Below are 115,343 nucleotides of genomic sequence, written 5' to 3' on the forward strand. Positions count from 1 at the left end.
TGCGCTTGAAAGTTCCAATACCTCCGATACCACCGCCCAACTGGTCGACATGATCCAGGCGCAGCGCGATTACCAGGCCAATGCCCAGGTACTGAGCACCGACAGCACGCTGGCTTCCACGCTGTTCCAAGCGGTTTCCAGGTAATCCACGGGTATGGATCGCTCCGTCTACATCTCGATGACCGGCGCCACGCAGACGATGCGGGCACAGGATGCCGTGAGCCACAACCTGGCCAATGCATCCACGGTCGGCTTCAAGAGCGAGCTGAGCGCTTTTCAGAGTGTTCCGGTGCAGGGCGACGGCGCGGCGACGCGGATCAATGCGGTGGCACAGGGTATCGGCGAAGACGAATCGCAAGGCACGCCGCTGGCCACCGGTCGATCGCTGGACATCGCCGTGCGCGGCAACGGCTGGATCGCGGTGCAGGCGCCGGACGGTAGCGAGGCATATACGCGAGCGGGCGATCTGCAGTTGACCCCCGATGGTGGACTGACCGATGCGCGCGGCAATCCCGTACTCGGCAACAGCGGCCCGATCAGCGTGCCGAATAGCGCGCAGATCAGCATCGGCAACGACGGCACGGTATCCACCGTGCCGCTGGGGCAGGGGCCGAGCACGGTCGCGGAAGTCGACCGGATCAAGCTGGTCACGACAGATCCGGGCCAGCTGACCAAGGGATCGGATGGTCTGATGCACGTCCCTGGCGGTGGCCAGGCCGCGACTGACCCCAGCGTGCTGCTGACACCTGGCGCGCTCGAAGGAAGCAACGTCAATCCATCGTCGGAGCTGGTCAAGATGATTTCGCTGTCGCGCCAATACGAAATGCAGGTGCGATCGATCAAGACGGCCGAAGACGATTCCGACGCCAGCACCAAATTATTGCAGACGAGCTGACCCCGGCCGCTTTGCAGCCACGCACTTGGAGTAAGCCATGTTTTCTTCTCTCTGGATCGCCAAGACAGGTCTCGACGCGCAGCAGACGCGGATGGACGTGATTTCGAACAACCTGGCCAACGCCAGCACCACCGCGTTCAAGACATCGCGTCCGTCGTTCCAGGATCTGATGTACCAGAACGATGGCCAGCCTGGCGGTCAGACCACCGAACAGACGCAATCGCCTTCTGGTCTGTTGCTCGGCACTGGCGTGAAGGTGGCCGGCAGCGAGAAGTTGTTCACTCAGGGTGCGATTTCGCAAACCGGCAATTCGCTCGACGTGGCGATCCAGGGTCGCGGCTTCATCCAGGTGAGTCTGCCGGATGGCACTGTGGCCTATACGCGAGATGGCTCGCTGCATCAGGACAACACGGGCCAGATCGTCACTGCCGACGGTTATCCGTTGTCGCCGGCGATCACGCTGCCCAGCAACGTGCAGAGCCTGACCATTGGTACCGACGGCACCGTCACGGCCACCACCAATGGCTCCACCACGCCGGCTACCGTCGGCACGATCCAGCTGGCCGACTTCATCAATCCGGCGGGCCTGCAAGCGATGGGCCAGAACCTTTACCTCGAAACGGCATCCAGTGGCACGGCGCAAACCGGCCAGGCCGGCGTGAACGGCATGGGCACGCTGGCACAAGGTTCGCTCGAGTCCTCCAACACCAACGTGGTCGAAGAGATGGTCAACATGATCGAAGCCCAGCGCACGTACGAAATGAATTCCAAGTCGATCAGTGCCGTCGACGACATGCTGCAATTCGTCATCAACAAAACCTGAATTCGGCCATGTCGCACCTTTCCATTCTTGCTCGTGTCGCGATCGCTCTGGCCCTTGCTGCATTGGCCGGCTGTGCGGCCGCGCCGTCACACGAAGACGCCGATTGGGCGGCCACGCCGCCGCCTGAGCCGCCCCCGGCGACCCAGGCAGACGGGGCGATCTATCACGACATGCAGAACATGGAATTGTTTGCCGATGCACGCGCGCATCGCATCGGCGACATCCTCACCATCAACCTGGTCGAAAGCACGCAGGCCAGCAAGAAATCCGAAACCAGTACCGGCAAGACGGACAAGAGCACGATCAGCGCGCCGACCTTGCTCGGGCAATCGTTGAGTATCGGCGGCAAGACAGCGGACACCAGTACCAACGCCGCACGCAGCTTCGATGGCAACGGCAGCAGCACACAGAGCAACCAGCTCAGCGGCGCGCTCACCGTGACCGTGGCGCAGCGGTTGTCCAACGGCAATCTGCTGGTCCGCGGCGAAAAGTGGCTGACCATCAATCAGGGTCAGGAATTGGTGCGTATCTCAGGCATCGTGCGCGCACAGGATATCGAACAGGACAACTCGGTTTCCTCCACCCGCGTGGCCGATGCGCGCATTGCCTACACCGGACGCGGCACGCTCGCCGACGCCAATACCCAGGGCTGGCTTTCGCGCTTCTTCAATTCCAAGTGGATGCCTTACTGATGAACACGAAACCTCGGTGGCGGCGGTTTTCCGTTGGCGTCTGCATTGCAGCCGGATTGCTGCTTGCACTGTTCTGCGTTCCCGTGGCGCATGCGGACAAGGTGCGTGATCTGGTCGAAGTCGCTGGTGTACGCAGCAATCAGCTGATTGGCTACGGGTTGGTCGTGGGTCTGGACGGCACGGGCGACCAGACCACCCAAGCACCGTTCACCACGCAGAGCCTGCAAAACATGCTCAAGCAGTTCGGTGTCTCGGTGCCGTCTACGGTGCAGCCGCAGCTGAAAAATGTTGCGGCGGTCACCATCACCGCCGAGCTGCCGCCGTTCGCCAAGCCAGGTCAGGCGATCGATATCACGGTGGCTTCGATCGGCAATGCCAAAAGCATTCGCGGCGGCGAACTGTTGATGACGCCGCTGCGCGGTGCCGACGGCAACGTCTACGCGATGGCCCAGGGTAGTGTGGTGGTGGGTGGCGTCAGTGCGCAGGGGAAAAGCGGTTCCAGCGTCCAAATCAACATTTCCGCCAGCGGTCGCGTGCCCAATGGCGCCATGGTGGAACGCAGCGTGGCGTCCAACTTCAGCAACGGTGGCGATCTGGTCCTCAATCTGCGCAGCTCCGACTACACCACGTCGGCGCGTATCGCCGAGGCAATCGATCGCGTCTACGGCGCGGGCACGGCGCATCCGCTGGATGGCGGTTCGGTATCGGTGCGTGGGCCGGTCGATCCGGGTCAGCGCGTCGCCTGGCTGGGCGCCGTCGAATCGCTGGATGTGCAACCTGGCGACGCGCCGGCGCGGGTGGTGGTCAATTCGCGCACCGGCACCGTCGTAATCGGATCGGATGTGCGTGTGACGGCGGCCGCTGTTGCGCATGGCGCCATCCAGGTCACCATCAGCGAGCAGCCACAGGTCAGTCAGCCCAATGCCTTGAGCAACGGCCAGACCGCGATTGTGCCGAACAGCAACGTGTCCGTGAGCGAAGATGGCGGGCACATGTTCAAGTTCGGGCCCGGCGTCAGCCTGGATTCCATCGTGCGCGCGGTGAATCAGGTCGGCGCGACACCCAGCGATCTGATATCGATCCTGGAAGCACTGAAGCAGGCCGGAGCGCTGCACGCCGATCTGGTGGTGATCTGATGGCCGGTCCGGGTGATGTCGGCGCGCAGACGCTCAGTACCTGGACGGATCTGTCCGGGTTCAGCGCATTGCGCCAACAGGCTCGGACCGACAGCAAATCCACCTTGCCGGCGGTAGCCAAGCAATTCGAATCGATCTTCACGCAGATGATGCTCAAGTCGATGCGCTCGGCCAGCTTTGGCGATTCGCTGTTCGACAGCCAGGCCGGCGATCAGTGGCGGGACATGTTCGATCAACAGCTGTCGCTCGATCTGTCCCAGCACGGCAAGGGCCTGGGCATCGCCGACATGTTGTTGCGTCAGCTCGGAGGCAAGGATGCGCAAAGCACCCAGGCAGCGCATGCGCCCGGTGATCCGGCCGCGGCAGGCCTGGTCGATGGTTGGCGCCAGCGCCTTTACGAGGTGGCCGATGCGACGCGTTCGGCGGGCCGTTCGATGATGGCGTGGTTGCCGGCGGATGCCGAGGAATTCGTGCGCGAACTCGCACCGCAGGCCACCATTGTGGCCAGGCAGTTGGGCCTGTCGGTGCGAACCGTGTTGGCGCAGGCCGCGCTGGAAACGCAGTGGGGCAAGCACATGCCCAGGCATCCCGACGGCACCAGCAGTTTCAATCTGTTCGGCATCAAGGCGGGCAACAGCTGGAATGGAGAACGGGTCAACGTCCCCACGCTGGAATACGAAGACGGTGTCGCCGTACGCAGGCAGGCGCAGTTTCGCAGCTATAAGTCATCGGCCGACTCGCTGGCCGACTTTGCCGACTTGATCAACAACAACCCACGATATGCGCAGGCGCGCGGCCACGGTGACGATGTACTTGGTTACGCACACGCGCTGCTCAACGGCGGCTACGCGACCGATCCCGACTATGCGTCCAAGGTAGCCTCCATCGCCAACAGTTCGATGATGCGTCAGGCGCTGGATGCGCTCAAGAAAGTGGTCTCCATGCCGACACCCTGATATGCCGCGAGGGGCGTATCGGGGCGTCGGTACGCCCTAGCGTTTGGTTTCAGAAGGAAGGCTTCATGTCGAACATGCTCAGCAATGGCATTTCCGGATTGAATGCGGCCCAGGTCGCACTCAGCACCGTGAGCAATAACATCGCCAACGCAAGCACGACCGGCTATAGCCGCCAGAGCGTGGTGCAGGTCGAAAGCATTGGGCAGAGCAACGGCACATATACGATCGGCAGCGGCGTCGATGTGATAGGCGTGCAACGTGCTTACAGCCAGTACCTCACGAGTGCCGTCTGGAGCAGCAATTCCAGTTTGCAGGCTGCCACGACCACGAGCGGATTGACGACCACCCTCAACAGCCTGTTGAGCAATAGCGGCAACCTGCAGACTTCGCTCGACACGTTCTATGGTGGTTTCAGCAGTGTGGCCAGTTCACCGAGTTCATCCTCGACGCGTCAGGCGTTGCTCGGTGATGCCTCGTCGCTGGCGACGGTATACAACACGCTCGGCCAGCAATTGAGTCAGCAGCGGACGCAGGTCAATAGCCAGGTCGGCGATGCTGTCGCCAGCATCAATACGGTGACCCAGCAGATTGCCACGCTCAACGGTCAGATCAGTGTGGCCAGCATCAACGGCACGCCGAACGATTTGCTGGACCAGCGCGACACCCTCGTCCAACAGCTGACCGGTCTGACAGGGGCGTCAGTGGTGGCCGAGAGTAATGGCTCGATCAGTGTGTATACCTCGGCTGGTCAGACCCTGGTGAGCGGCACGCAATCGTATGCGTTGTCGACCAAGAGCAACCCGTACGACCCGACGACGACCGATGTCGTCGACAGTGCCGGTAACGACATCACGTCACAGCTCAGTGGCGGTTCGCTGGGCGCGCTGATCAACTATCGCGACAACACGCTGGTGGCGGCGCAGAACCAATTGGGCCAGTCAGCGATCGCGCTGGCGAACAGCGTCAACAATCAGCAGGCACAGGGTCTCGATCTCAACGGCACGCAGGGCCAGGCGATTTTCAGTGTCGGCGCACCGAGTGTGCTGCCATCCAGCAACAATGCCACTGGCGGCGCTACCGTCACGGCGACCGTGAGCGATGTCTCCCAGCTCACCAGTTCGGACTATGTGCTCAAGTACACCGGTACTGGCACGGGGACCAATGGCTGGAGCCTGGCCACGACCGGCGGTCAGAGTGTTTCGTTGACGGCCAATGCGGATGGCACGTTATCCGGCGCGGGCCTGACCTTCAGCACCTCGGGCACTGCACAGGTGGGTGACAGTTACGAAATCCAGCCTACCCGCACCGCCGCCAACACGCTTGCTGTCAGCCTGACCGATCCCAGCGGCGTGGCGGCGGCAGCGGCGCTTACCGCCAGCGCGACGACTACCAATACAGGTAGCGGCGTGGCCGGGGCGGTCAGCGTCACCGATACCAGCAACGCAAATCTACTGGCGGGCGCCAAGATCACGTTTGGTGCAAACAGCACGTACAGCATTACCGATGGCAACGGCAATACAACGTCGGGTACCTACACCGCAGGCCAACCCATCAGTGCGGACGGCTGGAGCCTCAGCTTGACTGGCACACCCGCCAGCGGCGACAGCTTCAACGTCGCGGCGAATACCAATGGACTCAACGACAACACCAACGCATTGGCGCTGGCAAGCCTGGCCGATGCCGGTGTGCTCGATGGCGGCAAGACGTCCGTCGTACAGAGCTATGCCAACCTCACAGCCCAGATCGGTACGGTAGGTAGTCAGGCTACGGCCGACTTGACTACGCAGACCAGTTTGTACAACCAGGCGTTGGGTAATCAGCAGAGCCTTTCGGGCGTCAACCTCAATGAAGAGGCGGCCAACCTGGTGAAATTCCAGCAGGCCTATCAGGCGTCGGCACAGGTAATTTCCACGGCGCAGTCCATTTTCACCAGCCTGATCACGGCCATTCAGGGGTAATCGCGATGATCCGTATCTCCACCAGCTGGATGTACCAGCAGTCGCTGAACACCATGATGAATCAGCAGAGCACGCTGGCACAGACACAGAGCGAGGTCAGCAGTGGCTATCGCATCAACGTGGCGTCCGACGATCCGGCTGGCGCGGCACAGGTCGTGACCCTGGGGCATATCATCGCCGACAACACACAGTATTCGAGCAATATCGATAGCGCCAACACGCGACTCTCGACCGAAACCAATGCGCTCAATTCCGTCACCAGTCTGCTCAACAGCGCCAACGACATCGGCTTGCAGGCCATCAATGGTTCGCTATCATCCAGCGATCGTAGTGGCATGGCGACGCAGCTCACGCAAATCCGCGATGCGCTGGTGCAGTTGGCCAACACCACCGACGCCAATGGTGCAGCACTATTCGCCGGTACCAGCACCACCAGTTCGGCGTTCACGCTCAACGCCAGTGGCACGGTGACCTATAACGGTAACGACGCGCAGTCATTCACTGCCGTCGGTGCGGGTGCCCAAGTGGCAAATGCCGATCCAGGCAGCTCGATTTTCATGAATGTCGCCGCAGGCAATGGCTCCTTCGTGGCCAGCGCGAATGCCGCCAATACCGGCACGCTGGTCGTAGGCAGCAATAGTGTCAGCGATACCAACGCGTGGAGTGCGGCGACCGCGTCCGGACCGATCAACGACACCATCACCTTCGGTGCCAACGGTACATACGCGGTCACCGATGCCAGCGGCAATCCAGTCACCGATTCGAGCGGCAATCCGGTTACCGGCACGTATACAGACGGCGATTCCATCAGTGTGAATGGCGCCTCGATAACCTTGAGTGGCACGCCCGCTGCCGGTGACACGGTCAGCCTGACGTCCGACAGCGCGCAGAACACACAGGACGTTTTCAGCACGCTCAACAACATGATCAACGCGTTGCAGAGCGGCTCCAGCTCCACCGCGCTGAACAACACCTTGAATCGCCAGTTGGAGTCGCTCAACCAGGCAATGAACAATGTCACCAGCACTCAGGTGGCCGTAGGTGGCCGACTGAATACGTTGCAGCAACAGCAGACCAGCTACGCCAACCTCAACGTGACCTACCAGAGCGCGTTATCGGACGTGCAGAACGTCGACATGGCTAGCGCCATCAGCAACCTCTCGCTGCAATCCACCGCCTTGCAGGCCTCGCAGCAAGTGTTCGCCAAAGTGCAAGCGATGAGCTTGTTCAACTACATCCAGAGCTAGGGATGACGATCTATCCAGCCTAGGTGACACTGGCTCGGTCCAAACCTATCAAGGCGTACCGCCCCTTTGCGGGAGCGGTCAGCGTTGTAGTGCATCAGCCAGGCAACCACGCGTTGCGCCAGTTCACCAGGCGCTCGCCGTTGAGCATCCAGTCGCGCTGCACGACATCGCGCAAGTCATCGCCGGCTTTGGCGGTCGCATCCATGTCGTCCAAATGCATGCGGATGCCGGTCATCCAGTCTTTGTAGCGGTTCTTGACGCGCGTCGCCGGCAGATCGTTGTCGTAGCAGGCGATGTCGCTGCATACGACCGGGAAACCACAGGCACCGTATTCGAGCAGACGCAGATTGCTCTTGCAGGCGTTGAATATGTTGTCTTCCAGCGGCGCCAGCGCGAGATCGAGATTGAGTGACGCCAGTTTAGTCGGGTATTCCTCGATCGGCACGCCCAGATGAAACTCATGAACGTAGGGCCGCAGTTTGTCCGGGCACATGCCGAAGAAGACCCATTCCACCTCGCCGGCCAGATCGCGCACCACATCGGCAATCAATTCCAGATCGCCACGATGGCTCGATCCACCGCCCCAGCCCACACGCGGTTTGGTGCCGGTGCCTCGCTGGTTTTTCAGATCGCCCCACCATGTCGGCGGCAACCGGTTTTCGACCACGCGGATATCGGCGTGGAAGCCCTTGAACTGTTCGGCCAGTGCTTCGGTCGATACGACGAAGCGATCGGCGGTGCCGATTGCCCGACGCAACGACTTGACTACATCCTTCGGCATGACGCTGTGGAACGCACTCTTGACCGGAATGTTGGGGAGATAGTCGTCCAGTTCGAAAACCTTGAACGCGCGCGAGAAGTCGCGATAGTTTTCCATGATCTTGATCTGCGTGTCGGTGACCTGTCGCTGCAGCACCAGCGCCGTGGGTTGAAAGCGCTCCATGGCAACGGGTAGCAGATGCACGCCGGCCACCATGCCTTCGGCCAGTCCCTCGCGCTGCATGGAGGCGAAGGGCTGGCGAATGCGGTAGTGGCCGCAGCCATGTGCGTCGGCGGCGACGCAGAACAAGCGTGGCAACAGCGGTTGCGCGAACGGCTGCCACGCCTTGTTGCATAGTTGATCCAACTCGAAGCCGGTGCCTTCGATGCTCAGGTTGGTGCTGTAGGCAGGGTCACGCGCAAGTAGCGGCATCCATTTGCGGTACATCGCATTCTGTTCGCCCTGGAAGCGTTTCTGCTTGGCGTCCTGCGCGGTCTTGTCGACCTTGGTCTGGCTCACGCTGCCTTCGTGCATCAGCCGTGCATACGGGGTCCATACGGTGAGATAACCGGCTTGGTGCACCTTGAGGCAGAGATCGACATCGTTGTAGGAAACCTTGAAATCCTGTTCATCCAGGCCGCCCACGTCGTCATAGACAGATTTGCGCACCATCAGGCACGCGGCAGTGACGGCGGTGTAGTTCTGATCGACCTGCAGTCGATGCATGTAACCGTCGGCATCCATGGGTTGGCCGATGAACGGGTGATCCGCCGGACCACGCAGACCGAGCACGACGCCGCCATGCTGGATACGGCCATCTGGGTAATGCAGCTTGGCGCCGACGATACCTATTTCGGGACGCTGCGCGTGGTTGAGCAGGGCTTCGATCCAGTCTTCGTGCAATACCGCGGTGTCGTTGTTGAGCAGCACGAGATACTCGCCGCGTGCCTGGGTTGCGGCAAAGTTGTTGATTGCCGAGTAGTTGAAAGGATGCGGATAACGCAGCACACGTACCTGCGCACTGTTCAGCCGCTCGATGCCATCCAGGTAGGCGCAGGCAGCCGGTTCCTGGCTGTCGTTGTCGACGATCAGCAGCTCGTAGTTCGGGTAGCTTGTCTTGGCCAGCAGGCTGTCGATCAGCCCGTTGAGCATCGGCAGCTGGTCACGCGTGGGAACGATGATCGACACCAGCGGCTGCTGCGTGTGCAGGTAGCGCACTCGGTTGAAACCGGGCAGTACGCCGGCCTCGACGGCATGGGGGATACCCAGCCGCTGCAGATGTTCGGCCACGATCGTGGCGCTGTGTAACTTCACCGCATCCGATGACAACCACGTTCCGTAGGGCAGTGCCGCACGGTGCATCATCTCGCCGACATGACCGATAGTGTGCAGGCCGTCGCTTTCGATCAGGCGAAACAGCAAATCGTAACCGGCCAGGTCATCGACGCTTTCCCGCAGGCTGCCCAGTTCGATGCAACGCTCGCGCTGGAATGCGATTGCACGGCCAACATAAGGGTAGCTGCGCAGCAGATCGAGATTGAGGTCGGGTTTGAAGATCGGCGCATCAAACGTGCCGTTCGCATGAGTGTCTTCGTCGAAGTAGCTGGCGCGCAGATGCGGTGTCGACGCGATACGTTCGGCCAGGAGCAGCAATGCGGACGGATGCAGTACGTCGCCGGCGAACATCAGCTGGACCCAATCAGCCTCGCTCGCGGCCAGGTGTTGATTGACCTGTGTTGTCCACGCATCGATGCCGTATGCGATCACGACACGGACGTCGCGATGCGGATACTGCTGCGCATCCAGACTCGCCTCGCTGCGCGCGAGTGCCTCCGCATCACCCTGGGTGTTGATCAGCAGCACCTGAATGTGTGGCGGTTTGCCCAGATCCGCGATATGTCGAAGTGCCTGCGCAACGGCAACTTCATCCAGGGACTGCTCCGCCTGCCAGTGCTTGTAACGATTGACGGGCGACGGGGGCGGCAGCAGCTGCGGCAATGCCTTGATATGGCGATCAGTACGATTCCAGCGATCGTTGTCGTGAATTTCGCGGGCCAGCGACTCGCTGATGCTGCGGCCATGCCCGATCCACTCCGGCGATGCATCCAGCCACAGACGTTTGCAAAGCCAGGTCATCCGATCGTTCGGCGCGGAGAAACCGGTGAGTTTGTCCAGGCCGGTTTCTTGCGCGAGCTGCCATAGGCCGACATAGATCGGAATCTGTTTCTCAATCGTCTGGTAAGCGCGCCATTCGGGACCCCGATAGACGCATTGCCCGTTCGCATCGATAACCATCTTTGCGGGCACGGCGTCGAGCCATGCACCGTCGAGTTTGTCGTCGTCATCGGCCTGCGCGTAGACGAAGGCCAGCCATCGCTGCAACAGAGCGATCAACTGGTCGGCGCGTCGTGCATGGATGGCCTGACGGATACGCACGAGCAACGAGCGCCCCTGCACATAAGGCCGCGATTCCGTCACGTGTTCGAAGGTGGGTGAGTTCCACGAGCGGTCGGGCAGTGTCTGCCGAGGCACGACGTGGATGTCACCGTCGGCGACAAGGTAGTCGATGACCTTGTCGAGTGCGGGCATCCGGTCGTCCACGTAGGCCTGTGCCAGTCGATCCGCGCAGACAGGCGAAGCAACGCCAGCGCGACGCGCGATCAGGAAAAGACCGGGCGCGTGTTCGGCCAGCGTGCCGGCTTCGTAGAAACGCTCCCATTGCACAGCCTGTCTGGCGCCGTCGCGCGGGAACAGCCTGTCCGCGACGAGATCGTCCACACGCAGCGCGGTCTGATCGGACAGCGCACGTTCCGCGATGACCACCTCAGGCAGCTGAATGTCGGGAAAGACCAGTTGCACATCGATCGTGTCCAGGCCCTCGGCGCGCAATGTCGTTTCGATCTGATGGCGGGCGGGCACGTTGACGTCGGCCGCGTCGCTCTGGCGGTTGGCAACGGCCAGCAGGAGTATGCCGTCGGGTTTCAATGCGGCGCTGGCGATCCGGATGCTTTCACTCAATGCCTCGCCGTGTGGCCACGCTTCTGCGTAACCATCCGGTGTCGTCAGGAAAACGACGTCGTACTCGGGACTCAACTGAAGCTGGCGCAGGCTGGCCTGGAATACGCGTGCTTGCGGGTGTGGCTTGAGACGCGCCGCCGCTACCCGTGCCCAGTGCGGGGCGAACTCGATCGCATCCACGCTGCAGCCGCGTTCGATCCATGCCTGCGTCATCACGCCGGCACCGCAGCCAAGTTCCAGCACGCGGCTGCCTTCGGCGATGCCATCGACGACGTGCAAGAGATTGGTTCTGCGCGGGGACAGCGCCAATGTGCTGGTGCCATCGATGATGTATTCGGTGAGGGCCGAGGAGAAGACCTGCGCGTCTGACACCTCTTGCATGAGGTCGAATAGCCGTGCCGCGCCGCGATGCAGGTTGCCATGAGCCACCGGCACGCGTACGGGCGAGTGCCACACGCCTTCATCGTTCTGCACAAACGCCTGCAGTGGCCAGCGCGGCGGCAGGATGCCGAGCTGGGCGACTACGCGTAGCACGATGTCGTCATGCGCATCGTTGTGAAAACGCTCGTGCAGCAGGAACTCGTTCCACTCACGGGTACCGGTGCCATCCGCCCAGCCTTTGGAAAACTTGCGCTGGCATTCGTCTTCGGATTTGCTCCAGTAATGGTTGATGCGCAAAACATCCACGGAGACCTTGCCGGTAAACGAGCCTTCGACGGCTTGCAGATTTTCATCCACCGCTTTGGCATCGTCGGCATAGATCATGGAATGCGCATTGACGAAGCTGCGCACTTTCGACGGCTGCACGATGCTCTTGATGTGCGAGTTCTCGGGGCGATAGCTGCCATCGGCGCGGCGCAGGTGGGGATAAGGAAGCTGCGCATCGAGCTGTCCGCGGCGCAGGTAATTTTCCAGCACGCCGCCTGCGGGCTTTTGCTTGTGCCCGGCGGATCCGAACATCACCCAGTTCACGCCGACGGCGGGATGATCAACGAAGTCGGCCAGCACGTCCGGCAGCGGTGTGGCCTTGGGTGAAAACAGGAATTCATCCAGGTCGAGAAACGCCAGCCAGTCGATTTGTGTGCCGTAGGTTTTCAGGCAGTGTTCGTACGCCTGCAGCTGGGCCGGATGTTGCGGCCACTCATGCAGAATGACGGCGCCGGACTGGAGGTGGCCCTGCAGTGCATCCAGGTAGCGATCCGAGCTGTTGTTGTTGTAGAGGTAAAACCTCTCCACTCCCATCAGCTGGTGGAATTCCAGCCACTCGCGCAAGTATTCGGCTTCGTCCTTGAAGACGGCGCATATCGCCAGTACACAACGCATTCGTTTTTCCTTTGCCGTCATGAAAGGGCGGTTGTCGCGACGGAATTCCGTCACCGAACGCCCACACCCTTGATTTACCCGGATGACAGCAAACTTGGTGCCAAGCGTTTTGGCTTCGATCGCGTCGATCCGTTGCCTCCCGTTTCGTGACGTGCTAGCGACTTTGCAAAAAGACGTCTGCGAATCCTCAAGTATTTCCACCGCAGGCCGAAAAACTTCTCGAGGCGGTTGGTACTCCGTTTGTCGGAAACCCCGCCGGAATGCGTCCAACTCGACAAACCGGCTTTCGGTTCCCAAGGAGACACCCATGTCACTGGTTATCAACACCAACATCTCTTCGCTGAATGCGCAGAACAACCTCACTAAGTCGCAGAGCGCGCTGGCGCAGGCGACCGAGCGTCTTTCCTCCGGCTTGCAGATCAACAGTGCCGCCGACAACGCCGCCGGCTTCGCGATCGCCACCCGCTTCCAGACCCAGATCGGCGGTTTGTCCACGGCCAGCACCAACGCCAGCGACGCGATCAATCTCGCGCAGACCGCCGGTTCGGCGCTGGACCAGGTCACCTCCAACCTGCAGGCCATCCGCGACCTTGCGGTGCAGGCTGCCAACGGTACGTATCAGGCGTCCGACCGCGCGGCGATCAATACCGAAGTGCAACAACGCCTGTCGGAAATCACCCGTATCGCCAACCAGACCAGCTTCAACGGCACCAACGTCCTGAACGGTCAGGCCGGTAGCCTGTCCTTCCAGATCGGCGCCAACGTGGGCCAGACCATCAATGTGAACCTGGGCCAGGGCGTGACCACCAGCCAGGTGGGTCAGATTTCCGAAGTATCCACCGGTAACCTGAGCGGCGCTTTCGTCGATGCCAGTGGCGCCACTGGTGCCGCGCTGAGCCTGAGCGGCCTGTCCATCACGGGTGCGGACGGTACGGCCGTCACCTTTACCGGCGACGTCCAGGCACACAGCGCGCAGGACGTGGCGGATGCCATCAACGCTGCCGGCATCAACGGTGTCAGCGCAGCGGTCAATGCCAGTGGTGGTATCAACATCTATTCCAGCGGCGAACTGGCAGTCAACGGCGCAGCCGTCACCGGTGCCTCTGCCAACTCCGCAGCGGCCGGCTTCACCACCTTCACCACCGCTGCGACAGGCTACGGTGCTTCAGGTCTGGGTACGGCGGCGACGGGTCTGTCGGCGACAGGTGCGGCTTACACCGATGGTGCTGCGCTGAGTGCCTCGGGTTCGCTGACGGGCGGCGACGTACTCACGGTGGACGATGCCAACCAGTTGATCAATCGAGTGGATGCGGCACTGACCACGGTCAGCAACTTCAACAGCACGCTGGGTGCGATCCAGAACCGCTTCCAGTCGACCATCGCCACGCTGAGTGCGCAGTCGACCAACCTGCAGTCCTCGCAAAGCTCGATTCAGGACGCGGACTTCGCCCAGGAAACCGCCAACCTGAGCAAGGCCCAAGTGCTGCAGCAGGCCGGTATCTCGGTGCTGGCCACGGCCAACTCGCAGCCGCAGAACGTGCTGAAGCTGTTGCAGTAATACGCTTGACCGGCCATGGCTTCGAGCCATGGCCGGGTTTTTGCTTAGACCTTCTGGCGGCGTGGTTGGCCGTCAGAAATCCCACTCGAGTGGCAGATAAAGCCTTCGCACATGGCGAAGATTTTGCCGGCGGCTCGGTGGATCGCGGCGGCACCGCGGTGTTTCGAAGTTCGACTTTGCGAGGCCTTTCATGAGCACCATCTCCAGCACCAGTTCGACGACCAGTGCCTTGACGACGACCAGTTCTACGTCAGGTACATCGACCTCGACGTCGGGAACCACCAGTTCGGGTACGACATCCATCAGTGGTACCGGGTTGCTCAGCTCGCTGGGTCTCGGTTCGGGGCTCGATGTCACCTCGATCATCAGTGCGCTGGTGAATGCCAAACAGGCCGGTCCGCAGGCCCAGATTGCGGCGCAAACCGCACAAGACCAGAATCAGATAGCCGGCCTGACCGGCCTCGGCACGGCGCTTAGCGCGCTGCAGTCGGCACTGTCGGAATTGACATCCAGTACGACTTACGCGACGTACAACGCCACGCTAAGCAATACGGCCGTGGGCACGGCAACGACCTTGCCCAACGCGACGCCGGGTACGTATGACATCAATGTCAGTTCGCTGGCTACCGCACAGAAACGCTTGAGCGGCACATTCAGCAGCACCGCAACCGTGGGCACGGGCACGCTGAATATCAGTGTCGGCAGCAATACGATCGCGGTCCCGGTTTCATCGACCGATACGCTATCGAGCATCGCGACGTCGATCAATAATGCGGCGAACAACCCCGGGGTTTCTGCAACGGTGGTGGTCGGTACGAGCGGCTCCCAATTGGTGCTCACGTCGACCAAGACGGGTGTCGCCAACGCTTTCAGCATCAGTGCCAGCAGCGATAGCAGCAGCGGCGTCAGTTCGCTGGCGACATCGCTCAATACTGCCGGCAGCAGCGAGGCCAGCGACGCTTCTCTCACGATCGACGGTATTGCGGTCACCAGCGCCAGCAATCAGGTCTCCGGTGCATTGACCGGCGTGACCCTCAATCTTGCCGCCACCGGCACATCCACGCTGACGGTGGCGCAGGACACATCGCCCATCAGCAGCGCGGTCAATGATTTCGTGACGGCGTATAACAGTTACGCGAGCATGATCGGGACACTCAGCAGCTACGACCCGACTTCGGGAACGGCGGGTGTGTTGCTGGGCGATACAACACTGGCATCGATCCAGCGCCAGGTTTCCTCGCTGATCAGTAGCTCGGTCAGCGGCAACAGCATAGGCACGCTGGCCAATCTCGGCATTACCCGCAATGCCGACGGCACCATGTCGCTCGATGCAAGCACGCTGGCGACAGCGTTGAGCAGCAACCCCTCGGCGGTACAGGGACTTTTTTCCGGGACCAATGGCCTGGCCACGCAGCTCAACAATACCGTCAACAACTACACCAGCAGCGACGGGATCCTGCAGACGCGAATCACCAGCCTCAACGCTAATCTCACCAGCCTGCAGACCGAGACGACCGCGCTCAATCAACGCATGTCGGTCTACCAGCAGCAACTGGCACAGCAATACACCGCACTGGGTACATTGATCTCCTCACTCAATAACACGAGCTCTTATCTGACCCAGTCTCTGGCTGCCCTCAACGACAGCAGCAGCAAGAGCTAATACAAGGAAGCGCCATGAGTTACGCCATGATGCGAAGTGCAGGCTCCCTGTATCGCCAGACCAGCGCACAGGGGAGTGTCGAGGGTGCCGATCGGCACCAACTGATCGGCATGCTGCTCGATGGCCTGGTCGACCGGATCAATCAGGCTCGCGGCCACATCCTGCATCAGGATGTCCCAGCCAAGGGCCAGAGTTTCTCCAAGGCCATCGCCATCCTCACCGAGTTGCGGGAAAGCCTTGACCACACCGTGGAACCGAAACTGACGCAGCGGCTCGATGGTCTGTACGACTATGTGACCCGTCGCCTGCTCTACGCACAGCTCAACGATGAGCTGACGGCGCTGGATGAGTGTCAGCGCCTGATCGCGCCCGTTCGCGATGCGTGGCATGGCATTCGCGAGGGCTTTCTCGCGCAACAGGCATCGTCCCCAGTGGTGGTGCGATGAGCGATGCCTCCGACGCAGGGCTGCAACGTGCGCTGGTCATCACCTTGCAAATGCTGGCGGCTGCGGATGAGGGAGAGTGGCAGCAGGTTATCGAACTGGATGCCGAGCGGCAGCCATGGATGCAGCCAACCCTTTCGGATCGTCGCAGCAGCGAGCTGCTGACGACGCTGCACCAGCACAACGAACGTCTGCTTGAGCGTGCTGCCGCTGCCCGTGAGTCGGTGCAGCGGGAATTGGGCCGGCATAAATACAACAATCGCGCCTTGAGCGTATATATCGCCTCATCCGGTTGAAAGCCGGTCGGGCTGGGGAAGTCCATTGAACGCGCGTACGCCGGGATGATGCGCTATATGAATGGACCTATCGATCGAGTCGCAGGATCGGTCCATTGACAGCGTCAGGAGCGGGCAGATGCACGACAAAAAATGGCAGGAATTCTCTCAGCGAATGGCCTACGAAGGCAGTTTGCACATGGCCGTGGAGCCGCTGGACAACGCACCGGAGGCATTGGCCGGATACAACGAGCGGAATCTGCACGTTCTGCGGGCACTGGCGTCGCTGGATGAGCGACGGGCCGAGAACAGCGGCGAGGATGATAATCCGCTGATGCAGGAATTGCTGCGCATGGACAGCAAGATCAATGTGCTGATGGAAGTGGTCAATCGGCTACTGATCCCGATAACGCAGTTGCCGGGCCAGCACGTCATCCGTTTCAACGCGCTCGGTGTCGTTGTTCCCCAGGATTTGTTGCCAGCGACCGAACAGCTATTAGTACGTCTGCATTTCGACGCCTGCCGTGCCCTGCCGCTCGAACTGCCGGGGCGTCTCGAGCACCGATTCGACGATGGGTCGGTCTATATCGCTTTTATTGAATCGAGCGAAATGGTCGAAGATGGGTTGGAACGTTTCGTTTTTCGTCACCACCGACGAAAAGTGGCAGAGGCCCGCGCGACGGCATTATGAAGACGTGGATGCCTCGACTTTAAAAACGTGACGGTCATCACTTATTAGGGCGTCTGCGCGAAAAAATTTTGACGTAACCGTTTTCATCCGGCGTCTTGGGCAGTCATTTCTGACCTGTTTTTACTTTCATAAATATCGATCTAAATTAGACGTCTACGCGCACTTTTCGTGCAACTTCTTGCGACATATTTATCGAGTCACGCTCCACGCCCCGCGCGTGGATGCTGCTGCCGTAAATTTTTTGGCACCCTTCTTGCTGAAACCTATCGCAGGTGTCGCGATGGATCGCTGACACAGAAGGGGCAACACGGTCTGGGATCGTCCCGTGTTCGTTCGGCGGTATTGGAGATGGACTTTAGCATCATGCATAAAGGCAATTTTCTTGTGATGGAGCGCGACGACGCGCGAGCCAGCAGCATTGTTTCGGCATTGCAATTTCTGGGTTATCACTCGCAGCGGTGGGATGCGTCTCAGGACACTGATTTGGCATCGGATGACTGGCGCGTGGTCTATCTGGGCAGCTTCGTCGACGAAGACGAAGACCGTCAGGCACTGACGTTGCTGCAAGAGCAGAACGATCGGCTGCTGTTACTGGTTTGTGCTGATTCGCCGCATGCCGCATTCCTGGCGGCTCCCAGTTCCGGCTTTGCCGGTCGCATGGAGTTGCTGGAATTTCCGCTGCGCTATGAGCGCCTGTCGGAGGCCATTCGCAGTTTGCACACGCGCCAGCTGGCATCGATTCCGGTGACCCAGCGTCTGGTGGGTGATTCGGTGGCCATGGGCAAGGTCAATGCACTGATCCGCCAGGTTGCGCCGTTCGACTCGAATGTATTGGTGCTGGGTGAATCCGGTACGGGCAAGGAAATGGTCGCGCGCAGCATTCACGACTGTTCGCCGCGTCGCGACAAGCCGTTTATTGCCGTCAATTGCGGCGCGATCCCCGCCGAGCTACTCGAGAGTGAATTGTTCGGCCACGAGAAAGGTTCCTTCACCGGCGCGATCAGTGCGCGCAAGGGGCGTTTCGAGCTGGCCGAGGGCGGCACGCTGTTCCTGGACGAGATCGGTGACATGAGCCTGCCCATGCAGGTCAAGCTGCTGCGCGTTTTGCAGGAGCGCGTGTATGAGCGCGTCGGTGGCACCCGCACTCTGCGTAGTAACGTGCGCATCATCGCTGCCACCCATCGCAATCTGGAACGGGCCATCGTTGAAGGCCGATTCCGCGAAGATCTGTATTACCGGCTGAGCGTATTTCCGCTGGAAATGCCGGCGTTGCATCAGCATCTGGAAGACCTTTTCAAGCTGATCACCGAGTTCAACCAGCGCCTGTCACGGCGTGGCCTGGGTGGCGTGCGTTTCAGCAACAGCGCAATGCAGGCGCTACGCCAATATCGGTGGCCCGGCAATGTGCGAGAGCTTTCCAACCTGGTCGAACGGCTGGCGATTCTCTATCCGCAAAGCGAAGTGCGTGCCTGCGATCTGCCGGAAAAATATCGCGGCGCTCAATCCGCCGACGAAGTAGGTGGCGGAGTGCTGGCGTGGATGGACGGACCGCCGCAGTCTGCATTGGCCAGCGCAGGCATCACGTCGGATACCGACATGTTGCTGCCTGAAGGCGGTGTGGATCTCAAAGACCATCTGGCGGACATCGAAGTGGGGCTGATTCGCCAGGCACTGGATATCACCGACGGTGTGGTGGCGCACGCGGCCAAATTGCTGCGGATGCAGCGCACGACGCTGGTCGAGAAGTTGCGCAAATACGGTCTGCAGGCGGGTGTAGCTGCACAGTGAGTAGTGTCGGTTGCGTGGCATGGCTTGTGCTTACATCTCTTCAATCACTGTCCAGCGTTGGAAAACCGACATGAGCCAAATTGACGTCAACAGCGTTCTCTCGCAAATGCGGCAGCTCGGCACGCAAGCTGCATCGATGGTGTCCGAAACCCCGATTGGAGTCGCAGGCAATGCAGCCGGCAGCGCAACCGGAATCGATTTCGGATCGCTGCTCAAGCAATCAGTGGCAGCCGTTGCGGACAGTCAGTCGACAGCGCAGACCCAGGTCAATGCGTTCGAGCGAGGTGATGCCGGATCCGATATCGGTAGCACCGTCATCGCTGGACAGAAGGCAGATCTCTCTTTCCGCGCGCTGGTGCAGGTGCGCAACAAGCTCACCGATGCCTACACCAACATCATGAACATGCCGGTCTGATTCCGGATCACCACCCGACGCCCTCGGCGTCATCACGATTAGAGTATTCATGGCCGAAAACGCCATCACACCGTCAGGTAACGGTTCGCGCCTGGATCCGCTGAAAAGCCTCCTGCGCAATCCGGCGACCCGGCTTCTCATGCTGCTGTTCGGCGTCGCCGCCGCAGTGGCATTCGGCGTGGCGATCGTGCTGTGGTCACGCGGCCCCAACTACGCGCTGCTGTATGCCGGGCTCGATCCCAAAGATGCTTCAAGCATCACGCAGGCCTTGCAGGCCAGCAATACCCCGTACAAGTTGGGCGCCGACGGCGCCTCCATTTCCGTGCCGGCAGAAACACTTGCCGACACCCGACTGCGGCTGGCCGGGCAGGGGCTGCCGCAGGGCAGTACCGCGGGCGGCATGTTGCCGCAAAGCGATTCACCCTTCGGCATGAGCGATCTGGCCGAAACCACACGCTATCAGCAGATGCTGGAAACCGACCTTGGCAGCACCATCGCCGGGCTCCAGTTCGTGCGTGCGGCGCGTGTCCACCTTGCGTTGCCGAAAACGTCGGCGTTCATTCGTGATAATCGTCCGGCCAGCGCGTCGGTGCTCTTGACGCTTTACCCCGGACGCCAGCTCGACAGCAGTCAGGTCGGCGCGATCGTGCACCTGGTTTCGGCCAGCGTGCCCGACCTGGATCCGGCGCAGGTATCCGTAGTCGATCAGCAAGGTGCGTTGCTTACGGTGGCCGATCCTGACAGCCCCGGCGCAGTGGGCGATATGCGCCTGCGCCTCGCCACGCGCATGGAGAACAGTTATGCGCAGCGTATCGAAGAGCTGCTCACGCCGTTGGTCGGCGTGGGTCGGGTCCGTGCGCAAGTGCATGCCGATCTGGATTTCAGCCAGACCGAAAAGGCTACCGAAAGCTACGACAACGCCAATCCGGCGGTGCGCAGTGAGCAGACCAGCAGCGAGCAGAAGCGCGATGACGTGGGTGGTGCGATCGCTGGTGCGTTGAGCAATCAGCCGCCAAACAGCACGCCGCAGCCGACCGCGGCCAAGCCCAATGTTGCGAATGCCAAGGCAGCCACGGCGCAGACATCCACGCCTAGCCAAACCTCGTCGAGTTCGACGCGCAATTACGAGTTGGGTCGCACCATCAGCCACGTCAGCGACCCGGCCGGTCGGCTGGTACGCCTCTCCGTCGCCGTGGTGGTCGACAACAAGGCGGCGATCGACGGCAAGGGCAAGAGCGTGCCGTTCGGTACGCAGGATCTGCAGCACCTCACCGATCTGGCCAAGAACGCGGTGGGTTTCGATGCGCAGCGCGGCGATACGGTCAGCGTGATCAATCAAGCCTTCACCGAGACGCCGGTGGATGCCGCGCCCTTCGTCCAGCCGTTCTGGCAGCACCCGGGGATGATGGATCTGATCAAGCAGGGCGTGGGCATCCTGATCGCGCTGCTGATTGCCTTCGGTCTGCTGCGCCCGCTGCTCAAGGGCCTGATGCGCGCGCCCGAACCGCTCGCTGCGTTGCCCGGGCCGATGCCATCGGTGTCCGTGCGCATCAGCGATGACGATCGCCTCGACGAACGTCCCGACCCCATGCGCATCGGCTCGCCGCAGATTCAGTCGATGGCCTACGAACAGAAGATCGGCCAGGCCCGCAAGTTGGTCCAGGAAAATCCGAAGCAGGTGGCGCAAGTAGTCATGAACTGGGTAGGCGACGATGGCAGTTGAGCCGATGGACATCGGTGGCGCCCAGCGCGCCGCCATCCTGCTGCTCACGCTGGGTGAGCAGGACGCTGCGGAGGTGCTCAAGCATCTCAGTGCGCGTGACGTGCAGGCCGTGGGTACCGCGATGGCCACGCTGACGAACGTGTCGCGTGAGCAGGTCGAGAACGTACTCGGCCGACTCAACGATGACATCGGTCGACAGACGTCGCTGGGCGTAGGCACCGAGGAATACATCCGCAAGATGCTGGTCAGCGCCCTCGGTGAAACCAAGGCCGGCAGTTTGATCGACCGCATCCTGCTGGGCCGTTCGACCAAGGGCCTGGAGTCGCTGAAATGGATGGAAAGCCGGGCCATCGCCGAGATGATCGGCATGGAGCATCCGCAGATCATCGCGCTGGTGCTGGCCCATCTGGAACCGGACCAGGCCGCCGAAGTGATTGGTTATCTGCCGCCTCGCGTACGCAGCGACGCGGTGATGCGCATCGCCAATCTCGATGGTGTCCAGCCCCATGCGCTCAATGAGCTCGACGAAATCATGGAGCGCCAGTTTTCAGGCACCTCCAGCAAACTGAAGTCGGCCAGCGTGGGCGGCCTCAAGGCGGCAGCCGACATCCTCAACGCGATGGAAACGAGCCGCGAAGCCGAACTGATGACCGCCATCCGCGGCCAGGATGCCGGTCTCGGCGGACGCATCGAAGAGTTGATGTTCGTCTTCGAGGATCTCGCCGATCTCGACGATCGCAGCATGCAGGCGCTGTTGCGTGAAGTACCCTCGGCACGCCTGATCACCGCCCTGAAAGGCGCCGAGCCAGCGGTGCGCGAAAAGATTTTCGGCAACATGTCCAAGCGTGCGGCCGACATGCTGCGCGACGACCTTGAAGTCAAGGGACCCGTCAAACTCAGCGAAGTCGACGCGGCGCAGAAGGAAGTGCTGACCATCGCACGCAAACTCGCCGACGCCGGTCAGATCAGTCTCGCTGCCAACGGCGATGAGTTCGTCTGATGGCCGGCGTACTCAGCCGCGACAAGCTTGTCGCTTTCGAGCGCTGGGAGCTGCCGCAGATCGGTGCTGTTCTGCCCTTACTCACTGAGCCCGCGCCGCCGCCACCGGGGCCGACGGTATTCGAGCTGGAGGAAATCGAACGTCTGGCGCGTGAAGAAGGGTTTGCCGCCGGGCTTGCCGAAGGGCGCGCGGTGGCCAAACATCAGATGGATGAGCAACTGGCTCGTCTCGAGGCCCTCTGTTCCGCCGCGGCGCGGCCTCTCGATGCGCTGGATGACATCACCGAACAGGAGCTTGCACGGCTTGCCACGGTGATGGCACGCCGTGTGGTGGGTCGCGAGTTGCAGCTCGATCCGTCGCTGATCGAGCTGGCCGTGCGCGAGGCCGCCGCCGCGCTGCCATCGGCCACGCGTGAATTGCGTGTGTGGGTTCATCCTGATGATCTGATTCTGCTGCGCGAACTCGGTGCGACCGAACCGCAATGGCGGCTCGGTGCCAAACCGACGCTGAGTCGTGGCGACTGCATGCTGGAAAGCGAACGCTCGCGGCTCGACGCCCGCGTGGATACACGCCTGGCCACGGTGATCGATGCCGTGCTTGGCAATGATGTCGACGACGGTATCGACGAGGTGGTTGCGTGAGCGTGGAGCCATCGCCCGAAGCGCGTCGGCGACGCTGGCAGCAGCAGCTGGCGAAACGTGCACAGCGTGCCGTGGCAGTGCCGATGCTTACGGTGGAGGGTCGTCTGCGCCGCGTGGTCGGGCTGACGCTGGAAGCCGAAGGATGCGAAGCCGCGTTGGGTTCGCGTTGCCTGGTCGACACCGCTGACGGCACAGTGCTGGATACTGAGGTGGTGGGTTTCACTGACGAGCGCTTGCTGTTGATGCCGGCGACGGAAATGCACGGCGTGCTGCCGAATGCGCGTGTGCGTCCGTGCTCACGCGCTGGAGGCTTGCCGGTAGGCGAGGCGTTGCTGGGCCGTGTGATTGGTGCCGATGGCGTGCCGCTGGATGGCTTGGGCCCGCTCGATGTCGATGAGCATGCGGCGCTCAAGCGCGCTCCCATCAATCCGATGTCGCGCAAGCCGATCGACACACCGCTGGATACCGGCGTATGCGCGATCAACGCCTTGCTTACCGTCGGGCGTGGCCAACGTCTGGGCCTGTTCGCTGGCTCGGGTGTCGGTAAATCGACCTTGCTTGGCATGATGACGCGCTATACCGATGCCGACGTGGTCGTGGTCGGCTTGATCGGCGAACGCGGTCGTGAAGTAAAGGAATTCGTCGAACAGACGCTGGGCCACGAAGGTCGCGCACGCGCCGTGATCGTTGCCGCTCCGGCCGATGCGCCGCCGCTCAAACGATTGCGTGGTGCGCAGTACGCCACGGCGATCGCGGAGTGGTTCCGCGATCGCGGCCAGCGCGTGCTGCTGTTGATGGATTCGTTGACTCGTTATGCGCAGGCACAACGCGAGATCGCGCTGGCGATCGGCGAACCGCCAGCAACCAAGGGCTATCCACCCTCGGTATTTGCGCTGATGCCGGCATTGGTCGAGCGTGCCGGCAACGATGCCGAGGGGCGCGGTTCGATCACGGCCTTCTACACCGTGCTGACCGAAGGCGATGATCACCGCCACGATCCGATCGCCGATGCCGCACGCGCCATTCTCGACGGTCATATCGTGCTGTCGCGCGATTTGGCCGAGGCGGGTCACTATCCCTCCATCGATATTGAAGCGTCGATCAGCCGCGTGATGCCGGCGGTGATCGACAAGGACCAGATGCGTGCTGCGCAGCGTTTCCGCCAGGTGTATTCGGCCTATCGTCAGCAGCGCGATCTGATCGCTGTGGGTGCTTACCAGAAAGGCGCCGATCCCCAAGTGGATCAGGCTATCGCGATGTGGCCAAGGATGCTCACGTTTCTCCAGCAGGAAGTCGACGAGCCGGTGTCGCTGCGCGAGGCGCAGGAACGTCTGGGTGAACTCGTGTCTGAGGTCATGGCATGACGCGTTCGGAGCGATTGCAACCAGCGGTGGATCAGGCCGAACGCCGCGAGCAGGAGGCGTTGCAGCGCCTTGTCGAACAGCAGCAACGGTTGGCCTATGTGCAGCAGCAGCTGGATGAGCTGGAACGCTATCGTGAGGAATACGGCCTCGGCGTCGGCGGTCTGACAGTCAGTGCGTTGCTGAACCGTCAACAATTCGTCGAGCGCATTGATCAGGCGATCGTCCAGCAAGGCCGTGAAGTGGAACGTCAGCGGCGACTGACCGAGACAACACGCCTGCAATGGTTGCAGGCGCACGCGCGTGAAAAGGCGCTGGATAGCGTGGTTGGGCGCTATCGCACACAGGAGCAGCAGAGCGAGCAGCGTCAGGAACAGGCCGAAATCGACGAGCGCATGCAACACCGCCGACGCCCCGTCGGCTCGGCCTGAGTCGAGGCCCTGGTCTGGCTCGGTTTTTGCTGCGGTCATCGGGAATCCGTTTAGCACGAGTGTCCATGCATGAGCAGCACCCTTCCGTTACCCGCTCTTCGCACCGCCAGCCCGGCGAGTTCGACCACGTCGCGCCCGTCGGCCGATCCGGTCGGTCAGCGTGCCGATAGCACGGCATTCAACGCACACCTGCATGACGCGCAGCAGCAGTCGCAAGCATCGAACAGCCGTTCGTCCACGGACACGCCATCCACAAGCAAAGCGGCCGTCTCCAGTACGACGTCAGGCACCAACAGCGATGCAACTCATGCGCAAACGGGTACCTTGTCCAGTGCCTGCGCTCCGGACGACACCGATGTCGCCGATGGCTCGACCTCGGCAGCCACGCAGGTGCTTGGCCTGATCGATCAATCGTCGGGCGATGCAAACGCGGCGACCACAGCGTCTACCGATGGCAAGGCGCTTGCAGGCAAGACACCGCCCCAGGACGCTGACATCAAGCCAGGGCAGCAAGGCGCCGTACCGACGGCCGTGATCGGCGCTCCCGTTCCGCTTCCGCCCTCAAATAATCAAGCCGCGACGCAAGGCGCCAGCAGCACGGCGGCATCCGGCGTACTGCTGGCGACCACCACCACGGGCACCATGGCATCGGGTCAGACGCTGGGTAAACCGGCCGGCGCGTTTTCGGCCACGGCCGACGCGGATGCGGACGACGCTGATGACGCGAGCGATGACAACGCCGCCGTTGGCAGCGTGCTTGCGCAAAGCGTCGATACGACGGCACAGACGTCCGTCAGCAATCTCCTCGGCAGCGGTCACAACGCATTGATCGCCGCGGCTCCTGCAACAACAACCGCTGGCCAGACCCTGGATACGGGCGATCTGGCCAGCTTGCGTGGCGCGCTTGCCACGCCGGTTCTCGGCGCACCTGCGACCAGCAACGTGACACCGCACAGCCTGAACATCAATGCGAGCGTTACTTCACCCAGTTTTTCGCAGGAGCTCGGTCAGCAGGTCACATGGCTGGGTGGGCAGGACATCAAGCAGGCGCAGATCCGTCTGAATCCACAGGAACTCGGTCCGCTCGACGTGAAAGTGAGTGTCGAGCACGGCCGTGTCGATGTGGTTTTCTCGGCGCAGCATCCGGCGGCGGTCGCGGCTGTGCAGCAAAGCCTGGACCAGCTCAACCAGATGCTCGGCGGGCATGGCTTGTCGCTGGGTCAGGCCACGGTCGGTCAGCAGACTGCACAGCAACAGTTCGGCAGTTCGCAGGGACAAACATCCCCGGCCTCCGCCAAGACGAACGAAGCCGAGTCGATCGATGCCGACGTCGCTACATCATCACAGCCATTGGCCACAGGCCTGGTCGACGCCTTCGCCTGAGTCATCGCGAGTTTCTTTTGTCCTTCATTCCGGCGAAGGCCGAATGCTGCGTGTTTGACGAAACGGCATCGATGAATCCTGGTTTTCGTCAGCGCGCGAACCGTGCTGCATGAGTCAGCTTTCTACGGGCGTTTTTCGCCATTGCCCGCTCTGACGGAATCACTGCGCCGTTGTCGCGTCTGCTTGTCGACACGCGTCAATAAAACGTTGCCCGTGATTCCACCTATCCGGCAGATCGCTTCACAGCGCGATTCGTATCGATGGCATGACGTTTGCTAAATAGTTTTCATTGAAGCCCGTTCGGGCTTCTTCATTCCAGTTGATTCGCTCGTAGGTGTTTCGTCGAAGCGATGGCGTCGGGTCATTCATAGAGGTTGAGTTTGTTCATGGCTAACGCTGAAAGTATTGAAGTTGAATCGCCCGCTGTCGTCGCCAAGAAAGGCGGCAAGCGCACGATGCTGATCGTGGGTGGCGTGTTGGTGGTTGCGCTTGGCGCGGGCGGTTTCTGGTTTTTCCATTCTCGCTCGACCCAGGCCAACGCCGAGGGCGGTGCCGTTGCCGCGCCGGCAGTCAAGGCGGTGGACGTCTATTTGCCGCTGGATCCATCGTTTGTGGTGAATTTTCAGGACAACAACGATGCCACGCGCTACCTGCAGGTCGGTGTCACCGTGATGTCGCGCGATGCCGCAGCGATCCAGACGATCAAGGACAACGATCCGGTCATCCGCAATGCGCTGGTGATGCTGTTCAGCAGCCAGACGTTCGATCAGCTCAGCACGACCGCCGGCAAACAGAAGCTGCAGGCCGAAGCGCTGACGGCGGTGCGCAAGATTGTCGCCGACAAGCTCGGCAAACCCGGCGTCGACGCGCTGTACTTCACCAGCTTCGTGATGCAGTGAGGAAACCATAGCGATGAGCGACCTACTTTCGCAGGAAGAGATCGATGCGCTGCTCAACGGCGTCGACGATGGCCAGGTGGAAACCGAAAGCGACGTACCGCCCGAGCCGGGCACGATAGTCGAATACGATTTCACCCAGCAGGACCGTATCGTGCGCGGTCGACTGCCCACGCTGGAAATGATCAACGATCGTTTCGCACGTTTCTTCCGCACCGCACTGTTCGGTGTGCTGCGCAAGACCTGCGAAGTGTCGGTGCTTGGCGTGCGGATGCTCAAGTTCAACGAGTACGTACACGGGCTTGCGGTGCCGAGCAATCTCAACCTGATCAGGCTCAAGCCGTTGCGCGGTACCGGGCTGGTGTTGATGGAGCCGCGGCTGGTGTTCACCGTGATCGACAATTTCTTCGGCGGTGACGGCCGCTATCATGCACGCATCGAGGGCCGCGATTTCACGCCGACGGAAAACCGCGTCATCCAGATCCTGCTGGCGGAGGTTTTCACGTCGATGATCGAAGCGTGGGCGCCGGTCATGCCGGTGCAGTTCGAGTTTCTCAATTCCGAAATCAATCCGCAGTTCGCCAATATTGTCAGCCCCACCGAGACCGTGGTGGTGTCGCGCTTTCACATCGAACTCGATGGCGGTGGTGGCGAAATTCATCTCACGCTGCCGTACTCGATGGTGGAGCCGATCAGGACGATGCTGGACGCTGGCGTGCAAAGCGATCGTGTCGAACGCGACGATCGCTGGATCAACTGTCTACACGAAGAAGTGATGGACGCCGAAGTGGAGATCAGCTCGCTGCTGCTGGAAACCCAGATGAGTATCGGCGAGTTTCTATGGCTTCGCGTCGGCGATGTCATTCCGCTCAATCTGCCTGAATTGACGACCGTGTTTGCCGAGGATGTGCCGGTGTTCCGTGGTCGTTATGGGCAATCCAACGGCCGTTACGCCGTGCATTTCAAATCCCAGGTGCGTCGCCGCGAAATGCGCGCACTCCTCGATTTTTCCCAAGAGAAAGTCCCATGAGCCAGAGCATCGATAGCTCGCCCCTGACCGGCAGCGCCGCCCCCACGAACGAAGGACGACTGGAGTTTGATGCCTTGAGCGAAACGCCGGGTGAAGGCACCGAGGTCAGCCTGGACATGATTCTTGACGTACCGGTGACGCTGGCGATGGAAGTGGGCCGCACCCGCATCAGCATCCGCAACCTGCTGCAGCTCAATCAGGGTTCGGTGGTGGAGCTTGACCGCGCTGCCGGCGAGCCACTGGACGTGTTCGTCAACGGTACGCTGGTGGCGCATGGCGAGGTGGTCGTGATCAACGAGAAGTTCGGCATCCGCCTGACCGATGTGATCAGCCCATCCGAACGCGTGCGCAAGCTGCGATGAGTACGTTGTCTGCCGCGTTGCCGATGGCAGTGTCGAGCACGACCGACATCAACGTCGGTGGTGAGTTGTTGCGCGTGGTACTGAGTCTGGCCGGGATCGTGGTGCTTATTTTCGTGGCCGGCTGGATGAGTCGGCGACTGCAGGCACGCCAGTTCACCGGCGGTCGACGCCTGCGCTGCCTGGAAACGTTGTCGGTCGGCACGCGCGAACGGGTGCTGCTGCTGGATGCCGATGGCAAGCGTGTACTGATCGGCGTAGGTACGGGCGGCGTACGGACGCTGCATGTCTACGACGGTGTCGCATCGACGGTTGCTGCCGAGCCGGTAGTGACGCCGAGCTTCAGTGAGCTGCTGGGTCGCTGGAGGCGCAGCTGATGAATCGTCGCGTGCTGCGCGTGCTGCTGTGTTTCCTGTTGGCGCTGTTTCCGCTGGGCGCTTCGGCAGCGCAGACCAGCCCGATCGCGCCGATCGCGCCTATTGCCACGACGCAATCGGCTGGCATCCCCATATTGACGGTGCAGAATGTCGGCAGTGGGCAGAACTGGAGCCTGTCGCTGCAAACGCTGGCGCTGATGACCGTGTTGACGATGTTGCCGGCGGTGTTGCTGATGATGACTTCGTTCACGCGCATCATCATTGTGCTGAGTTTTTTGCGCCAGGCATTGGCCACGCAGTCGACGCCGCCGAACCAGGTGCTGCTGGGACTGGCGCTGTTCCTGACGTTGTTCGTGATGTCGCCAGTCATCAATCATGCCTATCAGGACGGCGTGAAGCCCTATATGGATCATCAGATGGGCGCCGAGCAGGCCATTCCTGCGGCGGCGGCGCCGTTCAAGCACTTCATGCTGGACCAGACCCGCGACGCCGATCTGCAGTTGTTCACGCACCTGGCCAAAGAGCAGCCTTATGCCAGCAAGGATGAAGTGCCGTTTCGCGTGGCAATGCCAGCCTTTCTTACCAGCGAACTGAAAACTGCGTTCCAGATGGGCTTCCTGCTGTTCATTCCGTTCCTGATCATCGATCTGGTCGTGGCCAGCGTGTTGATGTCGATGGGCATGGCGATGGTCTCGCCGGCGATCATCTCGCTGCCGTTCAAAATCATGCTGTTCGTGCTGGTCGATGGTTGGTCGTTACTGATCGGGACTCTCGCTGGGAGCTTCTACACATGACGCCGGAGTGGGTACTGCAGTTTGGCCAGCACGCGCTCTTTGTTGCGATGCTTATCGCCGCGCCGTTGCTGCTTACCGCGCTGGCGGTGGGTTTGTTGGTGGGCATCATCCAGGCCGCGACGCAGATCAACGAGATGACCTTGAGCTTCATTCCGAAGCTGATGGCGATGGCCGTCGTCGGGCTGGTTGCCGGCCCGTGGATGCTGCGCACGCTGGTGCAATTCACGCATGAGCTGATCGTCGGCCTTCCCGGAGCGATCAAATGAGCAGCGTGGAACTGGCCAGCGTGATGAGCTGGCTGGGTGGCATGCTGTGGGCGCTGGGTCGGGTTGGCGGATTTTGTCTGGTCGCGCCGATCTTCGGTGCCACGGTAATACCGACGCGAATCCGCGTAGCGATGGTCGTCCTGCTTACGTTCGTGCTGGCGCCGTTGTCACCGACGCAAGGAGATATGTTCAGCGCAACCGGTGTGGCAGCCATGGCCAGCCAGATGCTGATCGGCGGCAGCGTCGGCTTCGTGCTGCAGCTGGTGTTTCAGGCGGTGTCCTACGGCGGCATCCTGGTCGGTCAAAGCATGGGTCTGGGGTTTGCCGAGCTGGTCAATCCAACTTCCGGCGGCAGCGTGCCCGTGCTCGGACAGTTCTACCTGCTGCTGGTGACCCTGCTGTTCCTGGCGATGAACGGCCATCTGCAGGTTATCGCGTTGCTCGCCGACAGCTTTCGCACGTTGCCACCGAGCGCGGCGGGCCTCAGCAACAATGCCTTGTTCGCGGTGGTTGCTGCCGGCGGCGAGATGTTCGCTGGAGCATTTCGTGTGGCGTTGCCGGCGATGACCGCCTTGCTGCTGGTGAATATCGGTTTCGCGGCGATCAGTCGTTCCGCGCCGTCAATGAATCTTTTCGCGGTGGGTTTTCCGATCAGCATCTGCATGGGCTTCATCGCCTTGTGGCTGGCCATGCGTGGTCTGGCCAGTGCGTATGAGGCGCTGCAGGGCGTGGCATGGACGCTGATGCGTCAGTTGCTCGGCGGTTGAGGGCGCACGCATGGCCGAGCAGGAAAACGAAGACCGCACCGAACAGGCATCGGAAAAACGCCTGCAGGACGCACGTGAAAAAGGCGAGGTACCGCGTTCGCGCGATCTCGCCGGCGCCATGATCGTGCTTGCCGGTGTCACCGCGCTGCTCACCAACGGGCAGCAAATGTACGGCCATGCGCGACAGATCTACAGGCTGGGCATGAGCTATCCGCGTGAGGCGTTGTTCACCGATCGGCTGCCGCTGCACGTGCTGTCGGCGGCCGGACACGAAGCGCTGGCTCTGCTGCTCCCGCTGCTCATTGCGACCGTGCTTGGCACGCTGTCGGCGCCGATCCTGATCGGTGGCTTGAGCTTCAGCGCGCAAGCGCTGCAACCGAAATTCGATCGACTCGATCCGATCGCCGGCGTCGGCCGGTTGTTTTCAATGAATGGTCTGGTCGAGTTGGGCAAGTCATTGCTGAAACTCGGCTTCATCGGTGGCGCGCTGGTGCTGCTTCTGCGTCATGCCGAGTCCGCGGTATTGGCAACGGGCAGCGGCTCCGTGCGCGCGGGCATCGGTGAAATGCTCACGCTGCTGGGCCAGGCCGGACTGATGTTTGGCCTGGTGCTGGGCTTTATCGGTGGCATCGATGCGCTGTGGCAGCGCTTCGATTACAACCGTCGCCACCGCATGACCAAGCAGGAATTGCGCGACGAACACAAGGATACCGACGGCAGCCCCGAACTGAAGAACCGCATTCGTCAGGTGGCACAGCAGCTTTCGCGCCGTCGCATGATGCAAGAGCTGCCCAAGGCGGATGTCGTCGTGGTAAACCCGACCCACTTTGCAGTGGCGCTGAAATACGACGACAGCCGCATGCGTGCGCCCCGCGTGATCGCCAAGGGCGTCGACGTGCTGGCTCAGCAGATTCGTCTGGTCGCATCGGCGCATCGCATCCCGTTGGTCGAAGCGCCGCCGCTGGCACGGGCCTTGTATGCAACCACCCAGCTAGGCCAGGAAATTCCTTCCGCGCTGTACGTCGCGGTCGCGCAGATTCTTGCTTACGTCTATCAGTTGAGGCAGGCCACCGAGCACGGCGATCCCGCACCGCCGCCACCGCGACCCGAGGTCGATCCCGATCTGCAGGGCCATTACCGCGAACCGTAATGAAGCACACCACCAGGGCAACATGGCATGGCCACGACTAGCGCATTTGACACATTCAAGCAGGTGACCCGCCGCGGCATCGGCGCACCGGTGGTGATGCTGGCGATGCTGGCGATGCTGATGCTGCCGCTGCCGCCATTCATTCTGGACATGCTCTTCAGTTTCAACATTGCGCTGTCGCTGGTGATTCTGCTGGCGGTGGTCTACGTGATGCGGCCACTGGAGTTCGCGGCGTTCCCGACGGTCGTGCTGATGGCGACACTGCTGCGGCTGGCGCTCAATATTGCGTCCACCCGCGTGGTATTGCTGCACGGCCATGATGGTCCCGGTGCGGCCGGCAAGGTGATCGAGGCTTTCGGCGAATTCGTGATCGGCGGCAATTTCGCGGTCGGCCTGGTGGTGTTCGCGATCCTCACCATCATCAACTTCGTGGTGATCACCAAGGGTGCCACGCGCGTGTCGGAAGTGACGGCGCGCTTCACTCTGGATTCGATGCCCGGCAAGCAAATGGCGATCGACGCCGATCTCAACGCCGGTCTGCTGACGCAGGACCAGGCACGTGAGCGCCGCCAGGAAGTACGCGAAGAGGCGGACTTCTATGGTTCGATGGACGGTGCCTCCAAATTCGTTCGCGGCGATGCCACGGCCGGCATCCTGATCTTGCTGATCAATATCGTCGGCGGCTTTTTCGTCGGCGTCATGCAGCACGGGCTTTCCGCCGGCGAAGCCGCACGCACGTATACGCTGTTGACCATCGGCGATGGTCTGGTGGCACAGGTGCCTTCGTTGATGCTGTCGATCGCCACGGCGGTGATCGTCACACGTGTCTCCAAGTCGCAGGACATGGGCAAGCAGGTGATCGGGCAGGTGTTCGCGCAGCCGCGTGCACTGGCGGTTGCCGGCGTGGTACTGGCGGTGATGGGGCTGATTCCCGGCATGCCGAACATTGCGTTCCTGATGCTGGCGGCGGCGTGCGGAGGCGCCGCCTGGTTGATGAAACGGCGCGATGCGGAAGTGAAGGAGCAGGTCGCCAAGGCTGCCGCCGAAGCGCTGCCGGCACCGGCACCGACCGAACGGTTCGAACTGGGCTGGGAGGATGTCGCCAGCGTTGATCCGGTCGGCCTGGAAGTCGGCTACCGGCTGATCCCGCTGGTCGACAAGAACCAGGGTGGCGAGCTGATGGGGCGGATCAAATCGGTGCGCCGCAAGCTGTCGCAGGAACTCGGCTTCCTGGTGTCCGCCGTGCACATTCGCGACAACCTGGACCTGGGGCCCAATACTTACCGGATCACCTTGATGGGTGTGCCGATGGGCGAGGCCGAGGTCTATACCGAGCGCTACATGGCCATCAATCCCGGTCGCGTCCATGGCACGTTGCAAGGCGTGACCACGCGCGATCCGGCCTTTGGTCTGGAAGCGGTGTGGATCGAGAACAGTCAGCGCGACCATGCGCAAAGCCTGGGCTATACCGTGGTCGATCCGGCGACGGTGATCGCCACCCATTTGTCGCATCTGTTGCAGAACCATGCGCACGAACTGCTCAGTCACCAGGATGTCCAGCAACTGCTGGATCGTCTGGCCGCGAGCGCACCGAAGCTGGTGGAAGACCTCGTGCCCAAGCGTCTGGCGCTGGGTGTGGTGGTCAAGGTGCTACAGAACCTGCTGGCCGAGCGGGTGCCGATTCGCAATATGCGCAGCATCGTCGAGTCTTTGGCGGAGCACGCGGGGCAGAGTCAGGATCCCGGCACGTTGACGGCCTCGGTGCGGGTGGCACTGGGCCGTCAGATCGTCCAGGAAATCGCCGGTTTAGGTACTGAAATTCCCGTGCTGACGCTGGCGCCGGAGTTGGAACAGATTTTGCTCAGCTCTCTCTCGAGCAGTGGTGCTGCTGGTGCTGCCGTGGAACCGGGCCTGGCCGATCGCCTGCAACAGAGCGTGGCCGAGGCAGCTCAACGGCAGGAGGTGAGTGGCGAACCAGCCGTATTGCTGGTGCAACCGCAGTTGCGGCCATGGCTGGCAAGGTTCACTCGGCATGTGGCGCAGAACCTGCATGTGCTTGCTTACAACGAGGTGCCCGACAACCGCCGAGTAAGGCTGGTGCAGGCACTGGGCCGATGAGTGATGTGGTCGAAAGCTGGGTAACGGAGCGCGGGATGAAGCCTGAAAAAACAACGGTGACGGAACCAGCCAGGCCATGGGAGGTCGCCACTTTCGCGACGACGGGCCTGCCCTGCCGGAGCCATCCATGAAGATCAAACGATTCCTCGCCGCCGACATGCGTCAGGCCATGCGTGAGGTGCGTGCGGAACAGGGCGCCGATGCGGTGATCCTGTCGACCCGCCGCCTCGACGATGGCATCGAGATCATCGCCGCCATCGACTACGACGAAACGCTGGTTCGCGAAGCGGCACGGCACGGCGCACCGATGCCCGAACCTGCCGCCAGCCATGCTGCTGCCGAACGTCGCGCCCCGGCCGCGCCGCCGCCGATGCCGATGCCGCCAAGCGAACTGGCCATGCTGCAGCCGATCGTCGAACAAAACGTGCTCGAGGCGGCGCGGATGCGTACCGAGCTGGGTGGCCTGCGCGAGCTGCTCGAGCAGCAGCTGTCGAGCCTCGCCTGGAACGACATGGAGCGCCGCCGCCCGATGCGCGCGCGCGTGTTGCGCGACATGACCCGTCTGGGTATCGAAACGGATGTGGCACGCCAGTTGATCGAAGAATTACCCGAGCAACTGAGCGCCGATCAGGCGCGCTATCTGCCGCTGGGTCTGCTCAGCCGCAATCTGAAAGTCAGCGGACGCGATCTGGCTGAAACCGGCGGCGTCACCGCGCTGGTCGGGCCAACCGGCGTGGGCAAGACCACCACCGTCGCCAAGCTCGCCGCACGTGCGGTACTGCGTCACGGCCCAGCCAAGGTGGCGCTGGTCAGCACCGACCATTACCGCATCGGCGCCGCCGCACAGTTGGAACATTATGGGCGTCTGCTCGGCGTGCGCGTCTACTCGGCACACGATGCCGCCAGCCTGACCCAGGCGCTCGATAACTTGCGCGAGCATCACACCGTGCTGATCGACACCGCCGGCGTGGCCGGCAACGACCCGCGCCTCGAACAGCAGATGGAGGTATTGCGGCAGGTCAACGATGCCGGACGACTGCGTACCTGTCTGGTGCTGGCCGCGAACGCGCAAGCGTCGTCGCTGGACGACTCGGTGCGCGCCTACCTGCCGTTGCAGCTGCAGGCGTGCATCGTCACCAAGCTGGACGAAGCGCCGAGTCTCGGCGGTGTGCTGTCGGTGCTGATCCGTCACCGCCTGCCGCTGGACTGCACAACGGACGGGCAGCGCGTACCCGAAGACATTTGTGCTGCCGACGCGCGCGTGCTCGTGTGTCGTGCGGCACAGGTTCAACGGCGCCTGACCCCGGCAGTCGACGATGTGGAGATGGCCGAGCGATTCGGTCTTGCGGTGGCAAGTCTATGAATGGAGCAATTCCGGTGGATCAAGCTTGGGGTTTGCAGAATCTGTTTACGGCGGTGTCGCCGGTGCGTCAGCGCGATGCCGAAGTGTTGCATCAGGCATCTAGCCTCCGTGCCATGACGCCGGCACGGCGCACGACGCGCACACTGACCGTCGCGGCGGGGAAGGGTGGCGTGGGCAAGACGACGGTGGCCGTCAACCTGGCCATGGCGATGTCGATGGCCGGTCGTGACGTGATGCTGTTCGATGCCGACATGAGTGTCGCCAACGTCGATGTTCAATTGGGTCTGACGCCGCTGCGGCACGTCGGGCACATGCTCGAAGGCAACTGCACGCTGCAGGATCTGATCATCCCCGGTCCGCATGGGCTGAAGGTGATTCCTGGCGGATCGGGTGCGCGCCGGCTGGCGCAGATGTGCAATGGCGAGCATGCGGCGGTCATCCGCGCCTTCGATGATCTGATCCTGCCGCCGGAGTACCTGGTGGTGGATACCGCGGCCGGCGTATCGGACGACGTGATGATGTTCGCCGCCGCTGCCGACGACGTCATCGTCGTGGTCTGTGACGAGCCCGCATCGCTGACCGATGCCTACGCGTTGATCAAATTGCTCAGTCGGGATTTTGGGGTGCGGCGATTCCAGATCGTCGCCAACATGGTCCGTCACGCCGGCGAGGCGCGACATCTCTACGAGAAGCTGGCACGCGTCAGCGAGCGCTTCCTTGATGTCGCGCTCAGCTTCATGGGCATGGTGCCGCACGACGAGCGACTGCGACAGGCAATCAAGCGCCAGGGCGCGGTGGTCGATCTGTGGCCATCCAGTCGCTCGGCGATGGGATTTAAGCAATTGGCATGTGCTGTCGATACATGGGAAGAGCCCATGTATCCGGATCTTGGTCGGATCGCATTTTTCAGCGGTCAGAGTGTGCCGGCTACGGGGTGGTGAGAATGAGCGTCGCTTCGGAATACCTACAGCTACAACGTGCAGAGGCCGATCAACTGGTAAGGCAGCATGCGCCGCTCGTGCGTCGCATTGCCTATCACTTGATGGGGCGGTTGCCGCCAAGTGTGGATGTGGGCGATCTGGTACAGGCCGGCATGATCGGTTTGCTGGAAGCCGCGCGCAATTTCGCCACCGATCGCTCCGCGAGCTTCGAGACCTATGCGGGTATACGAATTCGTGGCGCGATGCTCGACGAATTGAGGCGTACGGACTGGACCCCGCGATCGGTGCATCGCAAGGCCCGTGAAGTCGCCGAAGTCGTGCGGAAGATCGAAAACGAAACAGGCGCGGATGCCGAAGGTGCCGAGGTGATGCGGCGATTGGGCATGAGTGTCGAGGAGTATCACCAGGTGCTTGCCGATGCGGCCAGCGCCCGATTGCTGAGTCTCACGGCGCCCGATGACGGTGACGGTGGCGAAGGCGGCGGAGCGATGGACGTCATCGACCAGAGTGGCTTGAGTCCGCAGGAGCGGATCGAGCGTAGCGGTATGCGGACGGCGTTGGCCGAGGCGATCACCACCTTGCCCGACCGCGAACAGTTGGTGATGTCGTTGTACTACGAACAGGAGTTGAACCTGAAGGAAATCGGATTGGTACTGGGCGTGACCGAGTCGCGCGTGTGTCAGATCCACGGACAGGCATTGATCAGGCTGCGTTCGCGGATGAGTTCATGGTGCGACGACGAAGACTCGTGAAGCGCTGCAGGCCGCGTGTCAGCGCAGACAGATACGAAGGAGACAGGAAGGAACAGTTACGGGTGACGAGCGGTACGGGTACACGTCATTGCATGCCGGGATTTGCGTCGCCATCGGGTTGGCGATGCCATCGGTGCTGATTCCAGGCCGCTCGCCTTTGATTTTATGTGCTGCCTCAATCGTCCAGGGCAGAACTAGCGGAGAAAATAGTTGGACAAGAATATGAAAATTCTGGTGGTCGATGATTTCTCCACCATGCGCAGGATTGTTCGCAACCTGCTCGTCGAACTCGGTTTCAGCAATCCGCTGATCCAGGAAGCCGATGATGGCGACAACGCGTTGGCGCTTCTGCGGGCCAGCGCGTTCGACATGGTCGTCACCGACTGGAACATGCCCAACATGACCGGCATCGATCTGTTGCGCGCGATTCGCGCCGAACCCAAATGGAAAGGGCTTCCGGTGCTTATGGTGACGGCGGAAAACAATCGCGAACAGATCATCGCTGCCGCTCAGGCTGGCGTGAATGGCTACATCGTCAAACCTTTCACGGCGATCACTTTGCGGGAAAAACTGGAAAAGATCTTCGAGCGGCTGGCCGCCAGCGGAGCATCCGCATGAGCGCGACCTTGCCCGATGTGACCGAGAACCTGCCGGCCGAAGTCATCGCATTGCTCAACAGCGAAGACGGCGCGGCTTTCGAGCAGGCGCTGGACAGCATGGTGCGGCAGCGCGAACAGCATCTGTTCCGCGCGCTGGGTATGCTCGCCCGTGACCTGCATGGCGCCGTGCGCCGCCTCGGTGGCGAGCTGACGTTCGAAGGCGTGCCAGACAGCATGGCCGACGCGCGCAAACATCTGGTCGAGGTGCTCGACATGAGTGCGAAGGCGGCTCATCGCAGCCTCGACTTCGCCGAGCGCATGCGTCCGGAGGCGGACGCGTTGTCCAGCAACGCCGCCGAAGTACTCGACTTCACCACCAGCAAGACCGATCCGGCCGCGGTGCTGGCATGTCAGGCGCTGGCCTTTGCCGAGCGGTGTTGCGAAGGTCTGGATGACATGGTGATGGCGCAGTCCTGGCAGGACCTGTCCGGTCAGCGCATCAAGAAAGTGGTCGTTTTCATCGAGTCGGTCGAAAAGTCTCTGCTCGAGCTGGTGCACCTGACGGGTTCGCTGGCCAGTGGTGAGGCGCCGGTGACGGTGGCCAAGGTGTTAAGCCAGGATGACGCCGATCGTCTGCTCAGCGAGTTCGGGTTCTGACGGTGCAGATGGATACATGCTGATGGATCCCTCTCTCGACAGCGAACTGCGCGACGATTTCCTGGTCGAGGCCGGTGAATTGGTATTGCGGCTGGGTGAGCAGCTGATCCAGCTGGAAACCTCGCCGCTGGATCGCGAGCTGCTCAACGCGGTGTTCCGTGTTTTCCATACGGTCAAGGGCGGCGCAGGGTTTCTTGCCATTGAACCGATGGTGCAGCTGTGCCATTGCGCGGAAGAACTGCTCAACGAGGCGCGCAATGCCACGTTGGTACTCGGTCCGGCGCAGATGGACGCGCTGCTTGAAGCACTGGATCTGCTCAACGGCATGATGGATGCGTTGATCGCCGCGACGCCGCTGACACCGCCGCCGTCGTCGCTGCTGGGTCGTTTGCGGCCCGCCGCGGCCAAGCCGGAAGCGGCCACCACCAACGTCGTGGTGAACAGCGCGGATGCCGATGCTGTCGAGCAGGCTTTCGAAGTCATGCTGGACGAAATGCGCGAACGTCAACCGGCCGTGGCGAACGCGTCCGGAGGGCATATCAACGACAACGAATTCGAAGCGTTGTTGGATAGCCTCTATGGCACAGGTGTTGCGCCGGGCGTCGATGCAGATGCCGCCCCGATGCCCTCTGGTGCCGAGAGCGGAGTGTTGTCCCGTCGCGATGACCCGATCGACGTGGATGAATTCGAAGCGCTGCTGGATAGTCTGCACGGCAAAGGCCTGGCGCCTGGCACCCCGGTAACGGATGCCACAAGCACGACGCTGGCACCTTTGGCGCCGGTGATCGTTGATGCCGCGGCGATTCAACCGACTACTGCTCAACCGACTGCTGCCAGCGCCACGTCAGCGGCGACAGCGGCCAAACCGGTAGCCGCTTCGGAAACCACGGTGCGCGTCGACACGGCGAAGCTGGATGCCTTGGTCAATCGTGCCGGCGAGCTGGTGCTGCTGCGCAATCGTCTGCTCAGCCTAGCGTCGCGCAGCGACAGCGAGCCGCTGACCCTGGCTGCCGGCGAACTGGACCGGATTTCCGATGAACTACAGACCGCCGTGCTGGGTATGCGCATGCAACCGGTGGGTCGGTTGTTTCAGCGGTTCCCGCGGATAGTGCGCGATCTTGCGCGTCAGCTCGGCAAGGATATCGAACTGATACAGGAAGGCGAGGACACCGATCTCGATCGGAGTCTGGTCGAGGCGTTGGCCGATCCACTGGTTCACCTCCTGCGCAACGCGGTCGATCACGGTCTGGAAACGCCAGTGGAACGCGAACAGGCGGGTAAATCGCGCAAAGGCACCGTGCGGCTTGCCGCCAGTCAGCGCGGCGAGCGCATCGTGATTTCAGTGAGCGATGACGGTCGCGGCATGGATCCGGAAGTGCTGCGGCGCAAAGCGCTGGAGAAAGGCGTGATCGACGCGGCACAGGCGGCGCGCCTGTCCGAAGTCGAGTGTTATGAACTGATTTTTCGGCCCGGTTTCAGCACGGCCGCCACGATTTCGGATATTTCCGGCCGCGGTGTCGGCATGGACGTGGTGAAGACGCGCGTGGCCGAACTGGGCGGCACGTTGCAGGTGCGTTCGCGTCTGGGTCATGGCAGCACGCTGGAACTGACGGTGCCGCTGACGCTGGCGATCCTGCGCGTGCTGATGGTGCGAGTAGGCGACCGATTATTCGCGTTGCCGCTGGGCAACGTCAGTGAAGTATTCGAGCTGGGGCCTGTGCAAAACCAGGCACTCGATGGTCGTCGCGTCGCGGCCCACCGTGGCCGTGCGCTGATGCTGGGTGATCTTGCTGGCTGGGCCGGGATCGACGGTGCGGCAGGCGGGCATGTGGTGGTACTGCATGTGGGTCATCTGCATCTGGGCTGTCTTGTGCATGAGGTGATCGGCCGCGAAGACGTCATGGTCAAGCCGCTGGGGCCGCTGTTCGAGGGCGTGCCCGGTGTGGCCGGCGCCACCGTCACTGGCGATGGCCGGCTCGCATTGGTGCTGGATCTGGCGGCGTTGGCCGGGGACGGCGATCGATTGCTTCCCTCTTTGAAGGTTTCCGCCTGACATGGACCTGATCAGCATCATCGGCACCATCCTGGCGTTCGCCGTACTCATCGTCGGCGCCATCCTCAAGGGTACCGACGTGTCGGCGCTGTGGAATCCGGCGGCCTTCACTATCGTTTTCGGCGGCACAATCGCCGCGATCATGCTGCACACCCAGGGCCGCGTACTCAAGCGGGCCATGGGCATGCTGGGCATGGTCTACAAGCCGCCGTCGCTGCAGCCGGCAAACCTGATCAGCCGGGTCGTCGGTTGGAGCGAAATTTCCCGCCGGCAAGGTCTGCTCGGCCTCGAGCCGCAGATCGACGCCGAACCCGACCCGTTCATCAGGAAGGGTTTGCAGATGCTGGTGGATGGCAGCGAACCGGAAGCCATTCGCAGCGTGCTGGAAGTCGAGCTGGAAACCCGCGAACACGCCGATCTGAATGCGGCAAAAGTCTATGAAAATGCGGGTGTCTATTCGCCCACGATGGGCATCATTGGTGCCGTGCTTGGCCTGATGGCCGTGATGCGCGATCTCACTGATCCAACCAAGCTCGGTCATGGCATCGCCGCGGCGTTCGTCGCCACGATTTACGGCATCAGCCTGGCCAACCTGCTGCTGCTGCCGATGGGCTCTCGTCTGAAGGCCTTGATCAACAAGCAGACCCAGGTGCGCGAGATTGTCATTGAGGGATTGGTGTCGATCGCGCAGGGTGACAACCCCCGCCAGATAGAAAGCAAGCTGCAGGGCTACCTCGTATGAGACGCAAAAAACACGAAGAACACGTCAACACCGAAGCCTGGGTGATCCCCTATGCGGATCTGCTCACCTTGCTGCTCGCGCTGTTCGTGGTGCTGTACGCCATGTCGAGCGTCAATACGACCAAATACCGGGCGCTGGCACAATCGATTTCCGAAGCATTCAATGGTTCGCGGCAGGTGATCCGGCCGATACAGCCGAACAATCCGCAGTCGAGCATGTCGATGCCCGCATCGGTACCGTCGCCCACGCCCAGTGCACCGCTGGCGCGGATGCTGCTGCCGATACCGGCGCACCCGATGGTGATTCCGATCAAGGAGCGGGCGCAGGCGGGGCAAGACAAATCCAGCAGCGAACAGCAGGATCTGGAACGCATCCGCAATCAAGTCGAGCGCGCGTTGCAGCCGCTTATCGACAAGAACATGGTGGTCGTCAGGCGCACCACCAACTGGCTGGAAATCGAGATTCGCACCGACATCCTGTTTCCCAGCGGAGTCGCCGCGCTGTCACCGTCGGCCAACCAGGTGCTGACCAATCTGGGCGAGATCCTTGCGCCTTTCGCCAATCCGTTGCGGGTCGAGGGTTATACCGATGACGTGCCGATCAATACGGCGCTGTATCCGTCCAACTGGGAGTTGTCCGCTGCGCGTGCGGCGAGCGTGGCGCGGCTGTTTGCCGATCATGGCGTTGATCCGGATCGACTCGGCATCGTTGGCTGGGGTCAGTACCACCCATCGGCCGACAACGTCAGTCAGGACGGGCGCAACCGCAATCGTCGCGTCCTGGTGGTCGTATTGAGCAATCGTGCCGCACCGACGCGCTTCTACAACAACAGCGATCAGATCAATCACACGGCCGACACCGATCCGAATGTTCCGGATGGCCGATCATCGATTCCCGAGGCAACCTCACCACCGTCGACCTCGCCGTTGCCCACTGCCGTCGTGGCGAAAGCCGCGGCCCGGCCGGTTGAGCCGGTCGTCGTGGCCGGACCGATCACGGCGCTGCCGCAGGCGACGATCGAGGCGAGCGGACCGACCATGGCAACGGCGCCGCATCTGGTCATGCCGGACGCGAAGAACTGAAACGTGGAGATCTGGGCCATCGCCAATCAGAAGGGCGGGGTGGGCAAGACCACCACGACCGCTGCGCTGGGTGCCTTGCTCGCCGAGGAGGGTATGCGCGTGCTGCTGGTGGATCTGGATCCGCATGCATCGTTAAGCGGTTATTTCTCGCTGGAAGACCTCAGCGGCATGGGTAGCGTGTATGAGCTGTTCCGCGAACATAATCCGCCGATGATCGCCAGCCTTGCCCGCAACACTGGGCATCGGGGCCTGTGGCTGTTGCCAGCAGCGGCACCGATGGCGACGCTGGATCGCCAGCTGGCCGGACGGCAGGGCACCGGGCGTATTCTCGCCAACGCCCTGACCATGCTGGACAACGTATACGACTACGTCTTGCTCGATTGTCCGCCGACGCTCGGCCTGTTGATGATCAACGCGCTGGCGGCAGCGCAGCGGCTGTTGATGCCCACGCAAACCGAGACACTCGCCCTGGATGGACTCGAGCGCATGCAGCGCAGCATGCAGATGATCGAGCGTTCGATGGGGCGCGTACTGCCGCGCTGGATCGTGCCCACCATGTACGACACCAGCACGCTGCACGGCCGGATTTCGCTGATGACCCTGCGGGAGCGCTACCGACATGCGGTGACCCGGCAGGTGATTGCAGCGGATCCGCAGATCTGCGAAGCGGCCGAGCATGGCCAACCACTGACATGTTGGCCGGCGGCCCGGCAAAGCACCGACAGCTATCGCGCCCTGCTGCGCGAACTGCTCGGTGCTGGACACCAAGTCAGCGAGGTTTCGGCATGAATGGCGACACGTTACCTGCTTTCCAGGCCATCGACGATTATCTGGACGACCTGCTCAGCGATGTATCGATGCCTTCGCCCGTCGCCACGACGGAAGAGGATGAGTCATGGCCGCCGCGATCGAGCGGCTATCTCATGTGCACGGCTGCCAACGTACTCGTGGCCGTGCCGATGAGTCAGGTCGCGGACATCCTGCTGGCGCCGCCAGATCACGGCGATGAGTTGCATGCAGACGATGGCAGCACGAGCCGACGTGTGCGCATAGTCGACCTCAGTCGCATTCTCGCGGACGATCTGCACGAGCCGGCTGCCAACATGCTGGTCGTGCTCAGTGGCTGGCGCTGGGCCGTGGCTTGTCGCAGTACCGAGGAAGAGACCTCGCGCATCGCCAGCGCTGATATCGACTGGCGCGTAGCACGCTCTGAACGCACCCGCCGGCCGTGGCTCGGTGGCATGTACAAGAGTGGCCGCTGCGTGGTGCTTGATGTCGTCGCACTTCTGGATATGCTGGATCGAGATCACCGGGGTAACGCAAGCGCATGAATCATCTTTCCCACGCCGACGCGATCGCGCGGCAGGCTTGGCTGGGCTTCCATCTGGATGGACAGCACTACGCTGCACCGCTGAGTCACGTCAGTGAAGTCATTCACGATCATGCGCCCACGCCCGTCCCCGGTGCGGCGGACGATCTGCTGGGTATCTGTCAGCTGCGCGGCAACATCGTGCCCGTGATCGACGGCCGGCGTCGCCTCGGCCTGCGCACGACGCCCCTGGGTGATACCGAGGCCGTGCGCATCGTGGTGTTTGCGCATGAAGGTCATCGGGTTGGTTTCAGAGTCGATGCGGTCGGCGACATCCTGCGACCGGAGGCTGGTGCGATCGAGGCACCGCCGCCCACGCGGTCGGGGCATATCGACGATCCGGTGCAGGCCGTACTCGCCTGGCAAGGTGGCTTCGTCGCGCTGCTTGATGTGGCGCGACTGTGTCGGCTTGCCCCGGAGTCGCAACGTGTGGCTTGAAGTAGGGTTGTCGATTGTGCTGTTGCTGTTGCAAGCCGGCGCTCTTGCGTTGCTCTGGTATCAGGGGCGCCGCCTGCGGCGCGACCTCATCACTCAGGCCAATACCGGCGGTGGCGTGCCCGCGTTATTGATCACGAGCACGCTCAGCAAGATCGAGCATCGCCTGGACGCTTTGGACGAACGCCTGCGATGGCTTGATGAGCAGAGCCGCCGTACCGCCAGCCCGTTACCACTTCCGGCGGCACCGGCATCCGGTGTACATGCTCACCCCCCAGCCACGCACAACTACGAGCTGGCCCAGCAGTTGGCCCGTGAAGGGTGTGAGCTGAAGGTTTTGATGGAGCGCTGCGGCCTGTCGCGCAACGAAGCAGAACTGGTCCAACGGCTCTACGCGGGTCGCAGCTGACGGTGAACGGCAACGTCAGCTGCATTGCCATGCGGATCACGCCAGGCGCCGCGGCTCAGCTTTCGGTCGAGGCTGCATAGACACTGGCCAGTACCGCGGCGGCCGCATTGTAGAGTAGCGGCGGCACATCCTTGCTCATGCGCAGCGAGGTCAGCAGGGCCGCGATCTGTGCATCGTGATGCAGCGATAAACCCAGCGCACGGGCGCGCCCGAGCAGCGCTTCGAGTTCGTCCGGATTGAGACTTGCTGGTGTCGGTTGGGCATCGGTGCCGCCGGACAAGCGGAGCACCACTTTGCGTTGCGGTGGCGGCAGCAGCGGCTGGCTCATGCGGTGGCCTTGAGAAACACGGCACTGCGACTGGCACCTGCCTGCGGCAGACCGGTCTGGCAGCTCAACTGGTCCAGACTCAGGCCGCTGGCGGCAAGCCGCGAACGCAGGTCGTCGAACTGCTGTTCCAGTCGTGCGGTGCTCTCGCGCTGCTGAGCCCATAGCCGAACGGACAGGTGCAGGCCGCGCAACACGAGTTCGCCCTGTACCGGTCCCAGCGATGGCAGATCGAGCGCGAAGCCAAGCGTCCAGTGCTGGTCCTGCTCGCCATCCTTGTTGTGCTGTTCGAGCCGTACCTGAAGTACATCGGCACCTTGTTGCCCCTGCACCGGAATCTCGATCATCCAGGCGGGAACCTTGCTGGCCTCCAGCTGTGCCACCTCCAGCCGGGCCAGCGCGGCTTGTACATCGGAACGCAAACGCGGCAGGAAGCTGGCTGCCTCACTGCTCTCGGCCAGCTCAGGCGGCAAGGCCAGACGACCTTGCGGAGTCATTCCGCGCGACTGCAGCGGTGGTGCGACGTTGATGTCGTTGCCATCGCGCAGTGATGGCTGACCGTCCAACGCGGTGAGCAGACGCAGCAGCGCACCTTTCCAATCGTCCTGGCCGATGCTCGCATCATCGCCGCCCGGCTGGGCAAGCTGCGATTCCAGAAACAGACCGCTGCGTTCGATGGCCTGGCGCAGTCCATCACCGGTCGCCAATTCTTCCGGATTGCTCATGCTGTGTTCGAGCAAGGCCAGCGCGTTACGCACATAGGCGGGAAGCTGGCGCAAGACCGGCCATTGCGCCAGCGCCGTGACCGTGGCCAGCAACGGGGCGTAGCCGTTTTGTTGCGGCAGTCGTTCGCGCATGGCCTGATTGACGCTGGTATCGGTGGTGACCTGTGCGCCGATGATCTCCAGTAGTGGCTGCGGACCCAGGCTGAGCACGCGCACCTGGAATTGCGACGGTAGCTGGGTGCCGGGCGCTTCGGCTTCCACCGTCAGCGCACCGATCTGCATGACGAGCAGGCCTTGGTCGGTCAAACCAAGCGGCCGCGCGGACAGCACGCTGCCGATCCGCCAACCTTCGGCGCTGGCACCGGCAGCAGCACCAAGCCAGGTCAGTGCGGCAACGCTAGTTGGTTGGATGATCACGCGCGGCTCCTCCGCCAGTGATCGCGTCAAGTCTCTATCTCCCCGCGATCGTCAAGAAATATCGACCGATTGAGCAAGAACTTGAGGCCTCACGCAAGCGGAGCGTGCAGACCGGCCTAAAGCTGTCGCCGTGCTGGCCGATAAGTCCCATGAGAGACAGATCCGGCGAGGTTGGACGTATGGGCAGCGGCAGCAAAAACGGGGCGGCAGGCAAGGGTGCGACGACGATCAGGCTGCCTGCCGATTGCCGCATGGCCGAACTGCCGGCGCTGCGGGAGCAGTGTCTGGCGACGTCATCGAGCACGCTGGATGCGACTGCCGTGGAGCGCGTCGATACGGCTGCGCTGCAACTGCTGGTGGCATTTCATCGTGACGCTCTGGCGCGTGGCGGAAAGATTACCTGGGCTGGCGTGAGCACACCGTTGCGTGAGGCGGCGGAACGGCTTGGTCTGACAAAGGCGTTGGCATTGCCGGCATCGCTGCCGGCCTGAACTTGAGGATGGACGATGGCAAAGATTCTTGCAGTAGACGATTCGGCTTCGATGCGCGGCATGGTGGCATTTACCCTGCGTGGTGCCGGGCATGAGGTGAGCGAAGCGGAGAACGGGCAGCTCGCGCTGGATACGGCGCGCGGCGCGCGCTTCGATCTGGTGCTGGCCGACGTCAACATGCCGGTGATGGATGGCCTCAGCATGGTCCGGGAATTGCGCGTGCTGCCCGAGTACAAGGGCGTGCCGATCCTGATGCTGACGACCGAATCAAACACCGAAAAGAAAATGGAAGGCAAGGCCGCGGGCGCCACCGGTTGGCTGGTCAAGCCCTTCGATCCAGAGCAATTGCTGGCGACAGTTCGCCGCGTTCTCGGTTAAGCAGGAACATCCATGAGTACGGTCAGCCTGGCTCAGTTCCACCAAGTCTTTTTCGAAGAAAGCCTGGAAGGCCTGGATGCCATGGAAGCCGCGCTGCTCGCGCTGGACCAGGGCGACAGCGACGCGGAATTGATACATCGGATTTTTCGCGCTGCCCATTCGATCAAGGGTGGCGCGGCAACCTTCGGTTTTCCGGAGATGGCGGCGTTCACCCATGAGGCCGAATCGCTGCTCGACGAATTGCGCGACGGGCGCCGTGCGACCGACGGGACAATCATCGAGCTGCTGTTGCGAACGGTGGATTGTCTGCGCGGCATGTTCGATCGCGCCCAGGCCGGGCAACCGCTGGCCGACGCGGAGAGTGAAAATCTTCGCCAGCAACTGGCGGCGGCAGTCGGCCGCATGGTAGTTGCGATGGCGGGACAAGGCACGGTCGGAGCGCTGGCCACGAGCGGATGGATCATCCAGTTTCGGCCGCACCTTGGCATGCTGGCCGGTGGCAATGACCCATTGCGTCTGCTGCGCGAACTGGCCGAGCTGGGCATGCTGTCCGTCGAGGCACAGCTCGATCGCGTGCCCACACTGGACGTGCTCGATCCTGCCGAATGTCATCTGGGCTGGCGCATTGAATTGGCTGGTGCGGTTACCCGGGATGCCATCGCGTCGGTCTTCGAATGGGTCGAGGGCGAATGTGATCTCAGCATTGAACCCATGAGCGTCGCGGCGAACTCGGTCGAGCCGGGTTCGGCAGTCGGTACGCTGGACAAGGGCATCGACGTTGTACCCGCGCCGGTCATGCAGAGCATCGCGCCGAAAAATGCCGCGGCTGGCAGCAATGACGCCGGCTCGGTTCGTGTCGGCATCGACAAGATCGACAGCCTGATCGATCTGGTCGGGGAGCTGGTGATCACCCAGGCGATGCTCGATCAATTTCGTGAGGACTTCGATCCGACACGACTGGCACTCCTTCAGCAAGGCCTCGCGCAACTGGCCCGGCACACGCGCACGCTACAGGAAAGCGTGATGGGCATTCGCATGTTGCCGATCGGCTCGGTCTTCAACCGTTTTCCGCGACTGGTGCGCGATCTGAGCCAGAAACTGGGCAAGCAAGTGAAGCTGGAGATGGTCGGCGAGAACACCGAGCTGGACAAGACCGTGCTCGAAAAAATCGGCGACCCGCTGGTGCATCTGGTGCGCAACGCCATCGATCATGGTCTGGAAACTCCGGAAAAACGTCGCGCGGCGGGCAAGCAGGAAAGCGGTACGTTGCGACTGGAGGCGTTCCATCGCGGTGGTTCGATCGTGGTGGAAATCGTCGATGACGGTGCCGGCCTCAACCGTGAGGCCATCGTGGCCAAGGCCGTGCAGAAGGGCCTGATTCCGACCGGTGAGAATCTTTCCGACGATGCCGTCAACGAGCTGATTTTCCAGCCGGGTTTTTCCACGGCAGCGACCACGACTGACCTGTCGGGACGCGGCGTCGGCATGGACGTGGTACGCCGCAACGTCGTGGATCTGGGTGGCAACGTCGCCATCACGAGTCATCCGGGCCGTGGCACGACCTTCACCATCACATTGCCGCTGACGCTGGCGATCATTGACGGTTTGAGTGCGGCGGTCGGCAACGAGTGCTACATCGTGCCGTTGGTGTCGATCGTCGAGTCAGTTCAACTGCGTGCCGATGCGGTGCGCAGCGTGATCGGCGGTGGCGAATTGTTCCGCTTTCGCGACGCCTATCTGCCGATCGTGCGCCTGCATGAGCAGTTCGGTTGTGTCGGCGCAAGACAGCACATCGAGGACGGTCTGGTGATTGTGGTCGAAGCCGACACCGGTCGGGTGGGCCTGTTCATCGACGAGCTCATTGGTCAGCAGCAGGCCGTGGTCAAGTCATTGGAGGCGAACTATCGCCGCGTCGAAGGTATTTCGGGCGCGACGGTCCTGGCGGATGGTTCCGTGGCGTTGATCATCGATGTCGCAGGACTGGTACGCATGCAATCCCGCCGTAGAGCGGCGTAATACGCGCTGGCGTACAGCTCGCCGCTCAAGCCTGCCCCGTGCTGGCCGATACGTTACCTAGCGCCTGACCTTCGTTATCTGGAATGCCCATGAGTCAGTCATTTTCCGACGTCAATGCCACAACGCAGTACCTCACCGTCAACCTCGCCCAGGAGGAATACGGTATCGACATCCTGGCCGTACGCGAGATCCGTGGCTGGACGCCGGTGACACGTATCCCGCAAGCACCGCATTACGTGCTCGGCGTACTGAATCTGCGCGGCGCGATCGTGCCGGTGCTGGATCTGCGGCTGCGCTTCGGCCTGAGCCGCGAGGACTACAACGCCACCACAGTGACGGTGGTCGTCACGGTCGCCGGCCGGTTGTTCGGCATCGTCGTGGATGCGGTATCCGATGTCCTGGACGTCGAAAACAGTCATCTGCGTCCGGTACCTGACATGGGTACCGCGGTGGACACCGAATACTTGAAGGGACTGACCTCGATCGGCGAGCGGATGGTCTTGCTTCTCGACGCGGACAAATTATTGCAGCCGCAAGATGCGCAGATATTGGATACCGCGCTGAACGCGGTTGGTGATGTAAAGGCCGTGGCCTGACAGGAATGAAGATGAAAATGCCCTCGTTCAAATTGAAGTTTTCTTCGCTCGGCCTCCGCGCTCGCCTGTTTGGGCTGGTCGGCATGCTCGGCGTGATGTTGTTGGCAGGTGCAGCGATCGGCCTGGTATCGATGGCCCGCCAGAACGAAGGTACGCGCCAGATCTACGAAGGTGAGATGGCGCCGGCGCAGATGGTCGGCAATATCCGCACTGACTCGTTGAAGGCATTCATCGTGCTCGGCGAGGCCGCGACCATGGTCGGCAAAGCGGATCAGGTCAAGCAGAAGCTCACGGAATACACGCGTTATCAGAACGAACTGCTCGATCTGAAAAAGCAGTTCTCGGCGCTGCCGATGAGTCCGGCGGTCACGGCGGCGTTCAAAGACTACGTTTCGACCGATAAAGACTACGAGCAGGCCAAGGGTGACGTGCTCGATGCGCTGAAGCAGAACGACACATCGGTGGCCGATCTGCTGCAGATGGAGGTGCGGCCGCTACTGATGCAGCGCCAGGAGGCGTTGGGCAAGTTGGGCGACGCACAGCGCATCGAAGCTTCAACCATTTTCCATGCGCAGGTGACCAGCTATGAGCGTATCCGGATGGTTACGGTGATCGCCTTGGTGATCGGCCTGCTGTTCGCCTTGTTGCGCTCCACCGTGCTGGTTCGCTCTATCGTCAATGCGTTGAACTACGCGATCAAGCTGGCCGACGAAATAGCGGAAGGCAAGCTCGGGCATGACATCCAGGTACGCGGCACCGACGAGCTCTCGCGTCTGCTGGCTGCCCTGCGCGCGATGGACAAGCGACTGGTGGATATCGTCAGCGACGTCCGTCACGGCTCTGACGAAGTCAGCACGGCCGCGCAACAGATCGCCCGCGGCAACGACGATCTGAGCCAGCGCACACAGGAACAGGCTTCGAGTCTTGAGGAAACGGCATCGTCGATGGAGGAAATGACCTCGACCGTGAAGCAGAATGCGGAGAACGCCAGTCACGCCAACCAGCTGGCCCGAGGTGCCCGCGAACAGGCCGAGCGTGGCGGCGAAGTGGTGTCGCAGGCGGTCACCGCGATGCGCGAGATCAACAGTTCCAGCCGCAAGATTTCCGACATCGTGAGCCTGATCGATGAGATCGCGTTCCAGACTAACCTGCTCGCGCTCAATGCGGCGGTGGAAGCGGCACGCGCCGGCGAACAGGGTCGTGGCTTCGCTGTGGTTGCCACCGAGGTGCGCCATCTGGCCCAGCGCAGCGCCGGTGCAGCCAAGGAGATCAAGTTGCTGATCAGCGATAGCGCCGACAAGGTCAAGGCGGGTTCGGAGCTGGTCGATCAGTCTGGCAAGGCACTCTCTGAAATCGTCGACAGTGTGAAGAAAGTGACCGATATCGTCGCCGAGATTGCCGCGGCCAGTCAGGAACAGTCGGCCGGCATCGACCAGGTCAACAACGCCGTATCGCAGATGGACGAAATGACCCAGCAGAACGCTGCACTGGTCGAGGAGGCTTCGGCCGCTGCACGTGCCATGCACGAGCAGGCAAGCGAACTGACGCGCCAGGTCGGGTTCTTCCAGGTGGCTGGTGACGCCGCCGTGGCCGGCGTGGCTCCGCGTGCGAAGAACAGCGTGGCGGAGATCGAAGCCCAGGCAGTGTTCGCCGCCGTGCGCAAGACCGCACCCAGAGTCGTGAGTCACCGTGCAATGGAAACCGCTGACAGCGGAGCGTGGAAGGAATTCTGACGCCATGTCTGCACCTACGATGCTCGACGATGCCAGCGTGACGTCAACCGCAGTCAATGGTTTCACGCTTGGCGACAGCGACTTCGCGTTTCTGTGCAGTTTCGTCTACAAGCACTGCGGCATCGTGTTGGGGGAGCACAAGCGTCAGCTGGTACAGGGACGGCTGGCTCGGCGGCTTCGCGCGCTCAAACTGTCTGGCTTCGATGCGTATGTCGAGTTGCTGCGCTGCGATCCGCAGAGCGAGCTGGGCGAGTTGGCCAGCGCGATCAGCACGAACGTCACCTCGTTCTTTCGCGAGATGCATCATTACGATCTGCTGATCGACGAATTGTTGCCGCGCTGGCTGGAGGCCAAGCGCAATGGCGGCAGGTTGCGTATCTGGTCGGCTGGCTGCTCCACCGGGGAAGAACCCTATGCGCTGGCGATGGTGCTGGCGGAAGCTCTGGAGCGCAGCGGCAGCCGTGTCGATGCGCGTATCCTGGCCACCGATCTTTCGCCGCAAGCACTCGATGTCGCGCGTCGTGGCGAATATCCGCTGGACCGCCTGGGCGGCGTCAGTGAAGCGCGTCGCAGTCGCTGGTTTCTTCGCGGCGAAGGTGCCTATGAAGGCCTTGCCCGCGTCCATCCGCGTTTACGCGAACTGGTCAGTATCCAGCCGCTCAACCTGCTGCATGGATGGCCGATGCGCGGCCCGTTCGATGCGATTTTCTGCCGCAATGTGGTGATCTATTTCGACAAGCCGACCAAGCACAAATTATTCGAGCGTTACGCCGATCTGCTCGATCAGGGCGGTTATCTTTTCCTCGGTCATTCCGAGTCGATGTATGGGCTCAGCGACGCGTTCGACCTGGTCGGCCGGACCGTCTACCGGAAGCATGCGGCATGAATGCCTTTGCGTCTGGGCTGGCGGCACTGGCAGCCGTACCGGCGGTGATCCCCGGCTTTGAACACATGCGCCGGTTCTGGGATCCCGGTCACGGCTGCATGACGGTCAAGGTCTTGCCCGGCGAGTTCTACGTGAGCGCGCAGGAAGAAATGATTTCCACCGTACTCGGATCGTGTATTTCGGCCTGCGTCCGCGACCGGCAGCGGCAGATCGGCGGGATGAATCATTTCATGCTGCCGGAGCCGCTGGGCGATCGCGACAGCTGGTCATCGGCGGTTGGGCGCGCAGCGCGCTACGGCAATGACGCCATGGAGCAATTGATCAACGCCATCCTCAAGGCCGGCGGACGCCGGGAGGATCTGGGGGTGAAGGTCTTCGGCGGCGGTCGTGTGTTGGCGCAGATGACCGATGTGGGGCAACGCAATATCGCTTTCATCAAGCGCTACCTTGCGGCAGAAGGTCTGGAGTTACTGGCTGCCGATGTCGGCGATATCTACCCGCGCCAGGTGCAGTTCTTTCCGGCCAGCGGACGGGTGCGCGTACGACAGCTGCGTGCGGTGCGCGACGTGGCGGTGACCGATCGCGAACAACATTACCTCAAGCGTTTGGCAAATGATCCGATAAAGGGTGAGGTGGAATTGTTTTAGCTGGAATTCGGCGAGCAAGCGGCAGGCGCCGATAGCGCATCAACGATGTTTGCATGTTCCTCCGGCGCAGTTTCCATCCATACATGACGAGAACAGTAGCAATGGAAAAAGTGCGCGTCCTGGTAATCGACGACTCCGCTCTGGTGAGGAAGTTGCTGTCGGCCATGCTCGATTCCGATCCCGGCATCGAGGTGGTTGGCGTGGCTGCTGATCCGCTGATCGCACGTGACAAGATCAAGCTGCTCAATCCCGATGTGCTCACGCTCGACGTGGAAATGCCGCGCATGGACGGGCTGACCTTTCTGGAAAACCTCATGCGCTTGCGGCCGATGCCGGTCGTGATGGTTTCTTCGCTGACCGAACGTGGTGCCGAGGTCACGTTGCGCGCGCTGGAACTGGGCGCGGTGGACTTTTTCACCAAACCATCGAGCGATCTGGCCAATAGTTTTGCCGAAAGTGCCCAGGACATCTGCGCCAAGGTGAAGTTGGCCGCTCTCTCGAAGCCGCGCGCATACACCGCTGTGCAGAAGCTGGATGTGCCACCCCGACTTTCGGCCGATGCCGTGTTGCCGCGCATGCCGTCACCGGGAACCCGTGGCAATGGCAGGATCATCGCCATCGGCGCATCCACGGGTGGCACCGAGGCGATCCGCGTGCTGCTTGCGGCGATGCCGCCCGATGCACCGCCTATCGTCATCACGCAGCATATTCCGGCAGCCTTCAGCGGTCCGTTCGCCGCGCGCGTGGATCACTGTTCGGCGATGCGGGTATGCGAAGCGCGCGATGGTCAGCCGATCCAGCCAGGTCATGCGTACATCGCGCCGGGTAGCCAGCATCTGTTGGTGATGTGGGACGGTGCCAAACACGTTTGCCGGCTCCATGACGGTCCACAGGTCAATCGCCACAAGCCCAGCGTCGACGTGCTGTTCCGCTCCATGGCGGCAAATGTCGGTGCGTCGACGGTTGCCGTGTTGCTGACGGGCATGGGCGATGACGGTGCCCGCGGATTGCTCGAGTTGCGCGATGGCGGCGCACCGACGCTGGTGCAGGACGAGGCCACGTCGGTGGTGTGGGGCATGCCTGGCGCGGCCTGGAAGATGGGGGCGGCCGACGAAATGCTGCCTCTGGAACGTATTGCTGCGCGATTGCTCGCGCTGGCTCAACAACCCATCGCCGGCGCGTTGCGCGTCGTCTCCTGAAGCATCGGAATTCCTCATGTCAGTGCCTAGCGCAAAGTCCGTTCCACGTCCTGTCGTCGGCATTGCTGCCAGCGCGGTGGCGTTCCTTCTGTGCCTGTTCTGGCATCCGCTATGGCTGGCGCCGTCGCTGACAATCGCTATCGGTGCGCTGTGGTTCAACGAATACCGGCAACTTGCCAGTGTGACCGCCATGCCAGAAGCCGCGCCCACGGTCGACAGCACGCCGGTACGAGAGGCGCTCGAAGATGTGCGGGGTGCCTTGGTCGATGAGTTGGGTCACGCTTCGCGCGAACTGCACCAGGCGCTCGATCTGTTGCGCGACGCGGTCTCCGAGCTTGGTGGCGGATTCGATGGCCTGTCGCACAAGACTGGCCTGCAGCAGTCGCTGCTCAAACAGATCATCGACGTCCAGAATGGCGGTGTTTCGGTGCAGGATTTCGCCGCGCGTACCAGTGATCTGCTGGAGCATTTCGTCGGGCTGATCGTGCAGCTGTCGCGCGAAAGCCTGCGCATCGTCTATCGCATCGACGGCATGTCGAAGGAAATGGACGCTGTGTTCGCGCTGCTTAAAAACGTCAACACCATTGCTGAAGAGACCAACCTGCTGGCCCTGAATGCTGCCATCGAGGCGGCGCGTGCCGGCGAGGCTGGCCGCGGCTTCGCGGTGGTCGCCGGGGAAATTCGCAACCTGGCCAGCAACTCCAATCAATTCAACGAACAGATTGGCAGCCATGTCGAGCGTGCGCGGACGGCGATGGATCAGGTGCGCGGCTTGATTGGTGCGCTCGCTTCGCAGGATCTCAATGTTGCGTTGTCGGCCAAGGGTGGCATCGACGCCATGATGGCGCATGTCACCGAGAGCGATGCGCGTACCAATGCCGTGGCCGACCAGGTGGTAGAGATCAATCGCGGCCTGAGCAACGACGTATCCACCACGATCCGCTCGCTGCAGTTCGAGGATATTCTCAGCCAGCTGCTCAACCAGACCCGCACGCGCCTGGTCGAACTGCAGGGGGTCGCCGCTGAAACCACTCGCGACATCGAAGAGATTGCATGCGGTCCGATCGACGCCGGTGCGCTGGAAGAGCGGGCGCAAAGGGTGCGTACCCGACTGGCCCTGCAGCGTGAAAAAGCGCGCCTGCGTTCACGTGGTCCTGCCTTGCAGAGCACGATGGATGCCGGCGAAATCGAACTGTTCTAAAGGAAGGCAACGCCATGCATCTCAACATACATCACGACACCGAGCAGGATTGCCTGACCCTGCAGTTTGGCGAGCATTTCGACTTCACCGTGCATCGTGCGTTTCACGATGCCTGCCTGGGCGATCGCAAGCCGGCACGCAGTTACATTATGGATCTGGCGGATGTCGGCAGCATGGACAGTTCTGCTCTCGGCATGCTGCTTCTGCTGCGCGAACATGCCGGTGGCGATCGTGCCGAGATTCGTATCGTCAATGCCGGGTCGGCTCTGCGCGGCACCTTGCGTGTGGCGGGCTTCGACAAGTTGTTTGTCTTGCATTGAAACGAGGAACGCCTGCAGGAGCGTCTATTGCGTTTGACATCTGGCGGGGCGTTGGCTGGCATGGAGCACGCCGTTCACTACCTCGGCATTGTCCAAGTGGCGAATACTGTTGGTGCACCTGCATGGAACTTGAGAAGGATGTGTCGAAACTGAAGTCAGTGCCGGGGAGAAACAGGTAATTTCAAATACCCGTCGAACGGGTGAGCTCGTATAAGGCCGTTGTGCGGATCGCCAAACACCGCCAGCGCCAATCTTTCGATCAGCGCTGGATCAGTACCTGTTGAACCGACGAATCACGTATTGCCGCGGCGTCACTGCGACGCAGATTGAATAAACCGGCGTGCCAACAGTTACCAGGTGCGCACATCCGTGATGGCTGCCGAGTACGTCTGCATGTCGGGCTGGTAACGCAGCAGCCTGCCCAGGTCGAAGTCGACGGACTGGCCCGGTGCGATATTGGTGGTGCCGCCAGGCCAGCCCTGTTTGGTCGCCAGCACGGTACCGCTGCCATCTTTGGCATCGACGCGGACTTGCGCAGCGGCGGCCGTGGCGCAATGGTTGACTAATTTACCCTTGAGGCTCAGACGTATGGCACCACCGGCACCGGTCGCACCTGCCTTGAACTCCTCGATCGAGAAATCAGTGGCCGAGCAAGTTGCGTGGGCAGTCAGGGGTGCCAACAGCAAGAGGGTTGCGGCAAGTAGATGTTTCATGAGTCGATCCTTTCGTTGCAGATATTTTCTAAACAGCGTCGTCAGAATCGTTATCGACCTTGCCGACCCAAACTTTAGGGTTTGGTCTGCTTGCATGGACGGGATTTTCTTGCGCGCGGTGGCAGCCGTGTCTGTTTTGTATTTCAGCTAAGCGTCCGAAGATCTTTGCGAGCCATGAGCAGCGAAAAGCTAGCGTGCCAGTTACGCCATTGAGTTTGGCCGTGCCGTGATAGATCCAGTCTTCCGGGTTGTGGGTTAGACGCGGCAGGACGACGAGCGGGTGATCAGTCCGCCAGTAAGTCAGAAGAAAAGATTTGGCGGGCATGGGTTGTGGCAGGCAGGCTGGCGCACCAGTTCACTGCATGCCTCACTGGTGGCCCGGCGCTTTTCCCACCTGTCATCACTGATTCGCTGCGGCAGAAACCTGCCTGGACTATCGCCATCAGGAAATTGAGATTCGTGAAAGACGCGCAAATTCATGCGAATCAATGCATTACCTTTGGCATAGCGCCAAGATAGTCAAAGCTGTCTAGGCTACTATTCTCCTTCTAAAGCAAATCTCGCTCGGCATATGGCGCCGTATGCCGTGTGCGTGACCGATGGAATACAACGCCGATGTGGATCGTCAGAATTGCGCTAGAGCGCCCGCTCACTTTTATCGTCTTGGCGCTGTTGTTGCTGATTCTTGGGCCACTCGCTGTTCTGCGTACACCGACCGACATTTTTCCCAATATCAACATCCCCGTCGTGTCGGTGGTCTGGCAGTACACCGGTCTGCCGGCCGATGACATGAACAATCGCATCGTGACGGGTTTCGAGCGTTCGCTCACCACCACGGTCAACGATGTCGAGCACACTGAAACGCAATCATTGAACGGCGTCGGGCTGGTAAAAGTGTTTTTCCAGCCGAACGTCAACGTCGATATGGCGATTGCGCAGATCACGGCGATTGCGCAAGTCGCTGTCAAATCCATGCCGCAGGGCACGACACCACCGCTGGTCATTGTCTATAACGCATCGACTGTTCCGATCCTGCAGTTTGCCTTGTCGTCAAAGGAACTATCCGAGTCGACGATCTTTGACGACGCCAACCAGATCGTGCGTACCTTTGTTACTTCAGTGCGTGGTGCAGCAACACCCTATCCGTACGGCGGCAAGCAGCGTCAGATCCAGGTGGATCTCAATCCGCAAGCGCTTCTGTCGCATGGGCTGGCACCCAGCGATGTCGTCGCGGCGATCGGCGCGCAGAATTTGATTCTGCCGGCCGGCACCGAGAAAGTCGGGGATATCGAGTACAGCGTGCGACTGAATGGCAGTCCGCAGCAGATCAGTGATCTGAACAACGCACCCATTCACACCGTCAATGGCATCACCACCTACATTCGTGATGTTGCGCTGGTGCATGACGGCTCTCCGCCGCAAACCAATATCGTGCGTGTGAACGGGCAACGCGCCGTTCTGATGTCGATTCTGAAAATCGGTGATGCTTCCACGCTCGATATTGTCGACACACTGCGAAATATGCTGCCGCGTATTCGTGCGGCAATCCCCCCCAATCTGCAAATCAGCCCTATTTCGGATCAGTCGCTCTTTGTCCGCGCCGCTGTTTCTGGCGTCATTCGTGAGGGCGTTATCGCCGCGGCATTGACGGGTCTGATGATTCTGCTGTTCCTCGGATCGTGGCGCTCTACGCTGATCATTGCGATTTCCATTCCGCTATCGATCCTCGCCTCGATCATCACGCTTTCCGCCTTGGGCGAAACGATCAACATCATGACGCTGGGTGGTCTGGCGCTGGCCGTCGGTATCCTGGTCGACGATGCCACCGTCACGATCGAAAATATCAATTCGCATCTGGAGGAGGGCAAGGAGGTCTACGACGCCATTCTGGAAGGCGCGCACCAGATCGCTGTGCCGGCACTGGTCTCGACGCTATCCATCTGTATCGTTTTTGTCCCGATCTTCTTCCTGGGCGGCGTAGCCAAGTATCTGTTCGCGCCGCTGGCCGAAGCGGTGGTGTTCGCGATGCTGGCGTCGTATGTGCTGTCGCGGACGCTGGTCCCGACGCTCTCGCTCTATTGGTTGAAGAAGCATGATCACCATGCGAAGCCGACCGGTCCGTTGGGCCGCTTTCAAGCGGGTTTCGAGAAGCGCTTTGAGCGCATTCGCGAAGGCTATCGCGGCGCCCTGGAAACCGCCGAGTCGCATCGCGGACTGTTTGCTGTGCTGTTTTTCGCGTCCTGCGCGCTATCGGTGGCGTTACTGGTGCCCTGGCTAGGGCGCGACTTCTTCCCGTACGTGGATGGTGGCCAGATCAAGCTGCATTTCCACGCGCAAACAGGCTTGCGCATTGAGGAAACGGCACGTCTGGCCGATGGCATCGAGGACGTCATCAGGCAGGCCATTCCCAAACAGGAACTGGGTAGCGTTGTGGATACGCTGGGGTTGCCCTACAGCGGCATCAATCTCTCTTACAGCAACACCGGCGTCATTGGAACATCCGACGGTGACATCTTCGTCACGTTGAACGACGATCATCATCCGACTGTTGATTACGTCCGTTCGCTGCGGCAGGAGTTGAGGAAGAAATATCCCGGGGTCACGTTTTCGTTTCTGGCCGCCGACATTATCGGGCAGATACTCAATTTCGGCTCACCTGCACCCATCGATGTGCAGGTCACCGGACACGACCCGCAAGTGATCTCGACGATAGCCAATGATCTTCTCGGCAAACTGTCACATGTTCCGGGCCTGGTCGATCTACGCATACAGCAGGCGCAAAATCTGCCGCAAATCAACGTTAACGTCGATCGCACTCGCGCGAACCTGGTTGGCCTCACACAACAGGACGTGGCCAGCAATTTGCTCACTGCACTGGCCGGCTCATCCCAGGTCAGTCCTACCTACTGGGTCGATCCGAAATCCGGCATCAGTTATTCGATTGCCACGCAAACACCGCAATATCGACTCGATACGTTGCAAGATCTGAAGACCCTGTCGATCACCAGCGCCAGCGGTGCGACGGGGGCTTCGGTTAACGGCACGACCAGCACGAGTACATCTGCTGGTGGGACCGCGGGCCAGATATTGGAGAACGTGGCGACTTTTTCGCGCAGCGTTGGCCCGGCCGTGGTCTCGCACTACAGTACGCGACCCACATTGGATCTATACGCATCAGTCGATCACACCGACCTGGGGAGCGTTGGCAGCGATGTCCAGAAGATTGTTACCGAGGCATCAAAACATCTGCCGCGCGACGTCGATATCACAGTTCGTGGTCAAGTGCAGACCATGGGCGAGTCCTACAGGGGGCTTATCGGCGGCCTGTTGTTCGCGATTGTCCTGGTCTACCTGCTGATCGTGGTGAATTTCCAGAGCTGGATCGATCCATTGATCATCATCGCTGCCTTGCCTGCGGCACTGGCTGGTCTGGTCTGGATGTTGTTTCTGACGGGCACGCCGTTGTCCGTGCCGGCGCTGATGGGTGCCATCATGTGCATGGGCGTAGCGACCGCAAACTCGATTCTGGTGATCAGCTTCGCACGTGAACGACTGGATCATCACGACGACCCGGTGAAGGCGGCCATTGAGGCTGGCTTCGCGCGCTTTCGTCCCGTGCTGATGACCGCGTTCGCCATGATTATCGGTATGGTTCCCATGGCTTTGGGTTTAGGCGAAGGTGGCGAACAGAATGCGCCGCTAGGTCGTGCTGTGATCGGCGGTCTGTTGCTGGCAACAGCAGCAACTCTCTTCTTTGTTCCAACGTTCTTCAGTCTGCTGCACCGACGCCATCAGGCGCACCGGCACGCGGCTGCCGATTGAGATACTGATCATGTCCAACCCTTCCAGCACACCATCTCAGCGCACGCCCACGTCGCCGCATCGCGCACGGCTTGCGCTTATTATCCTGGCGGCATTACTTCTTGCGCTCGGGGTGTATGGCGTTTTTGAGCGCGTTCACGCACACCATGAACTCGCCAACGAAACTGACCGGGATGCTACGGCCACTGTTGCGGTGCTTACCCCGAAGGTTGCACCGGGTAGTCAGTCGCTGAGTTTGCCCGGTACCGTCTCGTCATGGCAGGACGCCCAGATCTACGCACGCACGACCGGCTATGTTGCCAAGTGGTATGTCGACATCGGCACCAAGGTCAAGAAAGGTCAGCGACTGGCCGACCTGGATACCCCCGATGTCGACAATCAGCTCAGTCAGGGGCAGGCGCAAATGCGCAGCGACCAGGCCAACGCCAAGTTTGCGCAGGTCACGGCTACCCGCTACGACCAACTCGTGAGCACCGGGCTCGTCGCTAAACAATTGGGTGACCAGTACGACGCGCAGGCGAAAGCCGACTTTGCCACGGTGGAGGCCGATCGCTCGAACGTCGCGCGACTGGAAAATCTGGAGCAGTTCAAATACATCAATGCGCCCTTTGACGGTGTCATTACGCAGCGCAACCTCGATGTCGGCGCGCTGGTCGACGCCGGTTCCACCGGAAGCAATCTGTTCGTGATTGCCGATACGACCAAGCTTCGTGTATTCGTGGATGTGCCAGAGATCTATGCAGGCAGCGTGCACATCGGCATGCCCACGCAAGTGACGGTGAACAGTTATGGCGCCAAGCCTCTCATCGGCACCGTAGCGCGCAGCGCGGACGCATTGGACGCCAATAGCCGCACGTTGCGTACCGAGATCGATCTGGACAATGCGGATCAGTCCCTGGTTCCGGGCGTTTACGCCACCGTCAAGCTTGGCGTTTCGACGACAACGCACGATGTGATTGTCCCTGCGAATACGCTGCTTTTCCGTAGCGAAGGTTTACGGGTCGCCTTGGTGGATGCGCAAGACAGGATTCATCTGCAGCCGGTCACCATCGGCAGGGACTTCGGCAGTACGGTCGAAATCACCGAGGGTCTCGATGCCAACTCGCACATCGTGTTGAGCCCGTCAGATTCGCTCTATGAAAACCAGCAGGTAAACATCGCCAAGGATGACAAATCCGATAGCGATGCAGCCAAAAAAGAAACGTCAGGCGGTAGTGGTTGATCATTTCAGATACGGCTTAGATATCGCCGAACTCGTTCAGTGGTAGCTCCCTTGTCCTGCGAACGTGACGGGACAAGTATCCATTCGGCGTCATCCAGCGTTATGCGGCGCAGTGGGAGGCCATATACCGTTGATAGCGTATGCGGATCCAATGCATAGGCGGGGCTGCCGTGATGAAGCAGTCTGCCTTGCGCAAGCAACGCGACATCATCGGCATATCGCGCGGCGAGATTGAGGTCATGCAAGACAGTGATCACGCCATGGCCTTGTCGTGTCAGCGCGCGTGCGTGCTCGAGTACAAAATGTTGATGTGCGATATCCAATCCTGCCTCGGGTTCATCGAGCAACACCCAGGACGGCCCGTCATGTTGCTCCCACACCTGTGCAAGTACGCGCGCCAATTGCACGCGCTGTTGTTCGCCACCGGACAAATCCAGATAATTGCGTCTACGCAATTCCCAGGCACGTGCAGCGCGCAAAGCTGCCTCCACGATGCCTTGGTCGCCCATGACCGCGCTGTTGGGCGGGTGCGGGCTGCGACCAAGCATCACGACCTCGTTGGTGCTGAACGCAAAGTCGAGATGCACTTGCTGCGATAGCATGGCGCGACGGCGGGCCAGTGCGGTTGGCGACCATTGATCGAGCGGTCGGTCGTCGAGCGTTACGTGACCACGTGATGGCACCAGCAATCCGGCCAATACGTTCAGCAAGCTGCTTTTGCCGGCACCATTGGGACCTACCAAGGCCAACAAACGTCCAGGCGCCACACTCAAGTCAACTGCCTGCAATATGCAGCGGTTGCCGCGTCTCACATGTATATCTCGAGCGACCAGTCGACCGGACGGCCCGCTGCCGCTGCCGCTGCCGCTGCCGCTGTCGATGGCAGCACTCATACGCGGACTTCCCCCATCCGCGTGCGCAGCATCAGCCATAGAAAGAACGGGCCGCCGAGCAAAGCGGTGAGCACGCCGACCGGTAATTCCGCCGGTGCCACGATGGTGCGAGCCAATGTATCGGCGACGGTAAGCAGCATGGCGCCACCCAGCGCGGATGCGGGCAACAGGATGCGGTGATCCGGCCCCCACGCCAGTCGCAACAGATGCGGCACGACCAGGCCGATGAAGCCGATCACACCACTGACCGACACCGCAGCGCTCACCGCCAGCGCCACCAGCGCCACCAGCATCGGTTGCAGCCGTTCTGGACGAAAACCAAGCAATCGTGCTTGCGCATCACCCAGCAACAAGGCGTTCAGCGCGCGTGCCGAACGTGGCAACAATACGAGGGCGAACAGGATCGGCGGAGCCACCATGGCGAGACGCAACCAGTCCGTACCGCCAAGACTACCCAGCGACCAAAAAGTGAGATCGCGCAACTGGTTCTCGTTGGCAAGAAACGTGAGCAGACCGATACCGGCCATGGCGATCGCATTGATCGCCACCCCGGCCAGCAACAGCGTCGCCACACCCTGTCTTCGCCGGCCAAGCACATACACCAAGGCCGTAGCCAGCAGCCCGCCAGCAAATGCCGTGACCGTGATAGCGAGCGAGCCGGTGATCGCCGATTGCGCCAATCCGAGTGCACCGCGCAACACGATCATCGTCACCGCACCCAGTGCGGCGCCGGCCGACACGCCCACCAGGCCCGGGTCGGCAAGCGGGTTGCGAAAAAGTCCCTGCATCGCTGTGCCACCGCATGCCAGGGCCGCACCGACCAGCATCGCCAGCAACACACGTGGCAGGCGCAACATCAATACAACAAGGTCGTCGCTGTGAGCCGTCTGTCCGCTGAGCCAGCGGCCGAGCGCGCCGATGACTTCGTGGACTGAAAGATCCATCGCCCCGCAACACAAGCTCCACAACACGGTGACGGTCAACAGCGCAACAAGTCCGCCTAACGTCAGGGTTCGGCGTGAACGTGCATGGCTGCGCGGCAACGCGATGCTGTTCATGGCAACGCCGTAGCCAGCATTTTCTGCAGCGCCTGCGCCTGTTCGGCACTCCGTGGACCGAAGCCTAGCAATGCCTGGCCATCGACGAAAATCACCTGACGTGCCTTGCCGGCAGGCGTCTGTGCAACGCCCGGCAGCTTCAGTACGGCATCGATGCCGCCCATCGTCTCGGCGCGTTCGCGCATCAACATGATCACCTGCGGTGCCTGCATCACCATGGCTTCCGCCGACACCGGTTTGTAGCCGCTATAGTCAGCCACCGCATTGCGACCACCGGCCAGCGCAATGGCTTGATCGGCTGCGGTATCGCGCCCTGCCGCCAGTGGACTGCCACCACCTGCCGTGATCAGGAACAACACCCGCGGATGATGCGGCATCGCCGCGACGCTGGTTGCCAGCGCGGCGTATTCCTGGCCGATCCGGGTCGCTAGTCGTTCGGCTTGCGCTTCACACCCCAGCAGCTGGCCGATCGTGCGCACCTTGGCAACCACATCGGTCGGCGTGCGCGACTGGGGCAACAATGCCATCCGCACGCCGGCGCTGCGCAATTGCTCGATCACCGCGGGCGGTCCGGCGTCGTGCGTGGCGATGATCAGTTGCGGTCCCAGTGCCAAGATGCCTTCGGCATTGAGCTGACGGACATAGCCGACATCCGGCAGCTTGCGTGCCGCATCAGGCCATTGGCTGGTGCTGTCCACGCCGACCAGATCCTGTTGGGCACCGAGCAAGTAGATGGTCTCGGTGACGTCGCCACCGAGCGCGACAACATGCGACGTGGCGGCAAATGCCGCAGGAATCAGGCAGCACAACGCTAGCGCGAACCACTTACGCATGGGTTGCCTCCACGTCGGGCAGGCCAACGGCGAGCGCGCGCCACGCTTCGAGTTCCGGTATGCCCGGCTTGCGCTTGCCGAACAGCTGCACGATTTGTGTGCCGTGCGCGTCATACAACTCCAGCGAGGTCACGGGACCTTCCGGTGTTGGTTTTTGTACGACCCAACTCTCGACGATGTGGTCTTCGCGCAGGTGCAGGTTGAAATCGTTGTCCAGCACGTTGAGCCAAGGACCCATGGCCTTGATGTTGTGCACAGGTCCGGTGTGGATCTGCACCACGCCGGGCGAGCCGACGAAGACCATGATCGGCAGGCCACTGGCGGCGGCCGACTCCAGCACGATGCGGATGGCGTTGTTGCCCACTTTTCGCGCGAATTCACTACCGACCAGACGCAATGCCTGTGTGCGCGTGACGCGCAGCTTTTTCAGCAGCGCGAAGAAATCGTGCGGATCGCGCAGTGCACGCCAGCCGGCGCGCAAGGTATCGATCTCCACGGCATCGTCCCACAGCAGCTGCGGCAATGGGTTGGCGACGGTGCGCAATTCCAGCAATGGTGACTGCACCGCCGCCCTGTATAGGCTGACCAGAGCGCTCCACGCGGCCTGATCGCTCTCTTCGGTGCGATAGATCTTGTGCACCGCGCGACCGTCGCCATCGAAAAACTGCAGGCTGCGCAATGAGCGTCCACGCGACTCATCGACCACGGCAAAGCCATGCTTCCAGTGCGTCAGGAACAGACGAAGGTCGATGGCCTCGTCCAGCACCACGCCCATCGTGCCGCCAATTTCGATGTTCGCGAACGTGCCGTTTTTTTCGTGCACGCAGCTGTCGTTGCGCGTGAGCACCACCACCTTGCCCAGCGCGGGGAGCGCACGGATCAATTCCGGCCATGGCCCCTGCAGCAGCGTGACGCCTTCGCCACAGTGGCTGGCGACCAGCTCGCCTTCGCTGACGCCAAGGCGTTCGGCCAGGTCGCGCGCACGCAAACCCGGCTCGTTTTCGCGCAATCGCTGCCAGGCTTCACGCAGTTGCGGAATCGGTGTGACGGATACATCCGACGGCGAAGATTCATTCAACATGTTTGTACTTCCTCAAGTCAGAAGGCGATCCGTGCCGCTACGCTGAAGGCGCGGCCGGGCATGGTGAAGCGATCGGCCGGCAAGCCGCCGGTGCCGGCGTCGTTGAGGCCGTTACCGCTGATCAAGTTGCCGAGCGTGCCGCTGTTGAGGTTGCCCCAGTCCCAATATTTTCGATTGGCGAGGTTGCTCACGCCGGCATACAGTTCGAGGTTGTCGATGGGCGCGTAGTGCACGTAGAAATCGAGCGTGGCGTAGCCGGCAGGACGGAAGATCGTTGGATCGCTCAGCTGCGTATGCCTGCGCACGGCGGTACCAATCAGTTCGGCGCCCCAGTTGTCCTCGTCGTAACTCACACCGCCGATCAACTTGGCCGGATCAACCGTGTTGAGCGGCGTATAGCCGGTATCGCCAGGCTGGATCAACCTGCCGGTAGTCACGGCGGCACTGCCTTTCAGCGACCAGCCTTTGAGCGAATCGCTGAAGGACCCGAGCCGCAACATGCCACTGGCTTCCACGCCCTTGATATACGCCTTGCGTGCATTCACGGACTGGAAGAATTCATTGAAGAATGCCCCCTGCGAAATCTGGTAAGCCCAGGCCGGCACCGCATTCGGTGCAAGTGCATAACCGGACCAGATGAAATTGTTGTAGCGGTTGTAATAGCCGTCCACATTGAACCAGCCGGTGTCGCTCTTGCCGCGCAAACCGAGCTCCACGCCGTGGCTGGTTTCGTCCTTGAGGTTGGGGTTGGGCAGGAAGGCGATATTGATGCCCGGTGCGGGCTGCTCGTTCCAGGCGCCGGAGATTTCACTGTAGAGCGGTGGTCGGAACCCGTAAGCGACATCGACATACGCGCTGAGCGTGTCGTTGAAATGCCAGATCGCACCCAATTTGGGCGAGACATGGTTCTTCTGGTAGTCGCTCTGCACATAGCCGGGGTTGTAATTGAGGTAGAGCTGGTCCGCGGCGGGCTGATAGTTGTAGCGATCCGCGCGCACGCCGGGCGTGATGACGAGACGGTCACCGAACAGCCCGACTTCGTCCTGGCCGAACAGCGAATAACGATCGGTGAAGCTATCGGGAATCAGATGCAACGGATAATTGCCGGGCAGGAACGCATTGCTGCTGCCGACAGCGCCGGTTTGCGTATTGATGCCGTAGCCGCCGACATTGGATTGTGCCCAGGTACGCGAAAGCTCGATGCCGTAGCTGATCGTCTGCGTGACGCCGTTGGTGTCGCCCAGGTGTTTAATCGCCACCAGCTTGCCACCGAGAACCTTCTCCTGCAGCGGCTGATTTTCAAAGAAACGATCGATCACTCCGTAATCGGTTTGCGTGTCGGTGCGCGTGCGGCTCATCTGCCAGTACGCATGCCAGTCCAGCGTGTCGGCGAAGACCGAGTTCAGTTGCGGAAACCATTGCCCGACGCTGACGCGCAAGCGCGTCGATTCATCCTGCGAGTTGTAATAGCTCGGCGCGACGCCGTACGACGAGACAAGTTCGGACAGGCCGTCGGTGCGCGTGCGCGTCTGCGAGCCATCCACGATCACGCGGTCGGTGCGGCCACTGGCCGCGGTATGCACGTACTTGCCCAGGAAGCTGTCGAGGTTGTAGGTGAGTGGGTCAGGACGCGTGCGCGCATTGCCTATGCCGCCAACATCGCCCATGTTTTCGGTCTGCTCGCCGGCGCGATGGTTCATCACCAGCAAGATGCCATTGCGCTGATCGCCGGCAGCCAATGTGCCGGTGGTGGAAAAGCTGTGATCGACGCCGTCGTACTGTTCCTTTAGCGACGTGTAAACGTCCTTGCCCGGCTTCAGGTAGTCGGCGGGATCCTTGGTCTTGAGACTCACCACACCGCCCAGCGCATCGGAGGGATTGAGCGCGGATGCCGGTCCGCGCACGATCTCCACTTCCTTGATGCTGTCGAGATCGATGAAATTCCGTCCGGCGCGAAAGCTGCCGCCGGCGACATCGGCACCGAAAGAATTGGGCAACGACACGCCATCGATTTCGATACGCGTGCGATTGCCCGAGAGGCCACGGATGTTGAAGCTGTCCAGGCCGAAGCGGCCGGGCGTGCCGATTGCCGATACGCCCGGTTCGTACTGCACCAGGGTGCGGATGTTGGTTACCAGATGGCGATCCATCTGCTGGCGCCCGATCACCGAAATGGTGCCCGGTGTGTTCAACTGGATCGTGGGTGCGAACGCACTCACGTTTACGCGTGGCAGTTCGGTACTGCTCTTCGTATCCGGCGAAGCGGCGGTCGAATCGCTCGCTTGCACGGGTAACGTCAGCGCGGCGCAGATAGCCGCGCCCAGCAGGGTAATGCGTAACGTCATGGATGTTCCTTTGCCAAATGCGTGGATGTCACGCGGCGTGCTGGCAAAAGAAGCATCAGACATGATGCTTGCGGCTGGCGGCCGTAATCAGGGCGGGTGAACGCGAAGGTTCACGGTTGAGGCGCGCAATTTACGCTACTTCACAAATGATAACAAGTCTCATTCGTATAAATAGGGCGAACAAGATGACTCCTGTTCCGATGAGGGGTTCAGTGCTGGACAGAACTCCAAAGTTTGTAGGCCATGCACAAACTTGGAGAACGGGCTGCTTACAAACTTTGGAGTTTGGCGGTCATCGATGTACCGAAGGGACGCTTACGCCGAGGAATCCAGTGGCCGCTAGCGGAAAGCTGGGCAATATTGAGCGTCGCCGATACAGCGTTTTATTCTGTAATAGTCTTCGGTCCTCTTTTGACCGTGTTTAATTTTGACGGGCGAGCAGAAGCGAATATGAGTCAAGTTGAGAAAGCTTTCTCCGCTATACCTGAGTTGCTGGAAACTGAAAGGCTCGCTTTGCGTCGGCCTCACCAGGGCGACGGCGCAGACTATATGGAGGTTTTCGGTAATAGCATTGCAAACGCGAACAACCCCCGAGGTTTTTGTCGAAATCTGTCGGCCGCTCTTGCGGCGCTAACCGTCCATCAGGAGAACTGGCAAGTCCGGGGCTTTGATGTTTGGGCGATTTGTCTGCGAGAGAGCCCAAATAGGGCCATCGGATTCGGCGGATTAGGCTTGCGTGACTTTGACGGCGAAGAGCGACTCAACTTGGGATATGGTCTATCTACCCAATTCTGGGGGAAAGGTTATGCAAAGGAACTTGCGCTCATGAGCGTCCATTTAGCGCGTTCTCAAAGTATTTTTGCGACGCTATGGGCGCGTGTGCAAGTGGGAAACGCCGCGTCGCGGAAAGTCCTTGATTTTCTCGGCATGAGCATCGATGGCCGACCACTGGTGAATAACGAACTTCGATATAAGCTCGAACTACACCCGCTACGCTAACGGCTCGCTTCGCAGGTCATGATGAGCATCTCGGCTGCATACGCTTGGCCGGATTTTCAGCCAGTGGTCCGCACCGTCGTTGAGTCGGATCGATCCGTTCTTGCTCGTTATGTTGGGACATATTAACTGGCACCGGACTTCAGCCTGGTTTTCACGCTCGAGGGAGGGCAGTTGATGGCCCAGGCAACGAATCAACGGAAGCTTCCGATTTTCCCTGAATCGGAAACCAAGTTCTTTTACAAAGCTGTAGACGCCGAGGTTGAATTTTTTCAGACAGCGCAGGGCACATAGAGTACGTCGTGTTGCACCAAAATGGCCGGGACCATAGAGGCGTGAAGAAGTAATCATTCGATGCGTAGCATTTAGATACCATGCTGTGAATGCGAATCGCGTCACGTGGCCGAAGTGGTCGAACACGGAGATCCCAAGGCTACTTGCGTAACGCATCCGTTGGCTGGCAATCGAGACTGTCCTTGGATACTTCGCGCGAACAGACTCTGCTCAAGCGCTCGATTGCGGCCACGCTGATCGTTGGTGCAGCGTGCGTGGGTTTCGGTCTGTGGATGGGCTCCCAGGCGATCATCTTCGACGGCATCTATTCACTGGTCGACGTGTTGTTGACCCTGGTCGTGCTGGCGGTGTCGCGGCTTTTGTCGAATGAAGGCAGCCACCGGTTTCAATACGGCTACTGGCATCTGGAGCCTCTCGTCGTCGCCTTCAACAGCGCGATGCTCAGCGTGGCCTGCGTCTACGCCATGGTCAACGCGATCACTGGCTTGATGAGCGGTGGACACACCTTGGCTTTCGGGCTCGGTGCCGGCTGGGCGGCACTGATCGGTATCGTCAGTCTGACAATTTCCGTTTACATGTTGCGTGGTGCCAAAGCGTTGTCGTCGGAGCTGTTGAGACTGGATGCGCGCGGATGGCTTGTCGGTGGCAGCCTCAGTGCCGGCCTGCTGGTCGGTTTCGTTGCAGCGGCCCTGATGGTAAACACGAGCCTGGCTCCTCTGGCGCGCTATGTCGATTCGGCCGTCTTGCTGGTCATCGCGCTATGCCTGTTGCCCATGCCGGTCATGACGGTATGGCATGCATTGCAGGAAGTGTTGATGGTGGCGCCAGGCGATCTCGATCGTCAGGTTCGCACGATCATGGATGCCCTCATCATCGAACACAGCTTCCCTGGTTACACCAGCTATGTCACCAAGACCGGACGTGTCGACGTCATCGAAATCCATGTGATCGTTCCTGCGGACTATCGCCTGGACGGCATCGGGCAGCTCGATGCCATCCGTCAGCAGATCGCCGACCGGCTAGGCGGGCAGAGTACGCAATACTGGTTGAGTATCGCCTTTACTGGCGATAGAAAATGGGCCTGAACCCATTTGTGTGCGTACGTTGTTGATCAGTCCCGTTGACCTGCTTTGTACTACTTCCACAGCACGTTCAATCTCTTTTAAAGGTTATGTGGAAGGGGTAGACTCAAATGGCTCCGGGGCGCATGTGTGCATGCTGAGATGGCGAAATAGATCGCCGAACCCGCGAACTTGAACCGGCTAATACCGGCGTAAGAAGAGCTATCGTTCAATCCAGTCCATGGGTCGTCCTGCGGCCAACACGGGCCTGGGTTGAAAGATACGGAGCATTCCTATGTGGGTTTTACCTATTGGAGTGCGCCATGAATTCTCTCGTTGAACCAAATGCTCGTGCGCCTATATCCCGCGAGCCGCTCCCTGCATCCGTCAAGGGTTACATCATCGGCAGTCGGCCGAACTTGAAGGTGCCAGTACGCGATATCTCGCTGACGAATGGCGAGGTCATCTCGCTCTACGACACATCAGGTCCCTATACGGATCCGAATGCTCGGACCGACGTTCGTTGCGGATTGGAAAATCTGCGTGGCCCATGGATCGAGGCGAGGGCAGACACGGAAACTTACGTTGGCCGCTCGCCCAGCTCGATCGACGATGGCAGTCGCAATGCGGAGCATATTGCCCAGCTTCGTATCTCGGCCGCAGCGCTGCAGCGTGTGCCGCGCCGAGCTCTTTCAGGGGCGAATGTCAGCCAGATGCACTACGCGCGCCGCGGCATCATCACGGCGGAGATGGAATACGTGGCGTTGCGGGAAAACGGTCGCCGCGAGTGGATGGCCGAGTATCTGGCGGACGAAGAGCGCGCCAAGCGCGTGCAAGGACGATCGATGGGAGCGTCGATCCCGAAGATCATCACTCCCGAATTTGTTCGTGATGAAGTGGCGCGCGGCCGCGCCATCATTCCGGCGAACATCAATCATCCGGAGGTTGAGCCGATGGCCATCGGTCGCAATTTCCGAGTAAAGATCAACGCGAATATTGGCAACTCTGCGGTGACCTCGAGTATTGAGGAAGAAGTCGAGAAGCTGGTGTGGGCGATCCGTTGGGGCGCGGATAATGTGATGGATCTCTCCACCGGACGAGACATTCATACAACACGGGATTGGATCATCCGTAATAGTCCGGTGCCGATCGGCACGGTGCCTATTTACCAGGCTTTGGAGAAGGTTGGTGGGGTTGCAGAAGCCCTTACCTGGGAAATTTACCGCGACACATTGATTGAGCAGGCGGAGCAAGGGGTGGATTACTTCACCATCCACGCCGGTGTGAGAAAAGCGTTCATTGCGCTCACTGCCAAGCGGATGACCGGCATCGTCTCCCGAGGTGGGTCGATCATGGCCAAGTGGTGCATGGCGCACCGCACCGAAAGCTTTCTCTATACGCATTTCGAAGATATCTGCGACATCATGAAGCAGTACGACGTCAGCTTCTCGCTGGGCGATGGACTGCGACCGGGCTGTGGTGCCGACGCCAACGATGAAGCACAGTTTGCCGAGTTGCGGACACTCGGCGAACTGACCCAGCTCGCCTGGAAACACGATGTGCAGACCATGATCGAAGGACCGGGTCATGTGCCAATGCACCTGATCCAGTCAAACATGGACGAGCAACTTCGTCATTGTCACGAGGCGCCGTTCTACACGCTGGGGCCGTTGACGATCGACATCGCTCCCGGATATGACCACATCGCATCGGCTATCGGTGCGGCGATGATCGGTTGGGCGGGTACGGCAATGCTTTGCTACGTCACACCCAAAGAGCATCTGGGTCTGCCAGATCGCAATGACGTCAAGCAAGGCATCATCGCGTATCGAATTGCAGCGCATGCCGCGGACATCGCCAAAGGTCATCCGGGTGCGCGCGCCCATGATGATGCGTTGTCGAAAGCGCGCTTTGAGTTTCGCTGGGAGGACCAGTTCAACCTGGGTCTTGATCCAGAAACGGCCCGTGCTTTTCATGATGAAACATTGCCAAAAGACGCCAGCAAGTCGGCCCATTTCTGCTCCATGTGCGGGCCCAAATTCTGTTCGATGAAAATTACGCAGGAGGTTCGGCAGTTTGCCGCCGACGCGGCATCCGATGCATCTGATGCACCGGTGGAAATGGTCTGACATGGCGACGTTGGGCATCGCGGGTGCCGGGTTGCTTGGGCGGTTGATCGCCTGGCATCTTGGCCACTCGGACTATGAGGTTCATGTGTTTGACGCTGCATCGGGGCCGCATCCTGCCTACGACGGACAGGGTGCGGCCGCTTTCAGCTCCGCTGGCATGTTGAGTCCGCTCGCCGAGCTGGATCGAGCTGACCCCGTTGTCGTGACCTTGGGTTGGCGATCAATACAGCTGTGGGAGAAAATTACGGCGCTTCTGCCATTCGACAACGAACTCAGTGGCGTTTTCGCGAAGGGCTGCTTCGTGCGACGCGGGAGTTTATTGCTTGCCCATCGTGGTGACACAAGCGCCACGCATCGCCTTTTGTCACGTTCGCTCCTTGCCTCATCGGACTGGCCAGCACCCGAGGTCCTGGATGCCAAAACATTGTCGGCTCTTGAACCTGTCCTCCAGTGGACGGGTCATGCGTGGCGGCTCGATGGTGAGGCACAGATCCAGCCAGCGGTGATCATGCGATTGCTGTATGCCGACGCGCATCCAACCGTATGCTGGCATTGGAATGCACCGATCGAGCATGTGGAACCCGGATGCCTGCGGGAAACGACCGGCAGATCCAGGTCATTTGATGTGGTCTTCGATGTGCGGGGGCTGGGTGCGCGAACGATTGAAAATTCAACTGAAAGCAACATTGACGTTGGGCAGCTGCGAGGCGTTCGTGGTGAAACGGTGTGGCTGCACGCGCCGGGGCACGGGTTGACTCGTCCGGTCAGACTCTTGCACCCACGGCATAGCGTTTATTTGGTACCTCACAGTGCCGACCGGCTTTTCGTAGGGGCGAGTGAGATTGAAACTGAAGATCGATCGGGGGTATCTGTGCGTAGTGCAATGGAACTTATGGGGGCAGCCTATAGCGTGATGCCAGCCTTGGCCGAGGCACGCATCGATCGCCTTGATCGCAATTTGCGTCCTGCGTTTCCCGACAATGCGCCACGAATCATTGTCGAATCGGGTCTGATCCGGATCAACGGTCTTTTTCGTCACGGATGGATGTTGGCGCCTGCCCTCGTGGAAAGTGCGCTTGTGCGCGCGAAGTTGCCGACGTTTTCGAGATTGGATATCCCGCCGGTCTCTCCAGTTACGGAGGCTTCGCATGGATGAAACATCGCAGGTGGCAATCGAACTGAACGGAGAGATCCGGACGTTTCCGCTGGGCACAACCTTGGCTATTGTCGTGGCAGAACGGGGGTACGACCCGATATCCGTGGCAACGGCGATCAATGGCTCTTTTGTAGCAAGGCACATGCGCCAAGCGTGCATGCTCGGTCAAGGCGATGTTGTCGTGTTTTTCGCGCCGATGGTCGGGGGATGATTATGGACGGCCAAAATACGTGGCGCGTCGCGGGCGTGGAATTGGCAAGCAGATTCTTGCTTGGTTCGGCAGGTTATCCATCTCCCAGGGTGTTGATGGACTCGATTCACGCGGCGCGGCCTGCGGTCGTTACGGTAGGCCTGAAGCGCGCGTTCGCTGGTGGAGCAGACAACGGGTTCGTCGATGCAATCCATCAGGCAGCACTCGCGGTAGGGGCCCGATTGTTGCCAAATACGGCCGGGTGCCGGACTGCGCGTGAAGCTGTGCAACTGGCGCATATGGCACGTGAACTCTACGGAACGGATTGGATCAAGCTGGAGGTCGTGGGCGACGACTACACACTTCAGCCAGATCCTAGTGAGCTTCTTGACGCGGCAAGAACGCTGGTCGCTGACGGCTTTGTCGTCTGGCCTTATTGCACGGATGATCTCGTCGGATGCCGCCGTTTACTCGATGCGGGCTGTCCGGTGTTAATGCCGTGGGGAGCGCCCATCGGATCGGGCCAGGGGCTGCTGAATCCTTGGGCGCTTCGCACATTGCGTGAACGACTTCCCGATGCAACTCTCATTGTTGATGCAGGCATCGGTGCGCCGTCGCATGCGGCGCTTGCGTTGGAGATGGGTTACGACGCCGTGCTGCTTAACAGTGCAGTCGCACACGCGGGCGATCCGGTTGCCATGGCAGAAGCTTTCAGGCTGGCGATTTTAGCGGGTCGCGTCGCATGGAAAGCGGGTGCCATGGCTCGACAGGATTTCGCGGTACCCAGCACGCCCACGGGTGATTACGCACTTGGTCCGCGCATTTCTTAGCTCATTAATGTGAGCAAGCTGATCTGATCATCGACGTGATCATCAGGTCGCCTGGTTGCTTCCATAGCCTGCAAAAACGCTGGAACGGTCTTGGTCGGGTCAGCCCCCAAACCGCGCAATACACACACGCCATCGGCACCGCTGCTAACGGCGGCGGCCGCTTGAGCGGGTTCGAGTATGCCGCCAATCGCGACAACGGGAGCACCTGCCATCCGGCACCACCAGCGGAGCCTATCCAGGCCATGAGGGCGCCAGGGCATGTTCTTGGTTGTCGTAGGCCAGATCGGCCCGCACGCCACGTATCGCGGTCCCAGACTTCGCGCTCGCGCCAGTTCCCACAGGCTATGTGAGCTGATGCCTAGTGCCAGTCCTCCGGATTCGCGAAGGGCATCGCGTTCGTCATCGCTCATGGCAAGAAGGTCTTCCTGGCCCAGGTGCAGACCGGCAGCATTTTCCTCGCTGGCGAGTTTTCGATGGTCGTTGATAAATAGTGTTATGCCGGCCGAAGCGCAGAGCCTGACCGCCGTGCGAATTTCTTCGCGCAGCAAACTGTCAGGCAATCCTTCCTCAAGCTTGATACGCAGCTGTAACGTGCGAACGCCACTGTTCAAAAGATCAGGAATACGCGATGCCCGGTCGGTGATCGCATAGAGATCGATGGCAGAACGGATGATCTCCGGCTTGTGGAACGAAGCGAAACTTTGGCGAGCGCTCCACGAGAGTTGCGGCATCAGCGTCGGGTCTGAAACGAAGTCGGCATTTGCCTGCACCGGACCAGCGCCCGAGCCGGCACGGTACCCATGCCGCAGCGCCTGCGCGGTGGCCATCTTGGCTAGTACTAGCGCATCTGCCAGCGCGAATCCGCGCGCCAGAGATGCCGCAGCACTTGTGGCGAAAGTACAGCCCGTCCCATGGTTGTTCGCCGTATAGATACGCGGCAAGGCGAGCCATCCGACTGCATCGGCTGTATCTATCCAATCAAGCGCCAGCGCAGAGTTCTCGTCGCCGCCGGTAATGCAGATCCCTTGAACGCCACGCGCGCGCAGGGCAGCAGCCAGGGCAGGGACGTCAAGTTCATCGTTATCGGCTTGACCAAGCAGCCGCCGGGCTTCGCTACGATTTGGCGTAATGAGCGTCGCACGCGGTAATAACAAATCCCGGTACGCCGTTATCGTCTCGTCGTCGACAAACGATGCACCGCTACTTGAACCCAGTACGGGATCGACCACCAAGGCCAACGGTCTGACGGCACGCAAACGATCAATCCATCGTGCGACTGTTCGAATCTGCTCTATTCCGCCGAGTAGACCTATTTTTATTACAGCTGTTGGCATGTCTCGATCAAGCGCTTCCATCTGCGCATCGATCAGGTCGACTGGTAGTGCGTGGATTCGCGCCACGCTTTGCGAGTTCTGCGCCGTGACCGAGGTGACGATGCTGCAAAGGTGCACGCCAAAGCTATCGGCTGCTCGTTGATCTGCGGCCAAACCCGCACCGCCGCCGCTGTCGGTACCGGCAATAGACCAGATGATGGGCTTAATCACGACAAGGCCTTGGAGAACGCGCCGCGGCCGACGATTGGCATCGCGAAGAACCCTGTTCTTGCCCGTACGGCGTGCTTGCTTTGTGTTCGATCTGATCTGTCACTAGAAGATTTAGTAGAGCTGAAGGGACATTGCAAATCATGACACGTGCGACACGTTTCCGAAGTTTGGCCGGACCGAAAAATCTTTTTGCTGCTCCATGGACAGCCTTTGAGTCCAGGATGGAAACCATAGATTGGCTGCACCCATAAAGCATAGTTTGGCCGCCCCAACAGGCTCAAGAACCTATCCTATACAAGGAGTTCCATCACTTGGCCTGAGAATGGTGAGCTATCCGCAAAGTACCTCTATCGAAACTCGTCCCCTCTGTCGAAGGAAGACCTAGAACGCCAAGTACTTCTTCTAAGCTACAAGAATCAGGCCCCTACAGGGATCCATTCAACGCATCACATCTATTGCGGATTCCGGTCGTACTGAACACCGATTCCGGTTGGGGTTGGGGTTGGACATGTTGCTGGTTATGACCAGACTGCTCTTTTGGTAAACATTCGTGTACAACGACGTAACGGGAGCAGCTCCTCAAACCCTGTTCCGACACCAGACCAGTTATCGGATAAGTGGGTCAGAGCGTTACGCCTCAATGCGTTGCCATGGTGACTCGACCATGGATAGAAATCGGGTCGGCACACATGCATGCACAGGCCGAGTTGCGTTCGATATAGCGTAGCCGCGCGGCAGGTAAGGTTTCGTGGTCAACCAGAGACGATTTTCAGTGCCCTCCCAGAGCAAGGGGAAGGCACTCCGCTCCTGGTTTTCCTGTCGACGATAGCGGTATGTCAGCCGGGATGAAGCTGACGAGCAGCGGCGTCGGCCGTGTCTTCCGGGCGCGTGTTGAATGCAATGACGGCGCCCGGCGCTGCCTTATGGACAATGTTCACCACCGTCTCGAACAGTGCCAAGCTTTTTGGCGGAATTCTGATGCCGCCACCGATCACTACACAGTCATAGGTTGCGCTCTTCAGTTGTTTTTCGAGCGTGGTGCCGCCGGCCTCATCGGGAGTGATCATGCACGTGTCGCCTTGCCACCCGCGTTCCTGGATCTTGGTAACGGCAACGGCAATACCGGCGTTGATCTTGTCAGCATCAAAGCCCGGGGGAAGCGACGGGTCGGAAAAATCTACGGTCTCCGGTTTCTGACCGACGAACAGGATGCGGGTCATTCGGTTTTCTCCATTCAATGTAGGAGTTGGAAAACTCTAAGCATGGACTCGGCAACTACTATCTTGTCGTATTGTCGTAAATGGCCAACGCACCAAGTGTGCAGCAGGATCATGTTCGTCGCAAAGACATGACAATCGAACTAGGCAAAATCGGGGGGCGTCGCACGACAAACGAGTTGTGGAAAATTGCCGCCTTGTTTCAGATACTCGTTCAAGACGCGAGGTTCACGCGCTTAAGCAGCGAGGGCTACTCCTCAGCGTTTTTCGAGACTGCTAATCGCTTTTGACGCGGGAATGTAACCAATCGCCAGCTTTTTACCGTCTTTGAAGATCTGGACTCTAGTTGGTACTTGTGGGCCCTCTACTGAGTAGCCAATCTCCACGAAATCCGTACACGTCATCGTCGCTATGTATCTCGCACTCATATCTGCTGAGGCCGACGAGGCAGGTAGCGTTACGGAACACGTTCTTTTGCCGCCAGCAAAGAGCTGAACAGTCATCAATTCGTTGGGCTTCCAGGGCAGCTCCTGTTTCGGTTCATAAAAGAGCTGGGTCAGAACAATCGGAATCGGGTGGTGACCCGGCAGAGTGACAGAAACACCCATGCGCGCAGCGCTATTAAAGCTAATAGCCTCACTACTAAAAATGTGCCCCCCCTCCACCTTCTGATGGCCCGCAGATGGCTCAAGAACGATGGATGCTCCATTTGAAAACACCCACTGGTCGCCGCCATAGTCGAATTGTTCGCTGGATCCAGGCATACCAATCAAGTCTTTGGGGTCATACTTTATGGGCTGATGCGCGCTCTCGGTTCGCAGGATTTCGGGCTGGCCATACGTTGCAATAAGGCGATTTTCCATTTCGCTAACGGATGTGCTGATGACACCTTCTTCAGGATAAGGCGTGTCATAAAATAAGAAGATGGACGCCAGCTGATGGCTACCGTGGAGGTCAAGAATGGCGTCCATTTTTTGTTTCTCAAAGGTCGTGCTTCCCCTACAAGAAACGACACGCTCGTGCTCTATGGAAGACAGGAGCTTGTCTGGTCGACATGAAAACCCCGAGAGCACTTGGCGCGCTTTTTTATCGTCCAGCACTTCTGCTAGTCGCAGTCCTTCAAATTCAAGAGCGCCTCGTTCGTCGATTGGGCCTTCTACATCGGTGTTCTTTTCGACGTCTTCCAACTGATCAATTCGGGCCTGATAGGCAACCGTGATGCATTCGGCGTCATCGCAATTCCTGCTGACGAAGCCTAGCCATGTTCGCTGACCCGCTCGCATGCGTGCCTTGGCGACGGGACCCGACGCCGCATAAGCTTTCGCATAGACGTCCGCTAACTTTGAGTCCAAGTCAGATAGGGGTTCATTTCCACAGATGATTTTTTCTGTTTTAGTCGAAGCCTTTTTGCAGTCAAAACTTGCGGCATGTGCAGAGGAAACAACACATAGCAAGAATAAAAACACCCACCATCTAGCAGTCATTCCGCCCTCCGTGACACTGAATTACTTTTCATGTCGTCCTATGACTTTCGATGTTTCAAGGTGGCCTGCTTTTGCGGCAATGTCTTTCGGTTTCGCGCCATCGGCACGAGCTGCATCAGGCTTGGCTCCATGCTCAAGGAGCAATTGAGCGTAAGCGGTATATCCCAGTCTTGCTTCATACGACAGTGGGGTTTCACCGGAAAACGAGCAGGGCGGGGTTCCCTGACCGCAGTCCGATATAAATCGGCCATAGGGAAGCACGTTTGGGTTAGCGCCTCGTTGCAGCAGCATTCCGATCATCCGCTTTCCCGCGTGCACATTAGTGAGGTCATATCGACCCAAGGCGTGCATGAGCGCGGTTTGACCCCGATACCAAGGTTGGACCTCGCCTGGCATCGAGGCGTCGAGGGTGGAGTTAATGTCCAATCCGCCATCGATAAGTGCGCGCGCGGCGTCAACGTCATCAGCATCGATGGCGTCGTATAGTGCATTTGTTCCGAAATAGCTTTGAGCGTTGGGTTTTGCGCCAAATTCGAGCAAGAGTTTGATCACATCTGCCGGTTGCGGCATATCTTTTCGAGCCGGCCTGTCTGTCCACGCCATTCGTCCACCTTTACCTACACTGCGCAAGCCTTTCATAGCAGCCGCAGCCATCAAGGGTGTCGTCAACGATTGGTCGCCCCCCCTGACTTTTCGGCCCAGACACAGTTTGGATTCGCACCAGCCGCTAATAGGGTTCGAACGATAGGCAGGCTGGCATCGAACGAGTGCCACAACGGCCCACAGCGACCATCGGCACCACCATAATTAGGATCAGCCCCTTGGGCTAATAACAGGTGAACCTGATTTGCATCGTCATTTTCGATGGCTAGGAATAGAGGTTTGGCGAGCGATTGTCTCTTGGCCTCTAAAATTTCATTAGCTTTAACCGTAGGTGCCGTTGCGGCGACATCTTTTGCGGTAACTGTGTGCGCGAATCCATAGGTCGACACTGCCAGTAGGCAAAAAAAGACCTTGGCTGCGACGGACGTCATACGTGGCTCGCCGAGCCGCCGTCGCCGAGTTCGTTGCACAGCGTCTCGAGGTAGCTCTGCGGCAGATACTTCACCCGCTCCACGCTTGTCTCGGACGGGTCTTGGTCGAGCTGGCGCTCGGACTCGGTGCCATCGTGCCATCCCAGCGCGCCGAGGAAGTGCTGCGCGAGCTTGTTCCTCGGATTGCGAAACCGCGTGTCTTTGAGGAACGAGAAGCTCTTGAAGTTCTTGGTGTCGCCGGCCAGGGCGGCGATGTCGGCCATCGCGCTCTTGCCGCTGCCCTTGTTGCCGATGATGGCGACCAAGTCATGGCTCAGCGGCATGTCCACGTTGAACCAAGTGTCGGCCAGCGTGGAGCTCGCCTTGCGGCCGATGCGAATTTTGGACGCGTATTTGGTGCGGTTGGCCTCGACCAGCAAGCGCTTGGACGGCGCGTCGCCGATGAACACGCGGTCCTCGAACTCGGTGATGGCTTGGACGAGGCCGTCGAAGGTGGCGTCGGCCTTGATCCAGGTGAAGCAGTTTCCGACGCGGTCCTTGTTCTCCGAACTGCTCGGCGCGTGGGCGTCCGAGCAGTCCAGGAGCGTGGCCTTGACGTTTGACTCCGAGAGCTTCTTACGAGCCGCGTCGTATGCGGCCGGATTGGCGGAGGCTGTGAAGACCAAGTCGGCCTGGTTGATGATGTTGCGCTTCTCGGCGATGGACTGGTCATCCCACTTGAGGTTGTCCCATTCCGTCTTGCCCACAGCGATCAGGTATTTGCCGGCGAAGTAGTGCTTGTCGAGCGCCTCGAGCACCTTTTCCAGGCTCACGCACAGGTTGTTGAAGCCCTCCTGCAAGTGCGGCGCATAGTCTCCTTGCTTGTCGGCCGGTGCCGACTCCACGATCATCTTGCCGAGTTCGGACAAGCTGTCGCGGGTGATGACGCCTTTCCACTTGCCCTTCCAGTCGCTGGAGTCGGGAATCAGTTGGTAGCTCGGAGTCAACGAGTTGAGGAACTGTTGCTGGATGACCTCGGAGTCCATCGCGTCGAAGATGACGTGCAGATTGATGCGGTTCCAGCCGGACTGCGAGTAGGTCCCGTCCTTCTCCTTCTTGACCACCCCGGCGAACTTGTCCAAGCGCAGCTCGATGACGGGCAGCAGCAGGTCGATGTTCTTGAGCCGGCCGTGCTCGGACTTAGCTTTGCGCGCACGCTCGTAACCATCGATGAAGATGTAGTCGTTGATGCCGATGGCCTTGAACTCGGGCGGCAGGGCCTCGAGATCTTGAAGGAAGGCTTCCCACGCATCGTCTTGACTGGCGCCAGGGTAGTTGTGGACGACCGACGATGGAGTGTGGACGTGCAAGTCCCATTTTTTCCAAGTCGAGCCGGCAGGATCATTCGTCATTGGAGCCCCCTCCCTGAATTGTTGGCCGATGCAGGCTGTGGTTTCTTCCTGATGCAGGTGTTTCGTCTTCAACGCGCCTGCGTTAATTGAATAGGAATTTGATGAGCCTGACCAAGAGGCTTTCGGAGCGCGGCCAGGAAGGCGCTTCGACTACGCTGATTGAGTCTACAGGTATCATGTCGCGCCGGAGGCGTGAAGACCAACAGCATCAGTTCCAGACCTGCAGGTGAGGTATGTACCATTCCCCGCCGATACGTCAGTGGCCCAAGCTCAACGTTGAGCGACCGGTTCCATTGGCGTAATCAACACAAACGACCTGTCGCTCAGAATCAAAAGTCGCCGCCCCAGCATCCTCCCAGCGAGCGGCAGAAACCAGTCAAACGCGGACAGTTGGCCAAGCTTTCCCAACGTCCGCTTCTGGCCCAGGCTGTGTGAAAACTATTTGCGTTGCTCGCGAGAGTCGCATTCTGAGCAATGAGCAGATGTCCAGGCACTCAGATTTCGCCACAGACGGCAAAAAACAGTCGAGATTTGCGCTCGTCAGAGCCGACCTTGAGTTTTCACACAGCCTGGACCGATTCCGGCCGGTGGCCTCGCGTAGAATCAGGATGCCGGTGCGCTGATCATGATCGATTGGTTCTACTGATCAACTTCATCGGTGCGCGCGAGGCCTAGCACGCCTGAGCAAGATATGCCCTGGGTGCCTTCATCCCACACTCACGAGCCTGAAATGGGCTCCCCTACATACGTTGCTGTGGCTGCCACGCTTGGCTAGAGCCCGCCTTCTTGGCGCTCGTACCGCGTGAGGCGTAGGGTGGCGCGAAAACTCAACAGGCCTTACCTACTAGCACTTAACAGGCTCCCGACAGCGCGGTTCCGGCCAACTTATGCTTATTTTGAAATCATAAAGTGGCCATAGTGGCCAACTTATGCTTTCAGCCACACGAACCCCGTCGAACGGGTATTTGGTGGGCCCACGAGGACTCGAACCTCGAACCAAAGGATTATGAGTCCTCTGCTCTAACCATTGAGCTATAGGCCCTTGCGGGCTGGCAAGTGTAACCAATGCGGATGGAAACGACGATGGGCTGACGGGGCTGCTGTTATCGAGTTGGCTACATTGTCTGCACGTGGCGTGTGCGTATTATCGGACGTCGGCCACCAGGCCGGATACGCGTAGTTCGCATCCATCCTCAACGAACGGAGTTTGAGAATCTTATGAAGCGTTTATTGATCGCTGGTTTGATTGCTTTGGGCGCCATGGTTGCCGTGCCGGCAATGGCGCAGCAGGTGGTTCACCACCCGGCCGCACATCATGTCGTGCATCGCGCGCCGGTTCATCATCGCGTCGTCCACCGTCGCCCGCCGCCGCGCCACCATCCTGTGGTGCATCACCCGATCCAGCACTGATCACATCGTCACCAGTAAAAAACAAAACGCCCGCGTAAGCGGGCGTTTTGTTTGGCTATGTGTTGAAACTTATTCCACGTCGAGAAACGACCGCAGCTGTTCCGAACGGCTCGGGTGACGCAGCTTGCGCAGCGCCTTGGCTTCGATCTGGCGGATGCGCTCGCGGGTGACGTCGAATTGCTTGCCGACTTCTTCCAGCGTGTGATCGGTGTTCATGTCGATGCCAAAGCGCATGCGTAGTACCTTCGCTTCACGCGGGGTCAGGCCGGCGAGCACGTCGCGCACGGTTTCCATCAGGCCGGTTTCGGTGGCCGAATCGATCGGTGAGCTGGCGTTGCTGTCTTCGATGAAGTCGCCCAGATGCGAATCCTCGTCGTCGCCGATCGGGGTTTCCATCGAGATCGGCTCCTTGGCGATCTTCAGCACCTTGCGAATCTTGTCCTCGGGCATCTCCATTTCCTTGGCCAGTTCTTCCGGTGTGGCCTCGCGGCCAAACTGCTGGAGCATCTGACGGGAGATACGGTTGAGCTTGTTGATCGTCTCGATCATGTGCACCGGGATACGGATGGTGCGCGCCTGATCGGCGATCGAGCGGGTGATGGCCTGACGGATCCACCACGTGGCGTAGGTCGAGAACTTGTAGCCGCGACGGTATTCGAACTTGTCCACCGCCTTCATCAGGCCAATGTTGCCTTCCTGGATCAGGTCGAGGAACTGCAGGCCGCGGTTGGTGTACTTCTTGGCGATCGAGATCACCAGGCGCAGGTTGGCCTCGACCATTTCCTTCTTGGCGCGACGGGCTTTCGCCTCACCGCTGGCCATGGCGCGATTGATGTCCTTGATGTCGATCAGCGGCAGGAACAGCTTGCGCTCGATGGTGGCCAGCTTCTCCTGCTCGGCGTCGATGGTCTCGCGGTGGTTCTTGATGTTCGGCGACCATTTCTGGCGCTTGCGGCCCAGCTCGGCCGCCCACTCGAGGTTGCCCTCGTTGCTGGGGAAGGTCTTGATGAACTCGGCCTTCGGCATCTTCACCTGCTTGACGAAGATGTCCATCAGCACGCGCTCGTGATGGCGGATGTCGTTGACCACTTCGCGCAGCTTGCGCACGAAGCCGTCGATCAGCGCGGACGGCAGCTTGAGCTTGAGGAACTCCTCGGCCATCTGGTCGCGCAGCTTGACGATCTTCTTGTCGGTGATGCTGGCGGCTTTCGGCGCGGCCTTCTGGAACTTGCCGTAGTAGTCGCGCAGCAGTTCCATGCGGCGCTTCACTTCTTCCGGATCGGGACCGGTTGGACCGGCCTCTTCCTCGTCCTCGGTCGCGGTCTCGTCGTCTTCGACTTCAGCTTCGTCGGTCGGATCGGGCTCCGGCAGCAGCAGCGCGGCGGCTTCCTTTTCCTTGCGGGCGAGGTCGGCGGCCTCTTCCAGATCGAGGAAGCCGGCCAGGATTTCGCTGAGACGGCGCTTGCCATCCAGGTGCTGGTCGTATTCTTCGAGCAGCAATTCGATGGTCAGCGGGAAGCTGGCCAGCGCGGTCTGTACCTGGCCGAGGCCTTCCTCGATGCGCTTGGCGATGGCGATTTCGCCCTCGCGCGTCAGCAGCTCGACCGTGCCCATCTCGCGCATGTACATGCGCACCGGGTCGGTGGTGCGGCCGACTTCGGCATCGACGGCGGACAGCAGCGCCACGGCTTCTTCGGCGGCGGCTTCGTCGTCGGTGCTGCTGCCGGCCTTGTCGGCCAGCGGATCAGCATCCGGCGCGGCGTCATGCACTTCGATGCCGACGCCCTTGAGCACCGCCATGATGTCTTCGATCTGCTCCGGATCGACGATGTCGTCGGGGAGGTGATCGTTGATTTCCGCGTACGTCAAATAGCCCTGCTCCAGACCTTTGGAGATGAGCGCTTTGATTTCAGACTGTTGCTCGTGGGGAGCTTTGCTATTCATTAACCGACCGCCGCGGGGTTCAAGAACCGGACATTATAGCGATGTGCTGCTTTTTTGACCAGATTTCAAGTGAGAAAGTTTCAATTGGGGTACGCAAAAATCGCGCCAGATCTGGGCCTTAGCGTGCTCTGTGAAACGCGCTTTACGTGGGCTCCGCTCAGCCGGTGTCGAGCCAGAAAGTTACCGGCCCGTCGTTCACCAGCTGGATCATCATATGGGCACCAAAGCGGCCGGTTTCCACCCCGGGGTGTGCATCGCGCGCCAGTTCGACCAGTCGATCGAACCATATCCGCCCCTGTTCCGGTGTTGCCGCCGTCGAAAAGCCAGGGCGCATGCCCGAGCGCGTATCGGCCGCGAGGGTGAACTGGCTGACCAGCAGCAGGGCGCCGCGGGTCTCCGCGAGCGAGCGATTCATGCGGCCGGTGTCGTCGGCAAACACGCGATAGCCAAGCAGGCGCTCGAGCATGCGTCTGGACTGTGCTTCGCCATCGTCTGGCTGCACCGCTATCAGAGCCAGCAGGCCTGGGCCGATACGGCCAACAAGTTCATCGCCCACATCGACGCGGGCGGACAGTACGCGTTGGATCAGGGCAATCATGGTGGCATCTGGGTGGCTGGAGTTTCAGCTTAAAGCGACCCGCCGATGGGTGAAAGCACAGGCATTTAGACGTGATCCCTGCGGTCACGTCGGACGCGCTCCCGTAAACTGTGCGGATGCGTGCCGACATGACCTTCGTTTATCTCTTCCTGCGCCTGCTCGGCCAATTGCCTCTGCGTGCGCTGCACAGCATCGGCAGCGTGCTGGGCCGGTTGGTGTTGTGGCGAAACAACCGGACGGTGCAGAACACGGCGGTGAACCTATGCATCGTGCAACCGCAGTTGGATGATGCGGCACAGGTGACGCTGTTGCGCGAGGTGATGATCGAGAGCGGCAAGTCGGTGGTCGAGCTCGCCAAGATATGGGGCGGCGGCGCGGAGCATGCGTTGGAACTGATCCGCGAAGTGCGCGGCGAAGCCTTGCTCGATGCCGCGCTGGCCAGGGGCAAGGGCGTGATCATCGCCGCGCCGCATCTGGGCTGTTGGGAATTGCTCAACTACTGGTTGTGCCGCAAGACGCCGATGGCAATTCTGTATCGGCCACCCCGCGTCGCAGCAGTGGAAGCCCTGCTGCGCAAGGTTCGCGGCGCGCTGGCGCCTGAGCAGGTTCGCGCCGATGGCGCCGGCGTGCGTACGCTGTACAAGCGACTGGCGGCGGGTGGCACGGTAGGCATCCTGCCGGATCAGAAGCCGCGCGCCGGTGAGGGCGAATTCGCGCCGTTCTTCGGTCGCGACGCGCTGACCATGGTGCTGCTGCCGCGGTTGGCGGCCCGTACCGGAGCGACCGTGTTGTTCGGATTTGCGGAGCGCTTGTCGGCGGGCGCGGGCTATCGCGTCCATCTGTTGCCGGCACCCGAGAGTATCGTCGCCGCCGATTTGGCCATTGCCTGCACGGCACTCAATCAGGGCGTTCAATCCTGTGTCGAGCTGGCGTTCGCGCAGTACCAGTGGCAATACAAGCGCTACTCGGCGGATGATCGGCCAAGCCCTTATGACAAAGAGAACGGCTGAGGGTTATCGAGTCGCGATGACTCTATGGAAGTTGCGTAAGACCGTCTTGCCAGCATGCAAACTTCCTGCGCTGTTTCTACAGGTTTGGCTTTTCCAGCCTGCGCAAAAACACGCCCATTTCCTTTTCGGCCTGCTTGTCGCCGCGCTTTACGGCGGCGGCAATGCCGCTGCGCCAGGCTTCGGCAGCGGCCTCTTTCTGGCCTGTGTCCAGGCAAGCCTTGCCCAATAGTTTCCATGCTGCTGAATAGCCAGGATCAAACACCACTGCACGGCGCAGCTCGTCGATAGCGTCGCTGCCATTGCCGTCCGATAGCAACGCACTTCCCAGCGAGAATCTCAGTAGTGCGCCATCGCGTGGTCCATCGCGCTGCAGGCGAAGACTGGCGATCCGCTCATCGTTCATGGCTGCGAACGATAGCGTCCATCCGGGATGGGATAGATGTGCGTCGGCTGAGTGGGTTCGGGCGGTGTGCGTCCAGAATAGATATCAGCCAGCGAGGCGGCTGGCCAGATCACCATCCACGATGAGCGGAACGGTTGCACCAGCAACGCGTAGCGTAGATCGCTGGCATCGAGTTTTTCGGGGTGATCGACGATCAGGCCATCGGGATGCGCCTGGGCAAACTCTTTCACCGCTTGTTCGCCCCAAAGTTCGGTGATCGGATGCAACAGGCGACCCTCGAAATGAAATTGGCCGTCATAGTTTCCAAGATGGGCGATCGGCCGCTGCGCAATATCCGCTGCGCCCAGCATGCGTGCGGATGGGCCAAGATCGTACTTGGGCCATAGCGTGAGGGTGAACAGGGTATTGAGCGCGAGTGTGGCGACAAGCCCGGCGACCGCCAGACGGCGCATCTCACCGCGGCCGCGTACGAGTAGTAGTGCGCCAAGCAGAAGAAAGATCACACCGAAAAAGCGACTGTACGCGGCGGGGCCATCAAACCACTCACCGTGCAAATGATTACCTGCCACCAGCGCCGGCAACGCGAACAGAAAAACGGCGAAAACGATACCGCCTACACCTAGCGGCCAAGTGCCCAGCCATGCATTGTCAGCGAGTATTGGCCGACGCTCTCGCAGCACGGCAACGGCCGCGGCGATCAGCATCACGCCACCACCGAATTCGGGCAGCGGGTAGTACGCCTGTTTGCCGCTGATCAGCGAAAACACCAGAAAACACGGCAACAGCCAGCAAAGCAGAAAATGCAGGCCCGACTCCAGCGGCTGGCGCAGCAGCACGATCAGCAGCGGCACCAGCAACAGAAGGATCAACAGGTGTTCCAGCTGCGAGGCATGCCAGTGAAAAACCAGCAGCGACAGCAAGCCAAGCGCCGCAACTGCCATCAAACTCAGGCCCACCCGCATACCGGCGCGCCATGGCTTTTGGAAAAGCGCGATAACGAGGGCAACGCTGGCGCGCGGCCACGCACTGAAGGGAAACATCAACACCGGCAGATAAATCAGATACCACCACGAAGGATGCGCATGGCTCTGCAGCGGCTTGGCATGCTGCATCCCTTTCACCACACGACCGGCGGTCTGGGTGAAGAACAGCCGTTGCCGATAGGCGTCGCCACCGGAAAAGCCCGCAGGGAGTGCCCAGGCGAGCAAGATCGCGCCACCAAGCAATACGGAAAGCACGCCACGACCGTACCAGCGCGCGCGATGCTCACGCGCCCATTCGTTCCACAGCGGACCGAGCAGCCAGGGGAACAGGATGTGCAAGAACATCACCGGCCCCTTGGTCAGCAGGCCGGCACCGATACATAAACCGAACAGCAGCCAGCGCGGCTCGGTACGGTCGAGTTTCGGTGTCAGGCAAAGGAGTGCCGCCAGCGTCCACGTTGCAAGCAGCACGTCGTACATGATCTGCTGGCCGAACAAGAAGGCATAGCTCAGCGCCAGCAACATCCACGGCGCGCCCTTGGCGATCCACGGCCGGTTAGGGAAAAGCCGCCGCGCGAGCACTGAGACAAGCACCAGCTGCGTGCCGCCGATCAGCACTTCAAGCGCGCGTGGCCAGACATCACTGACACCAAACACGAACCAGCCAGCGTGTATCAGCCAGAACAAGAGCGGTGCTTTTTCACTGTAGGGCTCGCCGTTGATGTACGGCACCAGCCAATGGCCGTGGCTCCACATTTCCCACGCCACCGCCAGCGTTCGCGTGGAGTACAGGGGCATTGGGCCGTGCGAGAAAATCGCCAGCAGCGCTACCAATGTCCACAGCGGAAGCCACGGCCACAGAGCCCGCAGGGTTTCGGAACGGCTATAGGCACTGACGGACACAGGCGCACTCGTGTGGATTTAGTGGTGGATTCTAGTCTGCGTGGGACATAGCACGGTTACGACGTGATTGTAGCGATCGTGACTCAGGCCGGACCCCAGTAGCCAATGCGGCGGCGCAGCTTGAGTTTACGCCACGGATTCCATGGCTTGCGGCGGCGATTGCGTGCGCCCGTTGCGATGAAGGTATCCACTGCATCGAGTACACGCTCGCTCGCTCGGCCGTCGCGATAAGGATGGATGGCGTCGGCGAATTCGCGGATCGCCTGCATCAGCTCCGGTGGTCTGGCCAGCGCGCGTTCGATCGCCGGTTCGAACTGCGTGGGATCATCGATATCGATCAGCTGCGGTCCGGGCCGGCGATTCTTGAACGTCACCACGGGCTTGCCAGTGAGCAGAAATTCGCTCAATGCCGAGGAGGTATCCGAGCACATCATATCGACCTGGGGAAACAGTTCGAGGATGTTGTCGTTTTCGGCGAAGCGGAGAAACTCATTCTGCAGCGCCTTGTAGCGCGCCGTGATTTCCGGATTCATCTTCGGATGAAAGGTGACGATCCAGCGCCAGCGGCCATCACGCGATAGACGCTTGATTTCCTCGTACAAGGTGTCGGCGGCGCTCCACGATGGTGAAAACGTCGAGTGATAGAGAATGACCGGCGGCTGGCGTACCGGCGGCAAGGCGCCGGCGATTTCGCGCATGAAGGGGTCGAGCTTGGGCCAGCCGGTTTCGATGACTGTGAAATGGCCGAGCTTGGCAGCCACCTCACCAAACGCCTTGGTGTCGCGCGGGCCGGTGGTGCAGTACAAATCGAAGAAGCCGCGCACGTAGACATGGCGAGGCTTGCCGGCGTCGAAGCCGTGGAAGGTTTCCACCTTCACGCCAGGGAAGAAATGCGGCAGATGATTGCTGGATGTGATCACGGCGATCGGGTTCCACGCACGCACTTCGGCGACCGTCAACAAGCGCTCACCGTCGATCAGATCCTCAGCGCCAGGGCCGTCAAAGAACCATGCCGCTTCGTGACCGCGTGCACGGATTGCCTCCTGCACTGGTCGCAGGATAGCCAGCGCGTAGCGCTCGGAGCCGTAGAGCAGGTAGTGCTTGACCAAGGCCGGTGCTGGTTGAATGGAGGCGGGTGCGTTGCTCATCAGCGATCGATGCCATGGCGAGTGAGAAGTTTGGCCGCGCGATCTACCGACTCGGGGTTATGCCGCATTTCGTAATAACGCATGCGCTTGTAGATGGCATAGCTGGCCGCGGTGTGCGCGATCATGAAACCGCGCCAGCCGTCCATGAAAGCCAGCCGGAAAAGGTAGTCCTTGATGAAGGCCAGGGCGAACACGAACGGCGCCTGCCACATGCGTACCGGTTTGCCCTTCTCCAGCCAGTCGCGACATTTCAGCTCGGCATAGCGCAGCACCTTCAGCTGTTTGTGCGGCAGGGTGGGATTGTTGATGTGGTTGAACGGTGCGCGCAGCGTGGGGGCGTCGCCGTCGAAACGCAGCGATTCGTGTACTCGCGCATCTGTCCAACGAGCGCGGTCGCGATGATAAAGGCGTGCCAATTTTTCACCGACGGCTGGGCGATACCAGCGCATCGGCGCGCCCATGTAGATCGTGCTGCGGCGCAGATACGCAGCCGGTGCATCGCTGGTTATCAGTTCTGGCAATCGTTGCTGTAGTTCGATGGCGAGTTCAGGCGTCAGGGTTTCATCGGCATCCAGCGCGAGAATCCACGTGTGGCTGCACTGCGTGGTGGCGAAGTTGCGCTGCGCGCCGAAGCCAAGCCAGTCCTGCTGGACGACGCGTGCGCCGTGGGCCTGCGCAATCGCTACCGTGTCATCGTCGCTGCCACTGTCGATCACCAGTTTCTCGGCCGCGAACGGTACGCTGTCCAGGCAGCGTCCGATGGTGTCGGCCTCGTTGTGGGTGATGACGACCAAGGTGAGCGGGAGGGTGGGCATGCGGCGGATTCTAGCCGATTGACCCATGGCCTCATCGGATCCAGCCAATCCGTCGCCGTCCGCTCGCCGATCACTCTGCCGTATCGCGGGCACTCATCGGCCCTGCTTTTCTTGTTGGTTATGGCAGATGCCAGCTGCCGAGTTCGGTATGATAGGGGTTGGATAATGCGTCCGCATTGACAAAACTTTACCTGCGCCGCACATCAGCCCTGCCGAGCTTCGGCAGCGATCATGGGAAAATGTCTGCCAATGAGCAAGATCGCCAGCGAGGTTGTTGTTTCTGCATGCGCCGTATTTCCGGGCGAGAAACTTTTTCCTGCATATCTGTCGTCGAACATTCCCGCATGAGCCATCAAACGACAAGTTTCGCGGTGGTCATCACCAGCTACAACTATCGCGAGTATGTTTTGGAAGCGGTGGAGAGTGCGCTGGCACAGAGCCGCAAGGCGGCGCAGGTCATTGTCGTCGACGACGGCTCCACCGATGGTTCGGTTGACCTGTTGCGTGAGCGTTACGGCGCCGACGATCGCGTCGTTCTGCTTTGTGGGAACAATGGCGGCCAATTGGAGGGGTTCCAGCGTGGCGTGGCGCGGGTCGAAGCGGATGTCGTGTGCTATCTGGATTCCGATGACCGCTGGGCGCCGGATTATCTGGCGCGCTTGGGTGAGCTCTACGATGTTCGTCGTGATGTCGATTTCGTCTTCACCGATATGCAGCACTTCGGCGAAGAGAGCAAGATCGTGGGTTTTCATCGCAGTGCCGTCGACCTAGGCTATACCGCGGTGATCACGTATGCACTCACGCGCTGGTACGGTGCGCCCACTTCGGCGTTATCCATGCGCGCACCGTGGGCCAGAAAAGTGCTTGAGGTACCGGACAGCTTTCGCGAAACCTGGCGCCTCTCGGCGGACAACTGTCTGGTGTTCGGCGCCAGTGTGCTCGGTGCACGAAAATACTATCTGCCCACCGGCAGTGTCTGGTATCGCATCCATGGCAAGAACGGCTGGTGGTCCAATCGCAGTGCGTCGGTGGCGTACACCAACCGGCTGCGCTCGCGTGGCCTGATCGGTTACTACGCGCGCGTGGCAGGGCTGGACGAGTCATGCATCGAGCTATCCAAGCTCGAATACAAGACCAAGCCCGATCCGCTGTGGGCAGAAACCAAGCGTTATGCGGCGCTGGCAATGCGCGGCCGCGCGCCGTGGTGGAAGCGTGTCGAGCACATGCTGGCAATTCTGCTGGGATCGAAAGCAACAGGACTACCTAAAGGCAGCTGATCGTTCGCCAAAATCATCGCGTCAGCGCTACTTGCCCGATGACTTGACGCTTTGTCCTGCCCATCTCACATCGACGGTTTGATCTTGCAGGAGCGGCTGCAATGCATCCTGCAGAAGTCCTGCGAAACGCTGCTGATTGGTCTCGAACCAACCGCGTGCTGCCGCGCCAAGAGCCTCGTATTCGCCGATATTCATGCTGCGCGCGCGTTCGATCGTGGCTTCCAGCGCCGCTTCGTCGAAATGGTAGCGCGTTGACGCATTCAAGCGTCCCACTGCCTTGGCGGCAACCAGCAGGCCGCGTTCGGGACGCACCAATTCATTCATCGGTGGCGCGTCACAGGTAATGGTCACTGCACCGCAGCTCATCGCTTCGGCGATGTAATGACCCCAGCCTTCGGCTTCGGACAGGCATAAATGGAAGACGTGGCTATTCTGCAGGCGGCGGATGTCCTCGATATCGCACAATGTGGCAATACGGTGCTGCACATTGTCACGCTCCGGTGTCATGGGCATGCCTGGCGCCGTCTGTGGCGATTGCAGCACCAGTAGCGGCGGCCATTCGGGATGGCGTCGCCACAGCGCGAGAAGGCGCCCGGTACCCTTCATCCGGCTGGCACCGGCCAGATGGAGGAAATGTGGCTCCCTCGGCATTTTTGGAATCAGGCAATCCGTGCTGCGAAAGCCGATATAGCGCGTGGGCATGCCGCGTGCCTGAAATATGGCCGCAGCGACTCGAGTCTTGGCAAGCAGCGCGTCGAAACGGTGCAAATGCCGCTCGTCTCGCCGAGACAGCCATTCCGGATTGGGTATGAAAAAGTTTCGCCGTGCCGTGCCGAAGTAGGCTGGTTGCACATGCTCCAGCATGATGTTGGCATCGAACTTCCAGCGCACGCCATCGCCACTTTGCAAAGATTGCCACATGAGTCGGAGGCGGATCCACAATGCGCGAGGCGTCCAGCGCCGCCGCTTCGGGCCGACAGACGTCACATGCACTTCGTTACCCAGCGACTCGAGCGTTTCCCGCAGCAGACGCAGGTCGTGACTCAACCCTCGACCGTTGTCCCAGCCGATCAGGTTGATACGCGTTGTTGGCATCCGATCAGACACGCAGCGCGACCTCTTCTGATGATTCCCGCCGACCGAGTAAAACCGCCAATCCAAGTACCAGGAAAAAGTACAGCGAATGCGGCATGGCCCGATAGAAGACGTTGTCAGTCCATCCACACAACGCATACATGCTGACAATGGCGACACCGACAGAGGCCGAGATGATCTCGCTGTCATGAGCATGCAGCGCGTGATGAAGGAAATAACCCAGTGGCACGGCAAAGATCAGCAAGATGACCAGCAAGCCCGGTGCGCCACCGGTAGCGGCAGCTTCCAGGTACTCGTTATGGGGATGCTCATATTTTGCGATAGCCGGGTTGGTGTGACCTTCGGCGACCTGCTGGCGTGCATACACACCAAATTGATCGATACCCACGCCCGCCAGTGGATGATCCATGAAAGCGTGGCCTGCCGTGTGCCACATCTCCAGCCGCTCGCGTACAGCACCTCTGGCATCGGTCTTGGAGTTGTAGCTTGTCATCTCCGAGCCCACCTCTGCAAATCGCTTCACAAACACGGGTTGACTGTTGATGGGCGTCGTCGTCGCAGATGCTGCGGTGACCACCTTGGCTGGCATGGTAGCCGCATTTACATTTGCCGTGACCGGGCCGTCTGCCTCGAGAGCGGCCGGCGTATTGACGTTATGCACGCTTCCTGCGGCAAGAACACCGCCACCCACGATCGCGACAAGCATCAGCAATCCCTTGCTCCAGCGACGAGTGCGTCTTGCGTAGATCACGATTAAAAACAGCAAGATGGGTACGAAAGCCAGTAGCGGTCCGCGGCTCTGGGTCAGCAGAGCGCCATACATGCCAAATGCGGCGCCAGTGCCATGCAGGATTTTTTCAAGCGGGTTGCTCGAATAAAATACTTGCAGCCAGCCGCTCAACGACAACACCATCATGACCATGGCGAATTCGATGGCGCCCCAATCACCGCCGTTGAGACCGAAAGCTCGGTCAATTCCCAGGAAAAAGTGCTGCACGAGGCAGACGATGCCGAGAACGATCGCGGTAAGGCTGAAACCGAGCCATACCCAGCGCATGCGTAGTGGCAGGCTGAAGACGGCTGCCGTAGCCATGTAAAGCAGAATATGGGACGGCAGATCGAAAGCGTTCCAGCCAAGCCCGTGACCAAGAATATTGAGCGCCGTATAGAGTACGCCCATGCCACAAACAACCATCACGGGCCAGGCCTTGCGATAGCTGTTCCGCGTGGCTGCTCTTCTGAAAAGCAGGCTCAAGCCGGCGATTAGCAACATCAGCGCGGGTAAAGCTTTGACATGCCAAGAGACGGAAAACGACAGTGGCATCAGGGCAACCAGCAGAGACAATGCGCCCAACGACCATGCGTTCAATCTTGCGTCCACGCCTTCTCCTCAGTCAAATCATCTCCCTGTGCTGCACGAAGGGTTTGAGGCCTTCAGCACTAGCTTTGAGTTTACGCATGGTACTTTAGGTAAGCCCTTCGACGGCAAAGCATTATCAGGCCATAACAGCCGCGTTCATGTTGTCTATTGCTACCCACTTTGTTGTCTATTACTAGCCACTTCCCCCGCGAAGTTCTTCGCTCGGATGCATAGGTCGATGCCTTGAAGCTTCTGTTCACCAACTTCCATGACGGTGACGGCGGCGGCCATACGACCTATGTGATGACGCTGGCCAAGGCCTTGGCCACTCGACATGAGGTGCATGTGGCGGTGCCGCCGACAAGCCGGCTGTACCTTGAAGCAAGCGCGGAACCGTCTCTGCATGCCTGGTCGCAACCGTTTCCCAATGGACTGAAGAGGCTGGCGGCTCGCCAGCAGGCGCGGCGGCGGCTCGCAACCTTGTTGCGAGAGCAGGATTTCGATCTGGTGCATGTCAACGGCTCGGCCGACCATCGATTGGTGATGGCGGCCGTGCGTGGGTTGTCACGCCGACCGCGCATTGTGCTGACCAAGCACAACTCCAAGCCGATGACTGGCCTTGGTCACTGGTGGCGCGCAAGGCGCGGTACCGACATGGTCATCGCTGTCTGCGACTACACGTATCGGGCGCTAGCGATCTCACCGTATCGACGTTGCCGACTGACCACGGTGCATAACGGGGTCGACATTGCCCATTTCGCACCGTGGATTCATTCGCTGGCGGTCGTGGAGCGGCAGCATTGCATCGGCGATCCGTCGGTGCTGTTGCTCGGAAGCAACGCGGGCACGGCGGCCTACAAGGGCTGGATGGATCTGGTCGAAGCATTGGCGTTGCTACCGCAAGACCTGCGTGCCCAAATACACCTACTGGTCGCTGGCCGAACGCCGGATGCCGCCCTGCAGCAGCGCATTGGCGACCTGGGCTTGAGCGAGCAGGTGCATTTTCCCGGACTGCTCGAAGATGTGCGGCCGGTACTGGCAGCCATCGATGCGGGTTTCGTGCTGTCGTGGGATGTCGAAACCATCTCGTTTGCCTGCCGCGAAATGATGGCGATGGGCAAACCGGTATTGGTCAGCGAATACGCTGGCCTGCCGGAGAATATTCGTCCTGATGTCGACGGCTGGCTGGTGCCCCCGCGCGATCACCAGGCCATGGCCGAACGACTGCGGCAACTTCTGCAGCAACGCGCTGATCTGCCATCGATGGGCGTCGTAGCCCGCACGCACGCGGAGCAGGCGTTTGGACTGGACCTGTTCGTCGAACGTACCGAGACGGCCTACGCCGATTTGCTCGCGGCGAGTCGCTGAGCAGACTCAGTCGGCGGCATCGCTGTCGTTGTCGTCACTGTGTGGCACGCAGCCGGGCAGCACTGCATCGACCTTGAACATCCACCACTCGCGACGATTGGCGTGGCCGACGTAAGTGGCCTTGCGGCGATCCACGCACTGGCCCATTGCCACGTCGAGACTGAAGATCCAGCGTTGCAACGGCTCTGCACCTTGCCATGCGATGGCGTCGGCGTATTGCTGCGGCCAGGGCTTCAGGAAACCGAATTCGACAGTCGGCCCTTGCGCCATCAGCAGGTTCTGCTCCTTCCAGGCGAGCAGGCCGATGGTCGCCTGCGGCCCGGCGATGACACGCGCGTGTTGCATGACATCGCGAGCCGAACGATCGCCGTTGAGCATCGGGTAACCCCACAGGCCGTAGAGGCCCCACAGCACGCCCGCAAACGCCAGCCAGCCTATTGCGGCGCGGCGCACGCGCGTGAGCGCGACGATGACCAGGCCAGCCAGGCCGATGCTGAGCAGCAGCCACCAGATCCGCGGATCCAGGCTTTGTTCGAACTGGGCGGCCCAGGATGGATGCCGAGTTAGCGCCAGCGTTGCCGCGGCGGTCAGGCCGGCACTCATCAGCCCGGTCAGCGCGAAGATCAGCACGCGGATGCCCCGCTTGCGCAGCAGGCCCGGCAGCAGCGGCGCCAGCGCCAGTGCGGTCATCGGCAAGGCCGGCAGGATGTACACATCGCGCTTGCCCGGGCTGATGGAGAAAAACAGCAGGATCAGCACCACCCAGCCCAGCGGCAGCAGCAACCGCGCGTCGCGACGTTTCAGCCGTCGCCACCATGCCGGCAGCGCCCATGGCAGCAGCAGCGATAGCGGCAGCCAGTCGATCAAAATGATGCCGATGAAATAAAACGGCGAATGGAAGTGCCCGCTCGGCGCGGCATAACGATGCACGGTCTGGCCGAACAGGATGTTCTGCACATACTCGGCGTGCTGCGGATCGCCGTCGGCGTGTGCGACCAGCAGCATGGGCAACAGCCACGCCAGGATCGGTACGAGGAACATCGCCAGTCCGCCGGCCCAACGCCAGCCGCCGCTGGACCACGCGATGTGCTGCCAGCGGCCGCGGCAGACGACGGCATAGGGAATCAGCATCAGCAGTGCGATGACGCCGACGCCCTTGGTCGCCACGCCGACACCCGCAAAAAAGCAGCCCACCGCAAACCAGCGCCACGACGGTCCCAGTAGCAGGTGACGCAACAGGCCGTAGTTGGCCAGCGTGACCCAGCCCAGCAGCAGCGGGTCGATCTGCGCGTTGCGCATCTGATAGGTGAAGTGGATGGTGACCAGCAGAGTGGCTGTGGCCAGCAGGGCACTGCGGTGATTCCACAGGCGACGCGCCAGATCGTAGGTCAGGGCAAGAGCGCCCAGGCCAGCGGCCAGCGACGGCAGCATGAAGGCGACGCGCCAGCTGCCGGTGATGAAATAACCCAGCGCCTGCAGCCACATGAATACTGGCGGCTTGTCCGGATACAGTTCCGCACCGCGATGCGGAAACAGCCACTGGCCATGCTCCACCATCAGCCGCGCGACCAGCGCAAAACGCGGTTCGTCCGATGGCCACGGATCACGCAGGCCGATGCCAGCACCGAGCAGCAGCAAGGCGAAAACACCGAACAACAGCAATTCCCAGCTGGCGCTGCGCAGCCACAGTGGGCGGGCGTGGGACAAGGACTTCACGGCGGAGCAGGTTCCGTTGGGCAGGCAAGGGCGCAAGCATAGCCGGGCCGATGCGAGGGTTTGAAACTCGGCGCGTTTGCCGCGCCGCGCGTCGTCACGGTCAATCCTGGGGCATGGCCTGCTTTTCCAGCACGGCGTAATACATGCCATCGAGATCGCCATCACCCGGCAGAATCTGCCAGCCGACTTTGGCGGCATGCCCTACCGGCAAGGTGAACGGCACCACGCACGCGTCGGCTTGTTGAGCGAGCAACTCGCCCACGATGACCTCGTTTTCCGCGCGCAGTACCGAGCAGGTGATGTAGATCAGCCGTCCACCTGGCGCGAGCAACGGCCATAGCGCCGAGAGTATTCGGTGCTGCTGCTCGTGCATCGCAGCGATGTCGCTTTCGCGCCGGTGCAATCGCACGTCCGGCCGGCGTCGCAGCACGCCGGTGGCTGAGCAGGGTGCGTCGATCAGGATGCGGTCGAACGGTTGGCGTTTCCACCAGCCGGCGGGTGCGCCGGCATCGCCGATCACGATCTTGGCATCGAGCCGCAGGCGCATCAGGTTCTGGCGGATGCGTTCGCCGCGTTTGGCATCGACTTCCAATGCGGTCAAGTCGATGCGCGCGCGTTCGAGCAGATGGCAAGCCTTGCCGCCGGGTGCGGCGCAGGCGTCGAGCACGCGCATACCATCCTTCAGGTCGGCAAGATCGGCGGCGACTTGGGCAGCGCCATCCTGCACGGCGAACGCGCCATCCTCGAAGCCAGGCATGCGGGTGACGTCGGCGCTATGCGGCAGCACCAGCGCATCGGTCAGCCATGGATGGAGGGATGCCTCGTAGCCCGCCGCCTGGAACTGCGCGAGCAGCGCATCGCGCTCGATATGCTGGCGATTGACCCGCAGCATCAGCGGCGGCTCGCGGTTGTCGGCGGCCATCACCGCATCGGCCTGTGCCGGCCAGTCGCTGGCGAGCGCCTTGGCCAGCCATTCGGGGTGCGCATGGCGCGTTTGTGGCTTGGCATCAAGCCGGGCGATCAGGTTTTCGCGCTCGCGCTGCCAGCGGCGCAGTACGGCGTTGACCAGTCCGGCCAGCTGCGGACGCTTAAGGTTGCGGGTGGCTTCGACGGTGGCCGCTACGGCCGCGTAATCCTGTAGCTGCAGGATTTCCAACTGCACCAGACCCAGCACCAGCAGCGCGTGGATTGCCGGGTCCTTGTGTCGCAGCGATTTTTCCAGCAGGTGATCGATGGCAGCGTCGAAGCGCAACCACCAGCGTGCGCCCTCGCTGAGCAAGGCCATCAGTAGCGCACGGTCGCGTGGATCGCGAAGCTTCGGTGCGTTGCGCTCCATGACTTCGCGCAGGGAGGCGCCGCGCATGGCGATTTCGGCAAGGGACCGGGCCGCCAGTGCGCGGGTGTCGACCGTCATCGCGGGCCGCGCAGTTCGGGGCGCGCGTTGAGGTAATCGGCGGCCGTGATGCGCTTGCCACCGGCGCGCTGCAGCGCGGTGATGCGCAGTACGCCATCGCCGCAGGCCAGGTCGATGCCGTCGCGACTGGCGCCCAGCACGCTCCCAACGGTGGCATGGTGATCGCCCTCCATCGCGTGCGCTGCCCAGATCCGCAGTGGTTCGCCGGCCACGTCCGCTTCGGCGACGGGCCAGGGGTCGAATGCGCGCACTTTGCGCTCAAGCGCCACCGCTGTTTGGCTCAGATCGAGCCTGGCTTCGGCCTTGTCGAGCTTGTGCGCGTAGGTCACACCATCTTCATGCTGTGGCATGGCGGTCAATGCCTCACCGGCCACCGTGCGGCGCACCCCTTCGGTCAGTACTTCGGCGCCGAGGGCGGATAGCCGATCGTGCAGGCTGCCGCCGGTTTCATCGGCGGCGATCGGCATGCGTCGCTGCAACATCACCGGACCGGTATCCAGCCCCGCTTCCATTTGCATCAGATCGACGCCGCTTTCCGTATCGCCGGCAAGAATGGCGCGCTGGATCGGTGCAGCCCCGCGCCAGCGTGGCAACAGGCTGGCGTGAACGTTCCAGCAACCCAAGCGTGGTGTGGCCAAGACCTTGCGTGAAAGAATCAGGCCGTAAGCCACCACCACCAGCAGATCCGGCTGATAGCTCGCCAGCATCTGGCGCGCCTCAGTCGACTTCAGTGACTCGGGTTGTTCGACGGCGATACCTGCGGCCAGCGCCGCCTGTTTGACCGGGCTGGGTGTCAGCTTGCGGCCACGGCCCGCGGGACGATCCGGCTGGGTGTAAACGGCAACGACGATGGCATCGCTGGCGATACAGGCTTCGAGGCAGGGAACGGCAAACTCTGGCGTACCGGCAAAAATCAGCCGCAAGGGGCGCTCACTCAAGCGGTGGCCGCCTGCTTGCGCGCCTTTTCCAGTCGCTTGAGCAGCAGGTTGCGTTTCAGCGACGAGAGATAGTCGACGAACACCTTGCCTTCCAGATGGTCCATTTCATGCTGGATGCATACGGCCAGTGGGCCCTCGACCTCGACGATGATCTCTTCACCACGGACGTTCTGTGCTTTTACCTTGACCGTCAGCGCGCGGGTGACGTCGGCATACAGGCCGGGAAACGACAGGCAGCCTTCCTGATAAACCTGCGAGCCGGCCTTTTCGAGAATCTGCGGATTGATCAATGCCAGTGGTTCGTTGCGCTCATCACTCATGTCGGTGACGAGCACGCGCTTGTGCACGTTGACCTGGGTTGCGGCCAGTCCAACGCCGTTAGCGTCGTACATGGTTTCGAACAGGTCGGCGACGAACTGCTTCAGCTCGGCGTCAAACACGGTGACCGGCTCAGCGCGCGTGCGCAGGCGCGGATCGGGGAATTCGATGATGGTAAGTAGGGACATGGGTTTCACCTCGGCGCCAAAAATGCGGGCGGCTTGGTAAAAAACCACCCCCGGCACGATCTAGAATGTTTCTCATTGTACGTCGGCAAGCGTCCGGGCGCAGACGATTTTTGCCAATTAGCGCCTGTTGCGCGTCTTAACGGTTCGGTTACACTCGACCGAGCATCTGGGGAAGGGGGATTCCCACCAATGATCCGAAAAATTACCGTGTTGCTGGCCGGCATGCTGGTCACTGTGGCTGCCTACGCGGCGGGCGCACAGTTACGAGCCAATCACCCGGACAGCTACACCGTTCGGCGGGGCGATACGCTCTGGGCCATTTCCGCCAAGTTTCTGACTAAGCCCTGGCTGTGGCCGGAGATCTGGCAGGCCAACCCGCAGGTGCGCAATCCGCATTTGATCTATCCGGGCGACGTGCTCAATCTGTCTTTCATCAACGGCGGTGGTGGTGGACCGAGTCTGCGACTTGAACCCAGCGTGCATGCCGAGGGTGACGCTGTGCCGGCGATTCCACTGACCGAGCTGCAGACGTTCCTCAAGGACTTGCGCGTGGTGGATTCCAACACCGTCAAATCCGCTCCTTATGTCGTTGGGCTGGAAGAGGGACGGCTACGCAGTACGGCAGGGCAGAACATCTACGTGCGCGGTCTGCAGGGCGCGCCGGGTCAGCGCTGGGCGATCGTGCGACCAACGCACTATTTCCGCGGTTTTGATCAGGGGAACCCCGATAAAGCCGATCTGGTCGCTCACGATCTGGACAGCAACGTTGCGGTGTTCAAGACCCCGTGGGATGAGGACACCCGCAACGATGGCCACTACGGGAAAGGCCAGGACATGGGCATCGAAGTCAGCGTGGTCGGTACGGCCGAAACGCTGCGTATGGGCGACCCATCGACCCTTCTGCTCCTTAACTCCACCATCGATATCCGTAGCGGCGACCGCGTCATGCCACTCGATGATGCGCCCTACGATCCGTATTTCTACCCTCACGCGCCGACGTCGGTAGCCAAGGATGCGCGCGTGATCGGGTTCGCTGACGCAATGGATGCGGTGGGTCCCCATCAAGTGGTGGCACTCTCGATCGGCAAGCGGGACGGCGTCGACAATGGCCAGACTTACTCGATCTACCAGCCGGGGCAGACCGTCAGTGACGACGTGGCAAACAGCAGCTGGCACCGCGACGTCGGCAAGCAAGTCACCCTGCCGGCTGAGTATGTCGGTCACGTCATGGTATTCCGCACGTTTGATCGGGTCAGTTACGGCCTGATCATGGATGGCCTGCGGCCGATACAGATAGGAAATCAGCTGCGCATGCCGGACTAGGCGTCGCTCAGCGGGTTTTCCCTACACAACGGCGCGGCCATCACCGCGCCGTTTTTATTTGTGCTCTGTTCGTAAACTGCAATGCATGAATGACATGGATGAACTCCGCGCATGGATGATCTTGCTGCGCACGCCCGGCCTCGGTCCGGGAGGTCTGCGCGAGCGCCTCGCTGCAGCAAACAACGATATCGCTCAGGTGCTGGCACGGTTGCAGCAGCTGAGATCACTCGGCGCGCCGGCCCGTGCGTGGCTGCAGCAGCCTGACGAGGCGCTGCTGGCCAGTGACATGGAATGGCTTGCCCAACCCGCGCATCGGCTCCTGCGTTGCACCGAAGCCGATTTCCCGCCGCAGCTGGACAACATTCCGCAGCCGCCCACGGCGCTATTTGTTGTTGGCGATGCCAGCCTGCTGTTGTATCCCCAGGTGGCGATTGTCGGTGCGCGCAATGCCAGCACGGGAGGCTTGGCGCATGCCCGCGCGTTCGCCCTTGCACTGGCGCAGGCCGGATTCGCGATCACCAGTGGCATGGCTGATGGTATCGATGGCGCGGCCCATCTTGCGGCGCTGGATAATGGCGTGCCTACGCTAGCCGTGATCGGCACTGGACCGGATCGCGTCTATCCACGCAAACACCATCTGCTGACCAAGCGGATCGCGGAACGAGGCGCGCTGATCAGCGAATTTCCGCCAGGCACGGCAGCACGTGCTGATCATTTTCCGCGACGCAATCGCCTCATTGCCGGTCTGTCGCTTGGTACGCTGGTGGTTGAAGCAGGACTGCAATCCGGCTCGCTGATCACGGCGCGCCTGGCCGCCGAACAGGGTCGGGAAGTGTTTGCGTTACCCGGCTCAATCCACAATCCTCTGGCCCGTGGCTGCCATCGTCTGATCCGCGATGGCGCGCGGTTGGTGGAGACTGCCGCCGAGATTATCGAGACATTGGCGCCCGCAGCGCGCATGCTTGGCGGCGAACTCGCAGCTCGGCTGGTGGCGAATGACGATGGAAACGTAGGCGAGCAGCTGGTTGGAACCGACCACGGGACGCATTTCGGCGCGCATTCCGGCTTGAGCAAAGATCCTGAATATCGCCGCCTTTGGGACGAACTTGGTCATGAAACGGCGACGTTGGACGAACTTGTGCAACGAACCGGGCAGTCGGCGGCGGTGGTGTCTTCCCTGTTGCTGATGCTGGAACTGGAGGCCAAGGTCGAGACGTTGCCGGGCAATCGCTATCAGCGCCTTTCCGGCTCCTGAAGCGGCCATCGGGAAGGGTTTCAGCGGTGTCGGAAGCGGCATCAGGACTGCTCGGGCTTGACAGCCGCGGCTCTGACGTGTTTTCAACTATATATGTGTGCGGCGCCACAAGCGCCGCTTTTCTGTTCGTGGAAACTCAAGCTTCATGGCAAAAAATCTGCTCATCGTTGAATCGCCGGCCAAAGCCAAGACGATCAACAAATACCTTGGCAAGGACTTCCACGTGTTGGCGTCCTACGGTCACGTGCGCGATCTGCGGCCCAAGGAAGGCGCGGTCGATCCGGAGAACGGATTTGCCATGGCCTACGAGGTCATCGAGCGCAACGAGAAACACGTCGATGCGATTGCCAAGGCGGCCAAGCTGGCCGACGACATCTATCTGGCGACCGACTTGGATCGCGAAGGCGAAGCCATTTCCTGGCACATCAGCGAGATTCTGAAAGAGCGCGGCCTGGTCGAAGGCAAGCGGATGCATCGGGTGGTGTTTTCCGAGATCACGCCGAAGGCGATCAAGGCCGCCGTGGCCAATCCGCGGCAGCTGTCGCACGATCTGGTCGACGCGCAGCAGGCGCGCCGCGCGCTGGATTATCTGGTCGGCTTCAATCTCTCGCCGGTACTCTGGCGCAAGGTGCAGCGTGGCCTGTCCGCCGGTCGCGTGCAGTCGCCGGCGCTGCGGATGATCGTCGAGCGTGAGGAAGAGATCGAAGCGTTCAACGCTCGCGAATACTGGACCATCGAAGCCCAGCTCAAGCATGCGGACGGTGATTTCACCGCACGCCTGAGCAAGCTCAACGGCAAGAAGTTCGAGCAGTTCGACCTCACCAATGAGGCCGATACGCTGGCTGCACGCGATGCGCTGAAGCAGGCCGCTCGCGGCCGACTCACGGTCAGCGATGTCAGTTCGAAGGAACGCAAGCGCCGCCCGGCGGCACCGTTCACCACCTCCACACTGCAACAGGAGGCCGCGCGCAAGCTCGGCTTCACCACCAGCCGCACCATGAAGGTGGCGCAGGGCCTGTACGAAGGCGTGGCGCTCGGTGAGGAGGGCAATGTCGGCCTGATCACCTACATGCGTACCGACTCCACCATGCTCGGCGACGACGCGCTGGCCGAGCTGCGGCAGCTGATCACCCGCGACTTCGGCGCCAAGGCGTTGCCGGATGCGCCCCAGGTCTACAAGACCAAGTCGAAGAACGCGCAGGAAGCGCATGAAGCCATCCGTCCGACCTCCGCGATGTACACGCCGCGCGACATTGCCGCATTCCTCAACGACGACCAGCGCAAGCTGTACGAGCTGATCTGGAAGCGCACTGTGGCCTGCCAGATGATCCACGCCACGCTCAATACCGTCTCGGTGGAATTTGCGCTGCGTGATGTGCCTGGCGGCGATGCCTCGTTCCGCGCCAGTGGCACCACGGTGATCGATCCGGGCTTTCTCGCTGTCTACGAGGAAGGTCGTGACCAGAAAACCGCCGAGGACGACGACGAAGGCCGTCGCCTGCCACGTATGGAAACGGGCGAACAGGTACCGCTGCACGATATCGCCGCCGACCAGCATTTCACCGAGCCACCGCCACGTTATTCCGAAGCCAGCCTGGTCAAGGCGCTGGAAGAGCACGGCATCGGTCGTCCGTCGACCTATGCCAGCATCATCCAGGTGTTGCAGAACCGCGAGTACGTTTTTCTCGACAGCCGCCGCTTCAAGCCCAGCGACGTCGGCCGCGCGGTCAGCAATTTTCTCACCTCGCATTTCACCCGTTATGTCGACTACGACTTCACCGCCAAGCTCGAAGACGAGCTCGATGCGGTAAGCCGTGGCGAAGAAGCCTGGGTGCCGCTGATGGAGCGCTTCTGGCTGCCGTTCAAGCAACAGGTTGACGAAAAAACCGAATCGGTTGATCGCAACGAAGCAACCGGTGCGCGCGAACTGGGCATCGATCCGAAAAGCGGCAAACCCGTTTCCGTAAGGCTGGGCCGCTACGGGCCGTTCGCGCAGATCGGGACCAAGGAGGACGAGGACAAGCCGACCTTCGCCAGCCTGCGCACCGGTCAGAGCATGCACACCATCTCGTTGCCCGACGCGTTGGAATTGTTCAAGCTGCCGCGCAAGCTCGGTCAGGCAGAGAACGGCGACGAAGTCAGCGTGGCGATCGGTCGTTTCGGCCCGTTCGTGAAGCAGGGCGACACTTACGCGTCGCTCAAGCCGGAGGATGACCCGTACACGATCGAACTGCCGCGCGCCCTACAGATCGTGCAGGAACGGCTGGAGATGCTGGCCAATCGTCTCATCCTCGACTTCGGTAACGGCGTGCAGGTGCTCAACGGTCGCTACGGCGCGTACATCACCGATGGCGAAAAGAACGCGCGCATTCCCAAGGAGCAGGAGCCGAAGGAGCTGACTGAAGCGCAGTGTCTCGAACTGCTTGCCGCCGCACCGGTTCGCAAGGGTCGTTTCGGCAAGAAGACCGCCACGAAAAAGACGGCGGCCAAGAAAGCCGTGGCAGAGAAAGCACCGGCGACCAAGAAAGTGGCCACAAAAAAGGCTCCTGCAAAAAAGACCGCGGCCAAAAAATCGGCAACGAAAAAAACAGCGGCAAAGAAGGTCGCTGCGAAGAAGGCGGCAACGAAAAAATCAGCCGAAAAGTCCATCGAGGCCTGAGTGCTGCGACACTTCACTCTTGAGGGAATAGATGCCGCCGCCGCGCTTCTGCACGAAGGCAGCGTGCTGGCGTATCCGACCGAGGCCGTCTACGGTCTCGGCTGCGATCCCCATAACCACGAGGCCTTCGAGCGGCTGTTCGCGCTGAAGCAGCGTCCGCCGACTCAGGGCGTACTGCTGATCGCGGCGGACTTCGCGCAAGTCGAACGCTACATCGCGCTCGATGCGGTGCCGGCCGCGATTATGCAACAGGTGCAGGCGAGTTGGCCTGGGCCAAATACCTGGATTTTCCCTCGTTCGCCAGAAGTGCCGGAGTGGGTCGTTGGTGCGCATGCCGGCATCGCGCTGCGTATTACCGCCCATCCGCCGGCTGTGGCGCTGTGTCGGGCCTTTGGCGGCGCGCTGGTATCGACCAGCGCGAATCCCCACGGCGAGCCGCCTGCCCGCACAGCGCACGCCGTGGAGATTTTTTTCGAAGACGCACTGGATGGTTTGCTGGATGCACCGCTGGGCGGGCAGGTCAGCCCTACGGTGATCCGGGATGCGCTTTCAGGCACTATCGTTCGCAGTTGAGCGCGTTGGGGGCGCGTTGCCGGTTGCCGTGACATGGCAGGCAACCGGCATGCGAAACGCAGGATCTTCACGTCGCCACGTTCACCTTGGCGTCTGACTGCTGCTGTAATGCTGCGCCCGAGTGACCTATCGAAACATCGGAGAGACTGCGGCGTGGCCATCGTTTACGACACTTACCAGCGCGAAGCACCGGCACGACTGCCTCTGTTGAACGTGGCTGATGCGGATCGCGTCCTGGCATGGCGCGGCGGCAAGGCCGTGAGTGCGGCGCAGTTTCTGGCGCAGGTGCGTGCGGTGGCAACCTTGCTGCCCGCGGCGGCGGCCGCGGTTAACTTGTGCGAGGACCGCTACGCCTTTCTGGTCGCGTTCTGCGCCATCGTGCTGCGTGGCCAGACCAATCTGCTGCCATCATCGCGCGCGCCGCAGGCGGTAGACGAAGTGATGTCAGCGTATCCGGGCTGCTACGCACTGGGTGATCTGAATCTGAGTGTCGCGCCGCCGGGTTACCGGCAATTGCCGCCGCTGGATACGCTTTCCATCGAAGCGATGGAAGCGCACGACGCGTGGCCGCTGATTTCGGCCGATCACGTCGTGGCGATCGGTTACACCTCCGGCTCCACCGGCACCCCGAGCGCCAATCGGAAAACATGGGGCAGTTTCCACGCCAGCAACGCAGGCAATCTGGCGATGCTGCATGCCGTCGTTGGCGAGCGCTTTGACGTGGTGGCCACGGTGCCGCCGCAGCACATGTATGGCATGGAATTGTCAGTGGTGATGCCGTTGCTCGGCGACGTTGGCGTGCATGCCGGGCGGCCGTTCTTCCCCGCCGATGTGGCTGCTGCGCTTGCATCCGTGCCTGCGCCGCGTGTGCTGGTGACTACGCCCGTGCACCTGCGCGCGCTGGTCGACTCCGGCATCGCGCTGCCGCCGATTGCGGCGATGGTTTCGGCGACGGCACCGATGCCGGTGGAGTTGGCCACTGCTGCCGAGCAGCGTTTCGGTGCGCCACTGCAGGAGGTGTTCGGCTCAACAGAAACCTGCGTGTTCGCCAGCCGTCGCCCCACCGTGGACGAAGACTGGCTGCTCTACGACGGCGTCACCCTGCATCCGCAGCCGGACGGCACGATGGTGGACGCGCCACAGTTGAGCGCACCGATCGGCCTTGCCGATATCGTCAGCCTTTCCGACGGAGGGCGTCGCTTCCGCCTGCGTGGGCGCCATGCGGACATGCTGGAAATCGCAGGCAAGCGTGCGTCGCTTGCCGATCTAACGCGTCGCCTGCTGGCCATCCCCGGTGTGCTCGATGGCGTGGTGATCCAGCTCGCCGATGGCGATACGCTGGGTGTGCATCGCATTGCCGCGCTTGCCGTGGCGCCGGGGCTGGACGAGCACACTATTCTCGATGCGTTACGCACCGCCATTGACCCGGTGTTTTTGCCGCGGCCACTGCGGTTGGTTGATGCCCTGCCACGCAATGAAACCGGCAAGCTGCCGCGAGCCGATCTACTGGCGTTGCTTGGCCACCATCACGGTTGAAAACCTGTGGGATGCGCTCGGTCGCCATGGGGGCGAAGCCAGCAACGTATGTGACGGCTGGCGATAAACCTTGCGGGATTATCGCCAGCGGCGACGTGCCCTACAATGCGCGATCAGCAATTGTCGCGCATCTACTCGGGCATCGGAATCAGGCATGAAAGTTCTCGTCATCGGCAACGGCGGTCGCGAGCACGCGCTGGCGTGGAAGCTCAAGCAGTCGCCGCGCGTCAGCGAAGTGATCGTGGCACCGGGTAATGCCGGCACCGCCCATGAACACGGCGTGCGCAATGTCGATGTAGCGGCCAGCGATATCGATGGCCTGCTGAAGTTGGCCAGGAGCGAAAAAGTCGGCCTTACGGTGGTTGGTCCCGAGGTGCCGCTGGTCGCCGGCGTGGTTGACCGCTTTCGCGACGCTGGCCTGCGCATCTTTGGCCCGCGTGCTATCGCCGCGCAGCTGGAAGGCTCCAAGGCGTTTGCCAAGGACTTTCTGCTCCGCCACAACATTCCCACCTCGCGCTACGCCGTATTTACCGATCTCAACCCAGCACTGGCCTATGTGCGCCAGCATGGCGCGCCGATCGTGATCAAGGCCGATGGCCTGGCCGCCGGCAAGGGCGTGGTGGTGGCACTGACGCTGGCGGACGCCGAACTGGCCCTGCATGACATGCTCGGCGCGCACAGCTTCGGCGACGCCTCGGCGCGGGTGGTGATCGAGGAGTTTCTCGACGGCGAGGAAGCCAGCTATATCGTGATGAGCGACGGCAGCCACGCGCTGCCGATGGCCAGCAGCCAGGACCACAAACGCCGCGATGACAACGATCTCGGCCCAAACACCGGCGGTATGGGCGCGTATTCGCCAGCGCCCGTGGTCACACCGGAAATCGAACAGCGCATTCTGCGGGAAGTCATCGAGCCGACGCTGCACGGCATGGCCAGCGAGGGCGCGCCCTTCATTGGTTTCCTGTATGCGGGCCTGATGATCGACAAGAGTGGCGCGCCGAAAGTGATCGAGTTCAACGTGCGCTTCGGCGATCCGGAAACGCAGCCGATCATGCTGCGCCTGAAATCCGATCTGGTCGAGCTGATCGACGCCGCACTGGACGGCCGCCTGGAAACCATCAAGGCACGCTGGGATATTCGCCCCGCGATTGGCGTCGTGATGGCAGCCGGTGGCTATCCCGGTCAAGTGCGCAGCGGCGCCTTGATCGAGGGTCTCGACGCACCGACCCAGGCTGACGTCAAAGTCTTCCATGCCGGCACCAAGTCGAATGCCGAAGGGCGTGCCGTAACCGCCGGCGGCCGCGTGCTGACGGTGTGCGCGCTGGGCAGCGACATTGCTGCTGCCCGCGAACGGGCGTATACCGCAGTCGACGAAATTCACTATGATGGCGCCTTTTACCGCCGCGATATTGCCTATCGCGCTCTGCGGCGCCTTTGATGGTTTCTTCGCAGTGAATGCGACATGGTTTGAGCGTTGTGGATTACTGAAACTGTGATGCAAGTGGCTGGTGCGGGCAGCTGCATACGCTAGCGAATGGATGTGATGCCAGCTGGCCCTGTTTTTATATGGCCGTCTTTTTAGGCTATGCTCGGAGCTTCCCCCGCGAAAAACCGATGGCGCACGGCGTCTGACGCTCTTATTCGCGCTCGTTTTCACGTTGATGAGGTTTTCCCATGCGCAAGATGGTTTTGTCGCTTATTCCCTTTGCTGTACTGGCTTTGGCCGGCTGCAATTCCTCTTCGTCTTCGTCCGACGGAGCACCCGCCTCGGCGAGTACAGCCGGCGCTGCCAAGGTTTCCAATGAGGTAAGCGGTACGGTTACGCTGCGCTCGGCGGCTCAGGCACTGTCGCCGAAGGCATCGCTCAGCATCAAGCTGGTCGACGTCTCTTCTACCGCCGACGCCAGCGCGCCGCCGCTGGCTCTCAAGTTGATCACGCCGGCTACCCAGTTCCCGCAGTCGTTTGCGATGAGCTTCGATCCAGTGAAAGTGAAGCAAAATGATATTTACGTCGTGCAGGCGGAGCTGAGCGACGGTGACCGTCACTACACGATGAAGATCCAGGCGTTGGCGCTCACCAATGGTAACAAGAGCGACGGTATTGCCATTGAACTGTCGGCAGAGCAGACGGCAGGTGAAAAGGCCCTGGCCGTGTTCACCGACGTGCAGAAGCAGCTCGGCGCGATGAAGGTCAAGAGCGGTACCAAGCTGGATAAGGACGTTTCGCGCAGCTGGCAGGTATTTCGCCAGGACAACGAGTTGAAATTCATCCGTGAACTGGTTGATTACGGTGCCAAGGGCTTCACCAGCACCGACTACGCCTACAAGAATGGCAAGCCGTGGGTTGTCGTGCAGCAGACCAAGCCAAACCAGGGTGCCAAGCCCACCGCGATCGACCGCGCCGGCTGGGACGACAACGGCAGTCTGGTGCTGAAGCAGCACGAGGTTAACGGCAACGTGCAGGTGCTGGACGATTCGGCTGCCGCCAGTCTGCAGAAGCAGGGCCTGGATGTGTTGAATCTGGCAACCGGCGGCAAGGACAAGTAAGTTGCTGCAAGTCAATGCCGAGAGGCTAAATCAATTAGCCATCTGGACGTCCATTTCCTTGGGCATCCGAAAATAAGAAAGCCGCCCGAGTCAAGGGCGGCTTTTTTATTGGGTCATCAGACCAGCGGTCAGCTGATCAGAAGCGGTATCTCAGCCCGAGGTTGAAACCGTTGTACCGCTGGCTGCTGTCGCTGAAATGCGCGTTGTATGACATCGTGCCGCTGAGCTGAGGGGTGAACTGCGCCGTCAGGCCCAGGTCAGCGCTACCCCAGGTCTTGTCGGGGATATAGCCGGCGATCGTAAACTGGCCGTTCAACGAGTTGAGACCGGTTGTGATATCGCGCGCATCGGCTTTACTGTCGCGGTTGAAGGCCAGCTCGGCGTAGGGGACGAAGGTAGTGTTCGCTGTTTGCCACTGGCCCTGCAAGCGCCAGCCGAGCGTGCTGATCAGCGCCTTGCGGTGCTGGCTGCCGAACCACATCGCCGTGCTGTCGTCGCCGCTTTCGTGATAGCCGTCGACGCGGATGCTCTGATACTCGATGTTGGCAAACGGTCCGTTTTTCAGCGTGCCCTGGCCGAACCACCAGCCGCCGGTGAGGCCTGCACCAAGGTGCGAACCGTTGGGGTTGCCGGTTTCGGTGCGGTCGAGCGAACCCAGCTGGATGATGCGATTCACGTCAGTGAAATTGGAGTGGCCCGCCTCACCGTAAGCTCCCACATAGCCGCCGCCGACGTGATAGGTGGCGTAGGCCAGCGCGGAGGTATCGTTGAGATCATAGCCACCACCGCCGTTGAAGTTCGCGGTGTTGCGCCCCAGGCCCAGGGCCACGCCCATCGACAGATTGTCATTGCTGCGCAGATCGGCACCGATGGTCAGGTTCGTGTTGTCGCTGGTCGTGCGTGGCGAATTGTAGGTACCGTCAAAACGCTGCAGCCCGAAATTGACCGTCGCGAACACGCGGCTGTCGGCGCCGGTATCGTCGGACTGCATCTGTGTGCGCACGGCCTTGGTCTGGGCGGTGCTCACCGCCAAGGGTGCTTCGCCCAGCAGGGAGATCTGACCCGGCGCGTGTAGTTCGGACAGCACGTACTGGCTGAAAATTTCATGGGCAGCCGTGGTGGGATGTACGCCGTCGGCGAACAGATAGTCCTGAGCAGCATTCGCCGTTACCAGCGTGCTGCTATTGCAATCGTGCGAGCTTGACGTGGTGCAAGCCGGTACGGTGGTGTTCACGAAGCCAAAGGCAGTCGGATTGGCCAGTACTTCGTTGAATAATGCGTACGTGTTGACCGAAAGAATATTGGCGCCGGTGGCGGCGAGGCCGGCATTCAGCGTCTGGTTGTAGGACACCGACACGTTGCTGAGAAACGTCTGGATGCCCGGCACCAGCGCTGCGTCAGCCGCAGCCGATGGCGTCTTGCCAATGTCCGGAAGGTTGAACACCACCAGATAATTCGCGCCGGCCTGCTTGAGCTGGCTGATCAACGCCAGCTCCTGGGTGGCGGCGGCGTTGATATTGGCTGTCGCTTGCGCTGCCGTTTCAAACCCGCCACCGAAAAAGGTGTTCAAACCGTACTGCGTCGAATGATAGAAAATATCGTTCGCACCACCCCATACCATGTACAGACTGCGTGGGTCAGCCTTCGCACCGTTCGCCAAATAGCCGTTGACCTGCTGGGTCAGCGTGGGAATCGATGGATCGGGGCCATCGTCATCCGTCACCACGCCGGCGCCGCCGAAAGCGTAGTCGCTCCCGCCTACGCGCGAAGGCTGCAGGTTGAAACCGTAGCCGGCAGCGATGTACTGAACCGCCACATCGCCCGGGTTGGTTGTGAACTTGGAGTAGCTGTTGAGCGACGTGGAAAAAAACTGGCCGGCGTCACTCAGGCTGTCGCCGAAAACTACGATGTTGTCGAATGGCGGATTGTCGGCCGCCTGTGCATTGGCGGCAAACAGCATGGCGGCGGTGATCGCCGTGACCAGATAGCGGGTGCGAAGCATGGTGTGACTCCCCTTCAGTACCAGGGCCCGGATGAGGGCCGTAACGAGGGCGTCACACTATCGGAAACGGTATCCATACGCATGCGCAGGTGCAGCATAAAAAACCTGCGTTCCGCTAGTTTTTGCGGGCCTTGGCAAACGCATCGGCAAAGGCTCCGCTGGCTGGCGCCGCGGCCTGTTTTGGCGCTGTGCTGCCACCACGTGATGCCGGCCGAGCGTCGCCGTTCTTTGTGTCACGCGGAGCACGTGCATCGCTGCCCGCGGCGGGGCGGCTGCGACTCTGGCCCGGTTCGTCGTCCAGCCGCATCGAGAGGCCGATGCGCTGACGTGGCAGGTCCACTTCCATCACCTTGACCTTGACGATGTCACCGGCCTTGACCGCATCGCGTGGATCCTTGACGAAGGTATGCGACAGCGCCGACACGTGGACGAGCCCGTCCTGATGCACGCCGATGTCGACGAATGCGCCGAAGGCGGCAACGTTGGTGACACGGCCTTCGAGAATCATGCCGGGCTTGAGGTCCTTCACGTCTTCGACTCCCTCGGCAAAACTCGGCGCGACGAATTCGGGACGTGGATCGCGGCCGGGTTTTTCCAGCTCTTTCAGGATGTCGCGCACGGTCGGAAGGCCGAAGCGTTCATCGGTGAACTGCTCTGGCGCCAGGCTCCGCAGGAACGCACTGTCGCCCAGCACGCTTTTCACCTCACGGCCGCATTGGGCGATGATCCGCTCAACCACGGGATACGCCTCAGGATGCACCGCGCTGGCATCCAGCGGATTGTCGCCGTGCGATACGCGCAGGAATCCGGCGCATTGCTCGAACGCCTTGTCGCCCAGTCGTGGCACTTTCAGCAGCGCCTTGCGGTTGGCGAACGGGCCGTTGGCATCGCGATGTTTCACCACGTTCTCGGCGACGGCGGCGGACAGGCCGGCTACGCGTGACAGCAGCACGGCGGATGCGGTGTTCACATCCACGCCGACGGCATTGACGCAATCCTCGACGCGGGCTTCCAGCGCACGCGCCAGCTTGATCTGGTTGACGTCATGCTGGTACTGACCTACGCCGATCGCCTTCGGCTCGATCTTCACCAGTTCGGCCAGCGGATCCTGCAGGCGGCGCGCGATCGACACGGCGCCGCGCAGGCTCACGTCGAGTTCGGGAAATTCCTTCGCCGCCAGCTCAGAGGCGGAGTACACCGATGCGCCCGCTTCGCTCACCACGATCTTCGACATTTTCAGATCGGCGTGCTTTTTCATCAGCTCGCCGGCCAGTTTGTCGGTTTCGCGCGAGGCGGTGCCGTTGCCGATCGCGATGAGGTCGACGCCGTGCTGCTTGCCCAATTTCGCCAGCTGCGCAATGGATTCATTCCACTGCTTGCGTGGCTCATGCGGATAGATTACGTCGGTAGCCAGCAGCTTGCCGGTGGCATCGACCACGGCGACTTTCACGCCGGTGCGGATGCCGGGGTCCAGCCCCATTACCGTGCGGGCGCCAGCCGGCGCGGCCAGCATCAGGTCCTTGAGATTGTCGCCGAACACGCGGATCGCCTCGTCCTCGGCGCCTTCGCGTACGCGGCCGAACAAGTCCAACGTGAGATGCAGATGCAGTTTCACGCGCCAGGTCAGCCGCACCGTTTCACGCAGCCATGCATCGGCGGCGCGGTTGCGATGTTGGATGTCGGCGCGCGCAGCCACGCGGCCTTCGCCTTCGGCATGGCCTTGCTCGCTGTCGACGGTAGGGCTGAGTTCCAGCTCGATCACGCCCTCGTTGCGCGCGCGCATCAGCGCGAGAAGGCGGTGCGAGGGAATCTTGCCGATCGGTTCGATGTGGTCGAAGTAGTCGCGGAATTTTGCGCCTTCGTTTTCCTTGCCCGCGACGACCTTGGCGCGGATCTGGCCCTTGGCCCACATCCAGTCGCGCAGCTCGCCGACCAGGTAGGCATCTTCGGCGATCGATTCCATCAGGATCGCACGGGCGCCATCGAGCGCTGCGCGCACGTCGGCGATGCCTTTTTCTGCATCGACGAAGGCTTCGGCAAAGGCTTCTGGCGTTTGTGTCGGATCATCGCGCAGGCCGGTCGCCAGCGGTTCGAGGCCGGCTTCGCGCGCGATCTGCGCCTTGGTGCGGCGCTTGGGCTTGTACGGCAGGTAAAGATCTTCCAGTCGCGCCTTGGTATCGGCGGAAAGCAGATCGTTCTTCAGCGCATCGCTGAGCTTGCCCTGTTCCTCGACGCTGGCCAGGATCGCCGCGCGACGTTCTTCCAGCTCGCGCAGATAGCGCAGGCGTTCTTCCAGCAAACGTAGTTGGGTGTCATCGAGACCGCCGGTCACTTCCTTGCGGTAGCGCGCGATAAACGGCACGGTCGCGCCGCCGTCGAGAAGATCCACGGCCGCACGCACCTGGTCGGGCTTGGCGGCAATATCCTGGGCAATGCGATGTTCGATGCTGAGCATGGGGCTGGGGTGTTCTCTGAAAAATCCGGCGATACCGGAGGGGACTGCGAATCATAGCAAGCCGCTCCATGGCGGTGATTGGGCGTGTCATCAATGACCAAGCGGCCCGCGCCGGGAACTGTTTGCGCGCAGGCCAAGGAAGAGCGAAGAAGTGTACGTCCGTACACGCCTGAGCGATGACGCAGGCCTGTGGGCAAACAGACCCGGCCCGTAGGGTTGCTTCGCTGTGGCCGCCATGCGGCAGCGCGCGGCTTGGCCTGACCGCCAGTCAGGCGCTGCGCACCGAGAAAGGTGTAAACCACGCACCACCACCTGACGGCCACAGCGAAACAACGCGAGCCACTTGGTCATTGATGACACGCCCTAGTTGCCGAGAAAGTGCGTCGGCAATAAATGAAAGCGGCGCCGAAGCAGAGCTCCGGCGCCGCTGTTCGATAGAGAACGATCAGGCTGTAAACGAATTATTGCTACTACCTGGTGTTGTCTGGGTTGGCTTGAACTCGCTAGCGCGACCGTTGAGCACCAGCGTGCTGACGACCATGTCGTGCAGGCCCTGTTTGCGTTGTGTCCATGCCACCATCAGAAAACCGATGAGCAGGATAAAGGCGCTGAGATATTTGGCGGGGTAGCGGCCGAGCGCGCGTGGAAGACTGATGCGCGCGCCATGCATGTCGGTAACGCGAATGCCCAGCGCCAGCTTGCCTATGGTTGCCTGCCATGCCGAGCTTTCGCAGAACGCAAAATACAACCAGGTCATCACGGTGATGATAAGCACGGCTGGCAGCATCGTGTCGTAGTACTGGCTGAACGCCGTCAGCATCAGATGGGGGTCGTCCGGCGCGGAAAGCTGCGCCTGTTTCATGGCAGCTTCCGCTGCGTCGCCACCCATGATTTTTTGAATCAGCAGGCTGGGGATGTAAAGAATGATGGCGTCGAGTATGTAGGCGGCAACACGCTTCCAGAAACCGGCATAGTCTTCCAGTGTGGCGGCTGTGGTTTGCGGGAGCGCACCAGGTGCGCTTGATGCCGTAAACGCGGGTGGCGGGGTGCCGCGCACTTCTTCCGGAAACAACACGGACAGCGGTTGCCAGTCGGCGAGCCCTTCGTACCAACCGAGGTCGTCCCTGCTCACCTGGCCGCTGCGCAGCCATTGGCGGATATCTCCATCGGTATAGGGGCCATGTCGCTCGCCATCGCGTCCGATCCACACTTCCATCGCTGTACCTCCTGATGATCAATGCCGCATGATGCCACGCATGCACGGCGGCCGAGCATGACGAGGTGCTCAGGCCGCGGCGCGCCGCTTCAGATGCACCAGCAGCAGAGAAATGGCCGCCGGTGTGACGCCGCTCACGCGCGCAGCCTGACCCACGGTGGCCGGCAGCGTGCGCTTGAGTTTCAACAGCACCTCGGCAGAGAGGCCACGCACCTTGTCGTAGTCGAAGCTGGCGGGAATCGCGGTGTGCTCGTTGCGGTGCTGGCGCTCGATCTCCTCACGCTGGCGCTGCAGGTAGCCGGCGTACTTCACCTGCACCTCGA

At 61.0% G+C, this 115,343-nt stretch carries 101 protein-coding genes, 1 tRNA gene, 1 pseudogene and 1 riboswitch (2 of these 104 running past the window's edge); of the genes and pseudogenes, 71 read left to right on the top strand and 32 right to left on the bottom strand.

The window, feature by feature from the left end; all coding sequences use genetic code 11:
• The 8 genes from flgE to flgL all read left to right on the top strand — a co-directional run.
• Positions 1-145 carry the 3' portion of a flagellar hook protein FlgE gene (flgE, locus tag HDE79_RS01495; RefSeq protein WP_184600153.1) on the top strand. 1,082 nt of this gene lie to the left of the window's left edge, so only the last 145 of its 1,227 coding nucleotides appear in the window; its start codon lies beyond the left edge, outside the window; its stop codon occupies positions 143-145.
• Between the two features lie 9 nt (positions 146-154).
• Positions 155-895 carry a flagellar basal-body rod protein FlgF gene (gene flgF / locus HDE79_RS01500; RefSeq protein WP_184600154.1) on the top strand — a complete coding sequence of 247 codons (741 nt, stop codon included), beginning with the start codon at positions 155-157 and terminating at the stop codon, positions 893-895.
• A 37-nt stretch (positions 896-932) separates the two neighbouring features.
• A complete protein-coding gene (flgG, locus tag HDE79_RS01505) occupies positions 933-1,718 on the top strand; it encodes a flagellar basal-body rod protein FlgG (protein WP_184508932.1) in 786 nt (261 codons plus the stop codon).
• Positions 1,719-1,726: 8 nt separating this feature from the next.
• Positions 1,727-2,410 (top strand): flagellar basal body L-ring protein FlgH, encoded by a 684-nt coding sequence (gene flgH / locus HDE79_RS01510; RefSeq protein WP_184600155.1) that lies wholly within the window; start codon positions 1,727-1,729, stop codon positions 2,408-2,410.
• Positions 2,410-3,546: a flagellar basal body P-ring protein FlgI gene (locus HDE79_RS01515; RefSeq protein WP_184600156.1), complete on the top strand. Its 1,137-nt coding sequence runs from the start codon at positions 2,410-2,412 to the stop codon at positions 3,544-3,546. The genes flgH and HDE79_RS01515 overlap by 1 nt, the downstream gene beginning before the upstream one ends.
• On the top strand, positions 3,546-4,502 hold the full coding sequence (flgJ, locus tag HDE79_RS01520) for a flagellar assembly peptidoglycan hydrolase FlgJ (RefSeq protein WP_184600157.1): 957 nt from the start codon (positions 3,546-3,548) through the stop codon (positions 4,500-4,502). Before HDE79_RS01515 ends, flgJ begins: the two co-directional genes overlap by 1 nt.
• Before the next feature lie 65 nt (positions 4,503-4,567).
• Entirely contained in the window at positions 4,568-6,460 is a 1,893-nt protein-coding gene (flgK, locus tag HDE79_RS01525) for a flagellar hook-associated protein FlgK (RefSeq protein ID WP_184600158.1), read from the top strand.
• Positions 6,461-6,465: 5 nt separating this feature from the next.
• Positions 6,466-7,707, top strand: coding sequence for a flagellar hook-associated protein FlgL (gene flgL, locus HDE79_RS01530; RefSeq protein WP_221439982.1), 1,242 nt, complete (start codon positions 6,466-6,468; stop codon positions 7,705-7,707).
• Positions 7,708-7,801: 94 nt separating this feature from the next.
• Here the strand turns inward: flgL and HDE79_RS01535 are convergent, their stop codons facing one another.
• A complete protein-coding gene (locus tag HDE79_RS01535) occupies positions 7,802-12,808 on the bottom strand; it encodes a glycosyltransferase family 92 protein (protein WP_184600159.1) in 5,007 nt (1,668 codons plus the stop codon).
• 307 nt (positions 12,809-13,115) lie between these two features.
• On the opposite strand from HDE79_RS01535, the gene HDE79_RS01540 reads away from it, so the two are divergent.
• From HDE79_RS01540 to HDE79_RS01705, 34 genes are all read left to right on the top strand, one after another.
• Positions 13,116-14,366 carry a flagellin gene (locus HDE79_RS01540; protein ID WP_184600160.1) on the top strand — a complete coding sequence of 417 codons (1,251 nt, stop codon included), beginning with the start codon at positions 13,116-13,118 and terminating at the stop codon, positions 14,364-14,366.
• A 190-nt stretch (positions 14,367-14,556) separates the two neighbouring features.
• Positions 14,557-16,029, top strand: a complete 1,473-nt coding sequence (gene fliD, locus HDE79_RS01545) for a flagellar filament capping protein FliD (protein ID WP_184600161.1) — start codon at positions 14,557-14,559, stop codon at positions 16,027-16,029.
• A 14-nt stretch (positions 16,030-16,043) separates the two neighbouring features.
• Complete coding sequence (gene fliS / locus HDE79_RS01550; RefSeq protein WP_184600162.1) at positions 16,044-16,475, top strand: flagellar export chaperone FliS; 432 nt, start codon at positions 16,044-16,046, stop codon at positions 16,473-16,475.
• The gene (locus tag HDE79_RS01555; RefSeq protein WP_184600163.1) at positions 16,472-16,768 is read left to right on the top strand and encodes a hypothetical protein; all 297 of its coding nucleotides are present in this window, start codon (positions 16,472-16,474) and stop codon (positions 16,766-16,768) included. The genes fliS and HDE79_RS01555 overlap by 4 nt, the downstream gene beginning before the upstream one ends.
• Before the next feature lie 118 nt (positions 16,769-16,886).
• Positions 16,887-17,438 (top strand): PilZ domain-containing protein, encoded by a 552-nt coding sequence (locus tag HDE79_RS01560; RefSeq protein ID WP_184600164.1) that lies wholly within the window; start codon positions 16,887-16,889, stop codon positions 17,436-17,438.
• Between the two features lie 363 nt (positions 17,439-17,801).
• Complete coding sequence (locus HDE79_RS01565; RefSeq protein ID WP_184600165.1) at positions 17,802-19,226, top strand: sigma-54 dependent transcriptional regulator; 1,425 nt, start codon at positions 17,802-17,804, stop codon at positions 19,224-19,226.
• Positions 19,227-19,296: 70 nt separating this feature from the next.
• Positions 19,297-19,641 carry a flagellar hook-basal body complex protein FliE gene (gene fliE / locus HDE79_RS01570; RefSeq protein WP_184600166.1) on the top strand — a complete coding sequence of 115 codons (345 nt, stop codon included), beginning with the start codon at positions 19,297-19,299 and terminating at the stop codon, positions 19,639-19,641.
• Between the two features lie 49 nt (positions 19,642-19,690).
• Positions 19,691-21,364: a flagellar basal-body MS-ring/collar protein FliF gene (fliF, locus tag HDE79_RS01575; RefSeq protein ID WP_184600167.1), complete on the top strand. Its 1,674-nt coding sequence runs from the start codon at positions 19,691-19,693 to the stop codon at positions 21,362-21,364.
• Positions 21,365-21,374: 10 nt separating this feature from the next.
• Positions 21,375-22,364, top strand: coding sequence for a flagellar motor switch protein FliG (gene fliG, locus HDE79_RS01580; protein ID WP_343205912.1), 990 nt, complete (start codon positions 21,375-21,377; stop codon positions 22,362-22,364).
• Positions 22,364-23,005 (top strand): FliH/SctL family protein, encoded by a 642-nt coding sequence (locus tag HDE79_RS01585; protein WP_184600169.1) that lies wholly within the window; start codon positions 22,364-22,366, stop codon positions 23,003-23,005. Before fliG ends, HDE79_RS01585 begins: the two co-directional genes overlap by 1 nt.
• Positions 23,002-24,369 carry a flagellar protein export ATPase FliI gene (gene fliI / locus HDE79_RS01590; RefSeq protein WP_343205893.1) on the top strand — a complete coding sequence of 456 codons (1,368 nt, stop codon included), beginning with the start codon at positions 23,002-23,004 and terminating at the stop codon, positions 24,367-24,369. The genes HDE79_RS01585 and fliI overlap by 4 nt, the downstream gene beginning before the upstream one ends.
• On the top strand, positions 24,366-24,797 hold the full coding sequence (fliJ, locus tag HDE79_RS01595; protein ID WP_184600170.1) for a flagellar export protein FliJ: 432 nt from the start codon (positions 24,366-24,368) through the stop codon (positions 24,795-24,797). Before fliI ends, fliJ begins: the two co-directional genes overlap by 4 nt.
• Before the next feature lie 69 nt (positions 24,798-24,866).
• A complete protein-coding gene (locus tag HDE79_RS01600) occupies positions 24,867-26,180 on the top strand; it encodes a flagellar hook-length control protein FliK (RefSeq protein ID WP_184600171.1) in 1,314 nt (437 codons plus the stop codon).
• A 386-nt stretch (positions 26,181-26,566) separates the two neighbouring features.
• Entirely contained in the window at positions 26,567-27,079 is a 513-nt protein-coding gene (locus HDE79_RS01605) for a flagellar basal body-associated FliL family protein (RefSeq protein ID WP_184600172.1), read from the top strand.
• A gap of 7 nt (positions 27,080-27,086) precedes the next feature.
• Positions 27,087-28,106 (top strand): flagellar motor switch protein FliM, encoded by a 1,020-nt coding sequence (fliM, locus tag HDE79_RS01610; protein WP_343205913.1) that lies wholly within the window; start codon positions 27,087-27,089, stop codon positions 28,104-28,106.
• Positions 28,103-28,468: a flagellar motor switch protein FliN gene (fliN, locus tag HDE79_RS01615; RefSeq protein ID WP_184600174.1), complete on the top strand. Its 366-nt coding sequence runs from the start codon at positions 28,103-28,105 to the stop codon at positions 28,466-28,468. Before fliM ends, fliN begins: the two co-directional genes overlap by 4 nt.
• Complete coding sequence (locus tag HDE79_RS01620) at positions 28,465-28,842, top strand: flagellar biosynthetic protein FliO (RefSeq protein WP_184600175.1); 378 nt, start codon at positions 28,465-28,467, stop codon at positions 28,840-28,842. The genes fliN and HDE79_RS01620 overlap by 4 nt, the downstream gene beginning before the upstream one ends.
• Entirely contained in the window at positions 28,842-29,636 is a 795-nt protein-coding gene (gene fliP / locus HDE79_RS01625; protein ID WP_184600176.1) for a flagellar type III secretion system pore protein FliP, read from the top strand. The genes HDE79_RS01620 and fliP overlap by 1 nt, the downstream gene beginning before the upstream one ends.
• On the top strand, positions 29,633-29,902 hold the full coding sequence (fliQ, locus tag HDE79_RS01630) for a flagellar biosynthesis protein FliQ (protein WP_184600177.1): 270 nt from the start codon (positions 29,633-29,635) through the stop codon (positions 29,900-29,902). Before fliP ends, fliQ begins: the two co-directional genes overlap by 4 nt.
• Positions 29,899-30,669: a flagellar biosynthetic protein FliR gene (fliR, locus tag HDE79_RS01635; protein ID WP_184600178.1), complete on the top strand. Its 771-nt coding sequence runs from the start codon at positions 29,899-29,901 to the stop codon at positions 30,667-30,669. The genes fliQ and fliR overlap by 4 nt, the downstream gene beginning before the upstream one ends.
• Positions 30,670-30,679: 10 nt before the next feature.
• Entirely contained in the window at positions 30,680-31,819 is a 1,140-nt protein-coding gene (flhB, locus tag HDE79_RS01640) for a flagellar biosynthesis protein FlhB (protein ID WP_184600179.1), read from the top strand.
• A 27-nt stretch (positions 31,820-31,846) separates the two neighbouring features.
• On the top strand, positions 31,847-33,937 hold the full coding sequence (gene flhA, locus HDE79_RS01645) for a flagellar biosynthesis protein FlhA (protein WP_184600180.1): 2,091 nt from the start codon (positions 31,847-31,849) through the stop codon (positions 33,935-33,937).
• Positions 33,938-34,064: 127 nt separating this feature from the next.
• The gene (gene flhF / locus HDE79_RS01650; RefSeq protein WP_184600181.1) at positions 34,065-35,300 is read left to right on the top strand and encodes a flagellar biosynthesis protein FlhF; all 1,236 of its coding nucleotides are present in this window, start codon (positions 34,065-34,067) and stop codon (positions 35,298-35,300) included.
• 14 nt (positions 35,301-35,314) lie between these two features.
• The gene (locus HDE79_RS01655; RefSeq protein ID WP_184600182.1) at positions 35,315-36,241 is read left to right on the top strand and encodes a MinD/ParA family protein; all 927 of its coding nucleotides are present in this window, start codon (positions 35,315-35,317) and stop codon (positions 36,239-36,241) included.
• A 2-nt stretch (positions 36,242-36,243) separates the two neighbouring features.
• On the top strand, positions 36,244-36,993 hold the full coding sequence (locus tag HDE79_RS01660) for an RNA polymerase sigma factor FliA (RefSeq protein WP_184600183.1): 750 nt from the start codon (positions 36,244-36,246) through the stop codon (positions 36,991-36,993).
• A gap of 210 nt (positions 36,994-37,203) precedes the next feature.
• On the top strand, positions 37,204-37,611 hold the full coding sequence (gene cheY, locus HDE79_RS01665) for a chemotaxis response regulator CheY (protein WP_184600184.1): 408 nt from the start codon (positions 37,204-37,206) through the stop codon (positions 37,609-37,611).
• Positions 37,608-38,249, top strand: coding sequence for a protein phosphatase CheZ (locus HDE79_RS01670; protein WP_184600185.1), 642 nt, complete (start codon positions 37,608-37,610; stop codon positions 38,247-38,249). The genes cheY and HDE79_RS01670 overlap by 4 nt, the downstream gene beginning before the upstream one ends.
• Positions 38,250-38,271: 22 nt before the next feature.
• Positions 38,272-40,302, top strand: coding sequence for a chemotaxis protein CheA (locus tag HDE79_RS01675; RefSeq protein WP_184600186.1), 2,031 nt, complete (start codon positions 38,272-38,274; stop codon positions 40,300-40,302).
• 1 nt (position 40,303) lies between these two features.
• Positions 40,304-41,044 (top strand): flagellar motor protein, encoded by a 741-nt coding sequence (locus HDE79_RS01680; RefSeq protein ID WP_184600187.1) that lies wholly within the window; start codon positions 40,304-40,306, stop codon positions 41,042-41,044.
• On the top strand, positions 41,041-42,126 hold the full coding sequence (gene motD / locus HDE79_RS01685) for a flagellar motor protein MotD (RefSeq protein WP_184600188.1): 1,086 nt from the start codon (positions 41,041-41,043) through the stop codon (positions 42,124-42,126). The genes HDE79_RS01680 and motD overlap by 4 nt, the downstream gene beginning before the upstream one ends.
• A 3-nt stretch (positions 42,127-42,129) precedes the next feature.
• The gene (locus HDE79_RS01690; RefSeq protein WP_184600189.1) at positions 42,130-42,915 is read left to right on the top strand and encodes a ParA family protein; all 786 of its coding nucleotides are present in this window, start codon (positions 42,130-42,132) and stop codon (positions 42,913-42,915) included.
• Positions 42,912-43,457 (top strand): hypothetical protein, encoded by a 546-nt coding sequence (locus HDE79_RS01695; protein ID WP_184600190.1) that lies wholly within the window; start codon positions 42,912-42,914, stop codon positions 43,455-43,457. The genes HDE79_RS01690 and HDE79_RS01695 overlap by 4 nt, the downstream gene beginning before the upstream one ends.
• A complete protein-coding gene (locus HDE79_RS01700) occupies positions 43,454-43,933 on the top strand; it encodes a chemotaxis protein CheW (protein WP_184600191.1) in 480 nt (159 codons plus the stop codon). The genes HDE79_RS01695 and HDE79_RS01700 overlap by 4 nt, the downstream gene beginning before the upstream one ends.
• Positions 43,923-44,339 carry a DUF2802 domain-containing protein gene (locus HDE79_RS01705; RefSeq protein ID WP_184600192.1) on the top strand — a complete coding sequence of 139 codons (417 nt, stop codon included), beginning with the start codon at positions 43,923-43,925 and terminating at the stop codon, positions 44,337-44,339. The genes HDE79_RS01700 and HDE79_RS01705 overlap by 11 nt, the downstream gene beginning before the upstream one ends.
• Positions 44,340-44,394: 55 nt before the next feature.
• Here the strand turns inward: HDE79_RS01705 and HDE79_RS01710 are convergent, their stop codons facing one another.
• Both HDE79_RS01710 and HDE79_RS01715 read right to left on the bottom strand, forming a co-directional pair.
• A complete protein-coding gene (locus HDE79_RS01710) occupies positions 44,395-44,667 on the bottom strand; it encodes a flagellar biosynthesis protein (RefSeq protein WP_184600193.1) in 273 nt (90 codons plus the stop codon).
• Positions 44,664-45,806 carry a flagellar hook-length control protein FliK gene (locus tag HDE79_RS01715; RefSeq protein WP_184600194.1) on the bottom strand — a complete coding sequence of 381 codons (1,143 nt, stop codon included), beginning with the start codon at positions 45,804-45,806 and terminating at the stop codon, positions 44,664-44,666. The genes HDE79_RS01710 and HDE79_RS01715 overlap by 4 nt, the downstream gene beginning before the upstream one ends.
• Positions 45,807-45,955: 149 nt before the next feature.
• Between HDE79_RS01715 and HDE79_RS01720 the strand changes: the two genes are divergently transcribed.
• The 10 genes from HDE79_RS01720 (at position 45,956) to HDE79_RS01765 (ending at position 55,273) form a co-directional block, all read left to right on the top strand.
• Positions 45,956-46,297 (top strand): STAS domain-containing protein, encoded by a 342-nt coding sequence (locus HDE79_RS01720; RefSeq protein ID WP_255488211.1) that lies wholly within the window; start codon positions 45,956-45,958, stop codon positions 46,295-46,297.
• A gap of 15 nt (positions 46,298-46,312) precedes the next feature.
• Positions 46,313-46,675 carry a response regulator gene (locus tag HDE79_RS01725; protein ID WP_184600195.1) on the top strand — a complete coding sequence of 121 codons (363 nt, stop codon included), beginning with the start codon at positions 46,313-46,315 and terminating at the stop codon, positions 46,673-46,675.
• Positions 46,676-46,687: 12 nt separating this feature from the next.
• Positions 46,688-48,691, top strand: a complete 2,004-nt coding sequence (locus HDE79_RS01730) for a chemotaxis protein CheA (RefSeq protein ID WP_184600196.1) — start codon at positions 46,688-46,690, stop codon at positions 48,689-48,691.
• Positions 48,692-48,780: 89 nt separating this feature from the next.
• Positions 48,781-49,287 carry a chemotaxis protein CheW gene (locus HDE79_RS01735; RefSeq protein ID WP_221437537.1) on the top strand — a complete coding sequence of 169 codons (507 nt, stop codon included), beginning with the start codon at positions 48,781-48,783 and terminating at the stop codon, positions 49,285-49,287.
• Between the two features lie 11 nt (positions 49,288-49,298).
• A complete protein-coding gene (locus HDE79_RS01740) occupies positions 49,299-51,020 on the top strand; it encodes a methyl-accepting chemotaxis protein (RefSeq protein WP_184600198.1) in 1,722 nt (573 codons plus the stop codon).
• A gap of 4 nt (positions 51,021-51,024) precedes the next feature.
• A complete protein-coding gene (locus HDE79_RS01745) occupies positions 51,025-51,906 on the top strand; it encodes a protein-glutamate O-methyltransferase CheR (RefSeq protein ID WP_184600199.1) in 882 nt (293 codons plus the stop codon).
• A complete protein-coding gene (cheD, locus tag HDE79_RS01750) occupies positions 51,903-52,553 on the top strand; it encodes a chemoreceptor glutamine deamidase CheD (protein WP_221437536.1) in 651 nt (216 codons plus the stop codon). Before HDE79_RS01745 ends, cheD begins: the two co-directional genes overlap by 4 nt.
• Before the next feature lie 101 nt (positions 52,554-52,654).
• Entirely contained in the window at positions 52,655-53,752 is a 1,098-nt protein-coding gene (locus tag HDE79_RS01755; protein WP_184600200.1) for a chemotaxis response regulator protein-glutamate methylesterase, read from the top strand.
• 16 nt (positions 53,753-53,768) lie between these two features.
• Positions 53,769-54,953: a methyl-accepting chemotaxis protein gene (locus HDE79_RS01760; protein WP_184600201.1), complete on the top strand. Its 1,185-nt coding sequence runs from the start codon at positions 53,769-53,771 to the stop codon at positions 54,951-54,953.
• Positions 54,954-54,967: 14 nt separating this feature from the next.
• Positions 54,968-55,273, top strand: coding sequence for an STAS domain-containing protein (locus HDE79_RS01765; RefSeq protein WP_184600202.1), 306 nt, complete (start codon positions 54,968-54,970; stop codon positions 55,271-55,273).
• 350 nt (positions 55,274-55,623) lie between these two features.
• Here HDE79_RS01765 and HDE79_RS01770 read toward each other — a convergent pair whose 3' ends face one another.
• Complete coding sequence (locus tag HDE79_RS01770) at positions 55,624-55,986, bottom strand: hypothetical protein (RefSeq protein WP_184600203.1); 363 nt, start codon at positions 55,984-55,986, stop codon at positions 55,624-55,626.
• Between the two features lie 615 nt (positions 55,987-56,601).
• Between HDE79_RS01770 and HDE79_RS01775 the strand changes: the two genes are divergently transcribed.
• Both HDE79_RS01775 and HDE79_RS01780 read left to right on the top strand, forming a co-directional pair.
• Positions 56,602-59,808, top strand: coding sequence for an efflux RND transporter permease subunit (locus HDE79_RS01775; RefSeq protein ID WP_184600204.1), 3,207 nt, complete (start codon positions 56,602-56,604; stop codon positions 59,806-59,808).
• 10 nt (positions 59,809-59,818) lie between these two features.
• A complete protein-coding gene (locus HDE79_RS01780; RefSeq protein ID WP_184600205.1) occupies positions 59,819-61,030 on the top strand; it encodes an efflux RND transporter periplasmic adaptor subunit in 1,212 nt (403 codons plus the stop codon).
• Positions 61,031-61,035: 5 nt separating this feature from the next.
• On the opposite strand, the gene HDE79_RS01785 is transcribed toward HDE79_RS01780, so the two are convergent.
• The 5 genes from HDE79_RS01785 to HDE79_RS01805 are packed head-to-tail and all read right to left on the bottom strand — an operon-like array spanning position 61,036 to position 67,240.
• Positions 61,036-61,923, bottom strand: coding sequence for a heme ABC transporter ATP-binding protein (locus HDE79_RS01785; protein WP_184600206.1), 888 nt, complete (start codon positions 61,921-61,923; stop codon positions 61,036-61,038).
• Positions 61,920-62,981 (bottom strand): iron ABC transporter permease, encoded by a 1,062-nt coding sequence (locus HDE79_RS01790; RefSeq protein WP_184600207.1) that lies wholly within the window; start codon positions 62,979-62,981, stop codon positions 61,920-61,922. Before HDE79_RS01790 ends, HDE79_RS01785 begins: the two co-directional genes overlap by 4 nt.
• Positions 62,978-63,814 carry an ABC transporter substrate-binding protein gene (locus HDE79_RS01795; protein WP_184600208.1) on the bottom strand — a complete coding sequence of 279 codons (837 nt, stop codon included), beginning with the start codon at positions 63,812-63,814 and terminating at the stop codon, positions 62,978-62,980. Before HDE79_RS01795 ends, HDE79_RS01790 begins: the two co-directional genes overlap by 4 nt.
• The gene (locus HDE79_RS01800; RefSeq protein ID WP_184600209.1) at positions 63,807-64,895 is read right to left on the bottom strand and encodes a ChuX/HutX family heme-like substrate-binding protein; all 1,089 of its coding nucleotides are present in this window, start codon (positions 64,893-64,895) and stop codon (positions 63,807-63,809) included. Before HDE79_RS01800 ends, HDE79_RS01795 begins: the two co-directional genes overlap by 8 nt.
• Before the next feature lie 17 nt (positions 64,896-64,912).
• Positions 64,913-67,240 (bottom strand): TonB-dependent hemoglobin/transferrin/lactoferrin family receptor, encoded by a 2,328-nt coding sequence (locus HDE79_RS01805; protein ID WP_184600210.1) that lies wholly within the window; start codon positions 67,238-67,240, stop codon positions 64,913-64,915.
• A gap of 243 nt (positions 67,241-67,483) precedes the next feature.
• On the opposite strand from HDE79_RS01805, the gene HDE79_RS01810 reads away from it, so the two are divergent.
• From HDE79_RS01810 to HDE79_RS01835, 6 genes are all read left to right on the top strand, one after another.
• Complete coding sequence (locus tag HDE79_RS01810; RefSeq protein ID WP_184600211.1) at positions 67,484-68,239, top strand: GNAT family N-acetyltransferase; 756 nt, start codon at positions 67,484-67,486, stop codon at positions 68,237-68,239.
• Positions 68,240-68,712: 473 nt separating this feature from the next.
• A complete protein-coding gene (locus HDE79_RS01815; protein ID WP_255488212.1) occupies positions 68,713-69,615 on the top strand; it encodes a cation transporter in 903 nt (300 codons plus the stop codon).
• Between the two features lie 104 nt (positions 69,616-69,719).
• Positions 69,720-69,827, top strand: a riboswitch (TPP riboswitch).
• Positions 69,828-69,914: 87 nt separating this feature from the next.
• Positions 69,915-71,720 carry a phosphomethylpyrimidine synthase ThiC gene (gene thiC / locus HDE79_RS01820; RefSeq protein ID WP_184600212.1) on the top strand — a complete coding sequence of 602 codons (1,806 nt, stop codon included), beginning with the start codon at positions 69,915-69,917 and terminating at the stop codon, positions 71,718-71,720.
• A 1-nt stretch (position 71,721) separates the two neighbouring features.
• The gene (locus HDE79_RS01825; protein WP_184601066.1) at positions 71,722-72,876 is read left to right on the top strand and encodes an FAD-dependent oxidoreductase; all 1,155 of its coding nucleotides are present in this window, start codon (positions 71,722-71,724) and stop codon (positions 72,874-72,876) included.
• The gene (gene thiS, locus HDE79_RS01830) at positions 72,869-73,087 is read left to right on the top strand and encodes a sulfur carrier protein ThiS (RefSeq protein WP_184600213.1); all 219 of its coding nucleotides are present in this window, start codon (positions 72,869-72,871) and stop codon (positions 73,085-73,087) included. The genes HDE79_RS01825 and thiS overlap by 8 nt, the downstream gene beginning before the upstream one ends.
• A 2-nt stretch (positions 73,088-73,089) precedes the next feature.
• Positions 73,090-73,896, top strand: a complete 807-nt coding sequence (locus HDE79_RS01835) for a thiazole synthase (RefSeq protein WP_184600214.1) — start codon at positions 73,090-73,092, stop codon at positions 73,894-73,896.
• Here the strand turns inward: HDE79_RS01835 and thiD are convergent.
• From thiD to HDE79_RS01870, 7 genes and pseudogenes are all read right to left on the bottom strand, one after another.
• The gene (gene thiD / locus HDE79_RS22190) at positions 73,893-75,440 is read right to left on the bottom strand and encodes a bifunctional hydroxymethylpyrimidine kinase/phosphomethylpyrimidine kinase (RefSeq protein ID WP_343205894.1); all 1,548 of its coding nucleotides are present in this window, start codon (positions 75,438-75,440) and stop codon (positions 73,893-73,895) included. The genes HDE79_RS01835 and thiD overlap by 4 nt on opposite strands.
• An 836-nt stretch (positions 75,441-76,276) precedes the next feature.
• Entirely contained in the window at positions 76,277-76,660 is a 384-nt protein-coding gene (locus HDE79_RS01845; protein WP_184600216.1) for a hypothetical protein, read from the bottom strand.
• A gap of 254 nt (positions 76,661-76,914) precedes the next feature.
• On the bottom strand, positions 76,915-78,141 hold the full coding sequence (locus tag HDE79_RS01850; RefSeq protein WP_184600217.1) for a lysozyme inhibitor LprI family protein: 1,227 nt from the start codon (positions 78,139-78,141) through the stop codon (positions 76,915-76,917).
• Positions 78,142-78,162: 21 nt separating this feature from the next.
• Complete coding sequence (locus HDE79_RS01855; protein ID WP_184600218.1) at positions 78,163-78,810, bottom strand: ankyrin repeat domain-containing protein; 648 nt, start codon at positions 78,808-78,810, stop codon at positions 78,163-78,165.
• Positions 78,807-79,175 (bottom strand): hypothetical protein, encoded by a 369-nt coding sequence (locus tag HDE79_RS01860; protein WP_184600219.1) that lies wholly within the window; start codon positions 79,173-79,175, stop codon positions 78,807-78,809. The genes HDE79_RS01855 and HDE79_RS01860 overlap by 4 nt, the downstream gene beginning before the upstream one ends.
• 5 nt (positions 79,176-79,180) lie before the next feature.
• Positions 79,181-80,566: pseudogene (locus tag HDE79_RS01865) on the bottom strand (TrlF family ATPase); the annotation flags it as partial.
• A gap of 966 nt (positions 80,567-81,532) precedes the next feature.
• Positions 81,533-81,608 (bottom strand) — tRNA-Ile (locus tag HDE79_RS01870).
• Positions 81,609-81,784: 176 nt separating this feature from the next.
• On the opposite strand from HDE79_RS01870, the gene HDE79_RS01875 reads away from it, so the two are divergent.
• Positions 81,785-81,976 carry a hypothetical protein gene (locus HDE79_RS01875; protein ID WP_184600221.1) on the top strand — a complete coding sequence of 64 codons (192 nt, stop codon included), beginning with the start codon at positions 81,785-81,787 and terminating at the stop codon, positions 81,974-81,976.
• 69 nt (positions 81,977-82,045) lie between these two features.
• Here the strand turns inward: HDE79_RS01875 and rpoD are convergent, their stop codons facing one another.
• Together rpoD and dtd are read right to left on the bottom strand one after the other, a co-directional pair.
• The gene (gene rpoD, locus HDE79_RS01880) at positions 82,046-83,920 is read right to left on the bottom strand and encodes an RNA polymerase sigma factor RpoD (RefSeq protein WP_184600222.1); all 1,875 of its coding nucleotides are present in this window, start codon (positions 83,918-83,920) and stop codon (positions 82,046-82,048) included.
• A gap of 157 nt (positions 83,921-84,077) precedes the next feature.
• The gene (dtd, locus tag HDE79_RS01885) at positions 84,078-84,518 is read right to left on the bottom strand and encodes a D-aminoacyl-tRNA deacylase (protein WP_184600223.1); all 441 of its coding nucleotides are present in this window, start codon (positions 84,516-84,518) and stop codon (positions 84,078-84,080) included.
• 116 nt (positions 84,519-84,634) lie between these two features.
• On the opposite strand from dtd, the gene HDE79_RS01890 reads away from it, so the two are divergent.
• A complete protein-coding gene (locus HDE79_RS01890) occupies positions 84,635-85,528 on the top strand; it encodes a lipid A biosynthesis acyltransferase (RefSeq protein ID WP_184600224.1) in 894 nt (297 codons plus the stop codon).
• Positions 85,529-85,604: 76 nt separating this feature from the next.
• Here the strand turns inward: HDE79_RS01890 and HDE79_RS01895 are convergent, their stop codons facing one another.
• The 4 genes from HDE79_RS01895 to HDE79_RS01910 all read right to left on the bottom strand — a co-directional run bounded on the left by HDE79_RS01895 (position 85,605) and on the right by HDE79_RS01910 (position 89,780).
• Positions 85,605-85,931 (bottom strand): tetratricopeptide repeat protein, encoded by a 327-nt coding sequence (locus HDE79_RS01895; protein ID WP_184600225.1) that lies wholly within the window; start codon positions 85,929-85,931, stop codon positions 85,605-85,607.
• Positions 85,928-87,817, bottom strand: coding sequence for a glycosyltransferase family 39 protein (locus tag HDE79_RS01900; protein ID WP_184600226.1), 1,890 nt, complete (start codon positions 87,815-87,817; stop codon positions 85,928-85,930). Before HDE79_RS01900 ends, HDE79_RS01895 begins: the two co-directional genes overlap by 4 nt.
• An 83-nt stretch (positions 87,818-87,900) precedes the next feature.
• The gene (locus tag HDE79_RS01905; protein WP_184600227.1) at positions 87,901-88,965 is read right to left on the bottom strand and encodes a CDP-glycerol glycerophosphotransferase family protein; all 1,065 of its coding nucleotides are present in this window, start codon (positions 88,963-88,965) and stop codon (positions 87,901-87,903) included.
• Positions 88,965-89,780, bottom strand: a complete 816-nt coding sequence (locus HDE79_RS01910; RefSeq protein ID WP_184600228.1) for a glycosyltransferase family 2 protein — start codon at positions 89,778-89,780, stop codon at positions 88,965-88,967. Before HDE79_RS01910 ends, HDE79_RS01905 begins: the two co-directional genes overlap by 1 nt.
• Positions 89,781-90,124: 344 nt before the next feature.
• On the opposite strand from HDE79_RS01910, the gene HDE79_RS01915 reads away from it, so the two are divergent.
• Positions 90,125-91,057, top strand: a complete 933-nt coding sequence (locus tag HDE79_RS01915) for a glycosyltransferase family 2 protein (protein WP_184600229.1) — start codon at positions 90,125-90,127, stop codon at positions 91,055-91,057.
• 27 nt (positions 91,058-91,084) lie between these two features.
• Here HDE79_RS01915 and HDE79_RS01920 read toward each other — a convergent pair whose 3' ends face one another.
• Together HDE79_RS01920 and HDE79_RS22195 are read right to left on the bottom strand one after the other, a co-directional pair.
• On the bottom strand, positions 91,085-92,164 hold the full coding sequence (locus tag HDE79_RS01920) for a glycosyltransferase (RefSeq protein WP_343205895.1): 1,080 nt from the start codon (positions 92,162-92,164) through the stop codon (positions 91,085-91,087).
• Positions 92,157-93,533, bottom strand: a complete 1,377-nt coding sequence (locus HDE79_RS22195; RefSeq protein ID WP_184600230.1) for an O-antigen ligase family protein — start codon at positions 93,531-93,533, stop codon at positions 92,157-92,159. The genes HDE79_RS01920 and HDE79_RS22195 overlap by 8 nt, the downstream gene beginning before the upstream one ends.
• Before the next feature lie 222 nt (positions 93,534-93,755).
• On the opposite strand from HDE79_RS22195, the gene HDE79_RS01930 reads away from it, so the two are divergent.
• Positions 93,756-94,880, top strand: a complete 1,125-nt coding sequence (locus HDE79_RS01930) for a glycosyltransferase family 4 protein (RefSeq protein WP_184600231.1) — start codon at positions 93,756-93,758, stop codon at positions 94,878-94,880.
• A 6-nt stretch (positions 94,881-94,886) separates the two neighbouring features.
• Here HDE79_RS01930 and HDE79_RS01935 read toward each other — a convergent pair whose 3' ends face one another.
• From HDE79_RS01935 to def, 4 genes are all read right to left on the bottom strand, one after another.
• Positions 94,887-96,587, bottom strand: a complete 1,701-nt coding sequence (locus HDE79_RS01935) for a glycosyltransferase family 39 protein (RefSeq protein WP_255488282.1) — start codon at positions 96,585-96,587, stop codon at positions 94,887-94,889.
• Between the two features lie 109 nt (positions 96,588-96,696).
• A complete protein-coding gene (gene rsmB / locus HDE79_RS01940; protein ID WP_184600233.1) occupies positions 96,697-98,010 on the bottom strand; it encodes a 16S rRNA (cytosine(967)-C(5))-methyltransferase RsmB in 1,314 nt (437 codons plus the stop codon).
• Entirely contained in the window at positions 98,007-98,933 is a 927-nt protein-coding gene (gene fmt, locus HDE79_RS01945; RefSeq protein ID WP_184601068.1) for a methionyl-tRNA formyltransferase, read from the bottom strand. The genes rsmB and fmt overlap by 4 nt, the downstream gene beginning before the upstream one ends.
• An 11-nt stretch (positions 98,934-98,944) precedes the next feature.
• Positions 98,945-99,454 carry a peptide deformylase gene (gene def / locus HDE79_RS01950; protein WP_184600234.1) on the bottom strand — a complete coding sequence of 170 codons (510 nt, stop codon included), beginning with the start codon at positions 99,452-99,454 and terminating at the stop codon, positions 98,945-98,947.
• A gap of 189 nt (positions 99,455-99,643) precedes the next feature.
• Between def and HDE79_RS01955 the strand changes: the two genes are divergently transcribed.
• From HDE79_RS01955 to HDE79_RS01985, 7 genes are all read left to right on the top strand, one after another.
• On the top strand, positions 99,644-100,777 hold the full coding sequence (locus HDE79_RS01955; RefSeq protein ID WP_184600235.1) for a LysM domain-containing protein: 1,134 nt from the start codon (positions 99,644-99,646) through the stop codon (positions 100,775-100,777).
• 85 nt (positions 100,778-100,862) lie between these two features.
• Complete coding sequence (gene dprA / locus HDE79_RS01960; protein ID WP_184600236.1) at positions 100,863-102,032, top strand: DNA-processing protein DprA; 1,170 nt, start codon at positions 100,863-100,865, stop codon at positions 102,030-102,032.
• Between the two features lie 145 nt (positions 102,033-102,177).
• On the top strand, positions 102,178-104,691 hold the full coding sequence (locus HDE79_RS01965) for a DNA topoisomerase I (protein ID WP_184600237.1): 2,514 nt from the start codon (positions 102,178-102,180) through the stop codon (positions 104,689-104,691).
• Positions 104,692-105,264, top strand: coding sequence for a Sua5/YciO/YrdC/YwlC family protein (locus tag HDE79_RS01970; protein WP_184600238.1), 573 nt, complete (start codon positions 104,692-104,694; stop codon positions 105,262-105,264).
• A gap of 153 nt (positions 105,265-105,417) precedes the next feature.
• Positions 105,418-106,800: an AMP-binding protein gene (locus HDE79_RS01975; protein ID WP_184600239.1), complete on the top strand. Its 1,383-nt coding sequence runs from the start codon at positions 105,418-105,420 to the stop codon at positions 106,798-106,800.
• A 154-nt stretch (positions 106,801-106,954) separates the two neighbouring features.
• A complete protein-coding gene (purD, locus tag HDE79_RS01980; RefSeq protein WP_184600240.1) occupies positions 106,955-108,238 on the top strand; it encodes a phosphoribosylamine--glycine ligase in 1,284 nt (427 codons plus the stop codon).
• Between the two features lie 236 nt (positions 108,239-108,474).
• On the top strand, positions 108,475-109,347 hold the full coding sequence (locus tag HDE79_RS01985) for a YbaY family lipoprotein (protein WP_184600241.1): 873 nt from the start codon (positions 108,475-108,477) through the stop codon (positions 109,345-109,347).
• Between the two features lie 136 nt (positions 109,348-109,483).
• Here HDE79_RS01985 and HDE79_RS01990 read toward each other — a convergent pair whose 3' ends face one another.
• The 4 genes from HDE79_RS01990 to mnmG form a co-directional block, all read right to left on the bottom strand.
• The gene (locus HDE79_RS01990; protein WP_184600242.1) at positions 109,484-111,349 is read right to left on the bottom strand and encodes an autotransporter domain-containing protein; all 1,866 of its coding nucleotides are present in this window, start codon (positions 111,347-111,349) and stop codon (positions 109,484-109,486) included.
• 115 nt (positions 111,350-111,464) lie between these two features.
• On the bottom strand, positions 111,465-113,804 hold the full coding sequence (locus HDE79_RS01995) for a Tex family protein (protein WP_184600243.1): 2,340 nt from the start codon (positions 113,802-113,804) through the stop codon (positions 111,465-111,467).
• A 445-nt stretch (positions 113,805-114,249) separates the two neighbouring features.
• Positions 114,250-115,020: an RDD family protein gene (locus HDE79_RS02000; protein WP_184600244.1), complete on the bottom strand. Its 771-nt coding sequence runs from the start codon at positions 115,018-115,020 to the stop codon at positions 114,250-114,252.
• Between the two features lie 69 nt (positions 115,021-115,089).
• On the bottom strand, positions 115,090-115,343 hold the 3' end of the coding sequence (mnmG, locus tag HDE79_RS02005; protein WP_184600245.1) for a tRNA uridine-5-carboxymethylaminomethyl(34) synthesis enzyme MnmG. Its footprint extends 1,624 nt past the window's final position; 254 of the gene's 1,878 nt are visible here — the last part of the coding sequence; its start codon lies off the right edge, out of view — the gene reads right to left on this strand; it ends in the stop codon at positions 115,090-115,092.

This window comes from Rhodanobacter sp. MP1X3, from assembly GCF_014207165.1.
Taxonomy (GTDB): domain Bacteria; phylum Pseudomonadota; class Gammaproteobacteria; order Xanthomonadales; family Rhodanobacteraceae; genus Rhodanobacter.

What these genes read in the sequence shown, in the direction of transcription:
- fliS (WP_184600162.1), top strand. Translation starts at nt 16,044, where the DNA reads ATGAGTTACGCCATGATGCGAAGTGCAGGCTCCCTGTATCGCCAGACC.
- HDE79_RS01695 (WP_184600190.1), top strand. Translation starts at nt 42,912, where the DNA reads ATGAATGGCGACACGTTACCTGCTTTCCAGGCCATCGACGATTATCTG.
- HDE79_RS01740 (WP_184600198.1), top strand. Translation starts at nt 49,299, where the DNA reads ATGAAAATGCCCTCGTTCAAATTGAAGTTTTCTTCGCTCGGCCTCCGC.
- HDE79_RS01785 (WP_184600206.1), bottom strand. Translation starts at nt 61,923, where the DNA reads ATGAGTGCTGCCATCGACAGCGGCAGCGGCAGCGGCAGCGGCAGCGGG.
- flhB (WP_184600179.1), top strand. Translation starts at nt 30,680, where the DNA reads ATGGCCGAGCAGGAAAACGAAGACCGCACCGAACAGGCATCGGAAAAA.
- HDE79_RS01515 (WP_184600156.1), top strand. Translation starts at nt 2,410, where the DNA reads ATGAACACGAAACCTCGGTGGCGGCGGTTTTCCGTTGGCGTCTGCATT.
- HDE79_RS01875 (WP_184600221.1), top strand. Translation starts at nt 81,785, where the DNA reads ATGAAGCGTTTATTGATCGCTGGTTTGATTGCTTTGGGCGCCATGGTT.
- HDE79_RS01675 (WP_184600186.1), top strand. Translation starts at nt 38,272, where the DNA reads ATGGATCCCTCTCTCGACAGCGAACTGCGCGACGATTTCCTGGTCGAG.
- HDE79_RS01990 (WP_184600242.1), bottom strand. Translation starts at nt 111,349, where the DNA reads ATGCTTCGCACCCGCTATCTGGTCACGGCGATCACCGCCGCCATGCTG.
- HDE79_RS01670 (WP_184600185.1), top strand. Translation starts at nt 37,608, where the DNA reads ATGAGCGCGACCTTGCCCGATGTGACCGAGAACCTGCCGGCCGAAGTC.
- cheD (WP_221437536.1), top strand. Translation starts at nt 51,903, where the DNA reads ATGAATGCCTTTGCGTCTGGGCTGGCGGCACTGGCAGCCGTACCGGCG.
- HDE79_RS01965 (WP_184600237.1), top strand. Translation starts at nt 102,178, where the DNA reads ATGGCAAAAAATCTGCTCATCGTTGAATCGCCGGCCAAAGCCAAGACG.
- def (WP_184600234.1), bottom strand. Translation starts at nt 99,454, where the DNA reads ATGTCCCTACTTACCATCATCGAATTCCCCGATCCGCGCCTGCGCACG.
- fliQ (WP_184600177.1), top strand. Translation starts at nt 29,633, where the DNA reads ATGACGCCGGAGTGGGTACTGCAGTTTGGCCAGCACGCGCTCTTTGTT.
- purD (WP_184600240.1), top strand. Translation starts at nt 106,955, where the DNA reads ATGAAAGTTCTCGTCATCGGCAACGGCGGTCGCGAGCACGCGCTGGCG.
- flgL (WP_221439982.1), top strand. Translation starts at nt 6,466, where the DNA reads ATGATCCGTATCTCCACCAGCTGGATGTACCAGCAGTCGCTGAACACC.
- HDE79_RS01735 (WP_221437537.1), top strand. Translation starts at nt 48,781, where the DNA reads ATGAGTCAGTCATTTTCCGACGTCAATGCCACAACGCAGTACCTCACC.
- HDE79_RS01795 (WP_184600208.1), bottom strand. Translation starts at nt 63,814, where the DNA reads ATGCGTAAGTGGTTCGCGCTAGCGTTGTGCTGCCTGATTCCTGCGGCA.
- HDE79_RS01890 (WP_184600224.1), top strand. Translation starts at nt 84,635, where the DNA reads ATGCGTGCCGACATGACCTTCGTTTATCTCTTCCTGCGCCTGCTCGGC.
- motD (WP_184600188.1), top strand. Translation starts at nt 41,041, where the DNA reads ATGAGACGCAAAAAACACGAAGAACACGTCAACACCGAAGCCTGGGTG.
- HDE79_RS01955 (WP_184600235.1), top strand. Translation starts at nt 99,644, where the DNA reads ATGATCCGAAAAATTACCGTGTTGCTGGCCGGCATGCTGGTCACTGTG.
- HDE79_RS01800 (WP_184600209.1), bottom strand. Translation starts at nt 64,895, where the DNA reads ATGTTGAATGAATCTTCGCCGTCGGATGTATCCGTCACACCGATTCCG.
- HDE79_RS01585 (WP_184600169.1), top strand. Translation starts at nt 22,364, where the DNA reads ATGGCCGGCGTACTCAGCCGCGACAAGCTTGTCGCTTTCGAGCGCTGG.
- HDE79_RS01760 (WP_184600201.1), top strand. Translation starts at nt 53,769, where the DNA reads ATGTCAGTGCCTAGCGCAAAGTCCGTTCCACGTCCTGTCGTCGGCATT.
- HDE79_RS01810 (WP_184600211.1), top strand. Translation starts at nt 67,484, where the DNA reads ATGCACAAACTTGGAGAACGGGCTGCTTACAAACTTTGGAGTTTGGCG.
- HDE79_RS01860 (WP_184600219.1), bottom strand. Translation starts at nt 79,175, where the DNA reads ATGACGTCCGTCGCAGCCAAGGTCTTTTTTTGCCTACTGGCAGTGTCG.
- fliP (WP_184600176.1), top strand. Translation starts at nt 28,842, where the DNA reads ATGAATCGTCGCGTGCTGCGCGTGCTGCTGTGTTTCCTGTTGGCGCTG.
- HDE79_RS01555 (WP_184600163.1), top strand. Translation starts at nt 16,472, where the DNA reads ATGAGCGATGCCTCCGACGCAGGGCTGCAACGTGCGCTGGTCATCACC.
- flgH (WP_184600155.1), top strand. Translation starts at nt 1,727, where the DNA reads ATGTCGCACCTTTCCATTCTTGCTCGTGTCGCGATCGCTCTGGCCCTT.
- flgK (WP_184600158.1), top strand. Translation starts at nt 4,568, where the DNA reads ATGTCGAACATGCTCAGCAATGGCATTTCCGGATTGAATGCGGCCCAG.
- HDE79_RS01825 (WP_184601066.1), top strand. Translation starts at nt 71,722, where the DNA reads ATGGCGACGTTGGGCATCGCGGGTGCCGGGTTGCTTGGGCGGTTGATC.
- HDE79_RS02000 (WP_184600244.1), bottom strand. Translation starts at nt 115,020, where the DNA reads ATGGAAGTGTGGATCGGACGCGATGGCGAGCGACATGGCCCCTATACC.
- HDE79_RS01790 (WP_184600207.1), bottom strand. Translation starts at nt 62,981, where the DNA reads ATGAACAGCATCGCGTTGCCGCGCAGCCATGCACGTTCACGCCGAACC.
- HDE79_RS01540 (WP_184600160.1), top strand. Translation starts at nt 13,116, where the DNA reads ATGTCACTGGTTATCAACACCAACATCTCTTCGCTGAATGCGCAGAAC.
- HDE79_RS01745 (WP_184600199.1), top strand. Translation starts at nt 51,025, where the DNA reads ATGTCTGCACCTACGATGCTCGACGATGCCAGCGTGACGTCAACCGCA.
- flhF (WP_184600181.1), top strand. Translation starts at nt 34,065, where the DNA reads ATGAAGATCAAACGATTCCTCGCCGCCGACATGCGTCAGGCCATGCGT.
- thiC (WP_184600212.1), top strand. Translation starts at nt 69,915, where the DNA reads ATGAATTCTCTCGTTGAACCAAATGCTCGTGCGCCTATATCCCGCGAG.
- HDE79_RS01850 (WP_184600217.1), bottom strand. Translation starts at nt 78,141, where the DNA reads ATGACTGCTAGATGGTGGGTGTTTTTATTCTTGCTATGTGTTGTTTCC.
- HDE79_RS01565 (WP_184600165.1), top strand. Translation starts at nt 17,802, where the DNA reads ATGCATAAAGGCAATTTTCTTGTGATGGAGCGCGACGACGCGCGAGCC.
- HDE79_RS01780 (WP_184600205.1), top strand. Translation starts at nt 59,819, where the DNA reads ATGTCCAACCCTTCCAGCACACCATCTCAGCGCACGCCCACGTCGCCG.
- HDE79_RS01680 (WP_184600187.1), top strand. Translation starts at nt 40,304, where the DNA reads ATGGACCTGATCAGCATCATCGGCACCATCCTGGCGTTCGCCGTACTC.
- fliE (WP_184600166.1), top strand. Translation starts at nt 19,297, where the DNA reads ATGAGCCAAATTGACGTCAACAGCGTTCTCTCGCAAATGCGGCAGCTC.
- flgG (WP_184508932.1), top strand. Translation starts at nt 933, where the DNA reads ATGTTTTCTTCTCTCTGGATCGCCAAGACAGGTCTCGACGCGCAGCAG.
- HDE79_RS01710 (WP_184600193.1), bottom strand. Translation starts at nt 44,667, where the DNA reads ATGAGCCAGCCGCTGCTGCCGCCACCGCAACGCAAAGTGGTGCTCCGC.
- HDE79_RS01535 (WP_184600159.1), bottom strand. Translation starts at nt 12,808, where the DNA reads ATGCGTTGTGTACTGGCGATATGCGCCGTCTTCAAGGACGAAGCCGAA.
- HDE79_RS01915 (WP_184600229.1), top strand. Translation starts at nt 90,125, where the DNA reads ATGAGCCATCAAACGACAAGTTTCGCGGTGGTCATCACCAGCTACAAC.
- fliF (WP_184600167.1), top strand. Translation starts at nt 19,691, where the DNA reads ATGGCCGAAAACGCCATCACACCGTCAGGTAACGGTTCGCGCCTGGAT.
- flhA (WP_184600180.1), top strand. Translation starts at nt 31,847, where the DNA reads ATGGCCACGACTAGCGCATTTGACACATTCAAGCAGGTGACCCGCCGC.
- fliR (WP_184600178.1), top strand. Translation starts at nt 29,899, where the DNA reads ATGAGCAGCGTGGAACTGGCCAGCGTGATGAGCTGGCTGGGTGGCATG.
- HDE79_RS01805 (WP_184600210.1), bottom strand. Translation starts at nt 67,240, where the DNA reads ATGACGTTACGCATTACCCTGCTGGGCGCGGCTATCTGCGCCGCGCTG.
- HDE79_RS01845 (WP_184600216.1), bottom strand. Translation starts at nt 76,660, where the DNA reads ATGACCCGCATCCTGTTCGTCGGTCAGAAACCGGAGACCGTAGATTTT.
- flgF (WP_184600154.1), top strand. Translation starts at nt 155, where the DNA reads ATGGATCGCTCCGTCTACATCTCGATGACCGGCGCCACGCAGACGATG.
- fliJ (WP_184600170.1), top strand. Translation starts at nt 24,366, where the DNA reads ATGACGCGTTCGGAGCGATTGCAACCAGCGGTGGATCAGGCCGAACGC.
- rsmB (WP_184600233.1), bottom strand. Translation starts at nt 98,010, where the DNA reads ATGACGGTCGACACCCGCGCACTGGCGGCCCGGTCCCTTGCCGAAATC.
- thiS (WP_184600213.1), top strand. Translation starts at nt 72,869, where the DNA reads ATGGATGAAACATCGCAGGTGGCAATCGAACTGAACGGAGAGATCCGG.
- rpoD (WP_184600222.1), bottom strand. Translation starts at nt 83,920, where the DNA reads ATGAATAGCAAAGCTCCCCACGAGCAACAGTCTGAAATCAAAGCGCTC.
- HDE79_RS01895 (WP_184600225.1), bottom strand. Translation starts at nt 85,931, where the DNA reads ATGAACGATGAGCGGATCGCCAGTCTTCGCCTGCAGCGCGATGGACCA.
- HDE79_RS01725 (WP_184600195.1), top strand. Translation starts at nt 46,313, where the DNA reads ATGGCAAAGATTCTTGCAGTAGACGATTCGGCTTCGATGCGCGGCATG.
- fliN (WP_184600174.1), top strand. Translation starts at nt 28,103, where the DNA reads ATGAGCCAGAGCATCGATAGCTCGCCCCTGACCGGCAGCGCCGCCCCC.
- HDE79_RS01775 (WP_184600204.1), top strand. Translation starts at nt 56,602, where the DNA reads ATGTGGATCGTCAGAATTGCGCTAGAGCGCCCGCTCACTTTTATCGTC.
- dprA (WP_184600236.1), top strand. Translation starts at nt 100,863, where the DNA reads ATGAATGACATGGATGAACTCCGCGCATGGATGATCTTGCTGCGCACG.
- HDE79_RS01720 (WP_255488211.1), top strand. Translation starts at nt 45,956, where the DNA reads ATGAGAGACAGATCCGGCGAGGTTGGACGTATGGGCAGCGGCAGCAAA.
- HDE79_RS01660 (WP_184600183.1), top strand. Translation starts at nt 36,244, where the DNA reads ATGAGCGTCGCTTCGGAATACCTACAGCTACAACGTGCAGAGGCCGAT.
- HDE79_RS01995 (WP_184600243.1), bottom strand. Translation starts at nt 113,804, where the DNA reads ATGCTCAGCATCGAACATCGCATTGCCCAGGATATTGCCGCCAAGCCC.
- HDE79_RS01765 (WP_184600202.1), top strand. Translation starts at nt 54,968, where the DNA reads ATGCATCTCAACATACATCACGACACCGAGCAGGATTGCCTGACCCTG.
- HDE79_RS01560 (WP_184600164.1), top strand. Translation starts at nt 16,887, where the DNA reads ATGCACGACAAAAAATGGCAGGAATTCTCTCAGCGAATGGCCTACGAA.
- HDE79_RS01600 (WP_184600171.1), top strand. Translation starts at nt 24,867, where the DNA reads ATGAGCAGCACCCTTCCGTTACCCGCTCTTCGCACCGCCAGCCCGGCG.
- HDE79_RS01985 (WP_184600241.1), top strand. Translation starts at nt 108,475, where the DNA reads ATGCGCAAGATGGTTTTGTCGCTTATTCCCTTTGCTGTACTGGCTTTG.
- HDE79_RS01905 (WP_184600227.1), bottom strand. Translation starts at nt 88,965, where the DNA reads ATGAGCAACGCACCCGCCTCCATTCAACCAGCACCGGCCTTGGTCAAG.
- HDE79_RS01755 (WP_184600200.1), top strand. Translation starts at nt 52,655, where the DNA reads ATGGAAAAAGTGCGCGTCCTGGTAATCGACGACTCCGCTCTGGTGAGG.
- HDE79_RS01730 (WP_184600196.1), top strand. Translation starts at nt 46,688, where the DNA reads ATGAGTACGGTCAGCCTGGCTCAGTTCCACCAAGTCTTTTTCGAAGAA.
- fliD (WP_184600161.1), top strand. Translation starts at nt 14,557, where the DNA reads ATGAGCACCATCTCCAGCACCAGTTCGACGACCAGTGCCTTGACGACG.
- HDE79_RS01770 (WP_184600203.1), bottom strand. Translation starts at nt 55,986, where the DNA reads ATGAAACATCTACTTGCCGCAACCCTCTTGCTGTTGGCACCCCTGACT.
- HDE79_RS01910 (WP_184600228.1), bottom strand. Translation starts at nt 89,780, where the DNA reads ATGCCCACCCTCCCGCTCACCTTGGTCGTCATCACCCACAACGAGGCC.
- HDE79_RS01700 (WP_184600191.1), top strand. Translation starts at nt 43,454, where the DNA reads ATGAATCATCTTTCCCACGCCGACGCGATCGCGCGGCAGGCTTGGCTG.
- HDE79_RS01620 (WP_184600175.1), top strand. Translation starts at nt 28,465, where the DNA reads ATGAGTACGTTGTCTGCCGCGTTGCCGATGGCAGTGTCGAGCACGACC.
- HDE79_RS01835 (WP_184600214.1), top strand. Translation starts at nt 73,090, where the DNA reads ATGGACGGCCAAAATACGTGGCGCGTCGCGGGCGTGGAATTGGCAAGC.
- HDE79_RS01605 (WP_184600172.1), top strand. Translation starts at nt 26,567, where the DNA reads ATGGCTAACGCTGAAAGTATTGAAGTTGAATCGCCCGCTGTCGTCGCC.
- flgJ (WP_184600157.1), top strand. Translation starts at nt 3,546, where the DNA reads ATGGCCGGTCCGGGTGATGTCGGCGCGCAGACGCTCAGTACCTGGACG.
- dtd (WP_184600223.1), bottom strand. Translation starts at nt 84,518, where the DNA reads ATGATTGCCCTGATCCAACGCGTACTGTCCGCCCGCGTCGATGTGGGC.